Here is a 110,338-nt window from a genome sequence, read left to right as displayed (position 1 = left end):
CTTCGAGGTCGGCATCGTGCTGCTGATCCCGGTGGTGCTGCTGGTGGCCAAGCGGGGCACCTACTCGCTGATGCGGATCGGCATCCCCGCGCTGGCCGGCCTGTCCGTGATGCACGGGCTGATCCCGCCGCACCCCGGGCCCCTCGTCGCCATCGACGCGCTCCACGCGAACCTGGGGGTCACCCTCGCGCTCGGTGTGCTCGTGGCGATTCCGACGGTGATCATCTCCGGGCCGCTGTTCTCCCGGTACGCGGCCCGGTGGGTGGACGTCCCGGCGCCGGAGCACTTGATTCCGCAGCGGCCCTCGGCGGAGCTGGAGCACCGCCCCCGGTTCGGGGCGACCGTCTTCACCGTGCTGCTGCCGGTGGCGCTGATGCTGGTCAAGGCCCTGGTCGACATCGTGGTCAACGACCCGGCCCACACGGTGCAGCGCGTCACCGACGTCGCGGGCTCCCCGCTGATCGCGCTGCTCGCGGCGGTGTTGGTGGGCATGTTCACGCTCGGCCGGGCGGCCGGCTTCACCAGGGCGCGGCTGTCCACGACGGTCGAGAAGTCGCTGGCCCCGATCGCCGGCATCCTGCTGATCGTCGGCGCGGGCGGCGGCTTCAAGCAGACCCTGATCGACGTGGGCGTCGGCGGGATGATCCTGGACCTGTCGAAGGACTGGGCCATACCGACCCTCCTGCTGGCCTGGCTCATCGCCGTGGCCATCCGCCTGGCCACGGGTTCCGCGACGGTGGCGACGATCTCGGCGGCCGGTCTGGTGGCCCCGCTCGCCGCGGGCACGTCCACCACGCAGACCGCGCTGCTGGTCCTCGCGATCGGGGCGGGCTCGCTGTTCTTCAGCCACGTCAACGACGCCGGATTCTGGCTGGTCAAGGAGTACTTCGGGATGACCGTCGGGCAGACCCTGAAGACCTGGTCGGTGATGGAGACCGTCATCTCGGTGGTCGGCCTGGGCTTCGTCCTGCTGCTGTCCCTGGTGCTCTGACGCCGGTCTTGCGGATCAGGCCGGCAGGCGCTCCTCGCCGAGCTGGGCCGCCGCCAGGGCGAAGCCGTTCGCCGCGGTGGCGCAGCGGCCGGCGAGGACCGCGACCTCGGCGCGCAGGGCGTCGTCCTGCGGGACCCGCCAGGCGGGTGCGGCCAGCGTCGCGCGCAGCCGCACCGCGTGGGAGCGCAGCGCGGCGGCATGGCCGCGCAGGCTGCCGGGCCGGTGCGGGCGCCGGTACGGGTCCGGGCCCAGCGGCGGGACCGGCCGCAGCCGCCGGGGCGCGGGCCGCGGCGGCTGCGCCGCGTCCCCGGCGGTTTCCACGTCCCGGGCACCGTCGGCGGGCAGACCGGGGCCGCGGTCGCAGAACGCGCGGAAGGCGGCGCCCAGTCCGAGGAGCGGCGCGGCGGGCACGGCCCGGCCGGTGGCGACCTGCCAGCCCGCGTGATCGTTGAACGGGTTGGCGTCGGTCAGCGCGTGCCAGGCCAGGATGTCGGCGAAGGCCGGGGTCAGCAGCGAGAAGGCGTGCTCGGCGCCCCGCTCGCGCACGATGCCCCGGAACAGGCGGACGGCCTCGGTCTGCCGGCCTTCCGCGACGGCCCCGAGGACGGCCGCCGCGCCGGGATCCTTCAGGAGCTCGGGGCGGCGGGCGTGCGCGGCCCGGATCCGGGCCCTGAGCCCGCAGACGGCGACGCTGACCGCCAGGCTCTCGCGGCCCGTCAGCGTCCCCGCCAGCCGTCCGGCCCGCGCCGCGACGCCCCGGCCGCGCGGCGCCCAGCCCAGGCCCGCCGGGTCGGTGAGGGTCCGCAACAGGGTGCGCCAGCCGTGCCGGCGCAGACCTCCGCGGGTGAGCGCGGTGGCGGGCAGGCGGGCTCCGAGGGCCAGCCCGGAGGCGTAGCCGGCGGCCTCGCCGACCGCGTCGGCGGCCTCGGCGAGTTCACGGCACAGGTCGTCGAGCAGGCAGACGTCCGTGGTGTCGGGCGCGGAGGTCACGGCGTCGGGCATGGGGTCCTCGCGTGGTCAGCGGCGGTGACATCGGCTTCACCGTACGTCGCTCCCGCGGACCCCGCGCTCCGAGCGCCGGCGCCTATCCGGTCACGGCACCGGGCACGGCACCGGGCAGGGCGAAGGCTGCGTCCCGGAAGGCGGAGCGGAGGGTGGTGGGCCGGCCGGGCGGGAGGGTCGGCAGGATCAGCGCCCAGCGGCGGCGGCCCGGACGGACCCACAGGGCCGGGCCGGTGGCCGCCGGGGCGGGGTGGGCCCAGACGCCGTGCGGGGCCGGGTGCCACAGGAGGCCGCGCGCGGGGGTGAGTTCACCGGTGCGGATGCGCAGGGACTCGGCCGTCCAGGCGGGGGTGATGGCCGTCGGGCCGGCCGATCCGGGCGGGGCCACCAGGTGGCTCAGGAAGCGGACGAGGTCGGCGAGGGGCGCGTGCAGGGTTCCGTCGGCGAACCGGGTGCGGGTCATGCCCAGGGGCTGCCACACCCGGGTCGCGGCGAGTTCGTCGAGGGGGCTGCCGGAGAGGTGCTCGGCGAGACGGGTGAGGGCGGCGGTCCCGTCGGCGTGGGTGAGCAGGTGGTGGGCGGTGGTGCCGGCGGGGGTCCCCGCGGCGGCCTCCTCCCCGTAGGCGGCGAGCGGCGTGTGCAGCCGCAGCGCGCCCTCCTCGACGAGGCTGCCGATGGCGGGCCAGAGGGCGAGGACCGCGGCGAGGGCGCCGACGTCGAAGACCGCGTCGTCGCCGGTGTGCGAGGCCGCGTGGACCGCGTCGGGGCCGCCCACGGCCCAGACGGCCCCGGGGTCGGCGGAGCCCACGAGGGCCCGGATGTCGTCGGCCTGGTCGCTCAGGAGCGTCATGGTCGCTCAGGCTAGCGAGCCCGGCGCGGCTTCCCGGGCGTGTCTGTACGGAGTCGGTCTCCCCCACCCGAATGCCCCCACCCGAATGCGCCCACTCCGCATGCGCCCCAGTGCTCCGCGGGGGGCGGGGCGCCCGGGAGCGCCCCGCCCCGCGCGTCGTGCGGTCAGCCCTGGTCGGGGCGGTCGGTCACCCGGAGGGTGTTGAGCAGGGGTTTGCCGAATCCGGTGTGCGTGACGAAGCGGACGTTGAGCACCCCGTCCGTCACCGTGACCGTGTACGTACGGGTCAGGGCGGTGTACGTGCCCGCCTCCAGGGAGATGTCCAGGGAGGGCAGGACCTGCCGGCCCTCGGCCAGCACGTCGAAGACGCGCTTGTTCGGCCGGGTGGACGAGAGCTCGGCGAAGCCCAGTTCCACCGTGTAGGTGCCGTTCGGCACGTTGTCGAAGCGGTACTCGTACATGCCCTCGCGCGCGTTGCGGAACAGCCGCTGGTCGTCCGTGCCGGCGATGGTGCGGCTGGTGGTCCGGACGGAGGTGCTGCCCTGGTAGCCGTACGAGCCCGCCGTGTACTTGCGGTCCGGGGACCAGCCGTCGCCCAGGACGTCCGTGCCCGGGGAGTCGGCGCCCGCGTCCAGGGCGACCTGGTAGCGCGGGACGACGACCTTGACGGGAACGGTCAGGACCGGGGTCCGGCCGCTGGCTGACGTGATCTTCAGGTCCGCGGTCAGGACTGACCCGGGGGTCAGCCCGGTCGTGTCCACCGCCAGGGTGAGCGGGGTCCTGGCGCCCGTCGGAAGGTTTCCGGTGCCCGGCGTGGCCGTCAGCCAGGCCGCGTCCTCGGTGACCGTGAAGGCCGTGCCGAGGCCCGGGTTGGTCAGGTCCAGGCTCCGGGTCCGCCGCTGGTCCGCCGGGAGGACGACCTCCACGGCGGGCTTGGACGCCGTCACCTGGCCGGTGCGCAGCGACTGCGTCACCGTCGTGACGTCGGCCGCCTTGACGTCGACGGTCGCCTGCCCGGACTCGTAGTGCGGCGCGGCGAGGGAGACGGCCCGCGCACCGGACGGGCTCTGGACCACGTATCCGCCGTCCGCCGCCGTGGTGGCCGATACGGCCGAGTCGCCCGTGCCGACGGTCACGGTGGCGCCCGCCACGCCGTTGCCGTCGTTGGCGTCCAGGACCCGGCCCGCCACCACGCCGCTCTTGGTGGTGCGGAAGGAGATGCCCAGGCCGTCCGTGAGGACCGGGGTGTTGAAGGAGTACCTGAAGGCATCCGTACCGGTGGCGTTCTCCACGCCGACCGTGGCCGTGGAGCCGCCCTTGATGCCGGTGCCGCCGGTCCCCTTGTAGGCGTAGGAGACGCTGCCGTCCTCGCCGATGGACGCCGAGAAGGAGAACTTCTCGGCCTGCGCCGACCAGTGGGACACCTCGCGCCACTCGATGACGTAACTGCGGTGCGGGGCGGTGCCCGTGACGGCCGTGAAGACACCCGATCCGGTGCCGGCCGCGCCGACGACGAGGTCGTCCCAGAAGGGGTAGAGGGCCGCGTTCGGGGTGGCGGTGCTCGGCAGGTCGCCGTTGATGTCGGCGGTGTGGTTGCCGCCGAAGCTGACGGTGCCGTTGGTCCCGATCCAGGCCTGGGCGTACGTCTTGCCGTAGAGCGGCAGCGGGAAGGGCAGGTCGACGCGCTCGGTGGTGTTGTCGCCGGTCAGTGCGAGCTGCCGGCTGCCCGCGGGGTACGGGCGGTCGCCGGCGGCGGCGCAGGCGTAGCCGTAGCCGTCGGTGCGCTCGGGCAGGTTCACCGTGACGGTGGCGTCACCCGCGACGGTGGCCTTGGCGGTGCCGCCGGTGACGCAGCGGGAGGAGTGGGTGGCCCGCACGTCGTAGGTGCCGTGGGGCAGGGTGACCTCGAAGCGGCCCTGCGCGTCGGTGGTCGCGGTCACGGGGGTGTCCGCGATGGTGACGGCGGCTCCCGCGGCGGGGCCGGACGCGGCGGTGACGGTGCCGCTGAGCTTGCCGGAGGCGGCCTGGACGAGGGTGAAGTCGCCGGTGGCCGTGGCGTTTTCGGTGACGGCGACCGTCGCCGCCTGCGCTGCGTAGCCGAACTTGGCGGCGCTCACTCCGTAGTCGCCCACCGACAGGGCGGCGAAGCGGTACGTGCCGTCGGCCGCGGTGGTCGTCGTACGGTCGATGGGTCCGTCGGCGGTGACGGTGGCGCCGGCGACCGGCGCGCCGTCGGAACGGACGGTGCCGGCGAGCGCGCCGACGGCGCCGCGCGGGGCGCCGTTCACGGCGGCGAGGGCGTCGAGCCTGCCCTCCCCGAAGACGTTGTTGTCGGCGGAGCTGCCGCCGCACTGGGCGCTCTCGGTGTCCTGGGCGGTGCCGTCGAGCAGGGCTTCGGTCTGTGCGACGTCGCCTTCGAGGGCGGGCGCGGCGGACCAGAGCAGGGCCACGGTGGCCGCGGTGTGCGGGGAGGCCATGGAGGTGCCGGAGAAGGCCTCGTACCCGCCGCCGGGGACGGAGGAGCGTACGTTCACGCCCGGCGCGGCGATGTTCGGCTTGATGACGCCGCCGGGGCCCGCGCCGCGCGAGGAGAACGACGCGATCGCGTTGTTGATGTCGAAGGCGCCGGAGCTGTAGGAGCTCGCGTAGTCGCCGGGCGAGCCGCTGGTGGCGCAGCCGGGCCCGGAATTGCCGTTGGAGAAGGCCGGGAAGATGCCGGCGGCCCGCCAGGTGTCGACGATCTGCTGGTACCAGTCGTCGTGCGCGGCGCTGCCCCAGGAGTTGTTGACGATGTGCGGGGCGAGGTCGGGGCGCGGGTTCTGGCCGTTCTGGTCGGTGGGGGCGACGATCCACTGGCCGGAGGCGAGCAGCGAGGCCTCGGAGCAGGAGTTGGTCTCGCAGCCCTTGGCGGCGATCCACCGGGCGCCCGGGGCGACACCGATCTTGTTGGCGCCGCCGTCGTCGCCGACCATCGTGCCCATGGTGTGGGTGCCGTGGTCGTTGTTGTCGCAGGGGGCGGCAGCGGCGCAGACCCCGGCGGGGTCGAACCAGTTGTAGGCGTGGCTGTAGGTGCCGTCGGCGTTCTTGCCGCGGTACTGGTTGTTCACGGCGGGGTGGGTGTGGTCCACCCCGCTGTCGATGTTGGCGACGACGATGCCCTCGCCGCGCACTCCGGCCTGTTCCCAGACCTGGGGGGCCTTGATGCGGTCGATGTTCCACTCGACGGCGTCGGCCGCGGCCTGCTCGCGCCGCCCCTCGGCGGGCGCGGGCAGCTCGACCTTGTCGTCGGCGTCTATCCGGGCCACTTCGGGACGCTGCGCGAGGGTGCCGGCGAGCTTCTCGCTGCCGACGACGCGGACGGCGTTCACGATCCAGTACGAGGTGTACTCGGCCTGGGCGGCTTCGAGGGCCTTGAGCACCCCGGCCTGGCTGCGGGCGGCGTGCTCCTGCTTGGCCCGGAGCACGGTCCCGGCCTTGGCGGCGCGGGTCTGCTGCGTCTTCGCGGCGGTGAGGTCGGCGGCGCTGTCGAGGTAGACCCAGAAGGCCGCCTTGCCGGTGCCGTCGAGCTGGGCCCGGAGCTTGGGTTCGATCTTGCGTTCGGCCGCGCCGGGGCCGCTCGGGCGGGGGTCCGCGGTCGGGGCGGCTGCGGCGACGCCCGCGCCGAGGGGGAGGAGCAGGAGCGAGGTGAGGGCGGCGAGCGCCGCGCGTAAGGATCGCCTGGTGCGTTGGGCCACGTGTTGTCTCCTCGTACGCCGTGTGCAGGTTGTGCGGGAAGAGGGTGCGTGATGTGTCCGATGTGTGCGCGGGTCATGGTGATTGACGGGCATGTCCATTACAAGAGGGCCTATTGAGCCGCTCCCGCCCCGGCACCCGCCCGGTGGCCCCCGGCGCCCCGGCGGGCCAGCCTGGAGTCATGACCACACCCACCCGGCCGGCCGAACCCGGCGTCCCGCTGGCGTCCGCGCGGGGCCGTTGGATCCTGCTCACCACCGTGCTCGGTTCGAGCATGGCCCTGCTGGACTCGACGGTGGCCAACGTCGCCCTCCCCCGGATCGGGCGGGACCTCGACGCCGACCTGGCCGTCCTCCAGTGGACGGTCAACGCGTACCTGCTGACCCTGGCCGGGCTGATCCTGGTCGGCGGGGCGCTCGGCGACCGCTTCGGGCGCCGCCGGATCTTCGTACTCGGCGTGGTGTGGTTCGCGGTGGGCTCGCTGCTGTGCGGCATCGCGCCGAACGCCGCGGTGCTGGTGGCGGCCCGTGCCCTCCAGGGCATCGGCGGAGCGCTGCTGACCCCCGGTTCGCTCGCCCTGATCCAGGGCTCGATCCGGCCGGAGGACCGGGCCAGGGCGGTGGGCCTGTGGTCGGGGCTGGGCGGGGTGGGCGCGGCCGTGGGACCGTTCCTCGGCGGCTGGCTGGTCGACGGGCCCGGCTGGCGCTGGGTGTTCCTGCTGAACGTGCCGCTGGCCGCGCTGTGCGTCCCGGTGGCACTGCGGCACGTACCGGAATCCCGCGATCCGCAGGCGCAGGGGCGGTTCGACGTGGCCGGCGCGATCCTGGGGGCGGCCTCGCTGGCGCTGCTCACCTACGCGCTGATCGAGGCCCGGTCCGCCACGGTGCCGGTGGTGGCGGCGGCGGTCGCCGGCGTCCTGCTCGGCGGTGCGTTCGTCCAGGTGGAGCGGCGGCGCGCGGAACCGATGCTGCCGCCGGCGATCTTCGCCTCCCGGCAGTTCACGGCCGTCAACCTGGTCACCCTGTGCGTGTACGCGGCCCTCGGCGGCTTCTTCTTCCTCGTCGTACTCCAGCTCCAGGTGGTGTCCGGATACTCCGCACTGGCCGCCGGAGCGGCGATGCTGCCGACCACCGCGCTGATGCTGCTGCTGTCGGCCCGCTCCGGGGAGCTCGGGGAGCGGATCGGGCCGCGGATCCCGCTCACGGTCGGGCCGCTGGTGTGCGCGGCCGGGACGCTGCTGATGCTGCGGGTGGGCCCGGACGCCTCGTACGCGCAGGACGTGCTGCCGGCGATGGCCGTGATGGGCCTGGGCCTGGTGATCCTGGTGGCTCCGCTGACCTCGACCGTACTGGCCTCGGTCGACCCGGGGCGGGCGGGGCTGGCCAGTGGCATCAACAATGCCGCGGCGCGGGCGGCCGGGCTGCTCGCGGTGGCGGCGCTGCCGCTGCTGGCCGGGATGGCCCCGGAGTCGTACCGCTCGGCGGCCCAGTTCGACGGCGCCTTCGGGCGTGCCATGTTCTGGTGCGCGGGGACGTTCGCGGCAGGCGCCGTCGTGGCGTGGGCGACCGTGCGGTCCCCCGCGCCGGGGGCCTGCCACCCGGAGTGCCAGACGCACTGCGCGGTAGCCGCTCCGCCGCTTGAACCTTCGAGGGAGGAGGGGAGCCGGCGCCTTGACTGAAAATTCAGTCAATGCGACAGTGCGGTGACCTCCCATCCGCCCCCTCCCCCGGAGGTGCGCGTGCATCCCAGCCGCAGAACGGTGCTGCGATCGGCCGGCGCCGGCGCCGCCGGAGTGACCCTCGGCGCCCTCGCCACATCGCCCGCCCGGGCCGCCGCCGGGCGGATGAGCGTGCCGTCCGACGACGTGCGGCACGTACGCACCTGGATGGCCTGGCCCTCCAGCCGTGCGACCTGGGGCCGCGACCTCGCCGGAGTGCAGCAGGACATCGCCCTGATCGCCCGCACCGTAGCCCGCTACGAGCCGGTGCTGATGTGCGCGGCCGGCGAGAGCGCGGCCGCCGGCGCCAGAGCCCGCTGCGGCTCCGCCGTGACCGTCCTCTCCTCGGTCCCGGTCGACGACCTCTGGATGCGCGACAGCGGGCCGGTCTTCCGCCGCGACGGCGCCGGGGCGGTGGACGCGGTCGGCCTGAACTTCAACGGCTGGGGCGGCAAGCAGACCCACCGCAAGGACGCCGCCGTGGCCCGGCTGCTCGCGGCGCACGCGTCCCTGCCCTTCACGGTCGCCGGTTTCGTGGGCGAGGGCGGCGCGGTGGAGACCGACGGCGACGGGACCGTGCTGGCCACCGAGAGCAGCCTGGTCAACGAGAACCGCAATCCGGGGCTGAACCGGGCCCAGGTCGAGGCCGAGGTGCTCGCCGCCTACGGCGCGGACAAGATGATCTGGGTGCCCGGGATCAAGGGGCAGGACATCACCGACGACCACATCGACGTCACCTCCCGGTTCGTGCGGCCCGGCGTGGTGATGGTCCAGGTGCCGCCCGCGGACCGTACCGACATCTGGGCGAGGGACGCCCGCGAACAGCTCTCCCTCCTGTCCGCCGCCACCGACGCCAGGGGCCGCCGACTCCAGGTCATCCGGGTGCACGGACCGCGGACCCCGCGCTCCGGCCATCCCGGTTTCGTGGACTCGTACCTGAACTTCCACCTCGTCAACGGCGCCGTGATCACCGCGCGGTTCGGGGACGAGGCCGCGGACGCCGGAGCCCGGCAGGCGCTGGCCGCGGCCTTTCCCGGCCGCACGGTCGTGCAGCTCGACGTGGACCGGCTGATGGGCGGCGGCGGGGGCATCCACTGTTCGACCATGCAGCAGCCGGCCGCGACGTGATGCGACACCCTGTGACGTGACGCCATGTGCTGGAGCGCGACGGCCGATCTGACGGCGGGCACGGTCATCACCGCCGCCGGGCTCGCGTGCGTGGTGCACACCGTACGCGCCCGGCGGGCCCGCGACCTGCCCGTCGCCGCGCTCCCGCTGCTGCTGGGCGCACACCAGCTGGTCGAGGCCGCCGTCTGGACTTCGGGCGGCGGCTGCTCGGCGGCCGCGACCGCCTGGGCCGTGATCGCCCTCCCGCTGCTGGCCGTCTGGGTGCCGCTCGGAGTGCTGGTCGCGGCCGCGCCGGGGGTCCGGCGCCGCCTGTGGGGGCCGTCGGCCGCCGGCCTCGCCACCGGCGCGGTCCTCTCGTACTTTCTCGCGACCCGGCCGGTGACCGCGGAACTGCGCGGCCACACGATCGGCTACGGCGTGGACGTGCCGTACGCGCCGCTCGTCGTCGCCGCCTACCTGTTCGCCACGCTCGGCACCCTGCTGCTCGCGGGCGACCGGCTGCTCCGGCTGCTCGGCGCCCTGCTGGCCGTCGGCGCCGTGGTCTGCGCGGCCCTGTGGCGGCTGGAATTCGCCTCCACCTGGTGCGCGTTCGCCGCGGTCGCGTCCCTGCTGGTCCTGGGCTGGGTGCGGCGGCCCGGGGCCGCGCATGCGGCGACGCGAGCGGCTTGAAGGCGCGAAGTTACCCCGAGGTATCTAGTGACTTCACAAGCACCTGGCAGTAGAACTCGTTCTCATTCAGCCGAGAGTGAGGAACGTCACATGAACGATATCGGCGTGCCCAGAAACGGTTCACACGGGTTTTCCCGTCGCGGTTTCCTCGCAAGAACAGGTTCTATTCTGGGGGCCGTGGCCCTCTCCGCGCAAGTCACCCCCTCCGCCCATGCGGCACAGACCGCCGCCACCGCGGCCGCCCTCGACGACGGGGCCCGCGTGCCGGTCCTGGTGATCGGCACCGGGTACGGCGGGTCCGTCGCCGCCCTTCGCCTCGCCCAGGCCGGCGTCGACGTCCACATGGTCGAGATGGGCATGGCCTGGGACACCCCGGGCAGCGACGGCAAGATCTTCGCCCACACGACCAATCCCGACTACCGCTCCTACTGGCTGCGCACCAAGACCAAGGCGCCGCTCAGCAACTTCCTCGGATTCCCGATCGACAAGGCCGTCCCCAAGTACACGGGCATCCTCGACGCCGAGGAAATGGGCGGGATCATCGTCTACCAGGGCCGCGGGGTCGGCGGCGGCTCGCTCGTCAACGGCGGCATGGCCGTCACCCCCAAGCGGGCGAACTTCAGTGCCGTCCTGCCGTCGGTGAACGCCGACGAGATGTACAGCACGTACTATCCGCGCGCCAACGCCGGACTGGGGGTGGGCCTCATCGACCCGGCCTGGTTCGACACCGTCGCCTGCTACCAGTACGCCCGCGTCGGCCGCAAGCACGCCCAGCGCTCCGGATTCCCCTTCGTCTTCGTCCCCGACGTCTACGACTGGGACTACATGAAGCAGGAGGCGGCCGGCACCGTCCCCAAGTCCGCGGTGGACGGCGAGATCCTCTACGGCAACAACCACGGCAAGAAGTCGCTCCAGCAGACCTACATCGCGGCCGCCAAGGCCACCGGCAGGGTCTCCATCTCCCCCCTGCACCAGGTCACCTCGGTCGCTCCCGCCTCCGGCGGCGGCTACACCGTCACCATCAACCAGCTGACCACCGACGGCACCGTCTCGGCCACCAAGACCGTGACCTCCGACCGGGTGTTCTTCGCGGCCGGCAGCGTCGGCACCAGCAAGCTGCTCGTGAAGCTCAAGGCCACCGGTGTCCTGCCCCTCCTCAACGACGAGATCGGCAAGGGCTGGGGCGACAACGGCAACGTCATGTGCGGCCGTGCCAACCACATGTGGGACCCGACCGGCAAGGTGCAGGCCGCCATTCCCTGCGGCGGCATCGACAACTGGGACGCGGGCGGCGCGTTCGCCGAGGTCGCCCCGCTGCCGACGGGCATCGAGACGTACGCGTCCTTCTACCTCTCGATCACCAAGAACCCGCACCGCGCCCGGTTCTCCTGGAACGCGGCGGCGGGCAAGGTCGAACTCGACTGGCAGACGGCGTGGAAGCAGCCGTCCATCGACATGGCCAAGACCATCTTCGACAAGATCAACTCGAAGGAGGGGACGATCTACCGGACGGACCTGTTCGGCACCCACAAGATCTGGGGCGACCACCTCACCTACCACCCGCTCGGCGGCGCGGTGCTGGACAAGGCCACCGACAACTACGGCCGCCTGCACGGCTACACCGGCCTGTACGTGATCGACGGCGCGCTGATCCCCGGCAACACCAGCGTCAACCCGTTCGTCACCATCACGGCCCTCGCCGAACGGAACATCGAGAAGATCATCGCCACCGACCTGTAGCCACGTGCGTACGCACGACCGCCAGGTCCGTACGCACGACCGCCGGGGCCGATCGGAATCACCGAGCGGCCCCGGACCCATGGTCAGTGGCCCGGCAGCATGCAGACGCTGTCGAGGCCGAGCACGTGGTTGAGCCGGCCGAAGGCCAGCCAGGACCCGATGCTCATGGTGAGCTCCACGATCTCCAGTTGGCTGTAGTGCGCGGTCATCCGGTCCCAGAACGCGTCGTCGAGTCCGTGGTGGTCCAGGGTGTACCGCTCGGCGTACTCCGCCGCCAGCCGGGTGCGGTCGTCGAAGCGGTCGGTGGTGCGCCACTCGGTGACGGCGTCGGAGAACTCCTCCTCGACCTTCTCCCCCTCCCGTTCGGTGCGCCAGTCCAGGCAGAAGACGCAGCCGTTGATCTGCGCGACGCGCAGCCGGGCGGCCTCGAACTCGCGCAGCCCCAAGGTGGTGTGGGCGTACACGGACAGCGAGAAGTTCGCGGCGGCCATGCCGATGCCGGGAACCATGTCGCCCCACACGTACTCGATCGGGTGCTGGCCTTCGGGAATGTCGATCCTCATGACTGCTTCCTTCCGAGTTTGCCGAGGGCGGGGCGCAGCGGGACGTCGAGGGCGTCGTAGAGCCCGGGTTCCGCCTCCGTGAGCCAGTCGATGGCGCTCACCAGGCGTCCGACGGCGGTCGCGTTGCCGCCGGCCGAGCGGTTCTCGCCCTCGTCGGTGGCCTCGACGGTGACCTCGATGCGCGGGCGGCCCTCGATGACGACCCGGTGGGCGCCGTCACCGCCGTCGGGAGGGGTGGGCCAGTCCGGGGCGCAGGAGGCGTGGATGCGGGTGACGTGCTCGATGACGATGCGGGGTTCGCCCTCGACGATGCCCTGTACCTCGAAGCGGATCGCTCCCTGGGTGCCGGCCTCGAAGGCGCCCATCGTCCGGGTGGTGACGGTGGTGTCGAGGGCGCGCCGGTCCACCGTCTCGCGGATCTCGTCCAGTTCGACCCCGAGGGCCCGGGCCATCATGCGTATCTGCCCGCCCCACACCATGGTCGGGATCGAGGGCATGAGCATCATCGGCTCGTAGTCCATGGGCTGGCCCATGCCGACGAGGTAGCGGACGGAGTCCGGCTGGTCGTAGGTGGAGTAGTCGAAGATCTCCTGGCAGCGGATGGCGTCGATCGTGGTGCCGAGGCCGCTGAGCAGGAGCGGGAGGACGTCGTTGCCCCAGCCGGGGTCGACGCCGGAGGCGAAGAACGAGCCGCCGCCCTCCGCGACGGCGGCCAGCACCGGTCCGCGGAACTCCGGCGGTGCGCTGCGGTGGTCGTAGAGGGGGTACAGCGCGGGGCTGACCACCACCGCGCCCGAGCGGACCGCCCGGGTGATGTCGGCGAGGGCGTCGTCGGGCCGGACGTCACCGGACGCGGCGTACACCACGGCCCGGGGCCGGGAGGCCAGGACGGCTTCGATGTCATCGGTGGCCTCGACGCCCAACAGGTGGCCGAGCCCGCCGAGTTCACCGGCGTCGCGGCCGACCTTGGCTGGATCGTGGACGATGACTGCGGAGAGTTTCAGCGCTGGATGGGCCTCGACGGCGCGGATGGCCAAACGGCCGACGTTGCCGGTACCCCAGACAACCGTGGAAATCATGCGCGGAGGGTAGCCACAGGACCTGCACGTTTCCATAGCCGTGCGGCACCGGTCGTGCGGCCGGGAGACCCGCGCCCGAGGGCGTCACTGGTTCTCGGCGCCCAGGACGAAGAGGAGGAAGACGAAGAAGGCGAAGAGGTGGCCCACGAACAAGTAGGCGACCAGCCGGATCACCAGCCCCCGGGGAAACTTGCTCTCGATGCGTGCCCGCACGGAGGTGACGGGCTTTCGTGCCTGTGACATGGGTACGGCTCCTCGGCTATCGGTGACGAGTGGTGGCGGCGCCCCCGCCCAGGCACAGCCCGGCGAGACTGCTCTGCAGCAGGGTGTGGACGAACAGCAGGTCCGCTCCGCCGGCGTCGGCCCCCGCGATGCGGTGCGGGGTCAGCGAGTCGAAGTGCGCGCTGTCGCCGGGGTCCAGGAGGTACTCGGCCTCGCCCAGGTGCAGGCGCAGCCGGCCGCCCAGTACGTACAGCCACTCCTCACCGGGATGGACGCGGACCAGCTCGCCCGGGCCGCGGCCGTGCGGGACGTGCACGCGCAGGGCCTGCATCCCGCGCCCGGAGCCGCCCGCCTGCCAGTACGTCCATCCGTCGGCCTCCCGGGCACCCGGACCGCCGGCCCGTACGATGGGGTCGGCGACGGCCGGGACCTCGCCGAGCAGCTCGGAGACGGTCGCCCCGTAGGTCCGGGCGAGTGCCAGCAGCAGCGGCAGCGAGGGCCGGCGCCGGCCGGTCTCCAGGCGGGACAGGTGGGCGGGCGAGAGTCCGGCCCGCGCGGCGGCGGCTTCCAGGGTGAGTCCGGCGCGGCGGCGCAGGTCGCGCAGTTGCGGGGCCACGGTGGGCAGCTCGTCGCCCGCTTCCTCGGGGGCAGGACCGGGGTTCATGCCCCGATTGAGCCAGAGTCTTGCCTGGCTGGCAATCCGCTTTGCCTCTGAGGCAAAAGTTGCGGCGCGGGCGTCACCCGGCGCTGCCGCCTGCCAGCACCGTTTCCACCGTGTCGGCCTCCTCCGCGCTCTTGTCCGGGCGGTGTCTGAGCACCCGCGCGAAGCGCAGTGCGACCCCGGCCGGATAGCGGGAGGAGCGCTGGAGGCCGTCGTAGGCGATCTCCACCACCATCTCGGGCCGCACCCGCACGGTGAACCCGTCGTCTGAGGTCGCGAGCGCGCTCAGCGCCCGGGTCTGCCAGCGCAGCATCTCGTCGGTGAGTCCTTTGAAGGTTTTGCCGAGCATGGCGTACGTCCCGTCGCCGGCCCGCGCACCCAGGTGCAGGTTGGACAGCAGCCCGGCGCGCCGCCCGTGGCCCCATTCGGCGGCGAGGATGACCAGGTCCAGGGTGTGCACCGGTTTCACCTTGAGCCAGTTCTTGCCGCGCCGGCCCGCCGCGTAGGCGGAGGTGAGGCCCTTGACCATCACCCCCTCGTGGCCCCGGCGCAGGGTCTCGGCCCAGAACTCCTGCGCCTGGTCGCCCTGCGCCACAGGGTCCTCGACTTCCAGGCGCCGGACCCGGGCGCTCTCCGGCACCAGCGCGTCCAGGGCCCGGTACCGCTCGCGGACCGGGAGGTCGAGGAGGACGTCCGCCCCGGCGGCCAGGACGTCGAAGAAGTAGGGGACCACGGGGAGCGTGCGCCGGGCGGCCTCGACGTCGGTGCGGGAGCCGACCCGGCTCGCGATGTCCTGGAAGGGGACCGGGCGGCCGTCCCCGGTCCGGCCGATGACCTCTCCGTCGAGGATGAACCGCTCTCCCGGCAGCGACCGGGCCAGTTCGGCCACCTCCGGCAGCCGGCCGGTGATCTCGTCCAGGGAGCGCGTGTACACCCGTACCTCGTCGCCCTCCCGGTGGACCTGGACCCGGATCCCGTCGAGCTTCTCCTCCACCGCGCAGGGCCCGAGCGCGGCCAGGGCCTCGGCGACCGAGGCCGCGGTGCTCGCCAGCATGGGCTGTACGGGCTGCCCGACCCGCAGGGTGAAGCCGCCGAGCGCCGCTTCGCCGCCGGCCAGGACGGCCGCCGCCACCCTGGGCAGCGAGCCGTCCAGCATCACCGCCCGGCGCAGGTCGGCGGCCGGTACTCCGGCGGCCGCGGCCACGCCCTCCAGGGCCACCGCGTCGAGCGCGCCCTGGCGCACCTCCCCGGACAGCAGGCTGCGCAGGAACCGCTGCTCGGCCTCGGTGGCCGCGCCCAGCAGGCCGTCGAGGATCCGGCGGCGCCCGGCCTGCGAACCCGCGCCCGCGACGGCGGCCAGCTCGGTCACCGCGGCGTCCACCGCCCGGACGGTGAGGGTGGGCTCCGGCGCGGGCGCCACGTCCTGCCCGAGCGCGCGCCAGCCGATGCCCGGCCTGCCCTGGGGGAGGCGCCCGGCGAGATACGAGATCACCAGCGCGGCCTCGTCCGGGGGCGCGGCCGCGAAGAGCTCCGCGAGCAGGGCGGTCTTCCGCGACCGGGCGGAGGTGTCGGCGACCTCCCGGGACACGCGCGCGACCTCGGCCAGCAGCATGCGCCCATCCTCCCGCCGGGCGGCGCGCCCCGCAGGTCGGGGGCCGGGTCTCCGGGCCTACCGCGGGTGCGGTACACGGGCCCGCCGCTGTACTCCTGCGGAAGGTGGGGACATCCCCCTGGGGACGCTCGGGTGAGGGGCACCTGGCGATTAGGGTTTCCGTATGAAGCTCCGACTGCCCAGGCGCCGCCGGGTCCGCCTGCTCGCCGGCGCCGCCGCCCTCGCCGTCGTCGCGGGAGCCGGGCCGACGCTCGTGTCGGCCGCGGCCGGGGACGCTCCGGCCGTGCACCGCGAGGACCGCGTGGTGGACATGCCCGGCGCCGCGATCGACACCTCGTACTTCACCGCGGAAGGCCCGGGCAGCGGCTCGGGCAGCGGCTCGGGCGACGGGAAGAAACGTCCCGCTGTGCTCCTCGGACACGGTTTCGGCGGCAGCAAGGAGGACGTGCGCGCCCACGCCGAGCAGCTGGCCCGTGACGGGTACGCGGTCCTGACCTGGTCCGCGCGCGGCTTCGGCCGCTCCGGCGGCCGGATCGGGCTGAACGACCCCGAGTACGAGGTCAAGGACGTGTCCCGGCTCATCGACTGGCTCGCCACCCGGCCCGAGGTACGGCTCGACGCGGAGGGCGACCCGCGCGTCGGCCTGGCCGGCGCCTCCTACGGAGGGGCGGTCGCGCTGCTCGCCGCCGGGTACGACCGGCGCGTGGACGCCATCGTTCCGCAGATCACCTACTGGAACCTGGCCGACTCGCTCTTCCCGAACGGGGTCTTCAAGAAGCTCTGGGCCGGGATGTTCTTCACCACCGGCTCCTCGGGCGGCATGCAGCCCGCTCAGCAGGCCCCGCGGGCGGCCGAGCCGCCCGCCGCGCCCGGCTGCGGGCGTTTCCAGCCCGAGCTCTGCGCGATGTACGAGCGGGTCGCGGTGTCGGGGAAGCCCGACGCCGAGGCCCGGGCGCTGCTGGAGCAGCGCAGCCCGTCGGCGGTCGGCGCGCGGATCAAGGTGCCGACCCTGGTCGTGCAGGGGCAGGACGATTCCCTCTTCCCGCTGGACCAGGCCGACGCCATGGCCAAGGCCATCGCGGCGAACGGCGCACCCGTCTCCGTGGACTGGGCGGCCGGCGGCCACGACGGCGGCATGCGCGAAGCCGACCGGACCGCGGCCCGGACGGCGGCCTGGTTCGACCGGTACCTCAAGGGCGAGGAGGGCGCCGGCACCGGCCCGGCCTTCCGGGTCTCGCGCTCCGGCGGCATCGACTCGACCGACGGCCAGGTGCAGCTGCGCGGCGCGAGCGGCGAGGAGTATCCGGGACTGGCTTCGGAACCGGAGGAGTTCGCCCTCACCGGACCCGAGCAGAGCTTCTCCAATCCGGCGGGCGGAGCGCCTCCCGCGCTGTCCTCGCTGCCGGGTCTCGGCGGGCAGCTCGCCGCCTTCGGAGCCGGGCTCTCGCTGGACTTCCCGGGCCAGAACGCCCGGTTCGAGTCGCAGCCCCTGGCCCGGGAGGTACGGATCACCGGGGCACCGACCGTCACCCTGAAGGTGAGGTCGACGGCTGCGGACGGTTCGGCCGTGCTGTTCGGCAAGGTGTACGACGTCGGCCCGGACGGCCGCCGGCAGGTGCTGCCGAGCCAGTTGGTGGCCCCGGTCCGGGTGGAGAACGCGCAGCAGGAAACGGCCGTCGAGATGCGGCTGCCGGCGATCGACCACGCCGTCGAGGCAGGGCACCGGCTGCGGCTGGTGGTCGCCGCGACCGACCTGGGCTATGCGAGCCCGGCCGCGCCGGCCACCTACACGGTCTCGGCGCAGGGCCCCCTCCTCGTGCCCGTCGCACCGGACGTACGGACCGCGTCGGCCGGGCTGCCCGCCTGGACGTGGGGGCTGCCGCTGGGCGCGGCGGCGCTGGCCGCGGCGCTCCTGGGGATCCGCAGGACCGGCCGGGGCAGTGCGGTGGCCGGGAGCCGGGGACCGCAGCCGGACGCGGGGGCGGCCGGCGTACCGCTGGACATCACCGGGCTGACGAAGCGGTACGCGAAGTCGGGTGACCGGTACGCGGTGCGGGACCTGTCGTTCCGGGTGGAGAAGGGGCAGGTGCTGGGGCTGCTCGGGCCCAACGGGGCCGGGAAGACCACCACCCTGCGGATGCTGATGGGGCTGATCTCACCGGATGCCGGGGAGATCCGGGTGTTCGGGCACGCGGTGCGGGCGGGGGCGCCGGTGCTGTCGCGGGTCGGGGCGTTCGTGGAGGGCGCGGGTTTCCTGCCGCACCTGACGGGCCGCGCGAACCTGGAGCTGTACTGGCGGGCCACCGGCCGCCCGGCCGGTGATTCGCACATGGCGGAGGCCCTGGAGATCGCCGGTCTCGGCGACGCGCTGGAGCGCGCGGTGCGCACGTACTCGCAGGGCATGCGGCAGCGGCTCGCGATCGCCCAGGCCATGCTCGGGATGCCGGACCTGCTGATCCTCGACGAGCCGACGAACGGTCTGGACCCGCCGCAGATCCGGGAGATGCGCGACGTGATGATCCGCTACGCGGCGGGCGGGCGGACGGTCATCGTCTCCAGTCACCTCCTGTCGGAGGTGGAGCAGACCTGTACGCACCTGGTGGTCATGGACCGCGGCAGGCTGGTGCAGGCGGGAGAGGTCGCGGAGATCACCGGCGGCGGGGACACCCTGATGGTGTCGCTGGCGGGGCCGGTGGAGGCGGTGGTCGTGGAGAAGGTGGCGGCACTGGAGGGAGTGGGTTCCGTGGTGGCCGCCGATGACGGGCTCCTCGTACGGCTCGACGGCGCGACGGCCGCCGGGCTGATCGCCGAACTCGTACGGCTGGAGGTGCCGGTGACCGGCGTCGGGCCGCACCGGCGGCTCGAAGACGCGTTCCTGACCCTGATCGGAGGTGCGGCATGAGCGCCGTACAGGAGGTGGCCCCGGGCTACCACGCCGGCCGTACGCTGCCGCTGCGCGTGGAGGCGCTGCGCCAGTGGCGCAGGCGGCGGACGCTGGTCATGTTCGGGGTGCTGGCCGCGCTGCCGTTCATCATGCTCATCGCCTTCGCGGTGGGCGGCGGGCCGGACGGCCCCGGTGGGGGCAACGGCCGGATCACGCTGATCGACACGGCGACGGCCTCGGGCGCGAACTTCGCGGCGACCTGCCTGTTCGTCTCGGCGGGCTTCCTGCTGGTGGTGCCGGTGGCGCTGTTCTGCGGGGACACGGTGGCCTCGGAGGCGAGCTGGTCCTCGCTGCGCTATCTGCTGGCCTCACCGGTGCCCCGGGCGCGGCTGCTGTGGAGCAAGCTGGTGGTGGCGCTCGGTTTCAGTCTGGCGGCGATGGTGCTGCTGCCGGTGGTGGCACTGGCCGCGGGCACGGCCGCGTACGGCTGGGGGCCGCTGAAGATCCCGACCGGAGGCGCGCTGGCCGCCGGGGACACCGTGCCGCGGCTCGCGCTGGCGGTCGCCTTCGTCTTCGTATCGCAGCTGGTGACGGCGGGGCTGGCGTTCTGGCTGTCCACGCGGACGGACGCGCCGCTGGGCGCGGTGGGCGGTGCGGTCGGGCTGACGATCGTGGGGAACGTGCTGGACGCGGTCACGGCGCTGGGGTCGTGGCGCGAGTTCCTGCCGGCGCACTGGCAGTTCGCGTGGGCCGACGCCCTGCAGCCGCAGCTGGAGTGGGGCGGGATGGTCAAGGGGGCGGCGGTGTCGGTGTCGTACGCGCTGGTGCTGTTCGCCCTCGCCTTCCGGGGGTTCTCCCGCAAGGACATCACGTCCTGAAGGACGTCACGCCGGAGCGGGAGGACCCCGGGGGTCCACCCGCCCGGTGAGCGTTGGCGTTACGCCGGGACGCCCGGCGCCACGGCGTCGATCTCGGCGAGCAGTTCGGCGTCCAGCGGGCGGTCGGCGACGGCCGCGTTGGCCCGCACCTGCTCGGGGGAGGTGGCTCCGGCGATGACGGAAGCACAGCCGGGCTGGGCGGAGAGCCAGCCGATGGCGAGTTCGAGGACGGTGCGGTCGTGCTTCTCGGCGAGGGCGGCCAGGGCTTCGACCACGTCCAGCCGTTCCTCGGTGAGATAGGCGTCGCGGCCTTCGAGGCGGGAACCGGCGGGGACGGGTGCGCCCCGGCGGATCTTGCCGGTGAGGAGGCCGTTGGCGAGCGGGAAGTACGGGAGCACGCCGACGCCGTAGTGCCGGGCGGCGGGGACGAGCTCGCGCTCGGCCGACCGCTCCAGCAGCGACCACTGGTTCTGCGCGGAGACGAAGGGCACCGCGCCGGTCTCGCGGGCGACGTGGGCCGCTTCGGCGAGCTGCCAGCCGGTGAGGTTGGAGTGGCCGATGTAGCGGACCTTACCCTCGGCGACGAGCTCGGTGAGCGCGCCGAGGGTCTCCGCGATCGGGGTGGCCGGGTCGGGGCTGTGCAGCTGGTACAGGTCGATGTGGTCGGTGCGCAGGCGGCGCAGGGACTCCTCGACGGCCCGCCGGATGTACGCGCGGCCGCCGCGGGACCCGGCGGCGGGCCCGTACTTCATGTCCATGCCCGCGTAGCCGAACTTGGAGGCGAGCACGACCTGGTCCCGGCGGCCCTTGAGGGCCTGCCCGAGGTGGTTTTCGGAGCCGCCGAGGCCGCCGTAGATGTCGGCGGTGTCGAGGAGCGTGATGCCCGCGTCGAGCGCGGCGTCGACGACGGCGCGGGTGGCCTGGGCGTCGAGGCGGCCGCCGAAGTTGTTGCAGCCGAGCCCGACGGCGGACACCTGTAGACCCGAACTGCCCAGGGAGAGATAGCGCATGGGATTCGCCTTCGCACTCGTGCCATGCCTGACCGGCCGTCGGATCAGTCTAGGAGTGGCACGGCGCGGGCGACGCAGCAGGTCGGTCATCCGGGCGGGGCGGTCAGCTCAGGCGCGCGGCTCCCGCCGACGGGGAGACCGCCGTGATGCGGGGCGCCGCGTACCCCGCCCGCCGGAAGGCGTCCGTCACGGCCGACGCCACCGCGGGTTCGGCGGCCTCGTCGATCAGGGAGAGGGCCGAGCCGCCGAAGCCGCCGCCGGTCATCCGGGAACCGTAGGCCCCGGCCGCGTCGGCCGTGGCCGCCGCCAGGTCGAGTTCCGGGCAGGAGACCTGGTAGTCGTCCCGCAGCGAGACGTGCCCCTCGGTGAGCAGCGGGCCGGTCTCGCGCAGCCGCCCGGCGCGCAGCAACTCCTCGACTCGCAGGACCCGTTGGTTCTCGGTCACGATGTGCCGGACCCGTTTGCGGGCGACGGGGTCGTCGAGGCGGGCCAGCGCCCGCTCGAGCTCCTCGTACGGGAGGTCCCGCAGCGCCGGTACGCCAAGGGCCGCGGCCGCCCGGTGGCAGGAGGACAGGCGTTCCGCGTAGGCCCCGTCGGCCAGGGCGTGCTTGACCCGGGTGTCGATGACCAGGAGGCGCAGGCCCGCGGCCTCGCAGTCGAAGGGGATGTGGCACTGCTCGAGGCTGCGGGTGTCCAGGTGGAGGGCGTGGCCGTCGGTCGCGCACGCCGAGGCCATCTGGTCCATGACCCCGCAGGGGACGCCGACGTACGCGTTCTCGGCGCGCCGGGCGAGCGCCGCCAGTTCGGGGCGGGTGAGCGGCAGCCCGTACAGATCGGTCAGGGCCAGCGCGGTGGCGACCTCCAGGGCGGCGGAGGAGGACAGGCCGGCGCCGGTCGGCACGTCGGAGCGTACGTGCAGATCAGCCCCCCTGATCGGAAGGTCAGCGTCCAGCAGAGCCCAGAAGACGCCGGCCGGGTACGCGGCCCAGCTCTCGGCGCCCTGCGGGGGGTGCGCCGGGTCCAGCGCGGCGAGGTCGAGGGTCACCACACCGACCGGAGCGTCGGCGGAATGGAGCCTGAGGATCCCGTCAGTGCGCGGGGCCGCGGCGACCTCGGTGCGCTGCGGGAGCGCGAAGGGCAGCGCGAAGCCGCCGTTGTAGTCGGTGTGTTCGCCGATCAGGTTGACCCGCCCGGGCGCCGCCCAGACCCCCTCGGGCGGGTAGCCGTACAAGGCCTGGAATTCCTGGGCCGTCCCGGTCACGGGCTCGCCACCTCCCGCAGCCGCGCGGCCGCGTCCTCGGGCCGGACGTCGTTCATGTAGGCCTCCATGCCGGATTCGGTCCCGGCGAGGTACTTCAGTTTGTCCGCGGTGCGCCGGACCGTGAACAGCTCCAGGTGGAGGGCGAAGTCCTCACGGCCCTCGCCGAGGGGGGCCTGGTGCCAGGCGGAAATGTACGGGGTGGGGTCGGTCCGGCCGAAGAGCCGGTCGAAGCGGCGCAGCAGCTCCAGGTAGATCCCGGGGAACTCGGCGCGGGCCGCGTCGCCCAGCGCGGGCAGGTCGGGGACCCGGTGGTGCGGGTAGAGGTGGACCTCGTACGGCCAGCGCGCCGCGTAGGGCACGAAGGCGGTCCAGTGCTCCCCGGTGAGGACGATGCGCGAGCCGTCGGCGCGTTCTGCGGCCAGCACCTCCTCGAAGAGGTTGCCGCCGGTGTCCGCCCGGTGCGAGGCGACGGTGGCGAGCATCCGGGTGGTGCGCGGGGTGACGAACGGGAAGGCGTAGATCTGGCCGTGCGGATGCGCGAGGGTGACGCCGATCTCGGTGCCCCGGTTCTCGAAGCAGTAGACCTGCCGGACGCCTTCGCGGACGGAGAGTTCGGCGGTGCGGTCGGTCCAGGCGGCCAGCACCAGCGCGGCGCGCTCCTCGTCGAGCTCGGCGAAGGAGGTGCGGTGGTCGGGGGTGAAGCAGATGACCTCGCAGCGGCCGGTGTCACCGGCGAGGGACGGGAAGCGGTTCTCGAAGACGGCCACCTCGTAGTCGGGGGCCGGGATCTCGCTCGCGCGCCCTTCGGTGGAGGGGCACAGCGGGCAGGAGTCGGCGGGCGGGTGGTAGGTACGGTCCTGCCGGTGGGAGGCGATGACGACGCTGTCGCCGAGCAGCGCATCGCGCCGTACCTCGGAGGTGCTCGCGGAGGCCGCCCCGAGCGGGCGGGTGTCGGGGAAGGCGCGGGCCGCGCCGTCGTCGGTGTCGTAGTAGAGGATCTCGCGGCCGTCGGCCAGTCGGGTGCTCGTGCGCTTCACGTGAGGATCCTCTCTCACTGGAGGGTGACGACCGTGCGGCGGCCCAGGTCGGGCTGGTCGCGCAGCGGCAGTTCGGTGCCGGGGCGCTCCAGTTCGAGGACGACGAGCTCGTTCCCGCCCGTGTTCCACAGGGGGCCGGGGGCGTAGAGCGTGCGCTGCGGGCCGCGGGGGGTGTCGTGGTGGCCGAGGAGGAAGCCGTTCAGCCAGACCAGGCCGGTCCCCCAGCCGGACATGTCCACGAAGGCGTCGGCCGGTGCGCCGGTGAGCTCGTGGGTGAAGCGGTGGAAGACGGGCAGGCCCTCCTCGGAGCCGCCGGGCGCTTCGGCGGTGAAGTCGAGTCCGGTGAGGTCGGTGAGCGGCAGCGGGCGGATCTCCCACTCGAACAGCTGCTGGTGGCCGTGGCGTACGCCGCGCCAGATGCCCTTGCGGTCGTCGAGGAGCGGACCGTAGTTGACCCTGCCCTGCGCCCTGACCAGGACGTCGAGGACCACGCCGGCCTCGCCGACGGGCAGGTCCAGTCCCTCGTCGGGGGCGTTGCGGTCGAGGACGCCCAGCGGCACTCCGTCGGCGAAGAGGTACGCGCGGTCGCCGAGGCCGTCGATCTTCACGGGCATGGCGGGGCGCGGGCCGGTGATCGTGGTCCGGTAGTGGATCATTCCGTGGCTCTGCCCGAGGCGTTCCATGGGCTCGGGAGCAGGGCGCAGGACGGGCGGCCCGGCGAGCAGATCGAGGGCCGCCGGCAGCGGTGCGCGGCCCGCGGGGGTGGCGAGGGCGGGGGTGATCCGCGGCAGCGGTGCGGGCAGAGGGTCCTCGGGGAGCGGGACGTACTTGCCTATGACCTCGCGGAACGCGTGGAACTTGGGGCCGAGTTCGCCGGCTTCGCCGATGGGCGCGTCGTAGTCGTAGCTGGTGACGGTGGGCTGGTAGCCGGCCTCCCCCGGGCGGGACCCGGTGTGGTTGGCGCCCGCCCAGAAGCCGAAGTTGGTGCCGCCGTGGGCCATGTAGAGGTTGACGGAGGCGCCGGTGGCGAGGAGTTCGTCGAGGGATGCGGCGGCGTCGTCCACGGCGCGGACGTGGTGGTCCTCGCCCCAGTGGTCGAACCAGCCGATCCAGAACTCCATCGCGGCGAGCGGGCCGGTCTTCTGGTAGCGGCGCAGGGCGTCGAGCCGCTCGGCGGGCCGCGCGCCGAAGGTGGCCGTGGCGAGGCGGCCGGGAAGCATGCCGCCCTGGAGCATGGCGTCCTCGGGTCCGTCCGCGGTGAACAGCAGGCAGTCCACGCCGCGTTCGACGAGGGCCCGTTCCACATGGGCGCGGTAGCGGCTGTCGTTGCCGTACGAGCCGTACTCGTTCTCGATCTGTACGGCGACGACCGGACCGCCGCGGCTCGCGAGGAGGGGCAGCAGCTCCGGGACGACCAAGTCGAACCAGCCGTCCACCTCGGCCTCGAAGCGGGGGTCGGAGCAGCGCAGGTGGAGGCCGTCGACGGCGAGGAGGCGGGCGGGCAGGCCGCCGAAGTCCCACTCGGCGCAGATGTAGGGGCCGGGGCGGACGATGGCGTCGAGGCCGAGGTCCTGGGCGGTGCGCAGGAAGCGGCCGAGGTCGCGCCAGCCGGTGAAATCGGCCTTGCCGGGGGCGGTCTCGTGGAAGTTCCAGGGGACGTAGGTGTCCACGGTGTTCGCGCCCATCGCGCGCAGCCGCTTCAGCCGGTCCTCCCACAGGTCCGGGTGGACCCGGAAGTAGTGCAGGGCCCCCGAGACGATGCGGTGGGGGCGGTCTGCGCGCCGGAATCCGTCCTGGTCGTGCGTGAGCATGCGCTGACTCCCGGGAGAGGGTCGTGATGCCGTGACGTGCGGAACGCCACCGAATATATGAACGCTCCGACCGCGCCGTCAATGACGAGTTGATCGGAATCGATCGAATCGATCGGTTCGATTGCCTATGATGGCGATGACGGAACGGCAGACCGCGGGGGGACCCCTTGAGACCACACGTAGACCAGCGCCAGGCACAGGTGCTCGCCCTCGTCCGGGCCCGGGGCAGCGTGCGCGTCGCGGAGCTGGCTCAGGAGCTGGGCGTCTCCCCCGTCACCCTGCGGCGGGACATCGAGGCGATGGCGGCGCGGGGCGAGATCCAGCGGATGCACGGGGTGATCAGCCGGGTGGAGTCCGGGCCGGCACCGGCGGCCGGGCCGGCGGGCGCGGGGGCGGGGGCGGGGGACGCCGGGGCCTCGGCCATGGCATCGGCGGCTGCCGGTCCGGGGGCTTTGGCCGGGGGGCGTGCTCCGGCCGGTGGCGGCGAGGGGCTCGTGATCGGGATGGTGGTGCCCACGACCGAGTACTACTACGCCGATGTCGTACGGGGGGCCCGCGCGGCCGTGGAGGCCCGCGGCGCGCGGCTGACGGTGGGTCTGACCCGGTACCTGCCGGGCGAGGACCGGACCCAGGCGGACCGGCTGCTCTCCACCGGGGCGCACGGACTGCTGCTGACCCCGAACTGGGAGGCCGGGTCGCCCGGGCCCGCGGAGGGGGCCTGGACGGTGGAACTCCCCGTTCCGACCGTCCTGGTGGAGCGGTGGGCGCCGCCGGGGCATCCGGCGGCCGCGCTGGACCGGGTGGCCTCCGACCACGCGCACGGCGCGGCCCGCGCGGTGCAGCACCTGGTGGGGCTGGGGCACCGGCGGATCGCCCTGGCCACCCGGACCACGCCGACGACGGCGCGGCTGCGGGCCGGGTACGACGCCGCGGTGGCCGCGCTCGGGCTGGAGCCCGCGCCGCCGTGGCCGCCGACCGGGCCCGGCCCGCTCTCCGACGCGGACGCGTTCGCCCGGACCCTGGACTACCTGTGTGACGCGGTGACGGCGGGCGGGGTGACCGCGGCGCTGATCCACAGCGACACCGACGCGATCATGCTGATCCCGCGGCTCCAGGCGCGGGGTGTGCGGGTGCCCGAGGACCTGGCCGTGATCACGTACGACGACGAGGTCGCCGGGATGGCGGACGTACCGCTGTCGGCGGTGGCGCCGGCCAAGCGCGAGGTGGGAAGCCGCGCGGCGGAGCTGCTGCTGGACCGGCTGCTGGACCAGCGGGCGGGCGAGAACGCGCAGGACAGCCCCCGGCAGCACCTCGAACTGCTGCCGCGGCTGACGATCCGCACGTAGCGGGCCGTCAGCCGCGGATGCCGAACCGACCCCGACCTGACCCCGAACTGATCACTTCGATCGGATTGCCCTTCGGATGCCGGAGGTTCTGCCGGGGGCGCGGGCCGATAGTGCTGGACTGGGCCCCGCCGCACGGCGCAGACTGCGGTGAGCGTTCACACGGGGTGCTGGGGCGCACGGTGATGGGGGGACGCTCGGTGCTGCGCATTCACTTCACGGCCGAGGATCTGGCCCGGACCAGGGTGGCCGCCACGATCGGCGCGGCCGCGGAGACCATGTACGGCCTGCGGCTGCTGCGTGATGGCGCCGGCGGCGCGCTGCCCTTTCGCCCTTGGCGGGCGACGGTGCGCGGGCGGCTGGGTGCGCACGCGCGCCCGTTCACGAGCCTGCTGGCCGTCGACGGCCCGGACCTCGACCTGTCGACGGTGATGGGTGACACGCCGTCCCTCGAGGAAGGGATCGACCTTCTGATGCGGGCGTCGCCCGCCCGTTTGCGGACCGAGCTCGAACACATCGCCTTCCACCCCTCGCAGGTGTCGTGGGCCCGGAGCCTGGCGGAGGGGGACCTCGAAGCCCGCCGGCACTTCGCGGCGGGGCTCGCGGCCTGCAACGAGGCCATCGTCGCCCCCTACTGGAGCAGCGCGAGATCTCATGTGGAGGGGGTACGGGCGACCTTCGCACGGACCCTGCTCGACGGCGGGGTCGAACGTCTTCTGGAGGGGATGTGCGTCCCGCTGGTGCGGTGGCGGGCGCCCGTGCTGGAGGTGCGGTACCCGCGGCATGCAGACGTCCGGCTCGCAGGGCGCGGTCTCGTCATCGCGCCGACGGTCTTCCTGTGGCAGGATCCGGTGCTTCTGTGGGACCCGCAGGACGAGGCGTCGACACCCACGCTCGCCCTTCCCACCATCGGTGACGCGAAGGCGGGCGCCGCCGTGTGGGGTGCGGCGGAAGCCGCGGACCGGTCGCTCGGCGCACTGCTGGGGCGCACCCGGGCCGCCGCATTGAAGGTGGCCACCGAAGGATGCAGCACGACCGAGCTGGCGCGGCGTCTGAACCTCTCGGTCGCGGCGGCCAGCGAGCATGCGACGGTACTGCGCAACGCCAACCTGATCACCACCAGCCGGCGCGGCAAATCCGTGGTGCACACCATCACCCCGCTGGGCACGGAACTCCTGGGAAGCCCGCCGGCCGACCGCGGCTGACCGGGGCTGTTATCGGCTGACCGGGCTGTTCTCGGCAGCGGTCCCGTGGGGTCACCGCGTCGATCCGGCACGGCCTCCCTGCGCCGTCGCTTCCGGACCGCGGCCCGCCACCAGTTCCGCCAGGTACTCCCGGCCCCTCGCGAGCTGACCGGGCAGCTCGGCCGCCTCGGGATACCAGCGTTTCTCGTACTCCCAGCAGAGCCAGCCGTCGACCGGTGCGGCGGCCACCGCTTCGGCCACCGCCTCGGCCAGCGGCAGCACTCCCGCTCCGAGGCCGAGCGGGGTGAGGTCCTGCGCCGAGGCCACGTCCTTCACCTGCACGTAGCCCAGGTGCGCGGCCAGGGCCTGCCGCGACCGCTGCGGGGGCTCGCCCCCGAGCCAGGTGTGCAGGACGTCCCACAGCGCGCCGGCGCCCGGGTGCGCGACCCGGTCCAGGACCCGGGCGGCGGCGGCTCCGGTGCGGTGGGAGTCGTGGGTCTCCAGCAGGATCCGCACACCGTGCCGCTCGGCGAACGGAGCGGCAGCGCGGAGCCTTCGTACGGCGTTGGCGTCGGCGGTCGCCCGGGGCAGGCCGCGGCCGCCCGGGAAGACCCGTATGCAGGGGGCTTCGAGGTCGGCGGCGAGCCGGACCAGTGCGCGCAGTTCGGCGAGAACCGGCTCGTCGGGGCCGGCCGCGGCCACCTCGGCGTAGCCCGCGATGCCGAGGACGGCGACCCCGGCCGCGGTGAGGGTCCGCCGGCCGACGGCACGCTCGGTTGCGGGGCTGCCGGGGTGCAGGGCTTCCTCGGGGTGGGCGCGCAGTTCGAGGCCGTCGAAGCCGTGGGCGGCCGCGAGGGCGGCGCTTCGGTCGAGGGGGGTTCCGGGCAGGCCGAGCGTGGAGAAGGCGTACTTCACGGGCGGCTCCCTCTCGCCGGAGCGGGTCCGGTGGAGGCGCGCACCATCAGCTCGGTGGGCAGGGTGGTGATTCCGCCCGGGGGCAGCGGCCGGCGGCGGGTGACCAGTTGGGCGGCGAGTGCGCCCGCCTCGCGCAGGGGCACCCGGACGGTGGTGAGGGCCGGGGCGGTGTCCACGCAGAACGGGAGGTCGTCGAATCCGGCGACGGACACGTCCTCGGGAATCCGCAGTCCGGCCTCGCGCAGGGCGGCGGCGACTCCGGTGGCGACGGTGTCGTTGGCCGCTGCGACCGCGGTGAAGGGTGCCCCGCGGCGCAGGAGTTCGCGGGTGGCGTCGTAGCCCGCGGAGCGCGTGAAGGCGGCGTGCACGGTCAGGTCGGCGCAGGCTTCCGGGAGGTTCGGGTCGTGGCGCAGGAGGGCGGCGCGGTGTCCGGCGAGCCGCTCGCGGGTGGTGCTCAGTCCGGGCGGGCCCGCGACGGAGGCGATGCGCCGGTGCCCGAGCGCCAGCAGGTGCTCGGCGAGGCGGAAGGCGCCACCGTGGTCGTCGAACGTCACGGTGGCGACGGGCAGTTCGGCGGGCGGTGGGGTGGGCATGCCCGCGGGCATGGCGGTGGGCAGGGGCAGCGGGGGCCGCCCGCACAGGACCACGGGCGCGCCGCTCGCGGCCAGTCGGGCGACGCGTACGGCGAGGGCTGCGGTGTGACCCGGATCCTCCGGGGCGCCGCCGGTGAGGACGACTCCGCCGGCCCGCTGCCCCTCCAGCAGGGCGAGGTAGGCCAGTTCGGCCGCGGGGTTCCCTTCGGTGTTGCAGACGACCGCGAGGCGGCGGGCGTCTCCCCGGCCGGCGGGCGCCAGGGCGCTCTGCAGGGATCCGGCGAGGATCCCGAAGAAACTGTCGGCGACGTCGTGGACGAGGACGCCGACGAGGTCGGAGGTGGCGGCCGCGAGCGCGCGGGCGGGACCGTTGGCGATGTAGCCGAGCTCTTCGACGGCCTGCTCCACACGGGTACGGGTGCCGCCGGCCACCGGGTATCCGCCGTTGAGCACGCGCGAGACCGTGGCGGGCGACACCCCCGCGCGCGCCGCGACCTCGGCCAGGGTCACTGCCATGCCAACCGCCCCCCTTCTTTCCGTTCCCGGGTCATCGTCTCATTCGACGCGTGGATCTCCATACTCCCCGATGCAGCAAGCGCTTTCTATCACCCGTAAGAGTGTTGCCCTGGAGATGATCGCGGGCCTAGCCTGAACGCAGAGAAAGCGCTTTCTATTCTTTTCCATCGCCATCCAACGGGGAGCACACCGTGGACCGCAGGACCATCAAGATCGCCATGAACGGGGTGACCGGGCGCATGGGCTACCGCCAGCACCTGGTCAGGTCCCTGCTCGCGCTGCGCGAGCAGGGCGGGCTTCCGCTGGGGGACGGCACCGTGCTGTGGCCCGAGCCGGTTCTCGTGGGGCGCCGGGAGCCGGCCCTGCGGGAGATCGCCGAACGGCACGGGCTGGAGCACATCAGCACCGAACTGGAGGCGGTGCTGGCCGATCCGGAGGTCGAGATCTACTTCGACGCCCAGGTCACCAGCGCCCGCGAGACGGCGGTCCGGCAAGCCATAGCGGCCGGCAAGCACGTGTACTGCGAGAAGCCGACCGCCCTGACCTTCGAGGCCTCACTCGGGCTGGCACGGCTGGCCGCGGCCGCCGGAGTCAAGCACGGCGTGGTGCAGGACAAGCTGTTCCTGCCCGGGCTGCTGAAGCTGAGGCGGCTGATCGAGGGCGGCTTCTTCGGCGAGATCCTCTCCGTGCGCGGGGAGTTCGGGTACTGGGTCTTCGAAGGTGACTGGCAGCCCGCGCAGCGGCCCTCGTGGAACTACCGGGCGCAGGACGGCGGGGGCATCGTCGCCGACATGTTCCCGCACTGGGAGTACCTGCTGCATGAGCTGTTCGGCCGGGTCCGCACCGTGCAGGCCCTCACCCGGACGCACATCGGGCGCAGATGGGACGAGGAGGGCACGCCGTACGAGGCGACGGCCGATGACGCCGCGTACGGGATCTTCGAGCTGGAGGGCGGTGCGGTCGCCCAGATCAACTCCTCGTGGGCGGTGCGGGTGCACCGCGACGAGCTGGTGGAGTTCCAGGTGGACGGAACGCACGGTTCGGCCGTGGCCGGGCTGCGGGGCTGCCGCGTCCAGCACCGCGGGGCGACGCCGAAGCCCGTGTGGAATCCGGATCTGCCGCTGACCGAGTCGTTCCGGTCCCAGTGGCAGGAGGTGCCGGACAACGTCCCCGCCGACAACGGCTTCAAGGCCCAGTGGGAGCTCTTCCTGCGCCATGTCGTCCTCGACGAACCCTGGCATTGGGACCTGCTGGCCGGGGCGCGCGGAGTACAGCTCGCCGACCTCGGCCTGCGCTCCTCGGCGGAGGGGCGGCGGCTGCCGGTACCGGAGGTGATCCTGTGAGCATCCGGCTCCCCTCGGCGGACGGCGGGTACCGCCTGCACCGGCCGAACACCGATCCCTTCGCGCCGTTCAGCTGCGGTCCGGCCCACAGCCGCAGGTTCTACTCGGCCGCGCACGTGGTCGCCGACCCGCCGGGCACGGCAGGGCCCGGCGTGGACTGGGAGGCGACACTGGCCTTCCGCCACCGGTTGTGGGCACAGGGCCTCGGGGTCGCCGAGGCCATGGACACGGCCCAGCGCGGAATGGGCCTGGACTGGCCGACCGCCGCGGAGCTGATCCGGCGCTCGGCGGCGGAGGCGAGGGGCGTCGGCGGGCGGATCGTCTGCGGGGCGGGGACCGACCAGCTCGCCGCGGACCACGCGCACTCCCTGGCGGCGATCACCGCCGCGTACGAGGAACAGCTCGCGCACGTCGAGGCCTGCGGGGCGGGTGCGGTGCTGATGGCCTCACGGGCGCTGGCCGCCACGGCCCGCGGCCCCGAGGACTACCTGGAGGTGTACGGAGGCCTCCTCCGGCAGAGCGCGCGGCCGGTCGTACTGCACTGGCTGGGGCCGATGTTCGACCCGGCACTGGCCGGCTATTGGGGTCACGACGACCTCGACGCGGCCACGGAGGTCTTCCTGAAGATCATCGCCGACTGTCCGGAGAAGGTGGACGGGATCAAGGTCTCGCTGCTGGACGCGGACCGGGAGGTGGACATCCGGCGGCGACTGCCGGCCGGTGTGCGCTGTTACACGGGTGACGACTACCACTACCCGGAACTGATCGAAGGGGACGGGGAGTTGGCCAGCGACGCGCTCTTGGGCATCTTCGACCCGATCGCTCCCATAGCGGCGCGGGCGGCGCTGGCCCTGGACCGGGGGGACGGCGCGGGTTTCCGGGAACTGCTGGATCCGACGGTTCCGCTGTCGAGACATCTCTTCGCCCCGCCGACCCGTTTCTACAAGACGGGGGTGGTCCTGCTGGCCTGGCTGGCCGGCTACCAGGAGCAGTTCCGGATGGTCGGCGGACTGGAGACGGCGCGGCCGCTGGCCCATCTGGCCACCGCCTACGAACTGGCGGACCAGCTGGGGCTGTTCCCCGATCCGGAGCGTGCCGAGGACCGGATGCGCAAGCTGCTCGCGCTGCACGGAGTGGCGTCGTGAAGCCGGCGCCGGCGCCGCCGCGGCTGAGCATCAACCAGGAGACGATCCGCCAGTGGTCGGTGCCCGAGCTGGTCGCCGGGTGCACGGCGGCAGGGGTGGGCGCGGTCGGGCTGTGGCGCGATCCGGTCCGGGCTTACGGGCTGCGGGAGACGGCGAAGCTGGTCGCGGGGGCGGGGCTGCGGGTGAGCTCGCTGTGCCGGGGCGGCTTCTTCACCGCGGCCGATCCGGCCGGACGGGCGGCAGCTCTCGACGACAACCGCCGGGCCGTGGAGGAGGCGGCCGAACTGGGCGCGGACACATTGGTCCTGGTCTCGGGCGGGCTGCCCGCCGGCGACCGTGACCTGGTGGCGGCGCGCGAGCGGATCGCCGGCATCCTCGGCGAACTGGCGCCGTGGGCCGCCGCGCACGGGATACGGCTGGGGATCGAGCCGCTGCATCCGATGTTCGCCTCGGACCGCTGCGTGGTCTCCACGCTCGGCCAGGCCCTGGACCTGGCCGAGCGGTTCCCCGCGGAGCAGGTCGGGGTGGTGGCCGACTCCTATCACCTGTGGTGGGACGAACGGTTGCCGGCCGATCTGCTGCGGGCGGGCGAGGGCGGGCGCATCGTGTCCGTCCAGGTGGCCGACTGGGTGACTCCGCTCCCCGAAGGCGTACTGCTGGGACGCGGACAGCTGGGCGAGGGCTCCATCGATCTGCGCGGCTTCCGCGAGCTGGCCGACGCGGCCGGATACCTCGGGCCGGTGGAGGTGGAGATCTTCAGTCCGGGCCTGTGGGCCCGGGACGGCACGGAGGTGCTGCGGGAGGTGATCGACCGCTACCGCGAGCACGTCGACTGAAGGGGCGGGGCGCCGGAAAGGGTGTTCGAACGGTGACATAACGTGCCCTCCATGGATCAGGAGCACATAGCCGGGGAGGACGAAGGCGCAGGCAGGCGGCGGTTCCTCGCGATCGCGGCGGGGGCGGCCACGGCGGCCGGACTCGGGGCCGTCACCGGCTGCGCGGGCGGGGAGGGTGGTGACCTGGCGGCTAGCGGGCCGCCGAAGGTGAGCGGAAGCTCGTCGCCCGGGCCGGCGGTCTTCGACGTCAAGGCCGAGAACGCCCGCCCGGGTCACGCCGACTGGCCGGTGGCCAAGGCCGGTCCGGCCCGGGCCATCGAGGGATTCGCAGACCGGGTCAGCGTGCTGCCCGGCGAGTCCTTCGGGCTGTACGTGTCCACCACCGCGCCCCGGTTCACCGTCTCCGCCTACCGGATGGGCTGGTACGGCGGAGCCCGGGCCCGCCTGGTGTGGCGCTCCGAGTCCCTGCCCGGGATGCGGCAGCCCGAGCACACGGTGGACTCCGGGACGCGGATGGTCCGCACCCGGTGGGCCCGTACGGCCACGGTCGACACCAAGGACTGGCCGGAGGGCTGCTACCTGCTGCGGCTCGACGCCCAGGGCGGGGAGGGACAGCGGTTCGTGCCGGTCACCGTCCGCTCGGCGGCTACGGCGGGCCGTACGGTCGTGGTCAACGCGGTGGCGACCTGGCAGGCATACAACCGGTGGGGCGGCTACGGCAGCTACGACGGTCCCGGCGGCGGCTACGCCTCGCGTTCCCTGGCGGTGACCTTCGACCGGCCGTACGAGTACGACGACGGCGCGGGCCTGTTCCTGGTGTACGAGGCTCCGCTGATCGCACTCGCCGAACGGCTCGGCATACCGCTCGCGTACGCCACGACCACGGACGTGGCCCGGGAGAAGCGGCTGCTCGAAGGGGCCTCGGCGGTGCTCTCGCTCGGGCACGACGAGTACTGGTCGCCCGAGCAGCGGGCGCACGTCACCGCCGCCCGTGACGCGGGGACCAACCTCGCGATCCTGGGGGCGAACTGCTGCTTCCGCCGGATCCGGCTGGAGGCGTCCGACCTGGGGCCGGACCGCACGCTGATCTGCTACAAGTCCTCCTACGCCCAGGATCCCGGCTTCCGGCGCGGCCACCCGGCGACGGTGGACTTCCGGTCGGCTCCCGGCGCGGATCCGGAGAGCTCGCTGCTCGGCGTCATCTACGACGGCTACCCGGTGGATGCCCCGTACGTGGTGACCCACCCCGGCCACTGGCTGTTCGAGGGCACCGGTGTGAAGGCCGGCGACCGCTTCGAGCACCTGGTGGGGGTGGAGTACGACAAGGTCGACACCGGTTTTCCCACACCCCGGCCCCTCGAGATCCTGGCCCACTCCCCGGTGGTGTGCGAGGGCCGGCGCAGTCATCAGGACACGGCCTACTACACGGTGGCGAGCGGGGCGGGGGTGTTCGCGACCGGCACGATGCGCTGGGTGGAGGCCCTGGACGCGTCGGGCGACGGCCGCAGCGGCGCGAACCACGGCCTGGACGCGCGGTCCGGAGCGCTGACCACCCGTGTGACGGAGAACCTGCTCCGGGTGTTCGCGGCGGGCCCCGCGGGCCGGACGTACCCGGCGCAGGACAACCTGAAGGCGGTGTACGGGGGGTCGTGAGCGCGGGCGGTCCCCGGAACCAGGGCCGGAATCCGGTGGACCCCACCCCGAACGGCTGTTTAGGATCGTGATCGCGGCATCGCGTGTCGGTCACCGGCTGGGTGAGGCATGGAGGTCGCCGCGAAGTGCCTTTCGGAGGCATTCACCCATGTCAGTAGCACTGAACCACACGATCATCCACTCCCGTGACAACCGGGAGTCCGCCGAATTCCTGGCGCACGTCCTCGGCCTGCGGGTCGGGACCGAGTGGGGCCCCTTCATCCCCGTGGAGACCGCCAACGGCGTCACCCTGGACTTCGCGACCATTCCGGCCGGGTCCATCACCCCGCAGCACTACGCGTTCCTCCTCTCCGAGGAGGAGTTCGACGCGGCCTTCGAGAAGATCCGGGCCGCAGGGGTCCCGTACTACGCCGACCCGCACGGCAAGCTCCCCGGCGAGATCAACCACAACGACGGGGGCCGGGGCGTGTACTTCACGGACCCGGCCGGGCACGGGATGGAGATCATCACCCGCCCGTACGGGTACCAGGAGGACGGGGCGGGGGCCGCGTAGCCGCGGACGGTTCGGCGACCACCCGTCCCGCTCGTCACCGTTTCCCCGGGCGTTCTCCCTCCGGGTGCAGGTAGACGATGTTCGGCGCGCCCGTGCCCGGGTGGATTCCGATCCGGGTGCTCACCCCGTACACCTCGGCCAGCAGTTCCTCGGTCAGTACCGCCGCGGGCGGGCCCGAGGCCACCACGCGGCCGCCGTCCAGCACGTACAGCCGGTCACAGAAGGCGGCGGCGAGGTTGAGGTCGTGCAGGACCAGCAGGCCGGTGGAGGGCAGGGCGCGGACCAGGCCGAGGATCTCCAACTGGTAGCGGATGTCCAGGTGGTTGGTCGGCTCGTCGAGGGCGAGCAGGCCGGGATCCTGGACGAGGGCGCGGGCCACCAGCGCGCGCTGGCGTTCGCCGCCGGAGAGCTCGTCGAAGCGGCGGGCGGCGAAGGCGCCCGCGCCCACGGTCCGCAGGGCCCCGGCCACCCGCCGGGCGTCGTCCGGGCCGTCCTGCTCCCAGAAGCGCTTGTGCGGGCTGCGCCCCATGGCGACGACCTCGCGGACGGTCAGCCCGAAGGTGCCGCTCGCGTCCTGCGGGACGACCGCCACGCGCCGCGCCCGGTCCTTGACCGTGAGCGCGCCCGCGTCGGCGCCGTCCAGCAGGACCCGGCCGGCGGTGGGCCGCAGGGTGCCGTACACACAGCGCAGCAGAGTGGTCTTGCCGCTGCCGTTGGGGCCGACCACACCGACCGTCTCGCCGGGACGCGCGGTGAGGTCGACACCGTGCAGCAGCGTGCGCCCCTCGGTCTCGTAACGCACGCCCTGGACGGCGAGTTCCAGCGCCGCGGTCCCGGTCATCCGGTCATCCCCTCGGTCCGGGTGGAGCGCCTCAGCATCCACAGGAAGAACGGCCCGCCGACGAGGGCGGTGACCACGCCGACCGGGATCTCCTCGGGCGCCGCGGCCGTACGGGCGACCAGGTCGGCCAGGAGCAGGAACACCGCCCCGCCCAGCGCGGCCACCGGCAGCAGCGCCCGGTGCGCGGCGCCGACGACCATCCGGGCGGCGTGCGGAATCATCAGCCCGACGAACCCGATCGCCCCGCTGTAGGCCACGAGCACGCCGATGACGAGGGAGGTGAGCACGAAGACGACGGCCCGGAAGCGCCCGGTGTCCAGGCCCAGCGTGTGCGCGCCCTCCTCACCCGCGAGCAGCAGGTCGAGCGGCCGGGCCAGGGCGATGAGCAGGCCGGTACCCACGAGCAGGGCGGCGGCAGGCAGGGCCAGTTCTTCCCAGCGGGCCCCGCCGAGCCCGCCGAGCGTCCAGAAGAGGACGGAGTTGACCTGGTCGGGGCGGGCGGCGAGCACCAGGACGAGGCTGGTGAGCGCGGACAGGACGTACTGGACGGCCACCCCGGCGAGGATCAGCCGGCCGGTGGTCATGGCTCCACCGCGCCGGGCCATGGCGTAGACGGCGAGGAGCGCGATCAGCGACCCGGCGAACGCGGCGGACGGCACGCCCAGCCGGCCCGCGAAACCGGCCAGGCCCGCCGCCCCCGCGACACCGGTCCCCGCGCCGAAGACGATCACGAGGACGGCCCCTGCCGAAGCGCCGGAGGAGGCCCCGAGCAGGAACGGGTCGGCGAGCTGGTTGCGTACGAGGGCCTGGAGCACGGTGCCCGTCACGGCGAGCCCGGCGCCGACGACGGCCCCGAGGAGCACCCTCGGCATCCGGACGTCCCACACGATGGAGGCGAACGCCCCGGTGCGCCCCTCGCCCGTCAGGCCGCCGAGCACGACGTCGAGGACCTGGCCGGGCGCGATCCGTACCGGCCCCAGGGCCAGGCCGGCGACGGCGGACGCCGCCAGCGCGGCGACGAGGAGGACGAGGACGGCCGGGGTCCGGCGCCGGCTCACGCGGCGTCGGGGTGCAACTGGCGGCCCAGGGACTCGACGGCGTCGGCGACGCGCACCCCGAGGACGGCCGAGGAGAGCGGAAGCACGACGAACCGCTGGTTCTTGATGGCGGGAACCTGGGCGAGGGCCGGGTCGTTCAACAGGCGCTGCTTCTTGGCTTCGACGGTGGTGCTGCCGTAGTCGTAGATGAGGACGACCTCGGGCTTGCGTTCGATGACCTTCTCCCACGACACGTCGCCGAAGGTGTCCTTGAGGTCGGCGAAGACGTTCGTCCCGCCGGAGAGCGAGACGATCTGGTGGCCGATGCCGTCGCCCCCGGCGGTGAAGGCGGAGGCCTCGCCGGAGTCGTAGACGAAGACGGACGGCCGGGGCTTGTCCTTCACCCGGGCGGTCACGGTGTCGATGCGGCGCTGCTCGTCCTCGATGAGCTTCGCGCCGCGCTCGGGCACGCCGAAGGTCCGCGCCACTTCGGTGATCTCGGTCCTGAGCTGCTCGACGCCGACCGGGCCTCCGGCGCAGTTCTCCACGTTGAGCCGGGAGTTGATGCCGGTCTTGGCCAGCCCCTCACGGTCGCGGCCCTGCGCCTTGTCGAAGGCGCTGGAGTAGCCCCCGTAGACGAAATCGGGGTTGGCTCCGAGCAGGACCTCCTTGGAGGGGTACTCCTTGGCCAGCACCTTGATCTTGTCGTAGGCGGGCCGGTAGGCGGGCAGCACGGCGTCGTCGAGGTAGGCGGAACCGGCGATCCGGTCCTCCAGGCCGAGGGCGAGCAGCACCTCGGTGGCGTGCTGGTTCATGGTCACGGCGCGCTGCGGCGGGGCCTGGTAGGTGCTGGTCACACCGCAGTTGGTGACGGTGTACGGGAACCCGGGCGCCTCGGCGGACGAACCCGCGGCCTTGGCCTGCCGTTCGGCGGGGGAGCCGGCGCAGGCGGCCAGGGGTATCAGGAACGCGAGGGGGGTGATCGCGCGCAGGAAGGCGCGGGCGCGACGGTGCGACATGGCAGAGCCTCTCCGGGGGATCCGCGTCCCCTGGTCGACGTGAAGGACCGAGCAGAGGCGGTGCGTCAGTGTCTGACTCCCGGCCTTCCCCGTGGGGAGGGCCGGTCACAGTGGCGGGACCGCACCGGAATCGCACCGGTTTCCTGTCCTGCACCGCCTGGGTTACGCGGCCAGTCTGCCAGAGTCGATCTTCCTGGGTGGCGGGACCCCCGGCCGGGGAGGATCGTGGACAGGGTGATGGGTGGATCAGCGGATGCCCCCGCGCCCCGGCGCCGCCCGCGCCGTCGGCGCGCCCCGCGCGGCGCACCGGCCGCGCTGGCGCTGGCGCTCGCACTCCTCGGCCCGGCGCTGCTGGGCGCGGCCCCCGCCGGGTCGGACGAGACCGTCTCCCTGGCCGGCAACGAGCCCGGCCAGCGGCTCGACGTCACCCTGGTCCAGGTGGTGGACCCGGCGAGCCCGGCCGATCCGGAAGGCCCGGCCGCCGATACGTCGACCCGGCTGCTGGCCGTGCGCTTCCGGTTGGAGAACACCGGGACCGCCGTGTACAAGGACTCCCCCGCACCGGCCGCGCACCTGCTCGACACGGCCGGGAAACGGTTCGCGGGGCTGAACAGCCCGACGGCGGCCGGAGCCTCCTTCCCGGACACCGTCACCCTGCGCCCCGGCGGTTCGGCCGAGGGCTTCGTCACCTTCCGGCTCCCGAAGGACGCCGCCCCGGCGGCCGTCCAGTTCGCCCTGAACGGCGGCCTGGCCGACGACGTCGGCCAGTGGAGCCTGCCGTAACCCCCCGGGACGCCGGCGACACCACCGCGGCGCCCAGTCCGTTCACCGCGGCGCCCGGGGACGGCCTCCGCGCCGCCCCGGAACGCCGCCGTGGCAGGTGAGTTCCCGCCGCCCTCTTGACCACTCTGGTCCAGACCAATAGTTTCCGGCATGCACCGCGCACGCGCTCACGCCCCGCTCCCGCATCCGCAAAGGAAGCCCATGCGCCGCAGCATGCTCGGCCGGCTGGCCGTCGCCGCCTGCTCCCTCTCCCTGCTGACCGCCTTCGCGCCCGCCGCCGGCGTCGCCGTGCAGGACGGAGCAGCGGGCGGTCACCACCGCTCGTACAAGAAGGTCGGCTACTTCACCCAATGGGGCGTCTACGGACGGGACTTCCAAGTCCAGGACCTGGAGAAGAACGGCTCCGCCGGCAGGCTCACCCACATCAACTACGCCTTCGGCAACGTCAGTGCCGAAGGCAGGTGCTTCACCGGGAACGTGCCCGGCGAGGCCGACGCCTGGGCCGACTACGTCCGCCCGCTCGACGCCGAGAACTCGGTGGACGGGGTCGCCGACACCTGGGACCAGCCGCTCGCCGGCAACTTCAACCAGCTGCGCGAGCTGAAGGCCAAGCACCCCGGCCTCAAGGTGCTGATCTCGCTGGGCGGTTGGAGCTGGTCCACGCACTTCTCGGACGCCGCGCTCACGCCCGCCTCCCGCAAGGCGTTCGTCGAGTCGTGCATCGACCTCTACATCAAGGGCAACCTGCCGCGGGACGGCACCCGCGGCGGCGCGGGCGCGGCCGCCGGGGTGTTCGACGGGATCGACCTCGACTGGGAGTGGCCCGGCTCCGCCGGTGACACGGACACGAGGTTCCGGCCCGAGGACAAGCGGAACTTCACCGAGCTGGTCAGGGAGTTCCGCAGGCAGCTCGACGCCCACGAGCGCAGCGTGAAGCGGAAGTCGCCGTACGAGCTGACGGCCTTCGTCCCGACCGCACCCGCCAAGATCGACGCGGGCTTCGACGTCCGCCGGATCATGCGCGACCTCGATTTCGTGACCCTCCAGGGATACGACTTCCACGTCTCCGGCGAGTCCACGACGGCCCAGCAGTCCGCGCTCTACGCCCGGGGCGACTTCAGCGTGCACGGCACGGTCGACGCCTGGCGGCGGCGCGGCGCGCCCGCGCACAAGCTGGTGATGGGCATGCCGTTCTACGGGCAGGGGTGGACGGGCGTCAGCGGCGGCGGGGACGGCATGGGGCAGCCGGCCGCCGGGCCGGCGCCGGCCACCTGGTCGGCCGGGTACGAGGACTACAAGGCGCTGAAGGAGCTGGCCGGTTCCGGGACGTACCAGGTCCACCGGGACCGGCGCGGCGGGCACGCCTGGCTCTTCGACGGCAGCACCCTGTGGACGTACGACGACCCGCAGGTGCTGCGCACCAAGACCGGCTACATCCGCGCACACGGCCTCGGCGGCGCGATGTTCTGGTCTCTGGACGCGGACACCGCCGACGGCGAGCTGATGACGGCCGTGGACCGGGGCCTGCGGGGCCGCTGACCCGGGGCTGCGGGCCCACTGACCGGCGCCGCCGGGCCGCGACTTCGGATCCGGCCCGGCGGCGCCCTCCACGTGCGCGCCACGTGCACGCCACGTGCGCGCCTCGTGCGCGGTCGGACGACAACCGGGCGGCCGGCGGCCTCCACTGCTCCGCGACGGCGCCGCGGTCGGCCCGGGAGAAGCGGCGCAGCGGGCTCACGCTCACCGTGCCGTCTCACGTCTCCAGGTCGCGGCGGCCCGGCCGTCGACCAGGACGACGCGGGCGTCGGGGCGCGGTGCGTCGGGGAGGGCCAGCAGCTCCCGTCCCCGCTCGCCGCGGAAGGAGACGAGCGCCTCGCGGAGCGCGGCGACGGCGGCCGGCAGTCCGGCGAGGCCGCACCAGGCGCGCAGGTCGGCCGTGGCGGCCGGGCCGTAGGCCGCCAGGCAGCGCCGTGCGAGCGCCTGGCCGACCGGATCGGAGCCGTCGTCGGAGGGCGGGTCGATCTCGCCACCCGGCCAGGAGGAGAGCAGCACCCTGCGCACGCCGGCCCGGCGTCCGCCACGCCCGCGGCGGCAGCTGCGCCCTCCGAGGGGCGCCGATCAGCATCTCCCCCAGGGCCCGGCGAGGGCCCGCGCGAGTCCGGTCATCGAGCGCGGCTCGCCGTCGGCCATCACCGCCCGGCCCGCGGCGGCGAGTTCCTCGAGGTCGGTCGCCGCGACCTCGCGGCACGTGACGAGGTGGACGGTGCGGCACATCAGACGGGTCCGCGCCACGCCCCGCCGGACGAGCCGGTCCGAGCGCTCCGCCGGGTCGAACGCCCGCAGCCGCGACCAGAGCCCGGCGAACGGCTCCTGCGGTTCCTGCGCCTCAGTCCGCCGAGGGGCGCGACTGCGTCGAGGACCGGCGTCGAGGACCGGCGTCGAGGACCGGCGTCGAGGACCGGCGTCGAGGACCGGCACCCCGGCGCGGTCGAGCAGCAGCTGCCGGGCGAGCGTCGCGCGGCCCAGCGCCCGGTGGTGCGCCGTGCGGTCCGGCGCGGTCCCGAGCCTCGCAGGAGAAGCGGACAGAATGTGACCGCTTCCCGGGGCAGCATGGAGTCATGCAGAAGACCTCAGCGCGACTGCTGTCGCTGCTCTCGCTCCTCCAGGCGCGCCGGGACTGGCCGGGGGCGCTGCTGGCCGAGCGGCTTGACGTCAGCCCGCGCACCGTGCGCCGTGACGTGGACCGGCTGCGCGAGCTCGGCTATCCCGTGGTGGCCTTCAAAGGACCCGACGGCGGATACCGGCTCGAGGCGGGCGCCGAGCTGCCGCCGCTGCTGTTCGACGACGAACAGGCCGTGGCGCTCGCCGTCGCCCTCCAGGTCGCGGCCGCCACCGGCGCCGGAATCGAGGAGGCCGCCGCGCGGGCGCTGACCACCGTCCGACAGGTCATGCCCGCCCGGCTGCGCCGCCGCATCGACGCCCTCCGGTTCACCGCCGTCGAGCGCGCCGTGAACGGGCCGGACCCGCAGGCCGACAGCGGCGTGCTCATGACGCTCAGCGCCGCCGTCCACGCCCGCGAGGAGCTGCGCTTCGACTACGCCCACGCCGGCGCCGCCGGCTCCCCGCCCGCAGAGGACGACGCCCCCAACCCCTCCGCGCCGCGCCGGGCGCAGCCCCACCACCTCGTCACGTGGGGCGGGCGCTGGTACCTCGTCGCCTGGGACCTCGACCGCGGGGACTGGCGTACCTTCCGCGCCGACCGGATCACGCCCCGCACGCCCACCGGGCCCCGTTTCACGCCGCGCGAACTGCCCGGAGGGGACGTCGCCGCCTTCGTGACCAGCCGGTTCCAGGGCTACGGCGGCGGCCGGCCCTGCCGCGGCGAGGTGATCCTCGACCTGTCCGCCGCCGCCGTGTCCCGCTACGTGCACGACGGGGTGGTCGAGGAGCTCGGCCCCGGCCGCTGCCGGCTCGTCCTGGGCTCCTGGTCGTGGCCTGGTCTGGCCGCGACCATCGGCCGGTTCGACGCCGACATCGAGGTCATCGGCCCGCCCGAGCTCAAGCACGCCTTCGCGCAGCTGGCCCGCCGCTTCGCCGCCGCGGCGGACGCGGCCTCCGCGAACAGGGCCCCGGCGCCGAGCTGATGCCGCATCACCGACCTGCGCCACGGGGGCCGTCGGGACCGCCGGGAAAACGATCCGGCCCGGCGGTGCGCGCCCGCATACCCTCCCCGCATGAGGAACTCGACGGTACCGGCGGTCAACCGCCTCACGAAGCGCTGGGCCGCGCAGGTCCCGGCCACCGGCCCGGGCACGGTGTTCACCGCGGCCGGGGTCTGGCCGCTGCTCGCCCTGCTGGCGGACGGAGCGGGCGGTACGGCCCGCGCGGAACTGGCGCAGGCAGTGGGCCTACCCGCCGCGGACGCCGCCCGGGCCGCCCGGGAGCTGCTGGACGCCCTGGCCGGCATACGCGGCCTGGAGTCGGCGACCGGCCTGTGGGCCAGGGCCGGCCTCCCGCTGGAGGAGGCCTGGTCGTCGAAGCTCCCGGCCGGCGCCCGGGGAACGCTGACGGATGACGTCCAGGCCGACACCAAGGTCCTGGACACATGGGCGTCGGACCGTACCGGCGGCCTGATCGAGCGCATGCCGGTGGCCCTCGACGAGGGCACCCGGCTCGTTCTGGCTTCCGCGCTCGCGCTGCGACTCAAGTGGATCCGCCCATTCCGCGAGATACCCGGTTCTGTCGACGAAGGGCCGTGGGCCGATCGGCCCCTGCGCATGCTGGTCCGCGGCACCTCCCTCCTGGACCGGGTGCGGGTGGCGCACGGCCCGGCCGGTCCGGTCACCCTGCTGGAGGTGGTCGGGGACACCGGGGTGGACGTCCACCTCGTGCTGGGCGAGCCCGGCGCACCGGCCGGCGGGACGCTCGGCGCCGGGATCGACGCCGTCACCAGGGCCCTTCCGTCCACAGGTGCGCACCTGCTGCCCGAGGGGAAGCCCGGCCCGGGACTGTCCATCGGTACCGTGACGTCCGCCTCCCGCCGCCCCTGGCTGACCGTCAGGACCGTCGCGTTCGACGTACGTGCGGAGCACGACCTCCTGGAGCAGGCGCGGCTGTTCGGGCTGGACACCGCATCCGACCGGGACCACGGGCACTTCCCCGGCATCAGCGCCGAACCGCTGGCCGTCGGCTCGGCCCGCCAGACGGCACTGGCCCGCTTCGGCGCCGAAGGCTTCGAAGCCGCGGCCGTCACCGCCGTCGCGATGGCGCCCGGCAGCGCCCCTCCTCGTCTGAAGTACCGGGTCCGCCGGGCGGAGGTCCGGTTCGACCGGCCCTTCGGCTTCCTGGCCGTTCACCGGAGCTCCCGGCTGGTTCTGGCCGCCGGATGGATCAACGAGCCCGGTAGGGTCGCCCGATGACGAAAACGATCACTGCGGCCGCGGCGGGCGCCTGGCGACTGGGCGACCTGACCGTCAACCGGCTCGGCTTCGGCGCGATGCGGCTCACCCACCTCGCCGACGGCTCCCCCAGCGACCGCGAGCGGGTGACCGGCGTACTGCGCCGGGCCGTCGAGCTCGGCGTGAACCACATCGACACCGCGGCCTTCTACTTCTCCCCGCTGCGCTCCGCGAACGAGCTGATCAACCGGGCGCTGGCCCCGTACGCCGACGACCTCGTCATCACCACCAAGGTCGGGCCGGGCCGCGACGCCGCCGGTCAGTGGTGGTGGGCCGAGCCCGGGCAGTTGCGGGGGCATGTGGAGGAGAACCTCCGCCAGCTGGGCCGCGACCACCTCGACGTGGTCAACCTGCGCATCCCGCGCCGGGAGACGACCGGGTCGGTCGCCGAGCACTTCGGCACGCTCGCCGAGCTCCGCACGGCCGGTCTGATCCGGCACCTGGGCATCTCCAACGCCCGCCCCGACCACCTGGTCGAGGCGCAGGCCATCGCGCCGGTGGTGTGCGTGCAGAACCCGTACGGGATCGGTTCCCCGGCCGAGGACCACGCCTTCGTGGACGCGTGCGGCGAACAGGGCATCGCGTTCGTGCCGTTCTTCGCGATCGCCGGCGCCGGCAAGGAGGCGGGGGCGGGGGCGGGGGCGGGCGCCGAGGACGGCCCCGAGGTACGCGCCCTGGCCCAGGCCCACGGCGTGTCGGCGGCCCAGCTGCGCCTGGCGTGGACGCTGAGCCGCGGTCCGCACGTCCTGGCGATCCCGGGCACCGGGAACCCGGACCACCTCGTCGAGAACGTCGCCGCGGGCGCGCTGCGCCTCACCGCCGAGGAGGTCGCGCTGCTCACCGTCCCGTGACCCGTCGGTGCCGCGCCGCCAGTGCCGCCGTCTCCGCGAAGGCGGGGACGCGTCCGGTGCCGCCCCGGCCGGACACGGAGAGGGAGGCGGCGGCCGCGCCGTAGGCCACGGCGTCTTCGAGCCCGTCGCCGAGGGCGAGCCGGGCGGTGGCGGTGCCGGTGAAGCAGTCGCCCGCGCCGGTCGCGTCGACCGGAGCCGGGTTCCGGGGCACCGGCCGGTAGCGGGCGCCCCCGCCGTCGTCCAGCAGCAGGCGGCCGGCGCCCGCGGTGACCACGACCGTACGGGCGCCCAGCGCGCGGCAGCGGGCGGCGGCGGTGCCCGGGTCGTCGGTGTCCGTGAGGGCGAGGGCGTCGGCCGGGCAGGAGGTCTTGAGCAGGCCGGTCAGCGGGGCGATCCGGGCGAGCAGGTCCCGGGCCCGGTCGGGTCCGGTCAGCCCGGCCCGGAAGTTGGGGTCGTACGAGAGGTGTCCGCCGGCGGCGTGCACCAGGTGCGCGGCGGCCAGCACGGCGTCGTGGCTGCCGGGTGACAGGGCGCCCGTGATGCCGCTGGTGATGAGCGCGGTGGAGGCGGTGAGCAGCGGGCGCCAGGATGTGATGTGAGCGGGCGCGAGGGTGGAACCGGCGCTCCGGGCGCGCCAGTAGACGAACTCCCGGTCGCCGTCGGTGTCGGCGGACAGCAGGTAGGCGCCGTTGGGCCGCGGGGCGCGGCGTACGTGGGAGACGTCCACGCCGAGCGCGGCGGCCCGCCGCAGCAGCGGGGTGCTGAGCGCGTCGTCGCCGACGACGGCGAGCAGGGCGGTCCGGGCACCGGCGGCCGCGGCGGCCGCCGCCGCGTTGAGTGCGTCTCCGGAGTAGGAGATGCGGGCCGGTGTCCCTTCGGCGACCTCGCTCAGGGGGGTTTCGGCGTGGATCTCGACGAGCACCTCGCCGAGCACGAGGACGTCGTAGACGGGGCCCGTCACGGCCTGGGCTCCCGGTCGGCGCAGTCGCCTCGGCCGCAGCACGGACCGGCCAGCCCGGCGAATACGGCGGCCAGCCGGGCGGGATCGGCGGGCAGCCCGCTGCCGATGCCGACGGCGCCCGCCCCGGCGGCCAGCCAGTCGGGGACCTCGCCGGGCAGGATGCCCCCGGTCGGGATGATCAGCCCCTCGGGAAGGACGGCCTTGAGGGAGCGGATGAACCCCGGGCCGCCGACGTGGGCGGGAAACACCTTGGCGGCGCCCGCGGCCCGGACGGCGGAGGCGATCTCGCCGGGAGTGAACCCGCCCTCGATGAACACGGCTTCGCGGCGCGCGGCGACCTCGCGGACCGCCGGGGCGGGGTGCGGGGAGATCAGGAAGCCGGCGCCGGCGTCCAGGGCGGTCTCGGCCTGCTCGGCGGTGGTCACGGTGCCGACTCCGACGAGTGCGGGGCGGCCGTGCGCGTCGGCGAGCGGGGCGGTGCGGGTGACGGCGCCCGCCCAGCCGGGGGTGGAGGTGGTCAGCTCGACCGCGCGGCACCCGGCGGCGAGCAGGGCGGCGGTGAGCCGGACGGCCTCGTCGGCGTCGGCGCTGCGCAGCACCGGCAGCAGGCGCTGGGCGGCTATCACCGCGTACGGGTGGCAGGACAAAGGGACCCTCCCGTTCGTTCCACGTAGCGGAACGGCGTATTGTGTAGCGGACCACGTGGTCTAGACCCTACACAGCGCGGGAGTCGTCATGTCAACGGTTGGGTGCTCGGAGCCCGGGGACGGCGGCGCGCCGCGCGGAGGGCGGACGTCCGCGGCGGGATCGGCGCTGGAGAAGTCCCTGCGCATCCTGGAGGCGGTGGCGGCGCCCGGCGGGCCGCACCGGCTCGCCGCGGTGACGGCGGCGGCCGCCGTGCCCAAGTCCAGCACCTTCCGGATCCTCGCCTCGCTGGCCGAGCAGGGCTTCGTACGCCAGGACGGCGACGGCCGGTACGGGGTGGGGCCGCGGCTGCGCGGTCTGTCCGCGCTGGTCGGCGGCGGGGAGCCGGCGAGCATCGGGCGGATCCTGGACGAGCTGCGGCAGGCCGTCGGCGGCCAGACGGTCCATCTCGCCCTGCACAGCGGGCAGACGATCACCTACATCCGGAAGCTGGAGGCCGAGCAGCCCTTCCGGACGGCCTCCCGGGTCGGCATGCGCATGCCGCTGCACACCACCGCGATCGGCAAGAGCGTCCTGGCCCACCTGCCCGAGGAGGAGGTGCGGGAGCTGATCGCCGCCACCGGGCTGCCGGCCCGGACTCCGCGGACGATCACGAGCGCGCAGGCGCTGAACGCGCAGCTCGCGCAGGTGCGCGCGCGGGGCTTCGCCCTGGACGACGAGGAGAACGAGGCGACCATCCGCTGCATCGGCGCCGCGGTCCTCGGCGCGGGCGGGCGGCCGGTCGGCGGGGTCAGCATCACCACCGTCACCTTCCTGGTCTCCCGCGAGGAGCTCGAGGCGTACGCGCCCGCCCTGCGCGCGGCCGCGGAGGCGCTGGCCCCCCTGCTGTGAGCGGTGCGGCGCCGGCTCGGGACCCCCACCGGAACCCGAGCCTGCGTGTGGTCGGCGCCCGGCGGCCTCGACGGCCGACGCCGCCGACCTGGCCTTCGTCGCGCGCCGGACGCGGCGGGAGGACAGGATGGAGCGGGTGGTGGTGGGCACCGTACGGGGGGATGCGATGCCGGCCGCGCCGCGGCGGCTCGCCCAGACCGACGCCTCGGCGCGCGCTACCCCCTTCCGCCGCAGCGGATGCCGGGAAATCATCTTCCGGATAAGTGTTATCGAGACCCCTCTCGACGGTCTCCCAGACATTGGGCATCATCGACCGCCGGTATGGACAGGGAACATCACATGAGCACTCAGCACACGGCAGCGCTGGTGGCAGCGGCCCGCACGGGCGACTCCCGCGCGCAGGACGAACTCGTCGGCACCCACCTGCCGCTCGTCTACAACATCGTCGGCCGGGCCCTCAACGGGTCCTGCGACGTGGACGACGTGGTGCAGGACACGATGCTGCGGGCCCTGGACGGGCTGGGCGGTCTGCGTGCGGACGAGAGCTTCCGGTCCTGGCTGGTGGCGATCGCGATGAACCGGGTGCGGGCGTACTGGCAGGCCCGGCAGAGCGGCTACGGGGAGAGCACCCTGGAGGAGGCCGGCGAGGTCGCCGACCCGGGGGCCGACTTCGTCGACCTCACGGTCGTCCGCCTCAACCTGGCGGGCCAGCGCCGCGAGACGGCCCGCGCCACCCGCTGGCTGGAGCCCGACGACCGGGCGCTGCTGTCGCTGTGGTGGCTGGAGTGCGCCGGGGAGCTCACCCGGGCGGAGGTGGCCGCCGCGCTGGAGCTGTCCCCGCAGCACGCGGCGGTACGGGTGCAGCGGATGAAGGCGCAGCTGGAGGCGGCCCGGGTCGTGGTGCGCGCCCTGGACGCCCAGCCGGTGTGCGAGGAGCTGCGGGTGCTGGTGGCGGGCTGGGACGGCCGGCCCTCGGCGCTGTGGCGCAAGCGAATAGCCCGTCATGCGCGGGACTGCGTACGCTGCTCCGGCCTGTGGAGCGGGCTGGTTCCGGCGGAGGGACTCCTGGCCGGGCTGGCCCTGGTGCCCGTCTCGGCGGCCCTGCTGGCCGGGGTACGTGCGGCCGGTGCGGCCGACTTCGACCTCGCGGGCTCCGCCTACGCCGCCGGCGAGGGCTTCGCCGATCCGGCGGCCCAGCCGCACCTCGCCCCGGACGTGGCGACGGCGGGCGGCGGGCGCGGCGCGCTGCGCCGGCGCAGGCAGAACCGCCGCCGGGTGATCGGCGGAGCGGTCCTCGCCGCCTGTGTCGCGGGCGGCGGCCTGGTGTACCTCGGCACGCTCCCCGGTTCCGGGGACACGAAGACGGGCGACGCCGCGGCTCCGGCCCCGCTGGCCGCGCTGTCGGCCTCCGAGTCCGCGCTCCCCTCGGAGCCGGCCTCGCCGTCCGCCTCAGCCTCGCCTTCCGCGTCGCCGTCCGCGTCCCCGTCACCGTCGGCCTCCGCCTCGCCGACCCCGGCCGCGAGCCCGACCCCGGCGCCGAGCCGCAGCAGCTCCCCGAGCCCGAAGCCCCCGGCGCCGGCCCCCGCCCCGCCGGGCATGGCGGGCCAGGTCCTGGCCCTGGTCAACTCCGAGCGCGCGACGGCGGGCTGTGCTCCGCTGAAGGAGGACGCGCAGCTGCGCGCGGCTGCCCAGGGCCACTCCGAAGACATGGCGAAGCGGGACTTCTTCTCGCACACCAGTCCGGACGGCACGGACCCGGGCCAGCGGACCACGGCCGCCGGATACCGCTGGTCGACGTACGGGGAGAACATCGCGAAGGGCCAGCAGACGGCCCAGTCGGTCATGGACGCCTGGATGAAGAGCCCGGGCCACCGCGCGAACATCCTCAACTGCGACTTCAAGGACCTCGGCGTGGGCATCCACCAGGGCTCGGGCGGTCCCTGGTGGACGCAGAACTTCGGCGCGAAGTAGCCGGTACCGGCGTGCGGTTCAGGGCTGGATGCCGCGCAGCTTCTGCGGGTTGACCACGAAGCGCAGTGCGGTGATCCGGCCTTCGGCCGCCTCGAAGGTGACCGCGCCGAGGTTCACGCCGCCGACCGACAGCAGCAGTCCGGCCTCGCCGTTGATCTCGGCGATGCGCATCTCCACGCCCTGGGCCTCGGGCTTGGCGAGGACGCCCAGGAGCCAGCGGGCGACGTGGTCGGGCCCGTGCAGGGGGCGGCGGGCGGCCGAGACGACGCCGCCGCCGTCCGACCAGGAGACGACGTCGGGGGCGAGGAGCTCGAGCACCTCGCCCAGGTCCCCGCCGGCGCAGGCCGCGAGGAACTTCTCGGCGACCTCGCGCCGTTCGGAGGCGCCCGCGGCGAACCGCGGGCGGCGGGCCCGTACGTGCTCGCGGGCCCGGTGCGCGGACTGGCGTACGGCGGCCTCCGACTTCCCGACGACCTCGGCGATCTCCGCGTAGGAGTACCCGAACACCTCGCGGAGCAGGAACACCGCGCGCTCGACGGGGGTGAGGGTTTCCAGCACGACCAGGACCGCCATCGAGACGGTCTCGGCCAGTTCGGCGTCCTCGGCGACGTCGGGCGAGGTCAGGAGCGGCTCGGGGAGCCACGGGCCGACGTACGCCTCGCGGACGGCCTGGGCCGACGTCAGCCGGTTCAGGCTCAGGTTGGTCACCGTCCGTACCAGATAGGCCTTGGGGTGCTGCACGGACGTCCGGTCCGCCCGGTTCCAGGCGAGCCAGGCGTCCTGCACGATGTCCTCGGCGTCGGCGACGCTGCCGAGCATGCGGTAGGCAGTGCCGAAGAGCAGTCGCCGGTTCTCCTCGAACGTGTCGGTCATGGGTCCCACCGTCGCATTGGAACGCCAGTTGATCAAGAACCGGTTCGGCCTGCGGGACTCCGCACCCGGCACGGGCGCCGAAGCCGGTCGGGTGCCGAAGCCGGTCGGGTGTCGTCGGCGAAGTTCCACGGGTTCCGCGGTGCGCGCCGCTGATGCATCAAAGTGGAGGCAGGATAGGAGCTGGAGCGGTATCTGCTGATCACGAGGGTGGAGCGAGACACATGGCGAGGAAGGACCTTCGTCCGCACCAGCGCGAGGCCGTCGATGCCGTGGTCCGGGCGCTGGAGGTGTCCCCCGGGGGCCGGGTGCCCGAGCGCGGGCTGCGGGCCCAGGTGGTCATGGCCACCGGTTCGGGGAAGTCCCTGGTCGCCGTCCGCTCTGCGGAGGAACTGCGGGCCGGCCGGGTGCTGGTGCTGGTGCCGTCCCTGGACCTGCTGGTGCAGACCGTCACCGCCTGGCGGGAGGGCGGCCGCGCCGGACGGTCGCTGGCCGTGTGCTCCCTGCGCGCCGAGGACGCCGGCGTACCGACCACCACCGATCCGGCCGAACTGGCCCGCTGGGGCGGCCCGTCCGCGGACCGCGCGACGGTGTTCGCCACGTACGCCTCGCTGGGCATGGGCACCATCGAGCGCGCCCACCTCGCCGGACTCCCGGGCTGGGACCTGATCGTGGTCGACGAGGCGCACCGGACCTCCGGGCGGATCGGCAAACCCTGGGCGGTGGTGCACGACAACGCGCGGATCCCCGCCGCGCGCCGGCTCTATCTGACGGCGACGCCCCGCGTCTGGGAGGACGGCGGGGAAGAGGGGTCCGAGGCCGGGGAGGGCACCGGGGGGCGCGGCGAGCTGGTGGCCTCCATGGAGGACGATCCGCGAGGGCCGTTCGGCGCGCGCTGCTACACGCTCTCCTTGTCGGAGGCCATTGACCGCGGGATCTGCGCCCCCTACCGGGTGGTGTGCGTGGACGTCACCGATCCGCAGTTCCGGGCGGCCGTGCTGCTGGGCCGCGACGGGCGCTCGGACGCGGTGCGCGGGGCCCGGCTGGCGGCCCTGCAGACCGCGCTGGTGAAGGCGGCCGCCCAGGAGGGCTTCCGGCGGACGCTCGTCTTCCACCACCTCACCAAGGAGGCCGAGGCCTTCGCCGCCGGGCTCCCGGCCGTGGCGGAGCGGCTGCGGCTCAGCGCCGGGAAGGCCGGCGGCGGCACCGGCGGCGCCGGTGGCGGCCCCCGGCCGGCCTATCCCCGTACGGTGTGGGCGGACTGGCTGTCGGGCCGGCACTCCGCCGCCCACCGGCGGCGCGTGCTGGACACGTTCTCGGCGGGCGGGACCGCGCAGGGCCGGGTCGCTGAGAAGGCCTTCCTCGGCAGTGTCCGCGTACTCGGCGAGGGCGTGGACACCAAGGAGTGCGACTCGGTCTACTGGGCCGACGTACGGGGATCCATGCCCGACCTGGTCCAGGCGGTCGGGCGGGCGCTGCGGATCCGGCCCGGGGAGGGCAAGGTCGCCTCCCTGGTGGTCCCGGTGCTGCTGGAACCGGGCGAGTCGCCCGAGGCGATGCTCACCTCGCGGGCGTACGGGGACCTCGCACGGCTGCTGGAGGCGCTGCGGGCGCACGACGCGCGGCTGGTGGAGGCGCTGGCCCAGCCGCAGGCGCCGAGCCGGACCGCGGCCCCGGCGGCCGGCTCCGGCGCGCAGCGGCTGCTGCACTTCTCCACGCCCCGGGATCCGGCGCTGCTGGCCGCTTTCGTACGGCTGCGCGTCCTGCATCCGGAGCACGCGCACTGGCGGCGCGGGGTCGAGGCCGCCCGGATCTACGCCGGCACGGCCGGGGACCTCAAGGTGCCGTTCGGCTTCAAGGTGCCGGCGGACGACGGGGCGTGGCCGCCGGGGCTGGCCGGGTTCCCGCTCGGCCAGTGGATCGCCGACGCGCGGCGCACGTACCGCCGGGGCGCGCTCGGCCGGGAGCGGGTGGCCGTGCTCGACGAACTCGGCATGGTCTGGAGCCACTTCGACGTGGCCTTCGAGGAGGGGCTCGCGGCGGCCCGCGGCTGGGCGGCGGAGCACGGCCACCTGCTGCCGCCGGCGGACGCCACGTGGCGGGGAGCTCCGGTCGGGATCTGGGTGAAGAACCAGCGGGCGGCGGCCCGCCGCGAGGGGCCCGGGGCCCTGTCGGAGGAGCGCCGGGAGGCCTTGGAGGCGGTCGACGCCTCCTGGTGCCCCGCCTGGGAGATCTCCTGGCAGCGCGCGTTCCACCTGACCCGGGTCCACCTGGACGCGGGCGGCCGCCTTCCGCTCGCGCCCGGCGAGGTGGTGGTCCAGGGCGAGGACCTGGGCGGCTGGGTGCGCACGCAGCGGCTGAACTGGGAGCGCCTGTCGTGGGCGCAGCGCTGGCTGCTGGAGCACGCGCTGGGAGTGACGCGGGCGCCGGAGGCCGAGCGGCCGCGGCCGCGCCGCAGCCACGCCGAGGCGTGGGCGGACCACCTGGAGGCGGCCGAGCAGTTCCATCGGCGCGAGAAGCACCTGCGGGTGCCCCGTACGCACGTGGAGCTGTACGGGGACCAGGAGTTCCGGCTGGGTGCGTGGATCGCCAACCAGCGCTCCCGCGCGGCCTCGCTCACCCCGGACCGGGTGGCGGCCCTGACCGCTCTCGGCATGCGCTGGTCGGCGAAGCCGGCTCAGTGATGGAAGCCTGACCGCTGCTCGGCGGCCGCATGGGACGGGGGCGCGGCCTTCAGGTGCTCCACGGCGCGGCGCAGGTCGGCGACGAGCAGGGCCATCTGGTCGCGGGTCACTCCGTGCCGGACGAGGACCCGCTGGACGACGGTGTCGTCCCGGCCGGCCGGCAGCGGGTACGAGGGGACCTGCCAGCCGCGCATCCGCAGCCGGTCGGAGAGGTCGTAGAGGCTGAAGCCCGCTCCGGCCGGGTCGGTGAGCCTGTAGGAGACGGCGGGGAGGGCGCCGCGGCCGTCGTAGAGGAGGGTGAAGGGGCCGATCCCGGCGATCTCGGAAGCCAGGTACCGGGCGGTGTCCGCGCAGGCCTGCTGCACCCGGCGGTAGCCGCCCCGGCCCAGGCGCAGGAACAGGTAGTACTGGGCGATGACCTCGCCGCCGGGGCGGGAGAAGTTGAGGGCGAAGGTCGGCATGTCGCCGCCCAGGTAGTCCACGTCGAAGACGAGCTCCGCGGGGAGCAGTTCGGCGGTGCGCCAGACGATCCAGCCGACGCCGAGCGGCGCGAGGCCGTACTTGTGGCCCGAGGCGTTGACGGAGGCGACGCGCGGCAGCCGGAAGTCCCAGACCACGTCGGGGTGGAGGAAGGGGGCGACGAAACCGCCGCTGGCCGCGTCCACGTGGACGGGGACGTCCCAGCCGTGCTCGGCCTGGATGCGGTCGAGTTCGGCGGCGATCTCCGCGACGGGCTCGTAGTCGCAGGTGTAGGTGACGCCGAGGATGGCGACGACGCCGATGGTGTTCTCGTCGACGTACGCGGCGAGCTGGTGGGGCCGCAGGCCGGTGGCGCCGGGTTCCAGGGGGACCTGGCGCAGCTCGACGTCGAAGTAGCGGGCGAACTTCTCCCAGCAGATCTGGACCGGGCCGCAGACCAGGTTGGGGCGGTCCGCGGGGAGGCCGTCCGCTCGGCGGCGGGCGCGCCAGCGCCATTTGAGGGCGAGTCCGCCGAGCATGGCGGCCTCGCTGGAGCCGGTGGTGGAGCAGCCGGTCGCGGCGGCGCCGGCGGGGGCGTTCCACAGGTCGGCCAGGATGTTGACGCAGCGGGCTTCGATCTCGGCGGTCTGCGGGTACTCGTCCTTGTCGATCATGTTCTTGTCGAGGCAGTCGTTCATCAGGCGGTGGACGCCGTCGTCGGACCAGGTGGTGCAGAAGGTGGCCAGGTTCTGCGCGGCGTTCCCGTCCAACAGCAGTTCGTTGCGGATGAGTTCGTAGACGACCTCGGTGGGCGCGTGGTCTTCGGGCATCCGGTACTTGGGGAGGACCTGGCCGCTCAGCGCGGACGCGAACACGTCCGTGTCGGCGTCGGGTGCGGGCGCGTCCTTCGTCTCATGAAGAGCCATATCGGCACTATAGGTGAGTAACAGACATATCCCCCCGAGCTCGCGCCGCACCTTCCGGCCGACTCCGCGATGTGATCCCCTCCATAGCCGCGCCGCCGAACCGAAGAAATTACCGCCGAGTAGCATCAAGGCCGCAGATCTTCCCGTCGGCGTCGCGGAACTCCGCCCGGACCGCAAGAACCTGCAATTCGTTCTAAACCAAACTTATCCGCCGATGTCCGGATAGTGGTCAACTGCCGTCGCTGCCCTGGTACTTCTTCGGACATGAACAAGATCACCCGCCGGCAGGCCCTGGGCACCACTGCCGGCGCACTCAGCGTCCTCGGTCTGGCGGGCGCCACGGCGCACGCCGCCGCAACCGACTCCCGGGCCGCCGCCGCTTCCGCCGGCACGGTCGACGAGGTGTACAAGGGCCGGCGCATCCGGATAACCCCCGGCACGGGAGGCGGCCACCACGGCGGCCACCACTCCCCCGGTCTGCCCACCGTCCGGATAGACGGCCGCGAACTGCACGTGATGCGCAACGCCGACGGCACCTGGATCAGCGTGGTCAACCACTACGAGACGTATCCCGATCCGGCCTCGCTGGCCCGCGCCGCCGTGCGCGAACTCCAGGGCGCCGAACTCGCCCCGTTCACCCCGATGGGAGGCACGGCATGACCGTCCGCAAGAACCAGGCCGCGCTCACTCCCGAGGAGAAGCGCGCCTTCACCAACGCGCTGCTGGAGCTGAAGCGCACCGGCCGCTACGACCGCTTCGTCACCACCCACAACGGCTTCATCATGAGCGACACCGACTCGGGCGACCGGGTGGGGCACCGCTCCCCGTCCTTCCTGCCCTGGCACCGCCGGTTTCTTCTCGAGTTCGAGGCTGCTCTGCAGGAAGTGGACGCGAAGGTCACGCTCCCGTACTGGGACTGGACCGCCGACCGCACCGCCCGCTCCTCCCTCTGGGCCGCCGACTTCCTCGGCGGCACCGGCCGGGCCCGCGACGGCCAGGTACTCGACGGACCGTTCGCCTACGCGACGGGCAAGTGGAACATAGCCGTACGGGTGGACGGGCGCGCCTACCTGCGCCGGGCACTGGGGCAGGGCGTCGCCGAGCTGCCGACCAAGGCGGAGGTGGACGCCGTACTCGCCATGCCGGTGTACGACGCGGCCCCCTGGAACAGCTCCTCCGGCGGTTTCCGCAACCACCTGGAGGGCTGGCGGGGCGCCAACCTGCACAACCGGGTGCACGTGTGGGTCGGCGGCCAGATGGCCACCGGCGTCTCCCCCAACGACCCGGTGTTCTGGATGCACCACGCCTTCGTGGACAAGCTGTGGGCGGAGTGGCAGGCCCGCCACCCGCAGTCCACGTACCTGCCGGCGGCCGGCACCCCGAACGTCGTGGACCTGGGCGACACCATGCGGCCGTGGAACGACGTGACCCCGGCGGACCTGCTGGACCACCGGAAGTTCTACACCTTCGACACCGAGCCGGTCGCCGCCGCCAGCCAGCGGTAGTGCAGTTCGGGGCGGCCGACCTGGCCGTACCGGGGGGTGCGGTCCGCACGGCCGGTGTCCACCAGGTGCTCCAGGTAGCGGCGCGCGGTGATCCGCGAGATCCCGGCCGCCTCGGCCGTCCCCGCTGCGGTCAGCCCCTCGGCGGCCGACCGCAGCAGCGCGGCGACCCGGTCCAGGGTCGGCGCGCTCAGCCCCTTCGGCAGCTCCGCCGGGCGCGGGGCGCGCAGGGCGGCCATCGCCCGGTCCACGTCGTCCTGGCCGGCCGCCTCGCCCGCCGTCGCGCGGAACTCGGCGTACCGCAGGAGGCGCTCGCGCAGGGTCGGGAAGGCGAAGGGCTTCAGCACGTACTGGACCACGCCGAGCGAGACGCTCTCGCGGACCACGGCCAGGTCCCGCGCCGAGGTCACCACGATCACGTCGACGGGGTGCCCGGCGGCCCGCAGCCCGCGCGCGAAGCGCAGGCCGTGCCCGTCGGGCAGGGTGAGGTCGAGCAGCAGCAGGTCGACGCGGGTCCGCTCCAGGACGCGGGTGGCCTCGGCGAGCGAGTGCACGGTTCCGACAGCGGTGAAGCCGGGGACCCGGCCCACGTAGAGCGCGTGCGCGTCGGCGGCGACCGGGTCGTCCTCGACGATCAGGACCCGCACCGCGGGCGCGCTCACGGCGTTCCGCCCGTGGCGGGCCGGCCCGGCACCCCGGCCGCCGCGCCCGGTCCTGCCCCCGGCCCGGGGACGGGCACCGGCAGCGGCGCCGGCGCCGGTGCCGGGAGCCGTACGGTGAACTCGGCGCCGCCGGACGGGCCCGAGACGGCCTCCGCCGTGCCGCCGTGGCGCTGCGCCACCTGCCGTACGAGGGCCAGGCCCAGCCCGCGGTCCTCGCCCTTGCCGGACCAGCCGCGCCGGAACACGTCCACCCCCTCCGGGAGGCCGGGGCCGGTGTCCGCGACCCGCAGCAGCAGCCCTTCCCCGTCACGGCGCACGGTGACCGCGATGCGGCCTCCCGGCACGCCGGTGAGCGCGTCCATGGCGTTGTCCACGAGGTTGCCGACGACGGTGACCAGGTCCCGGGCCGGCGGGGTCCCGGGCCCGCCGTCGATGGCCGTGCTGTCGGGGGTGACCAGCAGTTCGACGCCCCGCTCGTGCGCCTGGGCGGCCTTGCCGAGCAGCAGCGCGACCAGCACCGGCTCCCCGACGGCGGTGACCACCTCGTCGGTCAGGGCCTGCGCCAGCTCCAGTTCCGCGGTGGCGAACTCCACGGCCTCGTCCGCCCGGCCGAGCTCGATGAGCGAGACCACCGTGTGCAGCCGGTTCGCCGCCTCGTGCGCCTGGGACCGCAGGGCCTGGGTGAACCCGCGCTCGTGGTCCAACTCTCCGGCCAGCACCTGGAGTTCGGTGTGGTCCCGCAAGGTGACCACGGTACCGCGGCGCCCGCCGCCCGCGACCGGGGAGCTGTTGACGACGAGCACCCGGTCGGCGGCCAGGTGCACCTCGTCGACCCGGGGCCGGTCGGCGAGCAGCGCCCCGGTGAGCGGCGCGGGCAGTCCCAGGTCGGCGACGCCGGTTCCGGTCACCGCGCCCCGCAGGCCCAGCAGCTCGCGTCCCGCGTCGTTGATCAGGGTGATCCTGCGCTGGCCGTCGAGCATCAGCAGCCCCTCGCGCACCCCGTGCAGGGCCGCCTGGTGGTAGTCGTACATCCGGCTGAGCTCGGCCGCGTTCATTCCGTGCGTGTGGCGGCGCAGCCGGGCGTTGACGATGTACGTGCCCGCCCCGCCGAGGGCGAGGGCGGCGGCCGCGACCCAGACGAGGGCGGTGAGCTGCTCGGCCAGGCGCGCGCTGATCGCCCGGACGGTGATCCCGGCACTGACCATGCCGACCACGCGGCCGCCGTCGGTCAGCGGGGTGACCACCCGGATCGAGGGTCCGAGGGTGCCGGTGTAGGTCTCGCTGAAGGTCTGGCCGCGCAACGCGGGGCCGGTGTTGCCCATGAAGGGCTCGCCGATCCGGCGCGGGTCGGGGTGGGTCCAGCGCCGCCCGGCCGGGTCCATGATCGTCACGAAGTCCACGCCCGAGTCGACGCGCACCCGCTCCGCGTACGGCTGGAGCCGGGCCGTGGGGTCGCCGCCGCCCACGGTCTCCCGTACGGCGTCCAGGACCGACGGGGAGTCGGCGACCGCGCGGGCCACGGCCCCGGCCTGGCGGCGGGCGGCGTCCTCGGCCTGGCCGCGCGCGGTGGCGTACGCGAAGACGGCGCACCCGGCCACGACCACGGCGACCAGCAGCACCTGCATGGCGAAGAGCTGGCCGGCGAGGCTGCGCGGCGGCCGGGGCAAACGGAACATGTCGCTCAGTGTGCACCGGGTCGTGAACTCAATGAACGCAAGGGTGACCGGGGTCACAACCCCGCGGGATGGTCCTCCCGGAACGTTTTCACCACCAGGAGGCATCGTGGCCGCCACGCGCGACAGAACGCACTATCTCTACATCGCGGTGATCGCCGCGGTGCTCCTCGGCATCACCGTCGGCTTCGCCGCACCCGGCGTGGCCGTGGAACTCAAGCCGCTGGGCACCGGCTTCGTGAACCTCATCAAGATGATGATCTCGCCCGTGATCTTCTGCACGATCGTGCTGGGCATCGGCTCGGTCCGCAAGGCCGCCAAGGTGGGGGCGGTGGGCGGGCTCGCGCTCGGCTACTTCATGGTGATGTCCACCGTGGCCCTCGCCATCGGCCTGCTGGTCGGCAACCTGCTGGATCCCGGCAGCGGGCTCCACCTGACCGAGGCGGCCAAGGACGCCGGTGAGGCGCAGGCCAAGGCGGGCGGGGCCAAGAGCACGCCGGAGTTCCTGCTGGGGGTCATCCCGACCACCCTGGTGTCCGCCTTCACCGGCGGCGAGGTGCTCCAGACGCTGCTGGTGGCCCTGCTGTGCGGGTTCGCGCTCCAGGCCATGGGCACGGCGGGCGAGCCCGTGCTGCGCGGGATCGGACACGTACAGAAGCTGGTGTTCCGGATCCTGTCGATGATCATGTGGGTCGCCCCGGTGGGCGCCTTCGGGGCGATCGCGGCGGTGGTCGGGGCAACCGGCATCGACGCGCTGAAATCACTCGCCGTCATCATGATCGGCTTCTACGCGACCTGTCTGATCTTCGTCTTCGTGGTCCTGGGCACGCTGCTGCGGCTGTGCACCGGGGTCAGCGTCTTCTCCCTGCTGCGGTACCTGGGGCGTGAGTTCCTGCTGATCCTGTCCACCTCCTCCTCGGAGTCCGCGCTGCCGCGGCTCATCGCGAAGATGGAGCACCTCGGGGTGTCCCGGCCGGTCACCGGCATCACGGTGCCGACCGGGTACTCCTTCAACCTGGACGGGACCGCCATCTACCTGACGATGGCCTCCCTGTTCGTCGCGGAGGCCATGGGCCAGCCGCTCGCGCTGGGCGAGCAGATCTCCCTGCTGCTGTTCATGGTCATCGCCTCGAAGGGCGCGGCCGGGGTGACCGGCGCGGGCCTGGCCACGCTCGCCGGCGGACTCCAGTCGCACCGGCCGGAACTGGTGGACGGCGTCGGCCTCATCGTCGGCATCGACCGGTTCATGAGCGAGGCGCGGGCGCTGACCAACTTCGCGGGCAACGCGGTCGCGACCGTCCTCATCGGGACGTGGACCAAGGAGTTCGACCACGCACGGGCTTCCGAGGTGCTCGCCGGGCGGCTGCCGTTCGACGAGACCACGCTGGTCGACGACGCGCCGCGCGAGCCGGCGGGCGCCCTCCCGCCCCAGCCGCAAGGCGCCAAGGACGGCGTACCGGTGTAGCCGGTGGGCCCACTCGGGCCGGCCGGGCAGGGCTCGCCCCCACGGTGCCCAGCCCGGTCGGCCCCGACTTCTCCTGGTATAGGCGCTTTTCGGCCACAGGCCGAAGAACGCGCGTGCGGTAAAAGGTACTTCCGCACCAGGGCACGCGTCTGACATCTTGCGTTCGACCACTTGTTTCGTACGACCCGTAGGTGCCATCCGCACCCACGGGTCTTCGGAGGACGCATTGATACCCCACATATCCAGCCGACCTCGACGTACCCTCGTGCTGGCCGCCACCCTTGGTGCAGCACTGGCCTTCGGGGCTCCCGCCGCGCTCGCCGGCACCGCCCCCGTCAGCCCCTCCGGCCCCGCTTCCGCCCCGGCGGCCGCGGCGGCTCCGCAGGCCGCGGCCGCGACTTCCCAGAGTGCGACCTGGGTTGCCGGCACCCGCGCCTACTTCGTGATCACCACGCCCGGTGACACCTCGGCGGTCCGTGCCGCCGTCGCCGCCAACGGCGGCTCGGTCTTCGCGTCCTACGACGCGATCGGCGTCATCGTCGCCCACTCGGCCTCCGGCAGCTTCGCCGCGACCATGCGCGGGGTGAGCGGGGTCCAGCAGGTCGGCGCCACCCGCACCTCGGACGTGCCGGCGGACGCCTACAACCCGGCGCTGCCCGCCAATCCGGCGCAGGCGACCACCCCGACGGGCGAGCCGGTCCGTGCCGACATGACGCAGATCAAGGCCGACCAGGCCTGGGCCGTCACCACCGGCTCCGCCACCGTCAAGGTCGGCATCCTGGACACCGGTGTGGACGACCAGCACCAGGACCTGGCACCGAACTTCAACGCGGCCGACTCCGCGTCCTGCGCGTACGGCAAGGCGGACACCCGCGCCGGGGCCTGGCGCGACGTCGGCACCCACGGCACGCACGTGGCCGGTACGGTCGCGGCCGCGAAGAACGGCAAGGGCGTCATCGGCGTGGCCCCGGGCGTGAAGATCTCCTCGGTCCGCATCGCCGAGCCCGGTTCCTCGCTGTTCTTCGCCGAGAACACCGTCTGCGGGTTCATGTGGGCCGGTGACCACGGCTTCAAGGTCACCAACAACAGCTACTACACGGACCCGTGGCAGTTCAACTGCCCGGACAACGCCGACCAGGCCGCGATCATCGAGGGCGTCAAGCGCGCCCAGGAGTACGCGGAGGCCAAGGGCTCGCTCCAGGTCGCGGCGGCCGGCAACTCCAACCTGGACCTGGCCAACAAGACGACCGACACCGAGAGCCCGAACGACTCGACGCCGGTCACCCGCACCATCACCAACGCCTGCCTCGACATCCCGACCGAACTCCCGGGCGTGGTCACGGTGTCGGCGATGGGCACCACCGCGAAGGCCTCGTACTCCAACTACGGCCTGAACGTCATCGACGTGACGGCCCCCGGCGGCGACGCGACCGGCATCTACAGCACCCTGCCCGGTGGCAAGTACGGCAGCATGAGCGGTACCTCGATGGCCTCCCCGCACGTGGCCGGTGTGGCCGCGCTGCTGGCGAGCACCAACCCGGGCATCACCCCGGCGCAGCTGCGCGACAAGCTGGCCGTCCAGGCCAACGACGTCGCCTGCCCGTCGGACACCCGGTGCAAGGGCACCACAACGAAGAACGGCTTCTTCGGCGAAGGCCAGGTCGACGCGCTCAAGGCCGTCGGCAGCACCCCGCCGCCCGGCAAGTACTTCGAGAACCTCGGTGACGTCGCCATCGGCGACAACACCACCGTGGAGAGCGCGATCGCCGTCAGCGGGGTGACGGGCAACGCCCCGGCCACCCTCAAGGTGGGCGTGAACATCGTGCACACCTACATCGGTGACCTGAAGGTCGACCTGATCGCCCCGGACGGCTCGGTGTACAACCTGCACAACCGGTCCGGCGGCAGCGCCGACAACATCAACCAGACCTACACCGTCAACGCCTCCTCGGAGGTCGCGAACGGCACCTGGAAGCTCCGCGTGAACGACAACGCCGGCGGCGACATCGGCAAGATCGACGCCTGGAACCTCACCTTCTAGTTCCCTGGCCCATCCTGGGCTGCACGTGACGTCGGTCCTCATGACCCGTTGGGGTCGTGAGGACCGACGTTGTGTCTGGGGAGACCAACACCGCGCAGGCAGAGAACGATCAGCAGGGCGAAGGCTGCGAATGCGGCGCCTGTGCGTGCGTAGTTGAACGCCTCCCAGCGAGCCAGGATCTCGGCGTGATCGGCGGGTGCCGAGGTGGCCGCCCACTGCTTGATGCGGCCGTTGATGGGGACGTTGCCGAGACGGGTGATCAGGAAGGACGCCAGGGCAAGGAGCCCCGCCCCTGCGGCCAGACGCCGTGAGGCACCACGCGTCATCACGGCAAGCGCGAGGGCGCTGAGCGCCGACATGCCCATGGCGCCTTGCATGGTGATGCCGTTCATCTGCATCAGCTGGGTGTGGAAGGCCAGCCTCATGTCGAGTGGTACGGCGTTGAAGGTGGGGACGAGGTTGGCCGCTCCGTAGCCGAACGCACCGGCAAGTGCACCTGTGGACAGCAGGGAGAGGCCCTGGACGAGCCGGACGCGCATGCGGATCACTCTCCCCGCTCGGTTTCGGTGGGGGCGACGGCTCGCGTGAGCTGCTCAGCTCGTCGCAACAGGCCGCCGGGCGTGAACTCCGCGAACATGTGGACGCGTGTGGAAACCGGTCCGCCCTTGCGCATCCGGGCGTGAATCGTGAAGCGGGTCGCGATCCGGTCTCCCTCCGCGAACGCCTCGTGCACCTCGAACCGGAACTCGCGCAGGTTCTTGCGCACCGGGCGGAGGTGAGCGACGAGGCGCTCCCAGTCGAGTGGTACGCCATCGGCGACGTGAACGACGTCACGGGTGTAGAACCTGGCCATCAGGTCACAGGCGTCTTCCGGGCCATCGACCACGGCGTGGGTGAAGCTCGTGAAGAAGTCGGTGATGAACTGCTCGGGAGGCTTCGTGTGGAGAGGGTTCACCATGCTCCTGCCCTGTGTGCGGGGTACGCCCCGACAGCGATCTCTTACACGCCCGTAAGATATAGCGAGCCATTCATCTCTGACAAGGGTGTAAGAATTGACAGCTTTCGAGAGCCCGGGCGAGTCCCCGCGGGTTCGGCCCCGCCGTCGCGCCGACGCCGAGCGCAGCAGGGCCGCGGTGCTGGGCGCCGCGGTCCGACTGCTGGCCGAGCGGCCCGACGCCGGTATGGCCGCCATCGCCGCCGCGGCCGGCGTCACCCGCCAGACCGTGTACGCCCACTTCGGCACCCGTGAGGCGCTGCTTGACGCTGTCGCCGACCGGATCACGGACCAGGCCATGGCCGCGATGGACGAGGCGGAAGAGGAAAGCGGTTCCGCCCTGGACGCGCTCCTGCGACTGCAGGACATCGGCTGGCGGCTGTTCGAACGCAACCCGGTGCTCCTCCGGCTCGGAAGCACCCGCGCCGGCGCCGGCGCGCGCGCCGACGCCGACCTGGCCCGGCATGAGCCCGTCGCGGCCCGACTCACCCGGCTGATCGAGCAGGGCCAGGCGTCAGGCGAGTTCGACCCCGGACCGCCGGCCACCTGGCTGGTGGCCGCGGTCACCGCTCTCGGCCACGCGGCAGGCGACGAAGTCAGGGCGGACCGCATGTCCGTGGAAGAAGCGGCAACACGGCTACGGACCGCCACACTCGCCCTCCTGAGGTCAGGCTGAGCAACCCCGCCGGACACGGAATCGCCGGCAGTGCCGTACGCGCTCCCGGGAGCCCTTGCCTTTTCAGCGGGTGCGCAGCACGCAGTCCCCGCAGAAACCGCCGCCGGGCACCCGGTAGTAGAGGCAGCAGCTGCGCCGTACGAAGGCCACCCCGAGCCCTTCCTCGTGGACGAAGGTGCCCGTCCCGGCGAGGGCCCCGCCGTCGGCGAGCAGCGCCGACGCAAGCTCCACGGCCGCAGTACCGGGAACCCGGTCGACCAGCACCCGCAGGGCCCCGACCAGACCCGAAGCGGTGTTGCCCCGCAGGACTTTGGGCGAGACCCCGAACCCCGCACGGACGGCGGCGTCGAGCAGCTCCAGATGGCCGAGCACGTTCTCGCCGAGCGCCGCGGCCGGCAGTTCCTCCGGCTCGGGCAGCCACAACTCCAGCGAGCCCGCACCGGGCAGCCGCCACCACACCCGGTCGGCGCCGAGGTCCGGCACCCGCCCGGCCAGCGCCGCGCAGCCCAGCCCGATCGACCAGAGCCGCGCCGCGATGCCGAACTGCGCGGTCGAAGCGGCCACCCGGCCCGGCCCGCTGCGGTTGCGCCGCCCCACCTCGGCGACGTAGGGCGCGAGTTGCTCCCCGTACAGCACGGTCAGCGGCCGGAACCCGGGCCCGGGCGGCGGCTCCTTGCCGAAGGCCACGGTGAAGAAGGGCCCCACGGATCCCAGTTGCCTCAGTACGTCGTCCACGCCGGCCACCGTATCCGCCGCCGGGCGGGGAGCGGACGGCGGCGGGTGGGTTCAGCCCGACGCGGAGCGGGCGGCCGGACCGGGCGCCCCGGCGCGGCGGACCGCCGGGCCCATCGCGTACGAGGCGGCCAGCAGGAGCGCGCCGAGCAGCAGCCACCCCGGGATCCCCCACACCAGGAGCAGCCACGTCAGCACCAGCGGACCGGCGGTCCTGGCCACCGGGACCCCGGTGCCGAAGAAGCCCTGGTACTGGCCGATCCGGTCCGCGGGGGCCAGCGAGAAGCCGATCTGCCAGGATCCGGCGGACTGCCGCATCTCGGCGTCCACTTGGAGCACCGCGCCCACCACCAGCAGCGCGGCGGCCGCCCAGGCCGTACCGGGCAGTGCGGAGGCCGCGAACACCGCGCACGAGGCGGCCATGACCAGCCCCGACACCCGCACCGCCCGCCGCGCGCTGTCCAGGCCGGTGACCGGCCCGGCCCAGCGGACCTGGAGGAGCAGCACGGCGACGGTGTTCAGCACGAACAGCGCCGACACCAGCCAGCCGGGGGCGTGGGTGCGCTCCACGATCCACAGCGGGACGGCCAGGCTGAGCAGCGGCATCCGCAGCAGCAGGACCGCGTTGAGCAGGGTGACCAGCGCGTACGGCCGGTCGCGGAGCACGGCCAGCCGGGGCTCCCCCGCGGCCCGACCGCTCACGGGCGCCACCGCGGGCAGCCGCAGCAGCACGGCGGCGCACACCAGGAAGCCCGCCCCGTCCAGCAGGAAGACGGCGAGATAGGCCCGCTCGGTGTCCGCCGCGAGGGCGAGCCCGCCGAGCGCGGCCCCCAGCGCCAGCCCCCCGTTGAGCACGGACTGGAGGTGGGCGAGCACGCCGGTCCGCTGCGCCGGGGGCACCAGGCCCGCGAGCAGCGCCTGCCGGCCGGCCGCCAGCCCGCACTGGGCGGTGGCGTAGACGACGACGGCGGTCAGGAAGCCCCAGAAGGACCGGAGGGAGAGGAAGGCGAAGACCGAGGCCGCGGTGGCCACCGCCAGCGCCGCCGAGGTTCCCCGGGGGCCCCGCCGGTCGGCCAGCGCCCCCAGCGGTACCCCGGCGACGGAGCCGACGGCCCAGGCGATCGTCAGCCCGAGGCCGACCTGTGCGGGCGACAGACCGACCACCCGGGTGAAGTAGAGCGCCGAACACACGTAGTAGGCGCCGTCCCCGACGGAATTGCTCAGCTGGGCGAGGGCCAGTCGGCGCGGTGCGCCGGGCGGCGGCAGGAACCGTATCGTCACGGCCCCATTGGATCAGCCGAACGGCCCACTCCCCTGGGCCATTGGGGGCTCCGCGGGCCGGTCCAATCGCCCGCGGGTCACAGGCGGGCGAGGAACGCCAGCAGCGCCCGGTTGAAGGCCTCGGGCTGCTCCACGCCCGGCAGGTGCCCGGCCCGCTCGATGACGGCGAGCGTGGAGTCCGGCAGCAGCGCGTGCAGGGCCTCGGCCGCCGCCACCGGGGTGTACACGTCGTCGACGCCGACCACGACCAGGCAGGGCTCGGCCGCCGCGGCGAGCACGGGCCGGTAGTCGGGGCATTCGGCGCGGCCGCGCAGGGCTGCCGCGGCTCCCTCCGGATCGGTGGCGCACATCATGGCGGTCACGTGCGCCGCCACCTCCGGCATGCCGGTCACGTTGTAGGGCGCCAGCATCTTGTCGATCACCGCTTCGGCGTAGGGCCCCATGCCCTCGGCGAGCAGCCGGTCGGCGGTCTCCAGGCGGGCCTTGCGGGCCTCCGCGGTCTCCGGCACGGCGGTCGTGTCGGAGAGGACGAGGGCCCTCACCAGACCCGGGTGGCGCAGTCGCAGTTCCATCGCGATCTGCCCGCCCATGGACACACCGCCGACGACCACGCGTTCGATTCCCAGGCGGGCCAGGAGTCCGGCGAGGTCATCGGCGAAGTCGGCGAGCAGCGTCTTGCCCGGGAGCACCGGGCTCTCTCCGTATCCTCGCAGGTCAGGGGCGATGACCCGGTATCCGGCGGCGGTCAGGGCGGCCGTCTGGGGGGCCCACATGGTGCGGTTGAACGGATGTCCGTGGATGAGGATTACGGGCGCTCCGTCCCGGGGACCCAAGTCGTCGAAAAAGACGTGCGCGCCATTGCCAAATTGGGGGTTCATGAGAGGACTTTAAGGGGCTACATTGAGCCACTCGCGTTCACGTGACAGCCCGTTGCCTTTCACCCGTGTTTTGCACGGGGGGCGACGTCAGGGACGCAGACTGTGCAACCACCCCACCGCCTAGAAGGACCGAAGGCTCCGTGCCCGTACCCGTACTCCTCGCCGGCCGCACCGTGCGGCTCGAGCCCCTCGCACCCCACCACACCGAGGCCCTGGCCGTGGCCGGTGCCGAGGATCGTACGACTTACGCCTTCACCCCCGTACCCCATGGGGTGCAGGCGTCCCACGAGTACATCGACCGTGCCCTCGCCGATCAGGCGGCGGGTCGATCCCTCCCGTTCGCGGTGGTCAGAGCCACCGACGGCCGGGTGGTCGGTTCGACCCGGTTCCTGGAACTCGACTACTGGCAGGGGCCGCTGGTGTGGCCCGCCGTGCCCGGCGTCCCGTTCGGCGATCCGGCGACGGCGATCCCCGATGCCGCCGAGATCGGCAACACCTGGCTGTCCCCGGGCGCCCAGGGCACCGGCATCAACACCGAGGCGAAGCTGCTCATGCTCCGCCATGCCTTCGAGACCTGGGGCGTACGGCGGATCTCGCTGCGGGCCGATGCCCGCAACGGCCGCTCGCGGGCCGCGATGGAACGTCTCGGCTTCACCTGCGAGGGAGTCCGCCGGGCCCATTCGCGGGGGCTCGACGGGGCGGTCCGCAGTACGGCCTTCTACTCGATCCTCGACGAGGAGTGGCCGGCCGTGCGGTCGATCATCGAGCTGAGGCTGTCCGCCGGTGCGCAGCGCAAGCGGCGCCGCCGCACGCTGGTCCCCGCCTAGTGCCGTAACGCTCCTGCGGCGGCGGCCCTCCCCCGGCCCCCTCCCCCGGATTCATCCGAGGAAGGCCGGGGCGAGGGCCGAGGCCATGAGCCGGGCGGGGGCCCCGCTCCCGTCGGCCGGTACGGAGTACAGGTCGGCTCCGAAGTCCCCCGGCAGGGCGTAGACGACCGTGCGGTCGTCCGTCCACACCACCTGGTCGTCCACGCTCCGCTCCTCCGCGAGCGGGACCTCCGTTCCGGAGGCCAGGTCCAGCACGTGCAGCCGCCACGGCGCCTCGGCCGGCAGGCCCGGCACCCGCTTCTTGAACACCACCCGGGTCCCGTCGGGCGACAGGGACGGGCATTCGACGTTCTCGCGCAGCGTGGTCACGGTCCGCGCCGCCAGGTCCCCGCGGACCAGGTGGGTGCGGCCCGCCGTACCCAGCGTGGCGTAGAAGGTCCGCTCGTCGGCGGTGAAGGCGACGCCCCAGAAGTTCACGTCGGCGCTGCGGTACTGCCTGCCGTCCTTGAAGATCGTGAAGTCCTCCAGGGAGGCCTCGAGCCTGCCGGTGCGCAGGTCGAGCACCGAGGTCCGCGTGGAGAAGTCGGTTCCGGCGTACGAGTCCCCGCCGACGAAGACCGTCCAGGCGGCGAGCCGGCCGCCGGGCGAGACCCGGGCGCGGGTGGGGATGCCGCTCAGCGCGTGCGCGGAGACCTCGCCCAGGCGGGCGTCGAGGACGACGGCCCGGTAGCGGTCCGGGACCGCGCCCTTGTCGGCCTGGAGGCAGATCCCGGTGCCCGCCGCCGCGTGGAAGCGCAGGCAGGCGACCCCCGAGGCGGTGCGGTTCCCCTCCGGCGCGTCGGCCGGGACGGAGGCGAGCTCGTCGCGGTGCGGGCCCCAGGCCATGTTCCGGAACACGATCCGCGGGCCTCCCGCGGCCGGGTCCAGGGAGACGGCGCCCCGGGTGATCTGCGGGCCGTCGGCCCGGGTCCGGTCCTTCTCCCCGGCCCGGGAGGAGGCCCGTACGAGGGCCGTCACGGCCACGGCGGCGAGCAGCACGACGGCGGTGGCCAGGATCAGGATCCGGCGCTGGAGGGTCAAGGGGTCCTCTCCTCTCGCGGGGCGGGGGCACCTTACCCACGGGCATGCGCATGAGCCAGGCCCGTGCGGAGGCCCACCGGGCAACGGCCGTCCCCGGAAAATCCCAAAAGAAGGAAAAATGCGGAACCCTTGCGTGCGTTCGTTCATCCTTCGAACGGAAGGATCAAGCGCCGCCAGACCATCGCCAGACCATCGCCCCCGCCGGGGCAGCACCAGCCGGAGAGCCACCGCAGATGTCGTACGCACCCGAAGGGCAGCAGTACCAGCCGCCGTACCGGCCGGAGGGGCAGAACCCGCAGCAGCCCTACGGCGACCAGTACGGACAGCAGCCGTACGGGCAGCAGCCTCCGTACGGACAGGAACCGTACGCGCCCTACGGGCAGGAGCCCGAGTACGAGCCCCGGCGCCCGTCCAAGGTCCGGCGCTGGGTGATCGCGGGCGTCTCCGTCCTCGCGCTCGCGGGCATCGCGGCCGGCGTGATGAGCTACTACGAGATACCCCCGTTCACCGACAAGGGCTCGGCCGTGTCCTTCGGCACTCCGCCCGCCGGCGGCGACGGCAAGAAGAACCCGGCCCCCCAGCCGGCGAACTCCAAGATGCTGATGCCCACGGGGCCGCAGGCCGAGTTCAAGAATTCGATGACCCTGCCCGACGGGACGCACGTGGCCGTCACCACGCTGGACGGCAAGAAGTCCGGCTTCAAGGGCAAGGTGTGGGTCTGGGCGCCCAAGGAGTACAACGACCCCAAGTTCGCCAAGAGCGGCTTCCCCGTCATGATCGCCCTGCCGGGCGGCGCCGGTTACCCGAGCAACTACTGGATGGGCACCGACCTGGGCCTCCAGACCAGCATCGCCAAGTGGTACGCGGAGGGGAAGAGCAAGCCGTTCATCCTGGCCATGCCGGTGCTCAACCCGGCCCCGGACGACAAGGGCATCTACTGGGACGGCTCCGACATCCCCGGCCAGCCCAAGATGGGCACGTGGCTGACCGAGGACGTACCGGACCTGATGAAGGCGAACTTCCGGACCGTGAAGTCCCGTGACGGCTGGGCCTTCATGGGCTCCTCCACCGGCGGGTTCGCGGGCCTGAAGGCGGTGCTGAAGCACCCGGACAAGTTCAAGGCCGTGATCGCCTCCGGCCCGGACATCGTCCCGGACTCCTCCCTCTGGAAGGGCCACGACAAGGAGAAGGCCGAGAACAACCCGGAGGTGCTGGCGAAGCAGCTCATCGACCGCAAGGGTCCGGACGTCTACCTCGCCTTCCAGGTCGGCGACAGCGAGAACAACAAGAAGACCCTGCCGGACGTGCAGAAGTTCATCGCCACCTTCGGCAACAAGGGTCCCGTGCACGCCGAGCTGCGGATCATCAAGGGCGGCCAGCACAACGCCAAGACCTACGTCCCGAACATGGGCGAGGGGCCGATCCAGTACATCAGCAAGGTCATGGAAGGACCCGTGGAGTAAGCTCCGGCGCCTCCACCGCGTCCTGCGTCCCGCCCTTCGCCTCCGGCCCGCCGAACACCCTCGGCGGGCCGGAGCCGTTCCAGGGCGCCCAGCCCGGATCGCCGGTCGCCGCGAAGCGCACCCAGGCACCGTGCATCTCGTCGGCCAGCGCCTGCGGAGCGTCCGGCCCGGCCAGCCGTGCCGCCTCCGGCACGTCCAGCGTGTCGAATACGAAGCCCAGCTCCAGGGCGTGGCAGGCGCCGAGCCCGGGGACGCCGGAGCGCCACGCGAACTCGTACAGGAAGCTCGGCGCCTCCCGCCGTGCCCCGGCGAGCCTCCGCAGCGGGTCGCGCAGCAGCCGGTCGGTGAGCAACTGGCCCGCGAGGTCGGCGGGGCCCGCCGCGGGCAGGGCCTCGCGCAGCGCCCGTACGGCGGCCAGGTCCTTGCCGCTGCGCCACCGGGCCAGCGCCACGGCGAGCGGGCCCAGCCGGTCGAGCAGCCGCATCGTGCCCGTCGGGGCCAGCCAGAGCCGGTACTCCTCCGCGGTCCAGCCCAGCAGCAGCGGTACGCCCGTGGACCGGGCCGCGTCGAGCGGGTCTTCGGGCAGCGTGTCCGGGTCGGTCACCAGGCCGAAGGCGGCGCCGCCGGCGAGGGGGCCCGACCGGCGCAGGACGGCGGCCTGGGCGGCGAGCAGGGTGGGCAGGGCCGTGGCACCGAAGGCCTGTGCCGTGGCCCGCGTCTTCAGCAGCGAGGCCATCCGCCGGACCACGGCACGGACCCGGTCGCGGTGCAGCACCTCGGGGGCGCCGCTCTGCAGGACGGCCTGCGCGAAGAGCCCGGCCGCCCTGGGCGCGGCGAGCAGGGCGCCGATGCTGATGGCGCCGGCGGACTCGCCGAAGACGGTGACGCGGGCGGGGTCGCCTCCGAAGGACCGGATGTTGTCGCGGACCCACTCCAGGGCGGCGATCTGGTCCAGCAGGCCCCGGTTGGCCGGCGCGTCGGGGAACAGGCCGTAGCCGAGGACGCCGAGGCGGTAGTTCAGGGAGACGAGCACGACCCCGTCGCGGGCGAAGGCGGAGCCGTCGTAGACGGGGACGGCGGAGGAGCCCCGGGTGAGCGCCCCGCCGTGGATCCACACCATGACGGGCAGCCCGGCCCCGGGCGCCGGGTCGGGGGTCCACACGTTGACGCTGAGGCAGTCCTCCCCGGGGATCTCCGGGTCGGCGAGCAGGGCGGCGAACGTCGGCGGGTAGGGCACCTTCGGCGCGGTGGGACCGTGGGCACCGGCGTCACGGACCCCGTCCCAGGGCTCCGGTGGCGCGGGCGGCGCGAAGCGCAGGGCGCCGACGGGCGGGGCGGCGTAGGGGATGCCGCGGAAGACGGCGGTGCCGCCCGGCCCCGTGCGGCCCTCGACCACGCCGTACGCGGTCCTGGCCCGGGGCCGGCCGCCCCTGTCGCCGCCCGCTGTGCCCATCTGGTCCTCCCGGGTCCGTCGCGCGCACGCGCGCGCGGTGCGCGCACGGTCGCACACCGGCCCCACGGGTGACAAGCCGTGCCCCTGACATCACCAAGTAGGCCCAGCGACCGTGACCCCCCGGGCTCCCCCGCGTTGTACGCCATGTCAAACGCCGCACACCCTGCGGCGCCCCCTTGCTCAAGAGGAGATCTTGATGTCGCGTATCGCGAAGGCATTCGCCGTCACCGCTGTCACCGGTAGCGTCGTGGCCGCCGGAGCGGGTCTGGCCGTCGCCGATGCCGGAGCGCACGGTGCGGCGGTCGGCTCCCCCGGTGTCCTGTCGGGCAACCTGGTCCAGGTTCCGGTGCACGTCCCGGTCAACGTCTGCGGCAACACCGTGAACATCATCGCGCTGCTGAACCCGGCGTTCGGCAACACCTGCGTCAACGCGTCGGGCGGCGACAACGGCCACCACACCGAGGGTGGCTACGGCCACTGATCGCCTGATCAGCAGGAAGGGCCCCCGCCGTACGGCGGGGGCCCTTCCCGTGTGCCCGCTATTCGTAGCGGTAGAGGCCCTGGTGGCTGAGCATCTGGCGCGGGGTGATGTCCCACGGCGGCATCGGCTCGTCGAGGGCGATCACCCGGCCGCGCTGGAGGTCGCCGAGCGCGAGCGGTGCCGCGGGCAGATAGCCCGACCCCGGGTGCCTCTGCTGCCAGCGGGTCCAGACCAGGTCCACGAAGGCGTGGTGCAGCCAGAAGGCCGGGTCGTTGGGCGCGGTGCCGCCGGTCATGTGTCCGCCGATCCACTGGTGGACCTTGTTGTGGTTGCGCCAGCGCTCGCTCTTGGGGGCGGCCCAGCCCTCCAGCTTGTTGCGGAAGCCGCCGGCGGTGGCGGTGGAGTCCCAGGGCGAGACGTCGTAGACCGGGTCGTCGAGGGCCCACTGCAGTTCGGCGGGGGTGGGCAGGGCGATCGGGTTCTGCGGCCGGCCGAGGTTGCGGGTGAGGAAGCGGGCTTCCGAAACGCCCACGGTCACCGTCCAGTTGCCCTTGTCGTAGGCGAAGGGCCCGGTCATGACCTTCCGGTCGGCCCCGCGTCCGGTGCCGCCGAGGAAGTCCTCGGCCCACAGGGAGGAGACCGGGCTGGTGTCGGTGGTCCAGTCCCAGTACGGGATGGAGACGCCCGGGTCGACGGCCCGCAGCTGCCTCTCGAACTCGAGCAGGTAGTAGCGGTGCCAGGGGAAGAAGGACGGGGACATGTGCCCGACGCGGAGCTTGCGCTCGCGGTCGGGCACGAAGTACTTGCCGTGGGTGCGCACGAACGCGTCGTAGACGCCGCTGCGCTTGAGCTCCAGTACGGCCGCCGTGAACCGCTTCTTCTGGGCGCTGGTCAGGTTCTTCTGGTTCTGCCGGATGTACAACGCGGGGGCTCCTTCCGTCAGCCGTGGTGCGGGGCGGACGCCGACGCCAGCTGGGCCGTGCCCAGTTCGTCCACGGCCGCGCGGGCCAGTTCCAGTGGTGTGCCGAAGGACTGGAAGTGGTTGACCTCGCTCAGGTAGCTGCCGTCGGCCCGGCGCATGACGTGCAGCGGCCGCCCGTCGATGCGGATGCCGGCCCGGTCCACGGCGATGTGCCGGCCCCGGTACCTCTCCTCCGCGAGGGGGGCCGGGGTGAGCGTCTGACGGGGGCGCCGGGCCCGCAGTACGGGAGCCAGCGCCGCCGCCGTCCCGGCGAGCACGGCCGCAGTGAACGCCGTACGGAGCAGGGCCCGGCGGGTGAGAAGTGCGGCGGGTGCTGCGGACATGGGGTCTCCCTCGCTCGGTGGCCGGCGGCTACGGGTCTAACGCCGCGCGGCGGGCGAGGTCACCCGGGCCGCTGCGACGGTTCCGGGCCGGGTGTCCGTCGGCCCGCGCTCCCGTCCCCGGCGGCCCGGGCTCCCGCCTCGTCGGCCCGGGCTCCCGCCTCGTCGGCCCGGACCGGGCCTAGGGAGTGTCGTCAAAGTAGCGTCGGCCGCCCGGAGGGCGGGGCTGGCGGGGCCTGGTGCGTGCGATCGCAAGGCGGAGGAGGGAGTCGACGCGGTGGGGGCACCTCCCAGCGGTAGCTGGGGGACGTCGGCGACCGACGACAACGCGGCGAGCGTGCGTGCCAGGCCCCGCCAGCCAGACGGGACTTTGACGACACGACCTAGGGGGACGGGAGTTCCGCGAAGTCGGCGACCAGGCCGCGGTGGTGGCCGGCCGTGCCGAGGGCAAGCGAGTCGGCCTTGGCCCGCTTGAGGTAGAGGTGGGCCGGGTGCTCCCAGGTCATGCCGATGCCTCCGTGCAGCTGGACGCATTCCTCGGCGGCCCGGACGGCCACGCCCGAGCAGTAGGCCTGGGCGACGGCGACCGTGAGCGGTGCGTCGGGGGACGCGGTGGCCAGGGCGTCGGCGGCGGCCCTGGCGGCCGCCCGGGCGGAGGCCACGTCGAGCCAGAGGCGTGCGAGGCGGTGCTTGAGGGCCTGGAACGAGCCGACGGGCCGGTTGAACTGGTGGCGGACCCGGAGGTATCCGACGGTCTCCGTCAGGCACCATTCGGCGATCCCCAGCTGTTCGGAGGCGAGCAGCCCGGCCCCGGACAGCAGGGCCCCGGCGACGGCCGCCCGGGCCGTGGCGGGGTCGGCGAGCCGGGCGCCGGCGGCGGCGTCCAGGGTGACGGTGGCCAGCGGACGGGTCAGATCGAGGGGGACCTGCGCGGTGAGCCCGGCCGAGGCGGCGGGGACGGCGTAGAGCCCAGTGTCGGCGAGCACCAGCAGCACGTCGGCGGCCACCGCGTCCGCGACGGAGGTGACCGTACCGGTCAGGGTGCCGCCTCCGGAGTCGCGGACGGCGGCCGGCAGCGGGGCGCCGGGGGCGAGGGTCAGCGGCACGGCCGGTACGCACACCTGGCGCCCCGAGGCCAGCTCCCGCAGCAGCGGGACGGCCTCCTCGGTGTCGCAGCCGAGCAGGATCTCGGTGGCGAGCACCGCGCTCGTCAGGTACGGGGCGGGCGCCACGGCCCGGCCGAGCTCCTCCAGGACCACGGCCACCTCGCGGTGGCCCGCGCCCTGACCGCCGAGCTTCTCCGGTACGAGGAGCCCGGCAGCGCCGATCCCGGTGGCGAGCGGCCGCCACAGGGCCGGGTCGTGGGGCCGGCCGGTCTCGATCCGGGCGAGGACGTCCGCCGGTGCGCAGCGGGCCTCGAGGAGCGAGCGTACGGCGGCGCGCAGTTCCTCCTCGGCCTCGGAGTAGAGCAGGTGCGTCGAGGTGGCCGCGGGGGCGGCGGGCGTCGGGGTCGTCATCGGGCGAGGTCCTTCCAGGCGAGGTCCTTGTCGTCGCGCGGCTCGGACGGCAGGCCGAGCACGCGTTCGGCGACGATGTTGAGGAGGACTTCGCTGGTGCCGCCCTCGATGCTGTTGCCCTTGGCGCGCAGGTAGCGGTAGCCCGCGTCGCGGCCGGTGAAGTCGACCAGTTCGGGACGGCGCATGGTCCAGTCCTCGTAGGCCAGGCCCTCCTCGGCGAGGAGTTCGACCTCCAGTCCGCTGATCTCCTGGTTGAGGCGGGCGAAGGTGAGCTTCATCCCTGATCCCTCGGGGCCGGGCTGGCCGACGGCGAGCTGCTGGCGCAGCCGTTCACCGGTGAGGCGGGCGACCTCGGCCTCCACCCACAGCTCCAGGAGCCGCTGGTGGAGGGCGTGGGTGCGCAGTTCGGGACGTTCGCGCCAGGCGGCGGCGACCGGTGCGATCATGCCGCCCTCGCGCGGGATGCGCATGCCGCCGATGGAGACGCGCTCGTTCATCAGGGTGGTGCGGGCCACCGCCCAGCCGTCGCCGACGGCGCCGAGCCGGTGGGCGTCGGGGATGCGGACGCCGGTGAGGAAGACCTCGTTGAACTCGGCCTCGCCGGTGATCTGGCGCAGCGGCCGGACCTCGACGCCGGGGGCGTGCATGTCGCAGAGGAAGTAGGTGATGCCGCGGTGCTTGGGCTGCGCCGGGTCGGTTCGGGCGATCAGGATGGCCCAGCGGGCGGTGTGGGCGCTGGAGGTCCACACCTTCTGGCCGTCGACCACCCACTCGCCCCCTTCCTCGTCGAGGACGGCGCGGGTGCCGAGCGCGGCGAGGTCGGAGCCGGCGCCGGGCTCGCTGAAGAGCTGGCACCAGACCTCCTCGCCGATCCACAGGGGGCGCAGGAAGCGCCGCTTCTGCTCTTCGGTGCCGTACGCGAGGATCGTGGGCGCGGCCATGCCGAGGCCGATGCCGATCCGGCGGGGGTCGTTGTCGGGGGCTCCGGCGGCTTCCAGTTCGGCGTCGACGACGGCTTGGAGGGAGCGGGGTGCGCCGAGGCCGCCGAGGCCCTCGGGGTAGTGGACCCAGGCCAGTCCGGCGTCGAAGCGGGCGCGCAGGAAGTCCGTGCGGGGGGTGGTGGCGGGCGGGTGGGCGGCGAGCAGGTCGCGTACGCGGGTGAGCAGCTGCTCGGGGGTGGCGGCGGGCGTGGTGGCGGGGGTCATCGGGAGTCACCCCGCTCCCGGGGCATGGCGAGGACCACCCGGCCGGTGGTGGTGCCGTCGGCGAGGCGCTGTACGGCGTCGGCGACGGCGGGGAGCGCGATGACTTCGCTGATCAGGGGCTTGATGGCGCCTTCGGCGGCGAGGCGGGTGAGTTCGGTGTGGCAGGCGGTGATCGCGGCGGGGTCCTTGGCGGCGTAGAGCCCCCAGTGCAGGCCGAGGATCGAGTAGTTCTTGATGAGGGCGTGGTTGAGGGCGGGCGCGGGGACGCTGCCGCTGGCGAAGCCGACGATGACGATCCGGCCTTCGAAGGCCGCGCACTTGGCGGAGGCGGTGTAGGAGTCGCCGCCGACGGGGTCGTAGATGACGTCGGCCCCGCGGCCGCCGGTGAATTCCTTCACCCGGGCGACGACGTCCTCGGACCTGCGGTCGATCACGTGGTCGCAGCCGAGTTCCTCGGCGGTGCGCACCTTGGCCTTGCCGCCGACGACCCCGATGACGGTGGCCCCGGCGGCCTTGCCGAGCTGGACGGCGGCGCTGCCGACGCCGCCGGACGCGGCGTGGACGAGGAGGGTCTCGCCGGCCTGGAGGCGGGCCCGGCGGTGCAGGCCGAACCAGCCGGTCTGGTAGCCGATGTGCAGGGCCGCGGCCTCGGCGTCATTGAGGCTCTCGGGGGCCGGGAGCACGGCCCGTTCGGGTGCGAGCACGTATTCGGCGAAGCCGCCGTGGGGCAGGCTCGGGGTGGCGATGACGCGGCGGCCGTCATCGGTGAGGCCGCAGATCTCGACGCCCGGGGTGAAGGGCAGCGGCGGGCGGCTCTGGTACTGGCCGCGGACGAGGAGCGCGTCGGGGAAGTTGAGGTTCGCCGTGAGCACCTTCAGCTTCACCTCGCCCTCGCCGGGGACCGGTTCGGGAATCTCCTCGAGGCGCATGGCCTCGCGGGGCTCTCCCAGGGTGTGTACTCGCCATGCCTGCATCCGGGGCCTCCAGCCGCCGTCGAGGAACCATGCTCCGCGGCATACTAAGCGGTCGCTTGCCCTTCTGTGAACCACGGAGGGCTGCGGATCCGCGCGGGAACACGCGGAGAAAGCGGGCGCTGGGGACGGGTGGCCCGGATTAGCATCAACGCGCAGATGCCGTACGGCATATGACACGATCTTCGGGGGGAACCGTCCCATGAACAGAACCCGCACCAGAGCCGTCACCTCCGCCGCCGCGGCAGCCGCCGTCCTCGCGGGGTTGATCACCGCCGCCGCACCGGCCGCCGCTGCCGATCCGGCGTGCACGCCCGGCATCACCGTCCTGCCCTCGCTGACGGGCGGCCCCGCCGGCTCGGTCCGCGCCTTCGGCCCCGACGGGCTGGCGGCGGGGTCCAGCGCAGGCCTGCCCGCGTACTGGACCGCCGACGGCGCGGTCCACGCGGTGCCGATGCCGGAGGGCTTCCAGGAGGGCACGGTCACGGCCGTGAACGGCAAGGGCCTGATGGTGGGCACCGTGCGGAGCACCGTGCAGGGCTACCCGCGGGCCGTCTTCACCTACCAGCTCGGCGCCGCGTCGGTGCAGTTGATCACCGCCACGTCCGTGCACTCCGGCGGGGCCGACGTCAACGACGCGGGCCGCGTCGTCGCCATGGACAACGGCGTCGCCAAGGAGTGGCTGAACGGCACGGTGGTGCGCGAACTGCCCGTCCCCGCCGACGCCCACCCGAGCACCGTCATCAGCTCGGTGAGCGGCATCAACAAGCGGGGCGACGTCGTCGGCACCGCCCACACGAGCTACTGGGACCAGGACAACGACCAGAACGTCAGCAAGACCTACCCCGTGGTCTGGCCCGCGGGCGACTACCCCACCGCGAGCCTGCCCGTGTGGAACGACGGGGACTGGAACCTCGGCACCCACCCGACCGGCATCGACGACAAGGGCCGGGTCGTCGGCTACGAGAAGCTGAGCCACCGCGACTGGCAGGAGCGCAAGCCGGCCGCCTGGAAGCGTCCGTACGACGCCCTGCCCGTCAGCCCCGGCCTGGTCCCCGGATACCAGCACCTCACCCTCGACGCCATCAGCCCGACCACGAACGCGACGGTCGGCGCGGCCATGACCTTCGTCGACGGCTACCCCAACCACATCCGGGCCGCGTACTGGCCCGGAACCGGCCCGGCCAAGGCGCTCCCCCACCCGGCGGGCGCCACCCCGGACGACCGCAGCGAGGCCTTCGCGGTCGCGGACGACGACCGGGTGGGCGGCAGCTACTGGGCCTGGGACGGCGTCGGATCCGGCGCCGTGATCTGGACGTGCGCGAGCGGGCAGGCGTACACCCCGCAGGGCTGATCCCGTCCGGGGCCTGGTGATCTCGGCGCCCGCGCGCTATCGATGCCCCATGACGGACGACACCCGGATCGCGTACGACACCCGGCGCGGCCTGCCCGCGCCGCCGGCGCTCGGCGCCGCCGCCCTGCCTCCCGGCACTTACGCCGGGCAGGTGGTCCTCGTGACCGGCGGCGGCACCGGGCTGGGCCGGGCCATCGCCGCCGAATTCGCGCGGCTCGGCGCCGACCTGGTGATCGCGAGCCGACGGGCCGAGCGGCTCGAGGCGGCGCGGCAGGACCTGGCGGCCGTGCCCGGCGCGGGACGGGTGGCGGCCGCCGTCTGCGACATACGGGACCCCGAGCGGGTCGCGGAGGTCTTCGACGCGGCCGAGGCCGCCTTCGGGCTGCCGGACGTGCTGGTCAACAACGCGGCCGCGAACTTCCCCTCCCCCGCCGAGGACCTCTCGCCCCGGGCCTGGCGTGCGGTGGTGGACATCACCCTGACCGGCACCTGGTTCATGACGCGGGAGTTCGGCCGCCGCCACCTCGCCGCGGGCACTCCCGGCTCGATCGTGAACATCGGCGCCTCGTACGCGTGGACGGGCGGGCCCGGCTTCGCCCACAGCGCGGCCGCCAAGGCGGGGGTGAAGAACCTCGTGGAGACCCTCGCCGTCGAGTGGGGCCCGTACGGCATCCAGATCAACGGGCTCGTGCCGGGCCTGTTCCCGCACGCCGACATGACCGGGGACATCCGCGACGGCCTGGACCGCGCGGCGCCCGACGACCGGGCCGGGCGGCAGCCGGCCCTGCGGGTGGGCGAACCCCGGGAGCTGGGCTGGGCCGCGACCTTCCTGGCCTCGCCGTACGCCCGGTTCGTCACGGGCCACACCCTGGTGGTCGACGGGGCGAACTGGCAGCGCCGGGCGCTGGTCAACCCCGAGGTGGTACCCGTGCGCGAGCAACTGGGCCGAGGCCCCTTCGCGGGGCCCGGGGCCAACTAGCGGCACTAGCCCCCCGTGAAGTGCGGCGGGCGGCCGGCGGCTTTGGCTCCGTAGCCCTCGCGGCAGTCGTCCGAGGTGAGGGTGAGGGCGGCCGTCATGGCGACGCGGTCGAGGGCGGAGGGCAGGGCCGCGTCCGCGTAGGCGTCGACCGCGCGCTTGATGCCCTGGACCGCGAGGGGGGCGTTGGCGGCGATCTCCCCGGCGAGGCCGCGGGCCGCGGCGTTCAGCTCCGGGCCGGGCACGACCAGTTGGACCAGGTTCAGCCGCTGCGCGGTCGCCGCGTCGATGCGGCGGCCGGTCAGGGCCAGGTACTTGGCCCAGCCCGCGCCCGCCTCCCGGGCGATGCGCAGGTCTCCGCCCGCGTCCACCGCCACGCCCAACCGGGCTTCGGGCAGGGCGAAGACGGCGTCCTCGGCCGCCACCCGGATGTCGGCCATCAGGGCCAGCTCGAAGCCGAAGCCGAGGCAGTACCCCTGGACGGCGGCCACCACCGGCTGCGGGAGGCGGGCGAGGACCGCGAAGCGCTCGTGGACCCAGCGGATGCCCTCGTAGTAGTTGCGGGTCCGCTCGGCGGCCGATCCCCCGGTGATCGCGCCGCCGGGAGCGGTCACGTCGATGCCCGCGCAGAAGGCCCGGCCCTCGGCCCGCAGCAGTACCGCGCGGACCGAGGGGTCGAAGCGGATCCGGTCCGCCAGCAGACCCAGCTGGCGGGTGGACTCCCAGCTCCATCCGTTGAGCTGGTCGGGGCGGCACAGGGTGAGGACCGCGAGGCCGTCGGCCGCGGTCTCCAGCCGGATCCGCTCCTCCCCCTCCGCGATCTCCGTGCTGACGGTGTCGATCACGCCGGCTGCACCCCCCGCACTAGGTCTGACGGATCGTCAGACTAGAGGGTGCCCGGTCACCGGGGGAAGAGCTCGAACGGGACCGCCGGACGGCCGCCGAACCGGGCCGCCGCCTGCTGGGCGTTGCCGGTGAGGAAGGTGCGGACGTACTCCGCCGGGTCCTGGTCGGTGAGCCCCTCGATGTACGACTTGTGCTCCATCAGGGACTCGATCGACCGCAGCAGTCCCGGACCGGCGTCGGCCGCGTGCGTCGGCGTGCTGGAGCCGGACACCGCGACCCAGCGCACTCCGTTCCACGGCTCCAGGCCCTGCTCGGTGAGGAGTTCGGGAAAGATCCACCGGTTCCCGGCGTCACCGGCCGCGTCCAGGGTGGCCCGGCCGACGGCCTTGTGGTCGGGGGTGTTCCAGTAGCCGCCGCCCTGCGCGCCGCCCCACGTGTCGCGGTGGTTGAGCGTGACCACCAGCTCCGGACGGTGCCGGCGGATGGCCGCCGCGATGTCCCGGCGCAGGTCGAGGCCGTATTCCACGACGCCGTCGCGGTAGTCGAGGAACTCCACCTCGGACACGCCGACGACGGCCGCACTCGCCCGCTGCTCCGCTTCGCGCAGCGGGCCGCACTCGTCGGGGGCGAGGCCGTCGATGCCCGCCTCGCCCCGGGTGGCGAGCAGGTAGACGACCTCGCGGCCTCCGTCGGTCCAGTCCGCGATCGCGGCCGCGCATCCGTACTCCAGGTCGTCCGGGTGGGCGACGACGGCGAGGGCGCGCTGCCAGTCGGTGGGCATGGGCTGCAAGGGCGTGGGCTGTTCACGCTGTTCGGTCATGCCCCGCACCATAAACGAACGGCCCGGCGCGGCCCGGTCAGGCCTCGCCGCGCACCAGGGCCAGCAGCCGGTCCAGGACGCGCGGGCCGCCCGCGCGGACGCCGTCGTGCTCGAACTCGTCCGTCACCCAGGTCCGCAGGCCCCGTACGGCGCGTGCGGTCTCCAGGGAGTGCGCGGTGTCCACGTACATGTCGTCGTGGTAGACGGCGGCGGCCACCGGCACCTCGTTGGCGGCGAGCCGGTCCGGGTCGTAGAGGGGTTCCCAGCCGGTACGGGCGGCCAGCAGGTCGGCGGTCTCGCGCAGCGGGGCGAGGGAGGGGTCCACGGTGAAGTGCCAGGGGTGGATGGTCTCGCCGGTGAAGAGGAGGGGCTCGTCGCCCGCGAGGGTCTTGGCGGCGTCGAAGCGCGGGTGTCCGGCGCGCACCCGCTCGGCGGCCCAGGCGGTGGGCACGGCCGGGTCCTGGGCGTAGATCGCCTCGTGGACCAGCGCGTAGAGGGGGTGTCCGGCGAAGGAGAGCAGCGCGCGGGCGCCCTCGAGAAAGGCGTCGGACAGGGCGGGGCCGGCGGGGGTCCGGACGAAGGCGTCCTCCAGCAGGTAGTGCAGCTGGTGGCTGCCGTCTCCGGAGCCGAGGAGCAGGCCGAGGGACTGGAAGGCCTCGACGGTGAGGCGGTAGCCGCCGGGGAGTTCGGCCGGGCGCTCGGCGAGGTGGGCCGCGATCCGGCGGGCGCGCTCCACGTCCATCGGGTACCGGCGGTAGTGGGCCAGGTTCTTGCGCTCGATGCGGGGATACGCCGCCTCGTACACCTCGTCGGCGGTGGCGGTCAGGGAGGGGAGGCCACCGGTGATCAGGGCGGCGGTGAGGCCTTCGGGGGCGGTGGAGAGGTAGCGGGTGGCGCAGAATCCGCCGAAGCTCTGGCCGAGCACGGTCCACGGGGCGCCTCCGGTCAGGGCGGGGCGGATGGCTTCGGCGTCGCGCACGATGGAGTCGGAGCGGAAGTGGGCGAGGTACTCGGCCTGCTGGGCGGGGGCGCCGCGCAGCGGCAGGGTCTGCCGGTTCAGCGGGGTGGAGCGTCCGGTTCCGCGCTGGTCGAGCAGGAGGACGCGGTAGTCGGCCACGGCCCGCTCCAGCCACGCCTGCCGGCCGGTGAACCGCCGGGCCCCGAAGCCGGGTCCGCCCTCCAGGTAGAGCAGCCACGGCAGGGTCTGCGGGTCCTTGCCGGAGGCGACGACCTCGCGGGCGTACAGCTCGATCTGCTCGCCGTCCGGGCGGGAGTGGTCCAGGGGGACGGTGAACCGGTGGTCGGTGAGGACCGTTCCGGGCTGGCGGTAGACGTGCTCGACGGTCACGGACGGTCCCTGGGGTGCGAGGAGGTGAGGAGACCCGTGCCCGGTCGGGTCGCGGCCGGGCACGGGATGGCGTTCCGGTGAGTCTAGTACGGGTCCCCGCGGGCGGGCGGGGCTTACGGGAACTCGACCACCGAGCGCAGGACCTCGCCGCGCTCCATCCGGGCGAAGGCGTCCTCGACCCCGTCGAGGGGGATGGTTTCGGAGACGAAGGCCTCCAGGTCGAGCCGGCCCTGGAGGTAGAGGTCGATCAGCAGCGGGAAGTCGCGCTCGGGCAGGCAGTCCCCGTACCAGGAGGACTTCAGGGCGCCGCCGCGGCCGAAGACGTCCAGCAGCGGGAGCTCGAGCTGCATCTCCGGGGTCGGGACGCCGACGAGGACCACGGTCCCGGCCAGGTCGCGGGCATAGAAGGCCTGCCGGTAGGTCTCCGGGCGGCCCACGGCGTCGATGACCACATCGGCGCCGTTGCCGTCGGTCAGGCCTTGGACGGCCTTGACCACGTCCTCGCCGCGGCCGTTGACGGTGTGCGTGGCGCCCAGTCCGCGCGCCCACTCCAGTTTCCGGTCGTCGAGGTCCACCGCGATGATCTTCGACGCGCCCGCCAGCCGGGCGCCGGCGACGGCCGCGTTGCCCACGCCCCCGCAGCCGATGACGGCGACGGAGTCGCCCCGTCCGACGTTGCCGGTGTTCAGGGCGGCGCCGAGGCCGGCCATCACCCCGCAGCCGAGGAGTCCGGCGGCGGCCGGCGAGGCGGCGGGGTCCACCTTGGTGCACTGGCCCGCCGCGACCAGGGTCTTCTCCGCGAAGGCGCCGATCCCGAGCGCCGGGGAGAGCGGGGTGCCGTCCTCCAGGGTCATGGGCTGGGCCGCGTTGTGCGTGGCGAAGCAGTACCAGGGGCGTCCACGCCTGCAGGCCCGGCAGGTTCCGCACACCGCACGCCAGTTGAGGACGACGAAGTCGCCGGGGGCCACGGAGGTGACGTCCGGGCCGACCGATTCCACGATCCCGGCGGCCTCGTGGCCGAGCAGGAAGGGGAACGCGTCGTTGATGCCGCCCTCGCGGTAGTGCAGGTCGGTGTGGCAGACCCCGCAGGCCTGTACGCGGACGAGCGCCTCGCCCGGTCCCGGGTCGGGCACGAGGATCGTCGTCGTCTCCACCGGTGCGCCCTTGCTCCGGGCGATGACCCCTCGTACGCGGTGCGTCACGTCGTAACCCCGTTCTGCTCTGGTCGGTTCCCGCTCAGAACGTACACGGGCGCCGCCCGGCACGGGAGTTGCCTCACTCCGGAGCTCGATATCCAGCCAGCTCAGGAGGTACGGAGGCACGCAGGGCGGCGCCGAAGGCGGCCACCGCGGGGTGGGCGCCGCCTCCGCTGCGGAAGGCGAGGTTGGTACGGCGCTGCATGCGCAGGCGGGTCAGGCGGACCGCCGGATCGGCGGGGCCGGTGATCCCGAGCTGCGGTACGACGGCCACGCCCTGCCCGGCTGCGACCAGGGCGAGCACGGTGGCGAACTCGTCGACCCGGTGGCGGACCCGCGGGGTGAAGCCGGCGGCCTGGCAGGCCCGTTCGGTCATGGCGTGGCAGAGGGTGCCGGGGGTCGCGGTGATCCAGGGGTCCTGCGCGTGCGCGCGCAGGACGGCGCCCTGTTCGTCTCCCGGAGGTGGTTCGCAGGCCCGCGCCGCGGGCGCGGCCAGGTACATCGCCTCCCGGTAGAGCGGCTCGGTGGCCAGGCCGGGCTCCGGGTCGGCGGGCACGAAGTCGTAGGCATGGACCAGGGCCACGTCGAGGTCGCCCGAGCGCAGGGCGTGCGCGACCGCGGCCGGGTCGGTCTCGCGGACCATCGGCTCGAGTCCCGGGTGGCGCCGGGCGAGGACGGTCAGGGCGGCCGGGACGAGGGCCCGGGTGGCGGTGGGGAAGGCCCCGATGCGCAGGGCTCCGGCCAGGCCGCCGCGTGCCTCGGCCAGATCGGACTCGGCCTGTTCCAGCCGTTCGAGAACGGCCTCGGCGTGGCCGACCAGGTGCTGCCCGGCCGGGGTGAGGCGGACCCGGCGTCCGGTGCGTTCCAGCAGCGGGAGTCCCGCTTCCCGTTCGAGGACGGCGAGTTGCTGGGATACCGCCGAAGGGCTGAAGGCGAGGGCTTCGGCGACGGCGGCGATGGTCCCGCGGCGGGCCAGTTCGCGCAGCAGTCGCAGGCGTCGTACGTCGAGCATCGGCTCAGCTTACGTGTCGGGTAAGAAATGCGAACTGGATTCGTGGCTCGGGGCGGGCCAGGCTCGACGGCATGGCACAGGACATCGCCGGTATCACCGGCATCACTGAAATCGTCAGCGGAGACGTCGACGCGGGCCTCTCCCTGCGCGGGATCCACGTACCGCTCGTCACCCCCTTCACCCGCGCGGGGAACGTGGCCGCCGAGGCCCTGGAGGCGCTGGCCCACGAGGTCCTCGACGGGGGCGCGGCCGGGATCGTCGCCCTCGGCACCACCGCCGAGAGCGCCACCCTCGACGAGGCGGAGCGCGATCTGGTCACCGGCGTCTGCGCCCGGGTCTGCGAGGAGCGGGGAGCCCTGCTGACCGTGGGCGCGGGGGCGAGCGGGACGCGGGCCGCCGAGGCCTCGCTGGCCCGGCTGGCGCGGTGGCCGCAGGTGCGGGCGGCGCTGGTGACCGTACCGCCGTTCGTACGGCCCTCGGCGGCGGGGGTGCTGGCGCATTTCGCGAGGCTGGCGGAGGTGAGCCCGGTACCGCTGATCGTCTATCACGTTCCGTACCGCACGGGGCAGTCGCTGGACTGCGCCGCGCTGCGGGCGCTCGGCTCGCTGGACGGGGTCGCCGGTGTGAAGTACGCGGCCGGCTCGCTCGGGCAGGACGCCGTGGCGCTGCTGGGGGACCTGCCGGCCGGGTTCGAGGTGCTGGCCGGGGACGACGCGTACCTCTCGCCGCTGCTGGCGCTGGGGGCCGCGGGCGGGATCCTGGCCTCGGCGCACCTGGCGACGGGCCGGTTCGCGGAGCTCGCCGGGGCCTGGCGGGCGGGTGACGCGGCGCGGGCGAGGCCGCTCGGGCATGCACTGGCCCGGATGTCGGCGGCGGTCTTCGCCGAGCCGAATCCGGCGGTCGTCAAGGGCGTGCTGCACGCCCAGGGGCGCATCCCGGCGCCGGACGTGCGGCTCCCGCTGCTGCCGGCCTCCGGGGCGGCGGTGGCGGCCGTCCTGGAGGTGCTGACGGATCTCTGAGGAGCCGGGGCCGGACCGGGCGCGGGCCGCGGCGCAATAGCCGAAAAACGTCCGCGATGGGCGATTCGCGCATAAAGCACCTGTCGCCCGAATCCGGCCCACGGAGAGCGGACTTGCCCGTATTCGCCGAAGGGGCGCGGCCGGCCCGCCGACCCGTGATGTGAGTCACTCGGAACGCGTCAACATCATTTCGTCCGAGGGGTCGATTCCCTTGTGCCGAAAAGAAAGTTGGGTACGGCGCGAAGCGCCCGCCAAGGTCATTTTCGGGGCGGAAGGCAGGAAGTCGATCTACCGGTGGAATTCGGGCCTTGTTCGGGCCCGGCGGGCTCGCCTACGGTCACCCTCATTCCCGGTGGTCCGCAGCCGAAACCGGCCACCCCCGGGGCCTCTCCGTCCCCCCACGTGAGGAAATGCGCCATGCCCGCAAAGGGAAAGCACCGTCGGCCGAAGCACAACCCGATCACCCGCAAGCTGGCCCTCGTCGGCACCGGTGGCGCGGCCCTCACCCTCCCGCTGATCAGCGCGACCTCCGCCGGAGCGGTGCAGACGGCCACCGCTCCCACGGCTCGCACCGCCGCCCCCGCGGCGACCACCGCCACTCCCACGACCTATTCCGTGGTCGCCGGTGACACGCTTTCCGAGATCGCGGCGGAGCATTCCGTGAGCGGCGGCTGGAAGAAGCTCTACGCGGCGAACCGGAGCGTCATCGGCGACAACCCGGCGGTCATCCGGCCCGGTATCAAACTGAAGCTCGACACCAAGGCGGCGACCACCGAAACCGCCCGCGCGAGCAGGTCCGCCGCCCGGACCCCCCTCACCTACGCGAACAACCTCGACGGATGGATCCGCGAGTCCCTGGCCGTCATGGCCAAGCACGGAATTCCCGGCACCTACAACGGAATTCACCGCAATGTGATGCGGGAGTCCTCGGGCAACCCCCTCGCCATCAACAACTGGGACATCAACGCCCGGAACGGCATCCCGTCCAAGGGCCTGCTCCAGGTCATCGACCCGACGTTCAAGGCCTACCACGTGCCCGGCACCTCGCTGGACTCGTACGACCCGGTCGCCAACATCACCGCCGCGTGCAACTACGCGGCGGCGCGCTACGGCTCCATCGACAACGTCAACGGACCCTACTGAGCCTGAGCCCCTTGCGGGCCCGCGCGAGGGTGCGCAGGGGCGCCACCAGCCCGTAGCCGACGTCCCGGCGCAGGGCGGTGGCCCCCGCCCGCTCCACGGCGGTCAGCTGGTGTTCCATCAGCTCCGCCATGGTCGCGGTCACGGGGCGCAGCCCCGGTTCGGCGAGTTCGAGGATGCCGTGCGCGGCGTCGAGGGCGGTCCGGGCCCGTCGCGTCTCGGCGGCGAGGAGGGCCCGTACGGCATGGGTGTCGCGGGCCTGTTCGAGGTCGGCGCGGGTCACGCCGTGCTCGTCGAGGCGGGCGCGGGGGATGCAGAGGCGGCCGTCGGCCAGGTCCCCGGCGAGGTCCGCGAGGAAGTCGACGCGCTGGGCGGCGTCGACGAACCGCCGCCAGCCCGCGGCCTGTTCGGCGTCGGGGCCGCCCTGGTACTGGAGGCCGGTGAAGACCAGCACCCCCGGCCAGGCGTAGGCGTCGAGGTAGGCCTGGAAGTCCTCCTCGGCGGCGAAGCCGTCGAAACCGGCCTCCGCGGTGGCGGCGCCTTCGAGGAACCGGGAGACCCAGTGCGCGGGCAGCGCGCGGGAGTCCACGGCGTGCGCGTAGGCGCGCAGCACGGGGTCGGGGCTGTCCCCGGTCTTCAGGGCCGCTTCGACGCGCTCGGTCAGCGCGGCCAGGTGGGCGGCCCGCTCCGCAGGGGTGCCGGTCTCGGCCACGTCGTCGACCAGGTTCATGAACGCGAGGCCGGCCGCGAGCCAGGGCACCAGGGGCGGCGCTGCGAGCAGACGCAGCGCGAGGTACGGGGCGGGTTCGCGGCGGAGCACCCGGCGGGCGGCGCGGGTGTAGTCGTCCCGCAGCCGGGTGCCGGATATCCCGGCGGCCGTGAGGGTGGTGCGCCAGCTCGGCATGGTGGTCCTGCTCCTTGGAAACGGTGCGGAGACCAGGATCGCAGACCCCGGGCGGCGGGCTTCGGCCGCCTCAGGAGCGGTAGACCTTCCGGACCTTGCCGTCGGTGCCGGCCAGCACGTAGCCGCCTTGCCCGTACGCGTCGCTTAGGTAGGGCCGCATGGACGGGCTCTGGTCCATCATCCACGGCTCGACGATCACGTAGCGGGAGGTCGGGTTCGCCACGCCCAGGTCCTGCTTGGCCTGCTCCAGGAGGGCGGGCAGGGTGTCCCATTCGACCTTGGCCATGTCGATGAGCGGAACGCGGTCCTTGACCGTGCCGGCGGGGCCGGTGCGGGTGACCCCGCCGTCGCGGTACTGCCAGGAGTCCACGGTCTTGGCTCCGGGGGCGGTGGGGACGTCCGCGATGACGTAGGCGTCGTAGATGCGCAGGTTCACGAAGCTGGTGGTGCCGGTCTGCTGCTTCAGGGCCGCCAGGGCGGCCCGGATGCCGGCCGGGGTGAGCAGACTGCCCTCGGCCGCGGCGCCCTTGCCCTTGCTCGCCTTGGGTCCGGGGGCCGAGGGCGCCACCGGGACCTCGCTGCCCGAGGGGGCGGCGCTGCTGACGGCGCCGCCCGGGCGGCCGGCGCCTCCCTTCGCGTTGCCGCCGGATGCCGTGCCGTCCGGCAGCAGCTTGACGATCCCGACCGTGCCGGCGACGAGGACCGCCGCGAGGACCGCCCCGAGCAGGACCGGGCGCCTGCGCGGGGCCGCCGCCGGGAGGGGTGTGGTGGTGGCGTACGGGTGGGGCATCGGGCCGAAGGGCGGCGGTGTGGGCGGCCCGTACTGTCCGACGGCCGGCGAAGCCGCGGGGGCTGCCGGGGCGGCGGGGGCCGCGGGGCCTGCCGGGGCCGCGGCGAGAGCGGTGCTCGCATGCCGGAGCAGCTGTTCCAGCTGCTCCGCGCCGGGCCGCGCGGCCGGATCCCGTGCGAGCAGGCGCTCCAGTACGGGCGCCAGGGGGCCGGAGCGTACGGGCGCCGGGATCGGCTCGTCGAGCACGGCCACCACGGTGGCCAGGCTGGTGGCCCGGCGCAGCGGGTGGACCCCCTCCGCGGCCACGTACAGCAGCATGCCGAGCGACCACAGGTCGGAGGCGGCCAGCCCCTCCTCCCCGCGGACGCGCTCGGGTGCGATGTACTCCGGCGAGCCGATCAGCATGCCGGTGGAGGTGAGCCCGGTCGAACCGTGCAGGGCCGCGATGCCGAAGTCGGTGAGCACCGCCGATCCGTCGGGCCGCAGCAGCACGTTGGCCGGTTTCACGTCCCGGTGCAGGACCCCTTCGGCGTGCGCGGCGCGCAGGGCGGACAGGAGCTCGAGGCCGAGCCGGAGCACGTCCGCCGGCGGCAGCGGGCCGGTCGCCAGCCGGTCGTGCAGGGAACCGCCCCTGACCAGTTCCATCACGATCCACGGATGGCCGTCCGACCCCTCGGCGGGCTCGACGATGTGATGGATCGTCACCACGTGCGGGTGGGCGAGGCGGGCCAGCGCCCGGGCCTCCCGCACGGCCCGTTCGCGGAGCTGGCCGGCGAGACCGGGCTGGGCGGCGGCGGTCGCCGGGTCCGGCGGGCGCACCTCTTTGAGTGCGACCTCGCGGTGCAGTGCGATGTCGCGGGCGCGCCAGACCGTGCCCATGCCACCGCTGCCCAGGGGCGCCACCAGCTCGAAGCGCCCGTCGATCGGCTGTCTGCCGGCCTCACTCGTGTCCATGGCCGGTCATCGTAGGGGGCGCCGGTGTCAGCAGCGTCGGCGGTCCACCGTGAGGATGCCCTGTACGGCGGTGACCGTGCGGTCGTGGCATCCGCCGGGCGCCGCGGACCCGTACCGGAGGGAGCGGGCCGAGGTGGTGGCGACGGCGTGCCGCTGGTCCCGGGGGACGTTCGCGGTGTAGGTGGCGTCGCCCGTGTACCGGTCGTCGAGCCGGGCGGCGTCGACCTTCCGGCCGCCGCGCAAGGTGGCGGTGTCGGCGCGGTCGCCGAGCGAGAGGACGGTGCGCAGCCGGTCGCCGGCGCCGAGGGTGGTCTCGCCGTCCATCGTGTAGGTGCGGTGGGTACGGGTGGCGGTGGCCCCCCGGGTGACCGTCTCGTGGTCGGTCCAGGTGGCGGTGAGCGCGTCGCGCTTCTCGCCCTCGGTCCAGCGGTGCACGGAGGTGTGGTGCACGGCGCGGGTGACGGTGGTGGTGACCCGCCCGTGGGAGGTGTCGAGGTGTCCGCCGACGGTCAGCCGGTGGCCGCCCTCGGTGTCGAGGCGGTGCTCGCCGCCGGGTGCGGCGGGAGTCCAGCGGGAGGAGTTGGCCGGGGCGCCCTCCTCGTGCCGGGTGAGGGCGCCGGTGACGACCTCGCGTGCCTCGTCCTGCCACAGCAGCAGGTTGGTGGGGGTGCTCCAGCCGCTCTGGCCGGCCGGTACCCCGGCCACGGACACCTCGATGCGGTGCGGGCGGCCGTCGTTGAGGAGGGCGGCGTACGGGGTCAGGTCGTAGCGGATCGGCTGGACGTCGAAGGCGCGGGGGCCGGGGGTGACGTACCAGAGGAAGGGGTTGGACCAGCCGCCGGTCCAGACGGTGGGGAAGGGCGCGGCGATGCCGGCGAGCTGTCCGTCGACGGAGACCCGGACCTCGCGGTAGGGGCCCCCTTCCGCCGTGCAGGAGTACGGGGCCGCGGCCGGGGTGGTCATGTACCAGTACTCCTCGCAGCCGCCGCCCGAGCCGGTGGCGTACACCTCGGCGAGGAGGCGTTCGGTGTTGCGCGGCGTGGTGACGGACGGCGTGGTCAGGGGCAGGACGCGGTCCGGGGTGTCGGACGCGGCCGGGGTGGTGCCCTCGGCGGCGTAGAAGGTGAGGGTGACCTTGACGTCGATGACCCCGGTGTAGGTGTCGTTGACCACGTTGCCGATGAGCATCTCGACGGGCTGCGGGCGGGCGAGCGTGTCGCGGTAGCGGGTGACGTCCTTCTCGACGGACCAGGTGATGCCGTCCGGCGAGGGCTGGGGCGTGGAGGTGCGCAGGATCTCGACGCCGCCGAGGGAAACGTGGCCGAGGCGGTCGTACTGGCGGCCCTTGACCTTGCCGTCGAGGCGCAGGACCACGGCGGCCCAGTGGTCGGCGCCGCAGCCCTCGGGCGGGGCGTAGCTGCCCCGGTACGGGGTGAAGTCGCGGAACTGGGCCTCGGCGAGGGTCACTTCGCAGGACCTGGTCCCGGGCCGGGCGACGGACGGAGCGGGGGTGAGGGGGTCGTGCCAGTCGGTGCCGAACTCGGCGGGCGGCGCTTCGCCTCCGGGGGCCGGTGCCGCCGCGGGCGCGGGTGCGGGTGCGGGTGCCGGTGCGGGGGCGGCGGCGTTCGCGGGTCCCGCGGTGCCGGCCAGGGTGGCCGCGGCGAGGGTCAGCGCGCCGAGCAGGCCCATGATCCTGTGTCGTCTCATGGGCCAGCAGTGAAACCGGCTCGCCCGGGCGGCGCCAGATCCGATGTCCCGGCCCTGGCTTGAAATCGCCGGTCCAAGCGGCCTCAGCGCTTCGGGGCGCGGTACCGCTTGAGCAGCGCGGTGATCTTCTCGGGATCGGCCTTGCCGTTGAGTTCGGCGAGGAGGTCGTCGGGGCAGAGCTCGTACAGGTAAGCGCGTCGGCTCATGCCCCGTCCCTGCCCCGCCCGTCGCGCCCGGACACTCAGTCGCGGGAGTTGCCGAAGAGGATGCGGTAGCCGATCAGCAGGACCAGTGAGCCGGCGATGGCGGAGCCCCAGGTGGCGAGGTCGAAGAACTGGGTCTGGACCGGCCGGTCCAGGAACTTCGCCGAGAGCCAGCCGCCGGTGAAGGCGCCGGCCACGCCGATGAGGGTGGTGCCGATCAGGCCGCCCGGGTCCCGCCCGGGCAGCAGGATCTTGGCGATGCCTCCGGCCAGCAGTCCCAGGATGATCCAGCCGATGATCCCCATGTCCGTGCACTCCGTTTCGGTGTTCCGGTGCTTCTCCCCCCAGGACGCGGCCGGAGCCGGAACGGTTCTCCGACGCTCAGGGGTGGTGCACCGGGGCGAACGCGCCGAGCGGCGCGGCAGCCGCGGGGGCGGGGGCCGGGGCGGCCGCGGCAGCGGTCTCGGCAGCGGTCCGGACGGGGGCCTGGCCGGGCGGCGTACGGGTCAGCAGGAGCACGCCGCGCGCCGCGGCCAGCGCTCCCGCAGCGGCCAGCAGCACGCCCAGCGCGCCGCCCTGGAGGCGTTCGCCGAGCAGGACCATGCCGATGGCGGCCGCGGCCAGCGGGTTGGCCAGGTTGACCACGGCGAGCGGGGCCCCGAGCCCGCCCCGGTAGGCCCGCTGCGACAGGAGCATCCCGCCGACGGCGAACACCACGACGAGCAGGCCCACGGCGACGACCCGGGCGCTGAACAGGGATCCGCCGCGGCCGCCCGCCACGGCCACGGTCTGGGTGAGCGCCGAGGCGGCCGCCGAGGCCAGCCCGGAGGCGGTGGCGTGCCGCAGTCCGGAGCGCGGGTCCTTGACGGCGGTCAGCAGCAGGATCACCGCGGCCGTGGTCCCGGAGACGGCGAGCGCCTCGGCCAGGGTGAGCGTGTCGTCGGGGGCCGGCCCGGAGGCGGGGAGCAGCAGGAGTCCCAGGCCGGTGACGGTGGCCAGGGTGCCCCGCCATTCGGTGGCGGCCACCCGGCGCCCGGAGCCACGCGCCCCCAGGGGGACGGCGGCCACCAGGGTCAGCGCGCCGAGCGGCTGCACCAGTGTGAGCGGTCCGTACCGCAGGGCGGCCGCGTGCAGCAGGGCCGCGGCGGCGTTCAGTCCGGCCGACCACCACCAGGCGCCGTTGCCGAGCAGGGCCTTGGCCGTGCGTGCGGCTCCGGCGCGGGCGAGCCGCTCCTGGGCCACGGCGGCGGCCGCGTAGGCCACGGCGGAGGCGAGGCACAGGCCGACGGCGAGGGCGGTGGCGTTCACCGTTCGGCTCCGGCGGGCACGGGCGCGGCGCGGCGCGGACCGGGCAGCCCGCGTACGGGGATACCGGCGGCTGCCGGGCGCGGTATCAGCAGCAGGGCCACTGCGAGGAGCAGGGTGGCCACGAGGGCGTCGAGCCAGTAGTGGTTGGCGGTGCCGACGACCACGAACAGGGTCAGCGCGGGGTGCAGCAGCCACAGGGCGCGCCACCGGCCGGAGGTGGCGGCGATCATGCCCAGCGCGAGCATCAGGGCCCAGCCGAAGTGCAGGGAGGGCATCGCCGCGAACTGGTTGGCGAGGGTGTCGGTGGCAGGCGCTGCGCCGTAGACGCTGGGGCCGTAGACCTGTCCGGTGTCGATCAGGTGCGCCGCCCCGAGCATCCGCGGGGGCGCGAGCGGGAAGGCGAGGTGCAGGGCGAGGGCGGCTCCGGTGAGCACCGCGAGGACGCGGCGCGCCCAGAGGTAGTGGTCGGGCCTGCGCAGGTAGAGCCAGATCAGGAAGAGTGCGGTGGCCGGGAAGTGGACGGCCGCGTAGTACGTGTTGGCGGTGTGGACGAGGGCGTCGCCGTGGAGCAGCAGGCGCTGTACCGCTCCCTCGCCGGGGAGGTGGAGGGCGCGCTCGGCGTCCCAGATCCGCGCGGCGTTGCCGAAGGCCTCCGCGGTGCGTCCGGTCGAGAGGGTCCGGCCCGCTTTGTAGACGGTGAACAGCCCCGCGACGAGCAGCAGCTCGCGTATGAGGCGGCGGCGTGCGGCCTTCCGGTCGGCCGCCGCCCCGGCGGGTGTGGTCTGGGAGGTCATCCCCCGGTCTCTCTTCCTGTTGCGCACAGATCGACACGCCAGTGTATCGATACATTCACGTATCGATACGATGGTGTACCGATACGCTCGCGTTCCCGTACACTCGCAGTGGAAGATGCCGCCCGAGGCGCCCCCGAGGAGAGCCGCACCCCATGACGCCGACGCCGACCCCCGCGCGCCGTTCCAAGATCACTCCGGAGCGGGAGCAGGAGTTCTTCGACGCCGTCCTGGAGCAGCTGCGCGAGCACGGGTACGAGGCGCTGACCATGGAGGGCGTCGCCGCGCGGGCCAGCTGCGGCAAGTCCACGCTCTACCGGCAGTGGAGGACCAAGCCCCGGCTCGTCGCCGCCGCCCTGCGCGCGAACCGGCAGGGGACGCTCGTCGCGGTGGACACCGGGACCCTGGCGGGCGACCTGCGCGAGGCGGCCCGGATCGCGGCCTGCACCTCGGGGCGCGACACCCGGCTCATGCAGGCCCTCGGGCACGCGGTGCTCAGCGACGCGGAACTCCAGGCGGCTCTGCGCGAGGCGCTGGTCGAGCCGGAGCTGGCCGCCTTCGCCGCGATGGTGGAACGGGCGGTGGCGCGCGGGGAGATCACCGCGGACCACCCGGCCGTGGAGTTCCTGCCCGCGCAGCTGATGGGCGTGCTGCGCATCCGGCCGGTGCTCGAAGGGCGTGACGCCGACGCCGACTACCTGCTCCGCTTCGTCGAGGCGGTCGTGCTCCCCTCCCTGGGCCTCACACCGCCGGGAGCCGCCCGGATCGCCGGGACCCCCTGAACCGGCGGGCCGCCGTCCCGATGACCGGACGGCGACCTGCCCGCGCTGCCTCGTGGGGACGGCGGCAGCGCGCCAGTCGGACCGGGCGGCGGTCATTCACGCGAGGAGTGGCCGCCGTACGGTCCGACCGGCGGTCATCCACGCGAGGCGTGGCCGCCGTACGGTCCGATCGGCCCGCGGAAGGGACGACCCGTCGTCAGCGGACCGCGCCCATGGTGCGGGTGAACTCCTCCGGGTCGGAATCGAAGCCCTGCAGGCGTGCGTCGAGGGCCCAGGCCCCCGAGGCGTCGCGGGTGAACTCCGCCACCGTCGCCGCCGTGGCGGACGAAACGGAGCCGAAGTCGCCCTGGGCGAGGTCCGTATAGCCCTCGCGGATGCGCAGACCGGTGCCGGCGACATCGCCGAAGGTGAGGGCGCGCCCCGCGCCCGTGTCCTGGATGATCACCCCGACCACCACGCGCCGCAGATCCGGTGCCATCCGGTGGAGTTCGAGGGTCATCACCTCGTCGAAGCCGAAGCCCTGGCCCGTGTGGCTGTCCCGGTTCAGGGTGATGGTGCCGTCGGGTGAGCGGCTGCCGAAGTGGACCAGGTGGACGGGTACCCCGTGCGGGTCCGCGGCCCCGAAGACCGCGGCGACGATGTCGAGGTCGTGCGCGGGCGTTCCGGCGGGGCTGGGGTCCCACCGCAGCGCGACTTCGACCTTGGCCAGGCCCTTGCGTACACCAGTCACCGAACTCCCCCTTCGCTTACGGGTATTGCCGGGCCATGGTCCCACGTGTCCCCCGCCGGGGCCCGAACGACCGTACGTTCCCGGCCAGTACGCCGTTCAGGTGGCGAGGTCGATCCGTACGGTCTCCACCCAGGCCGGGGGCGCGGGCGGGTCCTCCCCGACGAGCGCGGCGATCAGCCGGCAGGACGGTGTCTCCTCCGGCCAGGGGGTGTACCCGTCGGTCAGCACGATCACCACGTTCGGCCGGTCGGGCAGGGCCAGCGCGGCGCTGATGCCGACCCGCATGTCCGTGCCCCCTCCGCCGGCCAGGGTCACCTCGCCGGCGCTGCGCACCCGGGTCACGGCGTGGACGTCGGCGTCGCAGGCGAGTACGGCGACCCGGTTGCCGCCGACGCCCACCTCCCGCAGCACTCCGGTGACTTCGGCGAGCGCGGCGGCGAGGTCGTCGGGGCCCATGGACCCCGAGGTGTCGATGACGACGGCCACCCGCGGCAGCGGCCTGCGCAGGCTGGGCAGCACCACCCGGCCGCCGAGCGCGGGAGTGCGGCGCGAGGGGCGGCGGTAGGTGTAGTCCACCGCGCCGGCGGCCCAGGCGGCGGCCTCGCGGACCGCTCCGGACAGGGCTTGGCGCCAGTCGACCGTGGGCTCGAGCAGCTCCTCGGCCCACCGGGCCCAGCCTTCGGGGATCCGGCCCCGGGTGCGCTGGTGGGCCCGTACGGCCTGGGCGGTCTGCCGGCGCAGTGCCTCGGCCTCGACCGGGCCGACCCGGGCGGGGCCGGCGTCTTCGCCGAGCTCCCAGGGCGCGGGGGTGCCGTGCGCGCCGGAACCGCAGTCGGGCCCGTGGGGTGTGCGGGGTATCGCCGACAGGTAGCCCTCGAACAGGCCGCCCGTGGGCAGGCCGTAGAGCCTGGGCTCCATCCGCCCCTCGGGCAGCGCCAGCCCGTCGGCGAGCAGGTCGTCGTTGATCTCGCAGTCCTGGGCGATGTTGACCCGGACGTGATCGCGCTGGTCGGCGGCGGGCAGGCGGTCGGCCCGGCCGTGGTGGTCGCGCAGAAGGTGCGCCACCTCGTGGATCCACACCCCGGCCAGTTCGACGACCGGGGTCGCCTCGACGAAGGCGGGCGAGACGTAGCAGCGCCAGTGCCGGTCGACGCCCATGGTCCGCACCCCGTCCGAGGGGACCACGGTCAGGGCGTACAGCGCGGAGGCGAGGTAGGGGCGGGCTTCGGCGGCCTTGTAGCGGGCCGCCAGCAGCTTCGCGCGGTCCAGGGCCGGGCGCACGGCGGCTCCGGGCTCAGTTGCCGCCCGGCAGTGAGCCGGACAGCTGGAGGAGTTCCACGAAGGCGTCGATACCGGCGGGCACCGGCCAGTCGAGGTCGCGCATCGCGGCGAGGTCGGCGGCGGCGCGGGCCGCGACATCGGGCACGCCCGCGTCCACGGCCTTGGCCAGGACCGCCCAGCCCGCCTCCCAGCGGGGGCGGGTGAGCTCGCTCTGCACGGCCGCGACCACGGCGATGAGGAAGGCCAGCTGCCGGTCGCCGCGCTCGGGCAGGGCGAAGGCGTCCGGGTCGGCCAGCACCCGGTCCGGGTCGGGCAGGTCGAGGTGCTCGAGGTACGAGAGGAGCTCGATCCCGGCGGCTTCGCCCACGGCGCCGGTGAGCGCGGCGGCCAGCGCCTCGCGGCCCGTCGAGGCCGCGTATCCGGTGGCGAGCAGCCGCAGGGCCATCTCCCAGGTGCGCGGGGAGGGCCAGCCGCGGCCTCGTCCGGCGGCCTCGGCCGGCATGTGGTGGACGAGGCCCGGCCGGGCGGTGAGGAAGCCGGAGACGGCGCCGCGGGCCCGGGCGGCCGAGCCGGATGCCTTGGCGGGATCGACGGCCGGGATGGCCACCTCGGGCCAGGTTCCGGCCATGCCGCGGGCCACCGTGCGCGGGTTGTGCGTCCAGTCGAGGTGGACGAAGCGGTTGGCGAGCGGCGGGCTGAGGTGCCAGCCGTCGGCGGCGCTGGCGGGCGGATTGGCCGCGGCGACGATCCGTACTCCCGCCGGGAGTTCGAGGCTGCCGACCCGGCGCTCCAGGACCACGCGCAGCAGGGCCGCCTGCACGGCTGGCGGGGCGGAGGACAGCTCGTCGAAGAACAGCAGGCCGTGGCCGGTCCGGGCGAGGCGTACCGCCCAGTCCGGCGGGGCCATGGGGACGCCGGTGGTGGCGGGGTCCTCGCCGACGATGGGCAGCCCGGAGAAGTCGGAGGGCTCGTGGACGCTGGCGATGACGGTCTCCAGCGGTACGCCGAGCGCGGTGGCCAGCTGTTCCATGCCGGCGGACTTGCCGATGCCCGGTTCACCCCACAGCAGGACAGGCTGATTGGCCGTCACGGCCAGGGCCAGCGCCTCCAGTTGGGGGTTGGTTGCGGGTTCGGTGCGGGTGGCGCTCAGCCGGGCGGCCAGGGCGTCGGCTGCGGCCAGGGCCCGGGCGGGCTGCGGCTGGGTTGCACTCATGCGGCGTCGTCCTCGTCCTCGTCCTCGTCCTCGTCTTCGTCGCGGTACTCCATGTGCTCGTCGAACCAGTCGGCGCCGATGCCGGGGAACTCCTCGTCGACGCGGTCCCGCAGGAAGGCGAGGTCGGCGCGCTTGTACCGGCGGATCTCCTGGGACAGCGACAGTTCCATCTCGTCGGTGACGTCGATCCGGGAGCCGGCCGCCAGCAGGGCCCTGACCAGATCCGCCGAACCGCCCCAGTGCACCGCGGACAGCAGCGGGGTGCGCTCCGCCTTGTCCCGCGCCTCCAGGTCGAGCCCGGCGGCCAGCAGGCGGGGCAGCAGCGCCTCGTGGTCGAGCAGGTGGAGCGTGTGCAGCAGCCCGCGTCCGCGTGCGTCCCGGATCCGGGGGTCCACTCCCGCGTCCAGCAGCGCCAGGACTCCCGGGGTGTCGCCGTGCTGGGCGCGCAGGAAGAGCTCGTGCCGCTGGGCCCGCAGGGCGCGCGGCAGCCGTCCCTCGCCCGTGGTCCAGATCTGCTGCACGGCGAAGCATCCGGAGACCGCGCCGCCGAACGCCCGCATGGCGCGCTCCCGTTGCTGTTCCTCGGGGGTGTGCGGTACGTCGAGTACGCCGCCTTTCGAGCGCACCTCGTGCCAGCCGCCGCGGCAGCGCACCCGTACCGGCCCGCCGGTGTCGGGGCCGGGCGGGCCCGCGGCCGGTCCGGCGCCGGGGAACAGCGCGGCGGCCACCAGCGGGTGCAGCTCGGGCGGGGTGATCCGGCCGGTGCGCACCAGTTCGAGGTCGGGCAGCGGCTGCCAGGTGTAGCGCGGCAGCGCGGGGACGGTGAGGGCTTCGGCCTGCTCGGCGAAGCGGGCCCGCAGCCGGTCGGTGCCTTCGGGTTCCAGCAGGAGGAAGGCGGGCCAGCCGAACGCCACCCGGAACCGGTCGCCCGCGCCGGCCGCCATGAGCCGCCTCGTCTCCGGGACCAGCCGGGCGAGCGCCAACGGCGGGTGCGAGAACAGGGCTTGGGGGTCGACCGACCGCTGGTACCGGCGCACGGCGGGCACGGTCAGGTCGCGGTCGATGCCCGCCGCCTCGTAGGCCGCGTCCATGTCCCCGGCGGCCTGCAGCCGGGCGATCCGTTCGGCGGGGCCGGTCGGTTCGCCGAAGCGCGCACCGAGCTCGGGCGCGCACCGGGCGTCCCAGAACGGGCGGGCGGCGGCCCAGCTTTCGGCGCGGGAGCCGCCTCCCGCGTACCGGTTCCCCTTCGCGGGGCGGAGGGGCGCGCAGTGCAGTGTCAGCCGCTGCGGGCCCTCGGTCATCGCGGGCGTGGTGACGGACAGGGTCGGGCCGTCGGCGCCGCCGTACGAGGCGAGCAGGATCCGCAGGTCGGGCTCGATGGTGGTGCGGCCGCCCAGCGTCCGCGGCAGGTGCCAGCGCAGCAGGTCCGGGGCGAAGTGGCGCAGGTCGTCCGCCACGGCCCCGGCGACGGCGGCGCCGTGGCGCGACGCGATCCCGGACAGGTCGAAGCCGACGTCGACGGCGGCGGTGGCGCAGGCCGCCCGCCAGTCACCGGCCAGCCGGTGCGCGGTGGCCTGCTCGATCATCCAGGCGGGGACGGCGTAGCGGCGGATCCGCTGCCAGGCCGGGCCGTCCTCGGGCCGGAAACCGCCGGGCTGCCGGCTCACCGGTACACGCTGCCGATGGCGCGCACGTCGGGGTGGGCGGCCCGGGCGGGGCGGAGGCGTTCGGTGAAGGAGCGCTTCACGCGGCGGGGCAGGCCGGGGCCCAGTCCGACGTACTCCAGCGGGCTGTCGGCGGGCACCGCGGCGAGCAGGCTCTTCGCACCGCGCCCAGTGAGGCCGGTGTGGCGCAGTTCCAGGCGGCGCAGGGGGCTGCCGGGGAGGGCGGCGGCGAGGGCGTACGCGCCTTCGTCGCCGGGGTCGTTGCCGGGGGCTCCGAGGCTCCGCTCGGACAGGGTCCGGCCGAGGTCCAGGGCCTCGATGCCGCTGAGGGACGCGGCCAGGGAGCGTGCTCCGGCGGCGCCGATGCCGTTGCCGCCGAGCCCCAGGCGGACCGGGTGCGCGGCGTCGGCCGCGGCTGCGGCGAGGGCCGCGGCGCCCTCGTCGCCGAGGTGGTTGGCCGGTACGTAGAGCTCGCGCACCCCGGCCTCCCGGATCAGGGCGGCGAGGAGAGGGGCGGCGTCGGGGCCGAGGCCGTTGCCTCCGAGGAAGAGCCGTTCCAGGGGCTGCCCGCGGTCCAGCAGGGCGTCGAGCAGGAGGCGTACCGCGTCGGCGCCCATCCCGGTGTTGACCAGGTCGAGGGTGCGCAGGGCGGTGTTGCGGCGGAGCAGTGCGGCCAGGGTGCGGGCGCCGTCCTCGAGGAGCGGGTTGCGCTTGAGCCAGAGGGCGCGGACGGTGGTGTCGTCGGCGAGGGCGCCGGCCAGGGCGCCCACCCCGTCGGGGCCGATGCGGTTGCAGCCCAGGTAGAGGGTGTGCAGGCCGTGGCCGCCGGTGAGGGCGCCGGCCAGGGTGCGGGCGCCCGCGTCGCCGATGGCGTTGGTGCCGAGCAGCAGGTGGGTGGCGTGCGGGGAGGAGGCCGCGGCCGGCAGCAGCCGGGCCGCGCCCTGCGGGCCGAGTCCTTGCTTGCAGAGGTCGACGCGGCCGTCGGTGCGCAGGGTGCCGAGCGGGAAGGTCTCGTCGGTCTCGACGGGCCGGTCCGCGGCGAGCCGGGCGAGCAGCGGGTCGAGGCCGGCCGGGTCGGCCGGCGGCAGGTCGGGGTGCTCGATCGCGGGGCACCGTACGGGTGTCGGCTGTGTCATCACCACTCCACCGGTTCCTGCGCCGGTGCCCGGCGTCGATCATGATTGAAGACGAGAACTGCAGAAGCAGAAGCAGAAGCAGAAGTAGACGCAAGACCGGTCGGATTCGAACCGACGTCCTCCAGCTCGATGCGTGGGCGCGACGACCTCTGCGCTACGGCCTTGCTGCGGACGATCATACCGGCCCGGCGGCCGGAAATCGATCACCAGTTTGGGCTACCGATTCCCGACTGCCCTGGTATGCCTACCAGTTGCCGTCCTGTACGGGTTTGCCCGGCCTCGGGGCGTTCCCGAGCGGCTTGACCTGTGCGGAACCCGGTTCCACCCACGGGGCGTGGTCGTCCCCGAGCCACTCCCCCACCGGCTTGACCCCGGTCAGGGGCTCGGCGGGCGCGAGGTCGGTGCCGGACTCGTCGTAGTAGTCGAACCAGGGCAGGCCGGCCTGGGTGTAGGCGGCCCGGTCCACCGGCGAGGGCGGCGCGTCCTCCCCGGTGATGCGGCGCCACGCGGGCGGGGTCACCAGGTGGACGAAGACCCGTGCGGCCGGCTCCTCGGCCCAGGCGGAGAGCGGCCGGTCGTCCCGGTAGACCTCCTGGCGCATGGAGCCGCCGACGCCGAGCCCCATCGCCGGGGCCGCGGGCGGCGCGCCGGGGACGGGGGCCGAGCCCGGTGCGGGGGCCGAGCCCGGTGCGGGCAGGCCGCCCGGCGGCGGGGCCGCCATCGGCATGGGCGGGGGCCCGCCGTAGCCCGCGAAGCCGCCGGGCGCCGCCGGGCCCGCCCCGGGCCGGGGCACCGCCCTGCGGGCCTCGCGCTGCGCGCGCCGCCATTCGGCGAGTGCCTGATCGCCCAGCGGGAACGCCTGGAGCTGCACCCCGCCGGTGGTCTCCTCGCCGGTGACCTGACCCTCGACGGTGGCACCGAGCCCCAGCGGTACGGCGACGAACTGGCGCACCGTCCCGTCGCCCGAGTTGATCCCGTCCAGCCACGGCTGGCGGGGCAGCACCACGTAGTTCTGCGGGTCGCGGCCGAGCCGGCCCGTCCAGCGCTCGCCCGACACCGCGCACACCTTGCCGACCCCGACCTGGAGCGCGGCGGGTTCGGCGCTCCGGCCGAAGCTCAGCCACATCGCCTCGCGCAGGTACACCGGCAGCATCACGCCGCCCTTCGCCAGCCATTCCGGCGGCGCCGTGTCCGGGTAGTCCTCGACCCGCCGCAGCGGGAACTCCCCCAGCCCCGGCGGCAGTGCGTGCGTACCCGATTCGGGCAGCCGCAGCGTCCGGATGAAGCGGATCTGCACCCCTTCCCCCAGGAGCAGCGCATTGCCGTCGACCCGTACCGAACCTGTCCCCATTCCCGCCCTTTCTCCCGCTCCGGCCCGGACTCGCCACAGGATCTGCGGCCGCACCGGATCGTTATGCTCAAGTTTTGCTCAGATCTAGTGACGCTGCGCCCGTCGCCTTCCTAGCTTCCTCGTACACGTGTCTTGACGTCCCCCCACGTACCCGCGGTTCCACGCGCCCCAGCGACCCTGGCGGCCGTCCCGTGTTTTCGAGGAAAGAGTGCAGCAATGAAGGTTCCCCAGGCCGGTGCGGTCGCCGCAGTGATCGCCCTCGCCCTGACCACCTCCGGGTGCGGCGGTGACGACCAGGCCAAGGGGACCCTCTCCGTCGGCATCAAGTTCGACCAGCCGGGCATCGGGCAGCGCGAGCCCGGCGGGACCTTCACCGGTTTCGACGTGGACGTGGCCACGTACGTGGCCAAGGAGCTCGGGTACTCGGCGGACCGGATCGAGTTCAAGCAGGTCTACAGCAACGACCGCGAGCTGCTGCTCCAGTACAACGAGGTCGAGTTCGTCGCCGCGAGCTACTCGATCAACGACAAGCGCAAGGAGAAGGTCGACTTCGCCGGGCCGTATTTCGTGGCCCACCAGGACATTCTGGTCCGCGCCTCGGACACCTCCATCGCCAAGCCGGAGGACCTCAACAACAAGCGGCTCTGCTCGGTCTCCGGCTCCACCTCGGCGGAGAACATCAGGAAGGGGCTCGCCCCCAAGGCGAGCGTGCTGGAGCTTCCCGGGTACTCCGAGTGCCTCGTCGCCCTCCAGGACAACATCGTCGACGCCATGACCACGGACAACTCCATCCTGGCCGGGTACGCGGCCAGGAAGGGCAACGAGGGCAAGTTCAGGCTGACGGGCCAGAACCTGAGCACCGAGAACTACGGCATCGGCGTCAAGAAGGGCGACAAGGAACTCCAGTCCAAGATCAACGCGGCGCTGAAGAAGATGATCGAGGACGGCTCCTGGGAAGCGGCCGTGAAGAAGAACTTCGGCCCGGACTACAAGTACGAGCCGGCTCCGCCGATCACCACGGTGGGCTGACGATCGAAGGGGGCGGCGGCCGGGGGTACCGGCCGCCGCCCCCCGCCGGTCCCGGAACCGGCCGGGCCACCGGAGCCCACGGCCGGAGCCCGGCGCTCTTCGGCCGGGATCCTCAGGCCACCGGGGCCTTTCCGCGCAGGACCGTCAGGAACTCCCGCATCCAGCGCGAGTGGTCGGGCCAGGCCCGGGCCGACACCAGGGTGCCGTCGACGACCGTCTCGGAGTCCTCGAACGCGGCACCCGCCGCCTTCATGTCCAGCTCCAGGGCCGGGTAGGCGGTCACCCGGCGGCCCGCCAGGCCCCCGGCCGCGGCCGTGATCAGCGGGCCGTGGCAGATCTGGGCGATCGGCTTGTCCGACTCGGCGAAGGCGGCCAGGATCCGCCGCACCTCGGGGTCGTTGCGCAGGTACTCCGGCGCCCGGCCGCCGGGGACGACCAGGGCGGCGTAGTCCTCGGTGACCACGTCGGCGAAGGCCAGATCGGCCGGCCAGGTGTAGCCGGGCTTCTCGGTGTAGGTGTCGAAGCCGTCCTCGAAGTCGTGGACCACGAAGCGCAGTTTCTTCACCGCGGGCGCCGCGATGTGGACCTCGTATCCCTCCTCGCGCAGCCGCTGGTACGGATACAGGACCTCCAGCGACTCCGCCGCGTCACCGGTCACGATCAGGATCTTCACTGCCATGGGCTGCTCCTGGAAGGGCTCTTCACGGTCGGACGGGCCCCGGGGGGCCACCGCTACCCTGCCCGCGGCGCACGGGCGGCACACACCAAGGTCCGCACTCCCGACACATGGTCTTTACCTGTTCGGCACATGACAATGTGAGCCTCGCTCTGCCACCTGACACCCCGCCAATTCCCCGGGCGGGGACGGTGCGTGTGGAGAGGTCCCCCACGTGATGAGACTTTCGCGCCTGACTCCCTGGGCGGCCGGCCTCGCGGCGGCCGCCCTGTTCGCCGTACCGGCCGCCGCCTCCGCCGGCCAGCAGCGGACGGCGGAGAGCCGGACCGCCGCCGTCGCGGCCGACGGCTACGCCAACGGCTACGACGCCGACGGCTATTACGCCAATGCCGAGGGCAAGACCGGAGCGGCCCTGAAGTCGGCCCTGCACGGCATCATCAAGAACCAGTCCAAGATCAGCTACGACGCCGTGTGGAACGCCCTCAAGGTGACCGACCAGGACCCGGCGAACCCCAACAACGTCATCCTCGTCTACTCCGGCCGCTCGCAGTCGAAGTCCACCAACGGCGGCGACCCCAACGACTGGAACCGCGAGCACGTCTGGGCCAAGAGCCACGGCGACTTCGGCACCGCGACCGGCCCCGGCACCGACCTGCACCACCTGCGCCCCGAGGACGTCACGGTCAACAGCACCCGCGGCAACAAGGACTTCGACAACGGCGGCGGCCCGGTCGGCGAAGCCCCCGGCAGCTTGACCGACGCCGACTCCTTCGAGCCGCGCGACGCGGTCAAGGGCGACGTGGCGCGGATGCTGCTCTACATGGCGGTGCGCTACGAAGGCGGCGACGGCTTCGCGGACCTGGAGATGAACGACCGGGTCGGCAACGGCTCCGCTCCCGCCCACGGCCGGATCAGCGTGCTGAAGCAGTGGCACCAGATGGACCCGCCGGACGCCTTCGAGCAGCGCCGCAACCAGGTCATATTCGATGTCTACCAGCACAACCGGAACCCGTTCATCGACCACCCGGAGTGGGTCGCCGCCATCTGGTGACCGCGGACCCGGTGCGGCCCTACAGGACCGGGTAGTCCGTATACCCGCGGGCATCTCCGCCGAAGAAGGTGGAGGGGTCCGGGGTGTTGTACGGGCCTTCGGTACGGAGCCGCTCCGGGAGGTCGGGGTTGGCCAGGAAGAGGGCCCCGAAGGCGAGCACGTCGGCGGTGCCGTCCTCGATCAGCGTGAGGGCCCGGTGGTCGGTGGGTCCCTCGGTCGCCGGGTTCAGCACGAGCGGGCCGGAGAACTGCTTGCGCAGGGCCAGGGTGGTCTCCCGGACCTCGGGGCCGTGCTCCAGGACGTGCAGGTAGGCCAGCCCGAGCCCGTCGATCTCCTTGACCAGCGCCTCGTAGGCGGGCCGCGGGTCGGGCTCGGAGATGTCGTTGTACGGGTTTCCGGGCGAGATGCGCAGGGCGGTGCGCTCGGCGCCGATCGCGGCGGCGACCGCCTTGACCACCTCCACGGCGAAGCGGATGCGGTTCTCGGCGGTGCCGCCCCACTCGTCGGTGCGCCGGTTGGTGCCCGGGGCCAGGAACTGGTGGATGAGGTAGCCGTTGGCCCCGTGGAGTTCGACGCCGTCGAAACCGGCCTCCACGGCATTGCGGGCGGCCTCGGCGTAGTCGGCGATGGTCGCCCGCACCTCGGCGCCGGTCAGCTCGCGGGGGGTCACGAAGTCCTTGAGGCCGTCCCCGGTGAAGACCTGCCCCGCGGCGGCGACCGCGGAGGGTGCCACGGGGACCAGCCCGTCGGGCAGCAGCGTCGGGTGGCCGATCCGGCCGGAGTGCATGATCTGGGCGAAGATCCGGCCGCCGGCGGCGTGCACCGAGTCGGTGACCCCGCGCCAGGCGGCGACCTGCTCGGCGGTGTGCAGGCCGGGCGTGAAGGGGTAGCCCTGCCCGACGGCGGAGGGCTGGATCCCCTCCGTGATGATCAGGCCGGCGGAGGCGCGCTGGGTGTAGTACTCGGCGACGAGGCCGGTCGCGATCCCGCCCTCTCCGGCCCGGCTCCGGGTCATGGGCGCGAGGGCGATCCGGTTGGCGAGGAGTTCACCGGCGATGCGGACGGGTTCGAAGGCGCTGGTCATGTCTGCCCCACAGGATTAATTGGTCGACCAAGGATTGGCTTCGGATGCAGCGTACCCCATTACTTGGCCGACCAAGCTAAAATGGATGCGGCGGGTAGGATTCCCAGGCCGAGACGAGAAGAGGGCCGCCGCCATGACCGCGCAACCAGCCGGGGAACCGCACACCGAAGCCGCCTGTCCGGCGGCGCCCGGGGCCGTGCTGGACGGGCCGGTCAGCCACGCCATCAGCCGCGTGGCCCGGCTCCACCGGATCGCCGCGGGCCGCGCGCTACGGGACCTGGGACTGCATCCGGGACAGGAGTTCCTGATGATGCACCTGTGGGACAGCGGGGCCGTGCGCCAGTCCGAGCTGATCAAAGCGGTGGGCCTCGACCCCTCCACGGTGACGAAGATGCTCCAGCGCCTCGAACAGGCCGGACACGTCAGGCGCCGCCCCGACCCGGCCGACCGCCGCGCCTCCCTGGTCGAGGCCACGGACACCAGCTGCGCTCTGCTCGTCGAAGTCCGCCGGGCCTGGGGCGAGCTGGAACGCCGAACCCTGGGCGGCCTGGACGCCGCCGAGTGCGCCGAGCTGACCCGCCTGCTGGGCAAGGTGGAGAACACCCTGTGCACCGAGCTCTCCCGCAGCGACGACGGGGACTGCGGCCCCGCCTGCTGAGCCGCTTCCGTACAGTACGCGGGCGTACTGCTGGTCATGCGGGAATCACGACCCGCATCCGCACTACACCCTGCCCGCGGACCGGCACCGCGCATCGTGGGGCCGATACCGAGACGAAGCAGGACCCGCCCTCGCCCTGATCCCGGACGCCTACGGACTCGGGCCCGGGACGGACCGTGCGAGAGGCCGCGCGTGCCCAGTCCGCCGGAGAGCTGTCACGTTTCTGCGGTGAATCCCTGCCGCCGGCTGGGTGAGCGTGAAGCGGCAGGCCTGTCGCCCCCGCCAGGGGCCCGCTACACACTGTGCGTGATCAAAAACCTGATGCGGAGCGTCCCGGCGCTCCTCCTTGCCTTCGTTCCGTTGCTTCCCACCGCCGCCCCCGCCTCGGCGGCCGTCGACCAGCACATGGCGCCTGCCCCCGACCCCGTCATCTTCGTGCACGGCTGGAACCCCGACCCCTCCCCCTGGCAGACCATGGCCACCCGCTTCCAGTCCGACGGCTGGCCGGCCGGCCACCTCGACCAGTGGAGCTACAACTCCACCCAGTCGAACGCCACGACCGCCGAGCAGCTCGCCGACGAGATCGAACGCGTGCTGACTCGCACGGGAGCCGGCAAGGTCGACGTCATCACCCACTCGATGGGATCCCTGTCCTCCCGCTACTACCTCAAGAACTTCGGCGGCGCGGCCAAGGTTGATGCGTGGGTCTCGTTGGCCGGACCCAACCACGGCACCGAGACGGCACGTTGGTGCGGTGGCGCCCCCTGCGCCGAAATGCGCCCGGGCTCCGCCTTCCTGAGAGACCTCAACTCCGGTGACGAAACCCCCGGCACCACCCGGTACGCCACCTGGCGCTCACCTTGCGACAACGTCATCAACCCCACCAGCAGCGTCGCTCTGACCGGGGCGCTCAACACCACCACCGCCTGCCTCGGGCACACCGCACTGCGCACCGATCGAGCCGTCTACGACGAGGTCAAGGCCCACGTCCAGTAGGTGCGCTCTGCTCGCACTTCCGGCGACGAGTCCGTGGGTCAGGGCGGGTCCAGGCGGTCGGCGAGGGTGCGGAAGTCGGTCCACGGCAGGGTGGGGGTGCGGGCGTCCCAGACCTTCTGCGCGAGTGCGGCCAGCGGCAGCCGGATGCCCGCCGCCACCTGGGTCTGGGTCTGGGCGCCGGACAGATCGCACCAGACGGCGAGCCGTGCGCCGAGGATCTGGTCCGCGTACCGGGCGGGGACGGGGGTGGTGCCGCGCAGGACGAGGGGGTTCCACTGCTCGTATATGCGCCGGCCGGTGGGGTAGGTGAACTGGTTCGGCTCGCCCAGCACGTAGTACAGGTACTCGTCGTTGAGGTTCACGACCTTGCGGCCCTCGCGCAGGTACTCCAGCGGCGGCCGGGCGCCGATCTCCTTGCCGGTCCAGTACTCGACCTGGAGGTCGTCGGCCGCCTTCGCGATCCCGCCGGTGAAGAACCCGTCGTTCCACGCCTTCAGCGCCTTGCCCGACGGACGCACGGTGTCCGCGCGGTCGTCGAGCCAGCCCGTGGCCAGGTCCTGCACCCGGGCCGCGGGCCCGTAGCGCTGCCGTGCCGCGGCCGCGAGCTGCGGGAAGGAGGCCTCGGGGTCGCGGACCACCAGTGCCTGGTACTCGTCGGCACCCAGGTGCCAGGCCCCGCCGGGGAACAACGGCAGGTATTCGCGGAGCAGTTCGTCGATGAGCTTCGCGGCCGCCGGGTCGGATATGTCCACCGCGCCCTGCACCGCCCTGCCCTGTACGTCGCGCAGTTGCAGGCCGGGGTGGGCGCGCAGCACCGCGCCGAGGTGTCCGGGAGAGTCGATCTCCGGGACCACGGTGATGTGCAGGCGGGCGGCGAGGGCGGTGATGCCGCGCACCTGCGCCTTGGTGAGGTGCGGGGTGGAGACGATCTCGGGGTGGCTGTCGGACTCGATGCGGAAGGCCTGGTCGTCGGAGAAGTGCAGGCCGAGCTGATTGAGTTTCAGATCGGCCATCTCGCGCAGCCGGTCCTCGATCCAGTCGGGGGTGAAGTGCTTGCGCGCGATGTCGAGGTTGAGGCCGCGCTGCGGTTCGGCGGGGCCGTCGCGCACGGTGCCTTCGGGGGCCGAACCGGCACTGCGTACGGCCTGTTTGAGGGTGCGGGTGCCGTAGAAGACCCCGGCCTCGTCGGGGCCGGTGATGCGGACCCGGCCGTCCTTGACGTCGAGGGTGTACGACTCCGGCGCGCCCGAACCCTTGGCACCGAGGGACAGGTGTACGTCACCGGGGCCCGGCTCGGGCGATTCGGCGTATCCCATGCGCAGTTCACCGGCCAGCAGCCTGCCCTCGTCGCCCAGGGCGGCCTTGTCACCCGGGGCGACGACCACGCGGGCCGCGGTGGCGGGCTTCCATCCGGGGCCGCGGGCGGGTGTGTGCTCCCGTACGGCCGGGATGGTGCGCGGGGCTGCGGACAGGGCGTAGGAGGGCGTCGGGGAGGGGGCGGCCGCGGTGGGCACCGGGGAGGTGGGCGCCGAACCGGCCGGGGTGCTCGCGCCGGGGGTGGGGGCGGCCGGTGCTGCGGGTGCGCGGGCCTGGTCGGAGCCGGCCGTGCAGCCCGGAACGGCAAGGGTGACCAGTGCGGCGACCGTGGCCGTCGCTATGACGTGGCCTCTCACGTGACACCTCGGATTTCGCCTCATGCGCCCGTGTGCATGCGCCCGTGTCCCCCGTACCAACCTGGCACGGGGGACACGGGCGCGCGACCGGGGCGGTCTCAGACCAGAGCGCCGAGCGCGGCGGCCGCGAAGCCGTGATCCTGGTCGGGCGCGCCGCCGCCGACGCCGATGGCGCCGATGAGACGGCCGTCGCGGTGGACGGGCAGCCCGCCGGCGATGAACAGCAGCGGGCGGTCCAGGGCGGTGGGCAGGGTGTGGAAGGGGCCGCCGGGCTGGACGGCGGCGACGAGGTCGGCGGTGGGCGCGTTCAGCTGGAGCGCCGTGAAGGCCTTGCGGGTGCTGGTCTCGCCGGAGATCAGCACGGCCCGGTCGTCGCGGCGGAAGGCGAGCAGGTGGCCCCCCGCGTCCATGACGGTGACGCTGATGGTGACCCCGGCCGCCTCGGCCGCCGCGTGGGCGGCGGCGACGAGCAGCTCGGCGTCCTCGGTGGTCAGGGGGGCGACGGGAGTGCGGGTGGTACTGGACATGCGGGTGGGTTTCTCCTCGTGCTGCGGCCGGGCGGCGCGCGTGGGGGGGGCGGGGTGGGTGGGTGGGTGGGTGATGGCCGGGCGGATCAGTGGTGGGCTGGTACGGCTGCGGCCGGCTCGGGGGCGGCGGCCGCGACCACCCGGCCGCCGCGGGCCGCACCTGCCGCGGTACGGCGCTCCAGGGCGCCGGAGAGCAGCGCGAGCAGCAGGGCGGCAGCGGCGAGCGCCGCGCCGACCCAGTTCGGGGCGGTCCAGCCCAGGCCCGCGGCGATCACCAGGCCGCCGAGCCAGGCGGCGAGTGCGTTGCCCAGGTTGAAGGCGCCGATGTTGACGGCGGAGGCCAGCGTCGGTGCGCCCGCGGCCTGGTCGAGGACCCGCTTCTGGAGCGGGGGCACGGTCGCGAAGCCGAGGGCGCCGATGAGCACGATGGTGACGGCGGCGCCCGCCTTGGTGTGGGCGGTGAGCGTGAACACGGCCAGGGTGAGGGCGAGGGCGCCCAGCGAGACGTACAGCATCGGCATCAGCGCACGGTCGGCGTACCGGCCGCCGATGAGGTTGCCGACGACCATGCCGAGGCCGAAGAGGACGAGGAGCCAGGTCACCGAGGAGTCGGCGAAGCCGGCCACGTGCGTCATCATCGGGGTGATGTAGGTGATCGCGGCGAAGACGCCGCCGAAGCCGAGCACGGTCATCGCCATCGCGAGCAGCACCTGCACGTTGCGGAAGGCGGCCAGCTCGCTGCGGATCCGTACGGCCCCTTCGGGCCGGGGCAGTTCGGGGACCAGGCGGGCGATGCCGAACAGGCCGAGGACGCCGAGCCCGGCGACGGCCAGGAAGGTGACGCGCCAGCCGAGGGTCTGGCCGACGAGGGTGCCGAGCGGGACGCCCACCACGTTGGCCACCGTCAGGCCGGTGAACATCATGGCGATGGCTCCGGCCTTCTTCTCGGGGGCGACGAGCTCGGCGGCGACGACCGCTCCGATGCCGAAGAAGGCGCCGTGGGCGAGCGAGGCGACGACGCGGCCGGTGAGCATGATCCCGAAGGCGGGGGCGAGCGCGGAGAGCACGTTGCCCGCGATGAACAGGCCCATCAGCAGCATCAGCATCCGCTTGCGGGGGATGCGGGTGCCGAGGACGGTCATCAGCGGGGCGCCGAGAACCACGCCGAGGGCGTAGCCGGTGACCAGGTAGCCCGCGGTGGGGATCGAGACGCCGTAGTCGCCCGCGACCTCGGGCAGCAGGCCCATGATCACGAACTCGGTGGTGCCGATCCCGAAGGCCCCGATGGCGAGGGCGAGGAGGGCGAGTGGCATGAGGGGAGGTGTCCTTCAGCGGGGAGGGGGTGGGGGTGGGGTGCGGGGCTGGCAGGCCGCCGCCGAAGCCGTGGGCCTGTCACATTGCAGTCGCCGCTTACGTGCGTCCACATTAATTGCAGACGCGGGATATTTGCAAGCGCGGGCTATTGCGCGCGTGGCCTATCCTGATGTGGTCAGCGCGGACACCGCTTCGAAGGAGGAGCCATGACGGCCACGGACAGCGCGCTCACCGCCCTCTCCCAGGGTTGGTGCGCCCTCTCCCTCCTGCACGGGCGGATCGAGTCCCACATCGAACGCGCCCTGCAGGCCGGGCACGGACTCAGCGTGCGGGAGTTCTCCCTGCTCGACGTCCTGAGCCGCCAGCACAACGGCCCGGGCGGACACCTGCGCATGCACCAGGTCGCCGACTCGGTGCTGCTCAGCCAGAGCGCGACCACCCGCCTGGTCAGCCGGCTGGAGGACCGCGGGCTGCTGAGCCGCTACCTCTGCGACACCGACCGGCGCGGCATCTACACCGACGTGAGCGAGGCGGGCCTGGCGCTGCTGGCCGCCGCCCGGCCGACGAACGACGCCGCGCTGCGCGAGGCGCTGGACGAGGCCGCGCGCAATCCGCAGCTGGCCCCGCTGGTCGCGGTCGTGGAGAACGGCGGCCCGACGGCCGTCCAGGTGTATTGATCCGCATGCCGGTGCCCGGGAACGCCGAAGCGGGGGGGGGGGGGGGGGGGGGGGGCGGGGGGGGGGGGGGGGGGGGGGGGGCTTTTGTTTGGGTTTCCCGT

At 73.7% G+C, this 110,338-nt stretch carries 98 protein-coding genes, 2 pseudogenes and 1 riboswitch (1 of these 101 cut by a window edge); of the genes and pseudogenes, 40 read left to right on the top strand and 60 right to left on the bottom strand.

Features of this window, described 5'->3' with window-relative positions:
- Positions 1-991, top strand: partial view of a GntT/GntP/DsdX family permease gene (locus tag ACZ6I1_RS00500; protein ID WP_469281541.1) — the 3' portion only. 407 nt of this gene lie to the left of the window's left edge; only the last 991 of its 1,398 coding nucleotides appear in the window; its start codon lies off the left edge, out of view; its stop codon occupies positions 989-991.
- Between the two features lie 15 nt (positions 992-1,006).
- On the opposite strand, the gene ACZ6I1_RS00495 is transcribed toward ACZ6I1_RS00500, so the two are convergent.
- The 3 genes from ACZ6I1_RS00495 to ACZ6I1_RS00485 form a co-directional block, all read right to left on the bottom strand.
- Positions 1,007-1,993, bottom strand: a complete 987-nt coding sequence (locus ACZ6I1_RS00495) for a hypothetical protein (RefSeq protein WP_469281539.1) — start codon at positions 1,991-1,993, stop codon at positions 1,007-1,009.
- 82 nt (positions 1,994-2,075) lie between these two features.
- Positions 2,076-2,843, bottom strand: coding sequence for a serine hydrolase domain-containing protein (locus ACZ6I1_RS00490; protein ID WP_469281537.1), 768 nt, complete (start codon positions 2,841-2,843; stop codon positions 2,076-2,078).
- 164 nt (positions 2,844-3,007) lie between these two features.
- Positions 3,008-6,577 carry a S8 family serine peptidase gene (locus tag ACZ6I1_RS00485; RefSeq protein WP_469281536.1) on the bottom strand — a complete coding sequence of 1,190 codons (3,570 nt, stop codon included), beginning with the start codon at positions 6,575-6,577 and terminating at the stop codon, positions 3,008-3,010.
- A 179-nt stretch (positions 6,578-6,756) separates the two neighbouring features.
- Between ACZ6I1_RS00485 and ACZ6I1_RS00480 the strand changes: the two genes are divergently transcribed.
- The 4 genes from ACZ6I1_RS00480 (at position 6,757) to ACZ6I1_RS00465 (ending at position 11,829) form a co-directional block, all read left to right on the top strand.
- On the top strand, positions 6,757-8,253 hold the full coding sequence (locus ACZ6I1_RS00480; RefSeq protein ID WP_469281534.1) for an MFS transporter: 1,497 nt from the start codon (positions 6,757-6,759) through the stop codon (positions 8,251-8,253).
- Positions 8,254-8,313: 60 nt separating this feature from the next.
- Entirely contained in the window at positions 8,314-9,420 is a 1,107-nt protein-coding gene (locus tag ACZ6I1_RS00475) for an agmatine deiminase family protein (RefSeq protein ID WP_469281532.1), read from the top strand.
- A 24-nt stretch (positions 9,421-9,444) separates the two neighbouring features.
- Complete coding sequence (locus tag ACZ6I1_RS00470; RefSeq protein WP_469281531.1) at positions 9,445-10,089, top strand: DUF6629 family protein; 645 nt, start codon at positions 9,445-9,447, stop codon at positions 10,087-10,089.
- 90 nt (positions 10,090-10,179) lie between these two features.
- Complete coding sequence (locus tag ACZ6I1_RS00465; protein WP_469281530.1) at positions 10,180-11,829, top strand: GMC oxidoreductase; 1,650 nt, start codon at positions 10,180-10,182, stop codon at positions 11,827-11,829.
- A gap of 83 nt (positions 11,830-11,912) precedes the next feature.
- On the opposite strand, the gene ACZ6I1_RS00460 is transcribed toward ACZ6I1_RS00465, so the two are convergent.
- The 5 genes from ACZ6I1_RS00460 to ACZ6I1_RS00440 all read right to left on the bottom strand — a co-directional run bounded on the left by ACZ6I1_RS00460 (position 11,913) and on the right by ACZ6I1_RS00440 (position 15,966).
- The gene (locus tag ACZ6I1_RS00460; RefSeq protein WP_362585996.1) at positions 11,913-12,392 is read right to left on the bottom strand and encodes a carboxymuconolactone decarboxylase family protein; all 480 of its coding nucleotides are present in this window, start codon (positions 12,390-12,392) and stop codon (positions 11,913-11,915) included.
- Entirely contained in the window at positions 12,389-13,471 is a 1,083-nt protein-coding gene (locus ACZ6I1_RS00455; RefSeq protein ID WP_469281528.1) for an NAD(P)H-dependent amine dehydrogenase family protein, read from the bottom strand. Before ACZ6I1_RS00455 ends, ACZ6I1_RS00460 begins: the two co-directional genes overlap by 4 nt.
- A gap of 84 nt (positions 13,472-13,555) precedes the next feature.
- Positions 13,556-13,714: a DUF6126 family protein gene (locus ACZ6I1_RS00450; RefSeq protein WP_469281527.1), complete on the bottom strand. Its 159-nt coding sequence runs from the start codon at positions 13,712-13,714 to the stop codon at positions 13,556-13,558.
- A gap of 16 nt (positions 13,715-13,730) precedes the next feature.
- Entirely contained in the window at positions 13,731-14,357 is a 627-nt protein-coding gene (locus ACZ6I1_RS00445; RefSeq protein ID WP_469281525.1) for a helix-turn-helix domain-containing protein, read from the bottom strand.
- A 73-nt stretch (positions 14,358-14,430) separates the two neighbouring features.
- Positions 14,431-15,966, bottom strand: coding sequence for an ATP-dependent DNA ligase (locus ACZ6I1_RS00440; protein ID WP_469281523.1), 1,536 nt, complete (start codon positions 15,964-15,966; stop codon positions 14,431-14,433).
- A gap of 163 nt (positions 15,967-16,129) precedes the next feature.
- Between ACZ6I1_RS00440 and ACZ6I1_RS00435 the strand changes: the two genes are divergently transcribed.
- Together ACZ6I1_RS00435 and ACZ6I1_RS00430 are read left to right on the top strand one after the other, a co-directional pair.
- Complete coding sequence (locus ACZ6I1_RS00435) at positions 16,130-18,868, top strand: alpha/beta fold hydrolase (RefSeq protein WP_469281521.1); 2,739 nt, start codon at positions 16,130-16,132, stop codon at positions 18,866-18,868.
- Positions 18,865-19,728 carry an ABC transporter permease gene (locus ACZ6I1_RS00430; protein ID WP_469281520.1) on the top strand — a complete coding sequence of 288 codons (864 nt, stop codon included), beginning with the start codon at positions 18,865-18,867 and terminating at the stop codon, positions 19,726-19,728. Before ACZ6I1_RS00435 ends, ACZ6I1_RS00430 begins: the two co-directional genes overlap by 4 nt.
- Positions 19,729-19,787: 59 nt before the next feature.
- On the opposite strand, the gene ACZ6I1_RS00425 is transcribed toward ACZ6I1_RS00430, so the two are convergent.
- The 4 genes from ACZ6I1_RS00425 to ACZ6I1_RS00410 form a co-directional block, all read right to left on the bottom strand.
- Positions 19,788-20,738 (bottom strand): aldo/keto reductase, encoded by a 951-nt coding sequence (locus ACZ6I1_RS00425; RefSeq protein WP_469281518.1) that lies wholly within the window; start codon positions 20,736-20,738, stop codon positions 19,788-19,790.
- 103 nt (positions 20,739-20,841) lie between these two features.
- On the bottom strand, positions 20,842-21,999 hold the full coding sequence (gene galK, locus ACZ6I1_RS00420) for a galactokinase (RefSeq protein ID WP_469281517.1): 1,158 nt from the start codon (positions 21,997-21,999) through the stop codon (positions 20,842-20,844).
- Complete coding sequence (galT, locus tag ACZ6I1_RS00415) at positions 21,996-23,036, bottom strand: galactose-1-phosphate uridylyltransferase (RefSeq protein ID WP_469281515.1); 1,041 nt, start codon at positions 23,034-23,036, stop codon at positions 21,996-21,998. Before galT ends, galK begins: the two co-directional genes overlap by 4 nt.
- Before the next feature lie 14 nt (positions 23,037-23,050).
- On the bottom strand, positions 23,051-24,847 hold the full coding sequence (locus tag ACZ6I1_RS00410; RefSeq protein ID WP_469281513.1) for a glycoside hydrolase family 35 protein: 1,797 nt from the start codon (positions 24,845-24,847) through the stop codon (positions 23,051-23,053).
- Positions 24,848-25,014: 167 nt separating this feature from the next.
- Here ACZ6I1_RS00410 and ACZ6I1_RS00405 point away from each other — a divergent pair, with 167 nt between their 5' ends.
- Both ACZ6I1_RS00405 and ACZ6I1_RS00400 read left to right on the top strand, forming a co-directional pair.
- Positions 25,015-26,193: a substrate-binding domain-containing protein gene (locus ACZ6I1_RS00405; RefSeq protein ID WP_469281510.1), complete on the top strand. Its 1,179-nt coding sequence runs from the start codon at positions 25,015-25,017 to the stop codon at positions 26,191-26,193.
- A 197-nt stretch (positions 26,194-26,390) separates the two neighbouring features.
- A complete protein-coding gene (locus ACZ6I1_RS00400; RefSeq protein ID WP_469281508.1) occupies positions 26,391-27,395 on the top strand; it encodes an ArsR/SmtB family transcription factor in 1,005 nt (334 codons plus the stop codon).
- Between the two features lie 51 nt (positions 27,396-27,446).
- Here the strand turns inward: ACZ6I1_RS00400 and ACZ6I1_RS00395 are convergent, their stop codons facing one another.
- Positions 27,447-28,289: a sugar phosphate isomerase/epimerase family protein gene (locus ACZ6I1_RS00395; RefSeq protein WP_469281506.1), complete on the bottom strand. Its 843-nt coding sequence runs from the start codon at positions 28,287-28,289 to the stop codon at positions 27,447-27,449.
- Positions 28,286-29,398: a LacI family DNA-binding transcriptional regulator gene (locus tag ACZ6I1_RS00390; RefSeq protein ID WP_469281504.1), complete on the bottom strand. Its 1,113-nt coding sequence runs from the start codon at positions 29,396-29,398 to the stop codon at positions 28,286-28,288. Before ACZ6I1_RS00390 ends, ACZ6I1_RS00395 begins: the two co-directional genes overlap by 4 nt.
- Positions 29,399-29,616: 218 nt before the next feature.
- On the opposite strand from ACZ6I1_RS00390, the gene ACZ6I1_RS00385 reads away from it, so the two are divergent.
- The 5 genes from ACZ6I1_RS00385 (at position 29,617) to ACZ6I1_RS00365 (ending at position 34,928) form a co-directional block, all read left to right on the top strand.
- Positions 29,617-30,741: a Gfo/Idh/MocA family protein gene (locus ACZ6I1_RS00385; RefSeq protein ID WP_469281991.1), complete on the top strand. Its 1,125-nt coding sequence runs from the start codon at positions 29,617-29,619 to the stop codon at positions 30,739-30,741.
- The gene (locus ACZ6I1_RS00380; protein WP_469281502.1) at positions 30,738-31,886 is read left to right on the top strand and encodes a dihydrodipicolinate synthase family protein; all 1,149 of its coding nucleotides are present in this window, start codon (positions 30,738-30,740) and stop codon (positions 31,884-31,886) included. Before ACZ6I1_RS00385 ends, ACZ6I1_RS00380 begins: the two co-directional genes overlap by 4 nt.
- Entirely contained in the window at positions 31,883-32,722 is an 840-nt protein-coding gene (locus ACZ6I1_RS00375; protein WP_469281501.1) for a sugar phosphate isomerase/epimerase family protein, read from the top strand. Before ACZ6I1_RS00380 ends, ACZ6I1_RS00375 begins: the two co-directional genes overlap by 4 nt.
- A 51-nt stretch (positions 32,723-32,773) precedes the next feature.
- A complete protein-coding gene (locus tag ACZ6I1_RS00370) occupies positions 32,774-34,375 on the top strand; it encodes a N,N-dimethylformamidase beta subunit family domain-containing protein (RefSeq protein ID WP_469281499.1) in 1,602 nt (533 codons plus the stop codon).
- Between the two features lie 148 nt (positions 34,376-34,523).
- Positions 34,524-34,928, top strand: coding sequence for a VOC family protein (locus ACZ6I1_RS00365; RefSeq protein WP_469281497.1), 405 nt, complete (start codon positions 34,524-34,526; stop codon positions 34,926-34,928).
- A 34-nt stretch (positions 34,929-34,962) separates the two neighbouring features.
- Here the strand turns inward: ACZ6I1_RS00365 and ACZ6I1_RS00360 are convergent, their stop codons facing one another.
- From ACZ6I1_RS00360 to ACZ6I1_RS00350, 3 genes are read right to left on the bottom strand one after another with little or no spacing between them, the layout of a single operon-like run.
- Complete coding sequence (locus tag ACZ6I1_RS00360; RefSeq protein ID WP_469281495.1) at positions 34,963-35,769, bottom strand: ABC transporter ATP-binding protein; 807 nt, start codon at positions 35,767-35,769, stop codon at positions 34,963-34,965.
- Positions 35,766-36,827 (bottom strand): FecCD family ABC transporter permease, encoded by a 1,062-nt coding sequence (locus ACZ6I1_RS00355; protein ID WP_469281494.1) that lies wholly within the window; start codon positions 36,825-36,827, stop codon positions 35,766-35,768. The genes ACZ6I1_RS00360 and ACZ6I1_RS00355 overlap by 4 nt, the downstream gene beginning before the upstream one ends.
- The gene (locus ACZ6I1_RS00350) at positions 36,824-37,825 is read right to left on the bottom strand and encodes an ABC transporter substrate-binding protein (RefSeq protein ID WP_469281493.1); all 1,002 of its coding nucleotides are present in this window, start codon (positions 37,823-37,825) and stop codon (positions 36,824-36,826) included. Before ACZ6I1_RS00350 ends, ACZ6I1_RS00355 begins: the two co-directional genes overlap by 4 nt.
- A 46-nt stretch (positions 37,826-37,871) precedes the next feature.
- Positions 37,872-38,010, bottom strand: a riboswitch (cobalamin riboswitch).
- Positions 38,011-38,062: 52 nt separating this feature from the next.
- Between ACZ6I1_RS00350 and ACZ6I1_RS00345 the strand changes: the two genes are divergently transcribed.
- The gene (locus tag ACZ6I1_RS00345; RefSeq protein WP_469281492.1) at positions 38,063-38,608 is read left to right on the top strand and encodes a DUF4352 domain-containing protein; all 546 of its coding nucleotides are present in this window, start codon (positions 38,063-38,065) and stop codon (positions 38,606-38,608) included.
- A gap of 201 nt (positions 38,609-38,809) precedes the next feature.
- Entirely contained in the window at positions 38,810-40,147 is a 1,338-nt protein-coding gene (locus ACZ6I1_RS00340; RefSeq protein ID WP_469281490.1) for a glycoside hydrolase family 18 protein, read from the top strand.
- Between the two features lie 97 nt (positions 40,148-40,244).
- Here ACZ6I1_RS00340 and ACZ6I1_RS00335 read toward each other — a convergent pair.
- A pseudogene (locus tag ACZ6I1_RS00335) lies at positions 40,245-41,194 on the bottom strand (DNA glycosylase AlkZ-like family protein); the annotation flags it as partial.
- 32 nt (positions 41,195-41,226) lie between these two features.
- Between ACZ6I1_RS00335 and ACZ6I1_RS00330 the strand changes: the two are divergent.
- The 3 genes from ACZ6I1_RS00330 (at position 41,227) to ACZ6I1_RS00320 (ending at position 44,417) form a co-directional block, all read left to right on the top strand.
- A complete protein-coding gene (locus ACZ6I1_RS00330; RefSeq protein ID WP_469281488.1) occupies positions 41,227-42,252 on the top strand; it encodes a helix-turn-helix transcriptional regulator in 1,026 nt (341 codons plus the stop codon).
- 90 nt (positions 42,253-42,342) lie between these two features.
- The gene (locus ACZ6I1_RS00325; protein WP_469281486.1) at positions 42,343-43,527 is read left to right on the top strand and encodes a serpin family protein; all 1,185 of its coding nucleotides are present in this window, start codon (positions 42,343-42,345) and stop codon (positions 43,525-43,527) included.
- Complete coding sequence (locus ACZ6I1_RS00320) at positions 43,524-44,417, top strand: aldo/keto reductase (RefSeq protein ID WP_469281484.1); 894 nt, start codon at positions 43,524-43,526, stop codon at positions 44,415-44,417. The genes ACZ6I1_RS00325 and ACZ6I1_RS00320 overlap by 4 nt, the downstream gene beginning before the upstream one ends.
- Here ACZ6I1_RS00320 and ACZ6I1_RS00315 read toward each other — a convergent pair.
- Entirely contained in the window at positions 44,404-45,378 is a 975-nt protein-coding gene (locus ACZ6I1_RS00315; protein ID WP_469281483.1) for a PfkB family carbohydrate kinase, read from the bottom strand. The two genes, ACZ6I1_RS00320 and ACZ6I1_RS00315, sit on opposite strands and share 14 nt — an antisense overlap.
- A complete protein-coding gene (locus ACZ6I1_RS00310) occupies positions 45,375-46,025 on the bottom strand; it encodes a bifunctional 4-hydroxy-2-oxoglutarate aldolase/2-dehydro-3-deoxy-phosphogluconate aldolase (RefSeq protein ID WP_469281481.1) in 651 nt (216 codons plus the stop codon). The genes ACZ6I1_RS00315 and ACZ6I1_RS00310 overlap by 4 nt, the downstream gene beginning before the upstream one ends.
- Before the next feature lie 88 nt (positions 46,026-46,113).
- Between ACZ6I1_RS00310 and ACZ6I1_RS00305 the strand changes: the two genes are divergently transcribed.
- Positions 46,114-46,914 carry an IclR family transcriptional regulator gene (locus ACZ6I1_RS00305; RefSeq protein ID WP_469281479.1) on the top strand — a complete coding sequence of 267 codons (801 nt, stop codon included), beginning with the start codon at positions 46,114-46,116 and terminating at the stop codon, positions 46,912-46,914.
- Between the two features lie 339 nt (positions 46,915-47,253).
- Positions 47,254-48,885 carry a sigma-70 family RNA polymerase sigma factor gene (locus tag ACZ6I1_RS00300; RefSeq protein ID WP_469281477.1) on the top strand — a complete coding sequence of 544 codons (1,632 nt, stop codon included), beginning with the start codon at positions 47,254-47,256 and terminating at the stop codon, positions 48,883-48,885.
- Positions 48,886-48,903: 18 nt separating this feature from the next.
- Here ACZ6I1_RS00300 and ACZ6I1_RS00295 read toward each other — a convergent pair whose 3' ends face one another.
- On the bottom strand, positions 48,904-49,758 hold the full coding sequence (locus ACZ6I1_RS00295; RefSeq protein ID WP_469281475.1) for an RNA polymerase sigma-70 factor: 855 nt from the start codon (positions 49,756-49,758) through the stop codon (positions 48,904-48,906).
- Between the two features lie 221 nt (positions 49,759-49,979).
- Here ACZ6I1_RS00295 and ACZ6I1_RS00290 point away from each other — a divergent pair, with 221 nt between their 5' ends.
- Positions 49,980-52,439, top strand: a complete 2,460-nt coding sequence (locus ACZ6I1_RS00290; protein ID WP_469281473.1) for a helicase associated domain-containing protein — start codon at positions 49,980-49,982, stop codon at positions 52,437-52,439.
- Here ACZ6I1_RS00290 and ACZ6I1_RS00285 read toward each other — a convergent pair.
- Complete coding sequence (locus ACZ6I1_RS00285; RefSeq protein WP_469281471.1) at positions 52,433-53,824, bottom strand: glutamate decarboxylase; 1,392 nt, start codon at positions 53,822-53,824, stop codon at positions 52,433-52,435. The genes ACZ6I1_RS00290 and ACZ6I1_RS00285 overlap by 7 nt on opposite strands.
- A gap of 264 nt (positions 53,825-54,088) precedes the next feature.
- Between ACZ6I1_RS00285 and melC1 the strand changes: the two genes are divergently transcribed.
- Together melC1 and melC2 are read left to right on the top strand one after the other, a co-directional pair.
- The gene (gene melC1 / locus ACZ6I1_RS00280; protein ID WP_469281469.1) at positions 54,089-54,484 is read left to right on the top strand and encodes an apotyrosinase chaperone MelC1; all 396 of its coding nucleotides are present in this window, start codon (positions 54,089-54,091) and stop codon (positions 54,482-54,484) included.
- Positions 54,481-55,329, top strand: coding sequence for a tyrosinase MelC2 (melC2, locus tag ACZ6I1_RS00275; protein WP_469281467.1), 849 nt, complete (start codon positions 54,481-54,483; stop codon positions 55,327-55,329). The genes melC1 and melC2 overlap by 4 nt, the downstream gene beginning before the upstream one ends.
- Here the strand turns inward: melC2 and ACZ6I1_RS00270 are convergent.
- A complete protein-coding gene (locus ACZ6I1_RS00270; protein WP_469281465.1) occupies positions 55,284-55,988 on the bottom strand; it encodes a response regulator in 705 nt (234 codons plus the stop codon). The genes melC2 and ACZ6I1_RS00270 overlap by 46 nt on opposite strands.
- Positions 55,985-57,664: a sensor histidine kinase gene (locus tag ACZ6I1_RS00265; protein ID WP_469281463.1), complete on the bottom strand. Its 1,680-nt coding sequence runs from the start codon at positions 57,662-57,664 to the stop codon at positions 55,985-55,987. The genes ACZ6I1_RS00270 and ACZ6I1_RS00265 overlap by 4 nt, the downstream gene beginning before the upstream one ends.
- 106 nt (positions 57,665-57,770) lie before the next feature.
- On the opposite strand from ACZ6I1_RS00265, the gene ACZ6I1_RS00260 reads away from it, so the two are divergent.
- Positions 57,771-59,126, top strand: a complete 1,356-nt coding sequence (locus tag ACZ6I1_RS00260; RefSeq protein ID WP_469281461.1) for a cation:dicarboxylate symporter family transporter — start codon at positions 57,771-57,773, stop codon at positions 59,124-59,126.
- 265 nt (positions 59,127-59,391) lie between these two features.
- The gene (locus ACZ6I1_RS00255) at positions 59,392-61,167 is read left to right on the top strand and encodes a S8 family peptidase (RefSeq protein ID WP_469281460.1); all 1,776 of its coding nucleotides are present in this window, start codon (positions 59,392-59,394) and stop codon (positions 61,165-61,167) included.
- 38 nt (positions 61,168-61,205) lie between these two features.
- Here the strand turns inward: ACZ6I1_RS00255 and ACZ6I1_RS00250 are convergent, their stop codons facing one another.
- Together ACZ6I1_RS00250 and ACZ6I1_RS00245 are read right to left on the bottom strand one after the other, a co-directional pair.
- The gene (locus ACZ6I1_RS00250; protein WP_469281458.1) at positions 61,206-61,706 is read right to left on the bottom strand and encodes an anthrone oxygenase family protein; all 501 of its coding nucleotides are present in this window, start codon (positions 61,704-61,706) and stop codon (positions 61,206-61,208) included.
- Between the two features lie 5 nt (positions 61,707-61,711).
- Positions 61,712-62,125: a nuclear transport factor 2 family protein gene (locus tag ACZ6I1_RS00245; protein WP_469281457.1), complete on the bottom strand. Its 414-nt coding sequence runs from the start codon at positions 62,123-62,125 to the stop codon at positions 61,712-61,714.
- A 94-nt stretch (positions 62,126-62,219) separates the two neighbouring features.
- Between ACZ6I1_RS00245 and ACZ6I1_RS00240 the strand changes: the two genes are divergently transcribed.
- On the top strand, positions 62,220-62,837 hold the full coding sequence (locus tag ACZ6I1_RS00240; RefSeq protein ID WP_469281456.1) for a TetR/AcrR family transcriptional regulator: 618 nt from the start codon (positions 62,220-62,222) through the stop codon (positions 62,835-62,837).
- 63 nt (positions 62,838-62,900) lie between these two features.
- Here the strand turns inward: ACZ6I1_RS00240 and ACZ6I1_RS00235 are convergent, their stop codons facing one another.
- The 3 genes from ACZ6I1_RS00235 to ACZ6I1_RS00225 all read right to left on the bottom strand — a co-directional run bounded on the left by ACZ6I1_RS00235 (position 62,901) and on the right by ACZ6I1_RS00225 (position 65,728).
- Positions 62,901-63,572, bottom strand: coding sequence for a (2Fe-2S)-binding protein (locus ACZ6I1_RS00235; protein WP_469281454.1), 672 nt, complete (start codon positions 63,570-63,572; stop codon positions 62,901-62,903).
- Positions 63,573-63,623: 51 nt separating this feature from the next.
- Positions 63,624-64,850, bottom strand: coding sequence for an MFS transporter (locus ACZ6I1_RS00230; protein ID WP_469281452.1), 1,227 nt, complete (start codon positions 64,848-64,850; stop codon positions 63,624-63,626).
- A 77-nt stretch (positions 64,851-64,927) separates the two neighbouring features.
- Positions 64,928-65,728: an alpha/beta fold hydrolase gene (locus ACZ6I1_RS00225; protein ID WP_469281450.1), complete on the bottom strand. Its 801-nt coding sequence runs from the start codon at positions 65,726-65,728 to the stop codon at positions 64,928-64,930.
- Between the two features lie 140 nt (positions 65,729-65,868).
- Here ACZ6I1_RS00225 and ACZ6I1_RS00220 point away from each other — a divergent pair, with 140 nt between their 5' ends.
- Positions 65,869-66,555, top strand: coding sequence for a GNAT family N-acetyltransferase (locus ACZ6I1_RS00220; protein WP_469281449.1), 687 nt, complete (start codon positions 65,869-65,871; stop codon positions 66,553-66,555).
- Between the two features lie 51 nt (positions 66,556-66,606).
- Here ACZ6I1_RS00220 and ACZ6I1_RS00215 read toward each other — a convergent pair whose 3' ends face one another.
- Positions 66,607-67,635: a TolB family protein gene (locus tag ACZ6I1_RS00215; RefSeq protein ID WP_469281447.1), complete on the bottom strand. Its 1,029-nt coding sequence runs from the start codon at positions 67,633-67,635 to the stop codon at positions 66,607-66,609.
- A gap of 233 nt (positions 67,636-67,868) precedes the next feature.
- On the opposite strand from ACZ6I1_RS00215, the gene ACZ6I1_RS00210 reads away from it, so the two are divergent.
- Positions 67,869-69,098: an alpha/beta hydrolase gene (locus ACZ6I1_RS00210; RefSeq protein WP_469281445.1), complete on the top strand. Its 1,230-nt coding sequence runs from the start codon at positions 67,869-67,871 to the stop codon at positions 69,096-69,098.
- Here the strand turns inward: ACZ6I1_RS00210 and ACZ6I1_RS00205 are convergent.
- Positions 69,076-70,551, bottom strand: coding sequence for a carboxylesterase/lipase family protein (locus ACZ6I1_RS00205; protein ID WP_469281443.1), 1,476 nt, complete (start codon positions 70,549-70,551; stop codon positions 69,076-69,078). The two genes, ACZ6I1_RS00210 and ACZ6I1_RS00205, sit on opposite strands and share 23 nt — an antisense overlap.
- 196 nt (positions 70,552-70,747) lie before the next feature.
- Between ACZ6I1_RS00205 and ACZ6I1_RS00200 the strand changes: the two genes are divergently transcribed.
- The gene (locus ACZ6I1_RS00200; protein WP_469281441.1) at positions 70,748-71,032 is read left to right on the top strand and encodes a chaplin; all 285 of its coding nucleotides are present in this window, start codon (positions 70,748-70,750) and stop codon (positions 71,030-71,032) included.
- 58 nt (positions 71,033-71,090) lie between these two features.
- Here the strand turns inward: ACZ6I1_RS00200 and ACZ6I1_RS00195 are convergent, their stop codons facing one another.
- The 5 genes from ACZ6I1_RS00195 to ACZ6I1_RS00175 all read right to left on the bottom strand — a co-directional run bounded on the left by ACZ6I1_RS00195 (position 71,091) and on the right by ACZ6I1_RS00175 (position 76,030).
- Positions 71,091-71,954 (bottom strand): tyrosinase family protein, encoded by an 864-nt coding sequence (locus ACZ6I1_RS00195; protein ID WP_469281439.1) that lies wholly within the window; start codon positions 71,952-71,954, stop codon positions 71,091-71,093.
- Between the two features lie 17 nt (positions 71,955-71,971).
- Entirely contained in the window at positions 71,972-72,337 is a 366-nt protein-coding gene (locus tag ACZ6I1_RS00190; protein WP_469281437.1) for a tyrosinase family oxidase copper chaperone, read from the bottom strand.
- Positions 72,338-72,717: 380 nt separating this feature from the next.
- A complete protein-coding gene (locus ACZ6I1_RS00185; protein WP_469281435.1) occupies positions 72,718-73,851 on the bottom strand; it encodes an acyl-CoA dehydrogenase family protein in 1,134 nt (377 codons plus the stop codon).
- Positions 73,848-75,056 carry an acyl-CoA dehydrogenase family protein gene (locus tag ACZ6I1_RS00180; protein WP_469281433.1) on the bottom strand — a complete coding sequence of 403 codons (1,209 nt, stop codon included), beginning with the start codon at positions 75,054-75,056 and terminating at the stop codon, positions 73,848-73,850. Before ACZ6I1_RS00180 ends, ACZ6I1_RS00185 begins: the two co-directional genes overlap by 4 nt.
- A complete protein-coding gene (locus tag ACZ6I1_RS00175; protein WP_469281432.1) occupies positions 75,053-76,030 on the bottom strand; it encodes an NADPH:quinone oxidoreductase family protein in 978 nt (325 codons plus the stop codon). Before ACZ6I1_RS00175 ends, ACZ6I1_RS00180 begins: the two co-directional genes overlap by 4 nt.
- Positions 76,031-76,229: 199 nt before the next feature.
- Between ACZ6I1_RS00175 and ACZ6I1_RS00170 the strand changes: the two genes are divergently transcribed.
- Both ACZ6I1_RS00170 and ACZ6I1_RS00165 read left to right on the top strand, forming a co-directional pair.
- Complete coding sequence (locus tag ACZ6I1_RS00170; protein ID WP_469281430.1) at positions 76,230-77,381, top strand: hypothetical protein; 1,152 nt, start codon at positions 76,230-76,232, stop codon at positions 77,379-77,381.
- Positions 77,382-77,430: 49 nt separating this feature from the next.
- Entirely contained in the window at positions 77,431-78,360 is a 930-nt protein-coding gene (locus ACZ6I1_RS00165; RefSeq protein WP_469281429.1) for an SDR family oxidoreductase, read from the top strand.
- Positions 78,361-78,365: 5 nt separating this feature from the next.
- On the opposite strand, the gene ACZ6I1_RS00160 is transcribed toward ACZ6I1_RS00165, so the two are convergent.
- The 5 genes from ACZ6I1_RS00160 to ACZ6I1_RS00140 all read right to left on the bottom strand — a co-directional run bounded on the left by ACZ6I1_RS00160 (position 78,366) and on the right by ACZ6I1_RS00140 (position 83,579).
- Positions 78,366-79,202 carry an enoyl-CoA hydratase/isomerase family protein gene (locus tag ACZ6I1_RS00160; RefSeq protein WP_469281427.1) on the bottom strand — a complete coding sequence of 279 codons (837 nt, stop codon included), beginning with the start codon at positions 79,200-79,202 and terminating at the stop codon, positions 78,366-78,368.
- Between the two features lie 56 nt (positions 79,203-79,258).
- On the bottom strand, positions 79,259-80,023 hold the full coding sequence (locus ACZ6I1_RS00155) for a PIG-L deacetylase family protein (RefSeq protein WP_469281426.1): 765 nt from the start codon (positions 80,021-80,023) through the stop codon (positions 79,259-79,261).
- Positions 80,024-80,060: 37 nt separating this feature from the next.
- Positions 80,061-81,371 (bottom strand): alpha/beta fold hydrolase, encoded by a 1,311-nt coding sequence (locus ACZ6I1_RS00150; RefSeq protein ID WP_469281424.1) that lies wholly within the window; start codon positions 81,369-81,371, stop codon positions 80,061-80,063.
- A gap of 113 nt (positions 81,372-81,484) precedes the next feature.
- Positions 81,485-82,573, bottom strand: a complete 1,089-nt coding sequence (locus ACZ6I1_RS00145; RefSeq protein ID WP_469281422.1) for an S-(hydroxymethyl)mycothiol dehydrogenase — start codon at positions 82,571-82,573, stop codon at positions 81,485-81,487.
- A 73-nt stretch (positions 82,574-82,646) separates the two neighbouring features.
- Complete coding sequence (locus tag ACZ6I1_RS00140; RefSeq protein ID WP_469281420.1) at positions 82,647-83,579, bottom strand: LysR family transcriptional regulator; 933 nt, start codon at positions 83,577-83,579, stop codon at positions 82,647-82,649.
- Positions 83,580-83,650: 71 nt separating this feature from the next.
- Between ACZ6I1_RS00140 and ACZ6I1_RS00135 the strand changes: the two genes are divergently transcribed.
- Both ACZ6I1_RS00135 and ACZ6I1_RS00130 read left to right on the top strand, forming a co-directional pair.
- The gene (locus tag ACZ6I1_RS00135) at positions 83,651-84,598 is read left to right on the top strand and encodes a dihydrodipicolinate synthase family protein (protein ID WP_469281418.1); all 948 of its coding nucleotides are present in this window, start codon (positions 83,651-83,653) and stop codon (positions 84,596-84,598) included.
- A 417-nt stretch (positions 84,599-85,015) separates the two neighbouring features.
- Positions 85,016-85,741 carry a LysM peptidoglycan-binding domain-containing protein gene (locus ACZ6I1_RS00130; protein WP_469281416.1) on the top strand — a complete coding sequence of 242 codons (726 nt, stop codon included), beginning with the start codon at positions 85,016-85,018 and terminating at the stop codon, positions 85,739-85,741.
- On the opposite strand, the gene ACZ6I1_RS00125 is transcribed toward ACZ6I1_RS00130, so the two are convergent.
- The 7 genes from ACZ6I1_RS00125 to ACZ6I1_RS00095 form a co-directional block, all read right to left on the bottom strand.
- Positions 85,725-86,642 (bottom strand): squalene/phytoene synthase family protein, encoded by a 918-nt coding sequence (locus ACZ6I1_RS00125; RefSeq protein ID WP_469281414.1) that lies wholly within the window; start codon positions 86,640-86,642, stop codon positions 85,725-85,727. The genes ACZ6I1_RS00130 and ACZ6I1_RS00125 overlap by 17 nt on opposite strands.
- A gap of 70 nt (positions 86,643-86,712) precedes the next feature.
- Positions 86,713-88,386: a serine/threonine-protein kinase gene (locus tag ACZ6I1_RS00120; RefSeq protein ID WP_469281412.1), complete on the bottom strand. Its 1,674-nt coding sequence runs from the start codon at positions 88,384-88,386 to the stop codon at positions 86,713-86,715.
- Between the two features lie 27 nt (positions 88,387-88,413).
- On the bottom strand, positions 88,414-90,093 hold the full coding sequence (locus ACZ6I1_RS00115) for a peptide-N4-asparagine amidase (RefSeq protein ID WP_469281410.1): 1,680 nt from the start codon (positions 90,091-90,093) through the stop codon (positions 88,414-88,416).
- Between the two features lie 83 nt (positions 90,094-90,176).
- A complete protein-coding gene (locus ACZ6I1_RS00110) occupies positions 90,177-90,299 on the bottom strand; it encodes a hypothetical protein (RefSeq protein WP_469281408.1) in 123 nt (40 codons plus the stop codon).
- 35 nt (positions 90,300-90,334) lie between these two features.
- Complete coding sequence (locus tag ACZ6I1_RS00105) at positions 90,335-90,601, bottom strand: GlsB/YeaQ/YmgE family stress response membrane protein (RefSeq protein WP_469281406.1); 267 nt, start codon at positions 90,599-90,601, stop codon at positions 90,335-90,337.
- 76 nt (positions 90,602-90,677) lie between these two features.
- Positions 90,678-91,604 (bottom strand): hypothetical protein, encoded by a 927-nt coding sequence (locus ACZ6I1_RS00100; RefSeq protein ID WP_469281404.1) that lies wholly within the window; start codon positions 91,602-91,604, stop codon positions 90,678-90,680.
- Positions 91,601-92,398: a phosphatase PAP2 family protein gene (locus ACZ6I1_RS00095; RefSeq protein WP_469281402.1), complete on the bottom strand. Its 798-nt coding sequence runs from the start codon at positions 92,396-92,398 to the stop codon at positions 91,601-91,603. Before ACZ6I1_RS00095 ends, ACZ6I1_RS00100 begins: the two co-directional genes overlap by 4 nt.
- Positions 92,399-92,550: 152 nt before the next feature.
- Between ACZ6I1_RS00095 and ACZ6I1_RS00090 the strand changes: the two genes are divergently transcribed.
- Positions 92,551-93,177 (top strand): TetR/AcrR family transcriptional regulator, encoded by a 627-nt coding sequence (locus ACZ6I1_RS00090; RefSeq protein WP_469281400.1) that lies wholly within the window; start codon positions 92,551-92,553, stop codon positions 93,175-93,177.
- A gap of 196 nt (positions 93,178-93,373) precedes the next feature.
- Here ACZ6I1_RS00090 and ACZ6I1_RS00085 read toward each other — a convergent pair whose 3' ends face one another.
- The 7 genes and pseudogenes from ACZ6I1_RS00085 to ACZ6I1_RS00055 all read right to left on the bottom strand — a co-directional run bounded on the left by ACZ6I1_RS00085 (position 93,374) and on the right by ACZ6I1_RS00055 (position 100,552).
- Positions 93,374-93,907 (bottom strand): TerD family protein, encoded by a 534-nt coding sequence (locus ACZ6I1_RS00085; RefSeq protein ID WP_469281398.1) that lies wholly within the window; start codon positions 93,905-93,907, stop codon positions 93,374-93,376.
- 96 nt (positions 93,908-94,003) lie between these two features.
- Complete coding sequence (locus ACZ6I1_RS00080; protein ID WP_469281396.1) at positions 94,004-95,188, bottom strand: vWA domain-containing protein; 1,185 nt, start codon at positions 95,186-95,188, stop codon at positions 94,004-94,006.
- A 13-nt stretch (positions 95,189-95,201) separates the two neighbouring features.
- A complete protein-coding gene (locus tag ACZ6I1_RS00075; RefSeq protein ID WP_469281394.1) occupies positions 95,202-96,401 on the bottom strand; it encodes an AAA family ATPase in 1,200 nt (399 codons plus the stop codon).
- Complete coding sequence (locus tag ACZ6I1_RS00070) at positions 96,398-98,068, bottom strand: ankyrin repeat domain-containing protein (protein WP_469281392.1); 1,671 nt, start codon at positions 98,066-98,068, stop codon at positions 96,398-96,400. The genes ACZ6I1_RS00075 and ACZ6I1_RS00070 overlap by 4 nt, the downstream gene beginning before the upstream one ends.
- A complete protein-coding gene (locus tag ACZ6I1_RS00065) occupies positions 98,065-99,201 on the bottom strand; it encodes a leucine-rich repeat domain-containing protein (RefSeq protein ID WP_469281390.1) in 1,137 nt (378 codons plus the stop codon). Before ACZ6I1_RS00065 ends, ACZ6I1_RS00070 begins: the two co-directional genes overlap by 4 nt.
- Positions 99,202-99,292: 91 nt before the next feature.
- Positions 99,293-99,365, bottom strand: a pseudogene (locus ACZ6I1_RS00060).
- Between the two features lie 80 nt (positions 99,366-99,445).
- A complete protein-coding gene (locus tag ACZ6I1_RS00055; RefSeq protein WP_469281388.1) occupies positions 99,446-100,552 on the bottom strand; it encodes a hypothetical protein in 1,107 nt (368 codons plus the stop codon).
- Positions 100,553-100,768: 216 nt separating this feature from the next.
- Between ACZ6I1_RS00055 and ACZ6I1_RS00050 the strand changes: the two genes are divergently transcribed.
- A complete protein-coding gene (locus ACZ6I1_RS00050; protein WP_469281386.1) occupies positions 100,769-101,581 on the top strand; it encodes a glutamate ABC transporter substrate-binding protein in 813 nt (270 codons plus the stop codon).
- A gap of 112 nt (positions 101,582-101,693) precedes the next feature.
- Here the strand turns inward: ACZ6I1_RS00050 and ACZ6I1_RS00045 are convergent, their stop codons facing one another.
- Positions 101,694-102,260 carry a DJ-1/PfpI family protein gene (locus ACZ6I1_RS00045; RefSeq protein WP_469281384.1) on the bottom strand — a complete coding sequence of 189 codons (567 nt, stop codon included), beginning with the start codon at positions 102,258-102,260 and terminating at the stop codon, positions 101,694-101,696.
- 214 nt (positions 102,261-102,474) lie between these two features.
- Here ACZ6I1_RS00045 and ACZ6I1_RS00040 point away from each other — a divergent pair, with 214 nt between their 5' ends.
- Positions 102,475-103,308, top strand: coding sequence for an endonuclease I family protein (locus ACZ6I1_RS00040; protein ID WP_469281382.1), 834 nt, complete (start codon positions 102,475-102,477; stop codon positions 103,306-103,308).
- 19 nt (positions 103,309-103,327) lie between these two features.
- Here the strand turns inward: ACZ6I1_RS00040 and ACZ6I1_RS00035 are convergent, their stop codons facing one another.
- The gene (locus ACZ6I1_RS00035) at positions 103,328-104,392 is read right to left on the bottom strand and encodes an alkene reductase (RefSeq protein ID WP_469281380.1); all 1,065 of its coding nucleotides are present in this window, start codon (positions 104,390-104,392) and stop codon (positions 103,328-103,330) included.
- 133 nt (positions 104,393-104,525) lie between these two features.
- Between ACZ6I1_RS00035 and ACZ6I1_RS00030 the strand changes: the two genes are divergently transcribed.
- Entirely contained in the window at positions 104,526-105,050 is a 525-nt protein-coding gene (locus ACZ6I1_RS00030) for a MarR family winged helix-turn-helix transcriptional regulator (protein WP_469281378.1), read from the top strand.
- A gap of 321 nt (positions 105,051-105,371) precedes the next feature.
- Entirely contained in the window at positions 105,372-106,046 is a 675-nt protein-coding gene (locus ACZ6I1_RS00025) for an esterase/lipase family protein (RefSeq protein WP_469281990.1), read from the top strand.
- Between the two features lie 38 nt (positions 106,047-106,084).
- Here the strand turns inward: ACZ6I1_RS00025 and ACZ6I1_RS00020 are convergent, their stop codons facing one another.
- From ACZ6I1_RS00020 to ACZ6I1_RS00010, 3 genes are all read right to left on the bottom strand, one after another.
- Positions 106,085-107,743, bottom strand: coding sequence for a beta-N-acetylhexosaminidase (locus ACZ6I1_RS00020; protein WP_469281376.1), 1,659 nt, complete (start codon positions 107,741-107,743; stop codon positions 106,085-106,087).
- Between the two features lie 74 nt (positions 107,744-107,817).
- Positions 107,818-108,246 carry a GlcG/HbpS family heme-binding protein gene (locus ACZ6I1_RS00015; protein ID WP_469281374.1) on the bottom strand — a complete coding sequence of 143 codons (429 nt, stop codon included), beginning with the start codon at positions 108,244-108,246 and terminating at the stop codon, positions 107,818-107,820.
- A gap of 86 nt (positions 108,247-108,332) precedes the next feature.
- Positions 108,333-109,559, bottom strand: a complete 1,227-nt coding sequence (locus tag ACZ6I1_RS00010) for an MFS transporter (protein ID WP_469281372.1) — start codon at positions 109,557-109,559, stop codon at positions 108,333-108,335.
- Positions 109,560-109,766: 207 nt separating this feature from the next.
- On the opposite strand from ACZ6I1_RS00010, the gene ACZ6I1_RS00005 reads away from it, so the two are divergent.
- A complete protein-coding gene (locus ACZ6I1_RS00005) occupies positions 109,767-110,237 on the top strand; it encodes a MarR family winged helix-turn-helix transcriptional regulator (protein WP_469281370.1) in 471 nt (156 codons plus the stop codon).
- Positions 110,238-110,338: the final 101 nt, after the last annotated feature.

The organism is Streptomyces sp. NPDC046303, from assembly GCF_055588085.1.
The sequence above is the reverse complement of the archived record's forward strand: the minus strand, read 5'-3'. Positions and strand labels throughout refer to the sequence as shown.

Excerpts from the sequence above, each read along its gene's own strand:
- ACZ6I1_RS00495 (WP_469281539.1), bottom strand. The coding sequence starts at position 1,993 with ATGCCCGACGCCGTGACCTCCGCGCCCGACACCACGGACGTCTGCCTG.
- ACZ6I1_RS00265 (WP_469281463.1), bottom strand. The coding sequence starts at position 57,664 with ATGTTCCGTTTGCCCCGGCCGCCGCGCAGCCTCGCCGGCCAGCTCTTC.
- ACZ6I1_RS00480 (WP_469281534.1), top strand. The coding sequence starts at position 6,757 with ATGACCACACCCACCCGGCCGGCCGAACCCGGCGTCCCGCTGGCGTCC.
- ACZ6I1_RS00005 (WP_469281370.1), top strand. The coding sequence starts at position 109,767 with ATGACGGCCACGGACAGCGCGCTCACCGCCCTCTCCCAGGGTTGGTGC.
- ACZ6I1_RS00330 (WP_469281488.1), top strand. The coding sequence starts at position 41,227 with ATGCAGAAGACCTCAGCGCGACTGCTGTCGCTGCTCTCGCTCCTCCAG.
- ACZ6I1_RS00470 (WP_469281531.1), top strand. The coding sequence starts at position 9,445 with ATGTGCTGGAGCGCGACGGCCGATCTGACGGCGGGCACGGTCATCACC.
- ACZ6I1_RS00075 (WP_469281394.1), bottom strand. The coding sequence starts at position 96,401 with ATGAGTGCAACCCAGCCGCAGCCCGCCCGGGCCCTGGCCGCAGCCGAC.
- ACZ6I1_RS00455 (WP_469281528.1), bottom strand. The coding sequence starts at position 13,471 with ATGATTTCCACGGTTGTCTGGGGTACCGGCAACGTCGGCCGTTTGGCC.
- ACZ6I1_RS00170 (WP_469281430.1), top strand. The coding sequence starts at position 76,230 with ATGAACAGAACCCGCACCAGAGCCGTCACCTCCGCCGCCGCGGCAGCC.
- ACZ6I1_RS00285 (WP_469281471.1), bottom strand. The coding sequence starts at position 53,824 with ATGGCTCTTCATGAGACGAAGGACGCGCCCGCACCCGACGCCGACACG.
- ACZ6I1_RS00345 (WP_469281492.1), top strand. The coding sequence starts at position 38,063 with ATGGGTGGATCAGCGGATGCCCCCGCGCCCCGGCGCCGCCCGCGCCGT.
- melC1 (WP_469281469.1), top strand. The coding sequence starts at position 54,089 with ATGAACAAGATCACCCGCCGGCAGGCCCTGGGCACCACTGCCGGCGCA.
- ACZ6I1_RS00030 (WP_469281378.1), top strand. The coding sequence starts at position 104,526 with ATGACCGCGCAACCAGCCGGGGAACCGCACACCGAAGCCGCCTGTCCG.
- ACZ6I1_RS00015 (WP_469281374.1), bottom strand. The coding sequence starts at position 108,246 with ATGTCCAGTACCACCCGCACTCCCGTCGCCCCCCTGACCACCGAGGAC.
- ACZ6I1_RS00365 (WP_469281497.1), top strand. The coding sequence starts at position 34,524 with ATGTCAGTAGCACTGAACCACACGATCATCCACTCCCGTGACAACCGG.
- ACZ6I1_RS00190 (WP_469281437.1), bottom strand. The coding sequence starts at position 72,337 with ATGTCCGCAGCACCCGCCGCACTTCTCACCCGCCGGGCCCTGCTCCGT.
- ACZ6I1_RS00155 (WP_469281426.1), bottom strand. The coding sequence starts at position 80,023 with ATGACCGAACAGCGTGAACAGCCCACGCCCTTGCAGCCCATGCCCACC.
- ACZ6I1_RS00095 (WP_469281402.1), bottom strand. The coding sequence starts at position 92,398 with ATGACCTCCCAGACCACACCCGCCGGGGCGGCGGCCGACCGGAAGGCC.
- ACZ6I1_RS00090 (WP_469281400.1), top strand. The coding sequence starts at position 92,551 with ATGACGCCGACGCCGACCCCCGCGCGCCGTTCCAAGATCACTCCGGAG.
- ACZ6I1_RS00110 (WP_469281408.1), bottom strand. The coding sequence starts at position 90,299 with ATGAGCCGACGCGCTTACCTGTACGAGCTCTGCCCCGACGACCTCCTC.
- ACZ6I1_RS00250 (WP_469281458.1), bottom strand. The coding sequence starts at position 61,706 with ATGCGCGTCCGGCTCGTCCAGGGCCTCTCCCTGCTGTCCACAGGTGCA.
- ACZ6I1_RS00125 (WP_469281414.1), bottom strand. The coding sequence starts at position 86,642 with ATGCCGAGCTGGCGCACCACCCTCACGGCCGCCGGGATATCCGGCACC.
- ACZ6I1_RS00320 (WP_469281484.1), top strand. The coding sequence starts at position 43,524 with ATGACGAAAACGATCACTGCGGCCGCGGCGGGCGCCTGGCGACTGGGC.
- ACZ6I1_RS00180 (WP_469281433.1), bottom strand. The coding sequence starts at position 75,056 with ATGACCCCCGCCACCACGCCCGCCGCCACCCCCGAGCAGCTGCTCACC.
- ACZ6I1_RS00205 (WP_469281443.1), bottom strand. The coding sequence starts at position 70,551 with ATGGGCACAGCGGGCGGCGACAGGGGCGGCCGGCCCCGGGCCAGGACC.
- ACZ6I1_RS00010 (WP_469281372.1), bottom strand. The coding sequence starts at position 109,559 with ATGCCACTCGCCCTCCTCGCCCTCGCCATCGGGGCCTTCGGGATCGGC.
- ACZ6I1_RS00210 (WP_469281445.1), top strand. The coding sequence starts at position 67,869 with ATGTCGTACGCACCCGAAGGGCAGCAGTACCAGCCGCCGTACCGGCCG.
- ACZ6I1_RS00290 (WP_469281473.1), top strand. The coding sequence starts at position 49,980 with ATGGCGAGGAAGGACCTTCGTCCGCACCAGCGCGAGGCCGTCGATGCC.
- melC2 (WP_469281467.1), top strand. The coding sequence starts at position 54,481 with ATGACCGTCCGCAAGAACCAGGCCGCGCTCACTCCCGAGGAGAAGCGC.
- ACZ6I1_RS00020 (WP_469281376.1), bottom strand. The coding sequence starts at position 107,743 with ATGAGGCGAAATCCGAGGTGTCACGTGAGAGGCCACGTCATAGCGACG.
- ACZ6I1_RS00055 (WP_469281388.1), bottom strand. The coding sequence starts at position 100,552 with ATGGGGACAGGTTCGGTACGGGTCGACGGCAATGCGCTGCTCCTGGGG.
- ACZ6I1_RS00135 (WP_469281418.1), top strand. The coding sequence starts at position 83,651 with ATGGCACAGGACATCGCCGGTATCACCGGCATCACTGAAATCGTCAGC.
- ACZ6I1_RS00460 (WP_362585996.1), bottom strand. The coding sequence starts at position 12,392 with ATGAGGATCGACATTCCCGAAGGCCAGCACCCGATCGAGTACGTGTGG.
- ACZ6I1_RS00325 (WP_469281486.1), top strand. The coding sequence starts at position 42,343 with ATGAGGAACTCGACGGTACCGGCGGTCAACCGCCTCACGAAGCGCTGG.
- ACZ6I1_RS00340 (WP_469281490.1), top strand. The coding sequence starts at position 38,810 with ATGCGCCGCAGCATGCTCGGCCGGCTGGCCGTCGCCGCCTGCTCCCTC.
- ACZ6I1_RS00295 (WP_469281475.1), bottom strand. The coding sequence starts at position 49,758 with ATGACCGACACGTTCGAGGAGAACCGGCGACTGCTCTTCGGCACTGCC.
- ACZ6I1_RS00165 (WP_469281429.1), top strand. The coding sequence starts at position 77,431 with ATGACGGACGACACCCGGATCGCGTACGACACCCGGCGCGGCCTGCCC.
- ACZ6I1_RS00040 (WP_469281382.1), top strand. The coding sequence starts at position 102,475 with ATGAGACTTTCGCGCCTGACTCCCTGGGCGGCCGGCCTCGCGGCGGCC.
- ACZ6I1_RS00225 (WP_469281450.1), bottom strand. The coding sequence starts at position 65,728 with ATGAACCCCCAATTTGGCAATGGCGCGCACGTCTTTTTCGACGACTTG.
- ACZ6I1_RS00185 (WP_469281435.1), bottom strand. The coding sequence starts at position 73,851 with ATGACGACCCCGACGCCCGCCGCCCCCGCGGCCACCTCGACGCACCTG.
- ACZ6I1_RS00025 (WP_469281990.1), top strand. The coding sequence starts at position 105,372 with ATGCGGAGCGTCCCGGCGCTCCTCCTTGCCTTCGTTCCGTTGCTTCCC.
- ACZ6I1_RS00435 (WP_469281521.1), top strand. The coding sequence starts at position 16,130 with ATGAAGCTCCGACTGCCCAGGCGCCGCCGGGTCCGCCTGCTCGCCGGC.
- ACZ6I1_RS00300 (WP_469281477.1), top strand. The coding sequence starts at position 47,254 with ATGAGCACTCAGCACACGGCAGCGCTGGTGGCAGCGGCCCGCACGGGC.
- ACZ6I1_RS00450 (WP_469281527.1), bottom strand. The coding sequence starts at position 13,714 with ATGTCACAGGCACGAAAGCCCGTCACCTCCGTGCGGGCACGCATCGAG.
- ACZ6I1_RS00065 (WP_469281390.1), bottom strand. The coding sequence starts at position 99,201 with ATGACACAGCCGACACCCGTACGGTGCCCCGCGATCGAGCACCCCGAC.
- ACZ6I1_RS00305 (WP_469281479.1), top strand. The coding sequence starts at position 46,114 with ATGTCAACGGTTGGGTGCTCGGAGCCCGGGGACGGCGGCGCGCCGCGC.
- ACZ6I1_RS00120 (WP_469281412.1), bottom strand. The coding sequence starts at position 88,386 with ATGGACACGAGTGAGGCCGGCAGACAGCCGATCGACGGGCGCTTCGAG.
- ACZ6I1_RS00490 (WP_469281537.1), bottom strand. The coding sequence starts at position 2,843 with ATGACGCTCCTGAGCGACCAGGCCGACGACATCCGGGCCCTCGTGGGC.
- ACZ6I1_RS00130 (WP_469281416.1), top strand. The coding sequence starts at position 85,016 with ATGCCCGCAAAGGGAAAGCACCGTCGGCCGAAGCACAACCCGATCACC.
- ACZ6I1_RS00445 (WP_469281525.1), bottom strand. The coding sequence starts at position 14,357 with ATGAACCCCGGTCCTGCCCCCGAGGAAGCGGGCGACGAGCTGCCCACC.
- ACZ6I1_RS00425 (WP_469281518.1), bottom strand. The coding sequence starts at position 20,738 with ATGCGCTATCTCTCCCTGGGCAGTTCGGGTCTACAGGTGTCCGCCGTC.
- ACZ6I1_RS00370 (WP_469281499.1), top strand. The coding sequence starts at position 32,774 with ATGGATCAGGAGCACATAGCCGGGGAGGACGAAGGCGCAGGCAGGCGG.
- ACZ6I1_RS00385 (WP_469281991.1), top strand. The coding sequence starts at position 29,617 with ATGAACGGGGTGACCGGGCGCATGGGCTACCGCCAGCACCTGGTCAGG.
- ACZ6I1_RS00350 (WP_469281493.1), bottom strand. The coding sequence starts at position 37,825 with ATGTCGCACCGTCGCGCCCGCGCCTTCCTGCGCGCGATCACCCCCCTC.
- ACZ6I1_RS00200 (WP_469281441.1), top strand. The coding sequence starts at position 70,748 with ATGTCGCGTATCGCGAAGGCATTCGCCGTCACCGCTGTCACCGGTAGC.
- ACZ6I1_RS00105 (WP_469281406.1), bottom strand. The coding sequence starts at position 90,601 with ATGGGGATCATCGGCTGGATCATCCTGGGACTGCTGGCCGGAGGCATC.
- ACZ6I1_RS00390 (WP_469281504.1), bottom strand. The coding sequence starts at position 29,398 with ATGGCAGTGACCCTGGCCGAGGTCGCGGCGCGCGCGGGGGTGTCGCCC.
- ACZ6I1_RS00045 (WP_469281384.1), bottom strand. The coding sequence starts at position 102,260 with ATGGCAGTGAAGATCCTGATCGTGACCGGTGACGCGGCGGAGTCGCTG.
- ACZ6I1_RS00035 (WP_469281380.1), bottom strand. The coding sequence starts at position 104,392 with ATGACCAGCGCCTTCGAACCCGTCCGCATCGCCGGTGAACTCCTCGCC.
- ACZ6I1_RS00410 (WP_469281513.1), bottom strand. The coding sequence starts at position 24,847 with ATGCTCACGCACGACCAGGACGGATTCCGGCGCGCAGACCGCCCCCAC.
- ACZ6I1_RS00245 (WP_469281457.1), bottom strand. The coding sequence starts at position 62,125 with ATGGTGAACCCTCTCCACACGAAGCCTCCCGAGCAGTTCATCACCGAC.
- ACZ6I1_RS00115 (WP_469281410.1), bottom strand. The coding sequence starts at position 90,093 with ATGAGACGACACAGGATCATGGGCCTGCTCGGCGCGCTGACCCTCGCC.
- ACZ6I1_RS00050 (WP_469281386.1), top strand. The coding sequence starts at position 100,769 with ATGAAGGTTCCCCAGGCCGGTGCGGTCGCCGCAGTGATCGCCCTCGCC.
- ACZ6I1_RS00440 (WP_469281523.1), bottom strand. The coding sequence starts at position 15,966 with ATGCTGCTGGCCGAGGTCGCGCGCGTGTCCCGGGAGGTCGCCGACACC.
- ACZ6I1_RS00175 (WP_469281432.1), bottom strand. The coding sequence starts at position 76,030 with ATGCAGGCATGGCGAGTACACACCCTGGGAGAGCCCCGCGAGGCCATG.
- ACZ6I1_RS00465 (WP_469281530.1), top strand. The coding sequence starts at position 10,180 with ATGAACGATATCGGCGTGCCCAGAAACGGTTCACACGGGTTTTCCCGT.
- ACZ6I1_RS00360 (WP_469281495.1), bottom strand. The coding sequence starts at position 35,769 with ATGACCGGGACCGCGGCGCTGGAACTCGCCGTCCAGGGCGTGCGTTAC.
- ACZ6I1_RS00140 (WP_469281420.1), bottom strand. The coding sequence starts at position 83,579 with ATGCTCGACGTACGACGCCTGCGACTGCTGCGCGAACTGGCCCGCCGC.
- ACZ6I1_RS00430 (WP_469281520.1), top strand. The coding sequence starts at position 18,865 with ATGAGCGCCGTACAGGAGGTGGCCCCGGGCTACCACGCCGGCCGTACG.